Source organism: Paramagnetospirillum marisnigri (assembly GCF_001650715.1).
Lineage (GTDB): Bacteria > Pseudomonadota > Alphaproteobacteria > Rhodospirillales > Magnetospirillaceae > Phaeospirillum > Phaeospirillum marisnigri.
Genome location: NZ_LWQT01000020.1, coordinates 1 through 112,894, shown reverse-complemented (window position 1 = coordinate 112,894; position 112,894 = coordinate 1). Strand labels below are relative to the sequence as shown.

113 protein-coding genes and 1 pseudogene (1 of these 114 cut by a window edge) are annotated in these 112,894 nt (G+C 66.3%); 63 read left to right on the top strand and 51 right to left on the bottom strand.

Annotated features, from left to right (window positions below):
• The 6 genes from A6A04_RS01310 to cobJ all read left to right on the top strand — a co-directional run.
• Positions 1–982, top strand: partial view of a sensor histidine kinase gene (locus A6A04_RS01310; RefSeq protein WP_068489438.1) — the 3' portion only. The gene continues 596 nt to the left of window position 1, outside the view; the window shows 982 of its 1,578 coding nt (coding positions 597–1,578); the start codon falls outside the window, past its left edge; it ends in the stop codon at positions 980–982.
• Between the two features lie 103 nt (positions 983–1,085).
• Complete coding sequence (locus tag A6A04_RS01305) at positions 1,086–2,063, top strand: sirohydrochlorin chelatase (RefSeq protein ID WP_068489437.1); 978 nt, start codon at positions 1,086–1,088, stop codon at positions 2,061–2,063.
• Between the two features lie 8 nt (positions 2,064–2,071).
• Positions 2,072–2,689 (top strand): precorrin-8X methylmutase, encoded by a 618-nt coding sequence (locus A6A04_RS01300; protein WP_068489436.1) that lies wholly within the window; start codon positions 2,072–2,074, stop codon positions 2,687–2,689.
• 184 nt (positions 2,690–2,873) lie between these two features.
• Entirely contained in the window at positions 2,874–4,061 is a 1,188-nt protein-coding gene (locus A6A04_RS01295; RefSeq protein WP_068489435.1) for a bifunctional cobalt-precorrin-7 (C(5))-methyltransferase/cobalt-precorrin-6B (C(15))-methyltransferase, read from the top strand.
• Between the two features lie 85 nt (positions 4,062–4,146).
• Complete coding sequence (gene cobI, locus A6A04_RS01290; protein WP_068489434.1) at positions 4,147–4,845, top strand: precorrin-2 C(20)-methyltransferase; 699 nt, start codon at positions 4,147–4,149, stop codon at positions 4,843–4,845.
• Complete coding sequence (cobJ, locus tag A6A04_RS01285; protein ID WP_068489433.1) at positions 4,842–6,650, top strand: precorrin-3B C(17)-methyltransferase; 1,809 nt, start codon at positions 4,842–4,844, stop codon at positions 6,648–6,650. The genes cobI and cobJ overlap by 4 nt, the downstream gene beginning before the upstream one ends.
• A gap of 57 nt (positions 6,651–6,707) precedes the next feature.
• Here the strand turns inward: cobJ and A6A04_RS01280 are convergent, their stop codons facing one another.
• The 10 genes from A6A04_RS01280 to A6A04_RS01235 all read right to left on the bottom strand — a co-directional run bounded on the left by A6A04_RS01280 (position 6,708) and on the right by A6A04_RS01235 (position 17,280).
• Positions 6,708–7,727, bottom strand: a complete 1,020-nt coding sequence (locus tag A6A04_RS01280) for an aspartate-semialdehyde dehydrogenase (protein WP_068489432.1) — start codon at positions 7,725–7,727, stop codon at positions 6,708–6,710.
• Positions 7,728–8,012: 285 nt separating this feature from the next.
• Positions 8,013–8,630, bottom strand: coding sequence for a class I SAM-dependent methyltransferase (locus tag A6A04_RS01275; RefSeq protein WP_068489431.1), 618 nt, complete (start codon positions 8,628–8,630; stop codon positions 8,013–8,015).
• Between the two features lie 4 nt (positions 8,631–8,634).
• The gene (locus A6A04_RS01270; protein ID WP_068489430.1) at positions 8,635–9,249 is read right to left on the bottom strand and encodes an NMCC_0638 family (lipo)protein; all 615 of its coding nucleotides are present in this window, start codon (positions 9,247–9,249) and stop codon (positions 8,635–8,637) included.
• Positions 9,246–9,836, bottom strand: coding sequence for an NMCC_0638 family (lipo)protein (locus A6A04_RS01265; protein ID WP_068489429.1), 591 nt, complete (start codon positions 9,834–9,836; stop codon positions 9,246–9,248). The genes A6A04_RS01270 and A6A04_RS01265 overlap by 4 nt, the downstream gene beginning before the upstream one ends.
• 100 nt (positions 9,837–9,936) lie before the next feature.
• Positions 9,937–10,338 (bottom strand): ATP synthase F1 subunit epsilon, encoded by a 402-nt coding sequence (atpC, locus tag A6A04_RS01260; RefSeq protein ID WP_068489428.1) that lies wholly within the window; start codon positions 10,336–10,338, stop codon positions 9,937–9,939.
• Positions 10,339–10,397: 59 nt separating this feature from the next.
• Entirely contained in the window at positions 10,398–11,822 is a 1,425-nt protein-coding gene (gene atpD / locus A6A04_RS01255; protein ID WP_068489427.1) for a F0F1 ATP synthase subunit beta, read from the bottom strand.
• 20 nt (positions 11,823–11,842) lie between these two features.
• On the bottom strand, positions 11,843–12,727 hold the full coding sequence (locus A6A04_RS01250; protein WP_068489426.1) for a F0F1 ATP synthase subunit gamma: 885 nt from the start codon (positions 12,725–12,727) through the stop codon (positions 11,843–11,845).
• 22 nt (positions 12,728–12,749) lie between these two features.
• Positions 12,750–14,279: a F0F1 ATP synthase subunit alpha gene (gene atpA / locus A6A04_RS01245; protein WP_068489493.1), complete on the bottom strand. Its 1,530-nt coding sequence runs from the start codon at positions 14,277–14,279 to the stop codon at positions 12,750–12,752.
• On the bottom strand, positions 14,279–14,833 hold the full coding sequence (locus A6A04_RS01240; RefSeq protein ID WP_068489425.1) for a F0F1 ATP synthase subunit delta: 555 nt from the start codon (positions 14,831–14,833) through the stop codon (positions 14,279–14,281). Before A6A04_RS01240 ends, atpA begins: the two co-directional genes overlap by 1 nt.
• A gap of 242 nt (positions 14,834–15,075) precedes the next feature.
• Entirely contained in the window at positions 15,076–17,280 is a 2,205-nt protein-coding gene (locus A6A04_RS01235; protein ID WP_068489424.1) for a primosomal protein N', read from the bottom strand.
• An 81-nt stretch (positions 17,281–17,361) separates the two neighbouring features.
• Between A6A04_RS01235 and A6A04_RS01230 the strand changes: the two genes are divergently transcribed.
• The 8 genes from A6A04_RS01230 to addB all read left to right on the top strand — a co-directional run bounded on the left by A6A04_RS01230 (position 17,362) and on the right by addB (position 24,955).
• A complete protein-coding gene (locus tag A6A04_RS01230) occupies positions 17,362–18,075 on the top strand; it encodes a DUF484 family protein (protein ID WP_068489423.1) in 714 nt (237 codons plus the stop codon).
• Positions 18,076–18,131: 56 nt separating this feature from the next.
• Entirely contained in the window at positions 18,132–18,362 is a 231-nt protein-coding gene (locus A6A04_RS01225; protein WP_068489422.1) for a FitA-like ribbon-helix-helix domain-containing protein, read from the top strand.
• Positions 18,359–18,763, top strand: a complete 405-nt coding sequence (locus tag A6A04_RS01220; RefSeq protein WP_068489421.1) for a type II toxin-antitoxin system VapC family toxin — start codon at positions 18,359–18,361, stop codon at positions 18,761–18,763. The genes A6A04_RS01225 and A6A04_RS01220 overlap by 4 nt, the downstream gene beginning before the upstream one ends.
• Positions 18,763–19,707 carry a tyrosine recombinase XerC gene (locus tag A6A04_RS01215; RefSeq protein WP_068489420.1) on the top strand — a complete coding sequence of 315 codons (945 nt, stop codon included), beginning with the start codon at positions 18,763–18,765 and terminating at the stop codon, positions 19,705–19,707. Before A6A04_RS01220 ends, A6A04_RS01215 begins: the two co-directional genes overlap by 1 nt.
• The gene (gene tsaE, locus A6A04_RS01210) at positions 19,704–20,177 is read left to right on the top strand and encodes a tRNA (adenosine(37)-N6)-threonylcarbamoyltransferase complex ATPase subunit type 1 TsaE (protein ID WP_068489419.1); all 474 of its coding nucleotides are present in this window, start codon (positions 19,704–19,706) and stop codon (positions 20,175–20,177) included. Before A6A04_RS01215 ends, tsaE begins: the two co-directional genes overlap by 4 nt.
• On the top strand, positions 20,174–21,169 hold the full coding sequence (locus A6A04_RS01205; protein ID WP_068489418.1) for an aminoglycoside phosphotransferase family protein: 996 nt from the start codon (positions 20,174–20,176) through the stop codon (positions 21,167–21,169). Before tsaE ends, A6A04_RS01205 begins: the two co-directional genes overlap by 4 nt.
• Positions 21,166–21,885, top strand: a complete 720-nt coding sequence (locus A6A04_RS01200; RefSeq protein WP_068489417.1) for a nucleotidyltransferase family protein — start codon at positions 21,166–21,168, stop codon at positions 21,883–21,885. The genes A6A04_RS01205 and A6A04_RS01200 overlap by 4 nt, the downstream gene beginning before the upstream one ends.
• A 151-nt stretch (positions 21,886–22,036) precedes the next feature.
• Positions 22,037–24,955 (top strand): double-strand break repair protein AddB, encoded by a 2,919-nt coding sequence (addB, locus tag A6A04_RS01195; protein ID WP_068489416.1) that lies wholly within the window; start codon positions 22,037–22,039, stop codon positions 24,953–24,955.
• 64 nt (positions 24,956–25,019) lie between these two features.
• Here the strand turns inward: addB and A6A04_RS01190 are convergent, their stop codons facing one another.
• Both A6A04_RS01190 and A6A04_RS01185 read right to left on the bottom strand, forming a co-directional pair.
• Positions 25,020–25,310, bottom strand: coding sequence for a hypothetical protein (locus A6A04_RS01190; protein ID WP_068489415.1), 291 nt, complete (start codon positions 25,308–25,310; stop codon positions 25,020–25,022).
• Between the two features lie 40 nt (positions 25,311–25,350).
• Positions 25,351–25,968, bottom strand: coding sequence for a hypothetical protein (locus A6A04_RS01185; RefSeq protein WP_068489414.1), 618 nt, complete (start codon positions 25,966–25,968; stop codon positions 25,351–25,353).
• A gap of 244 nt (positions 25,969–26,212) precedes the next feature.
• On the opposite strand from A6A04_RS01185, the gene A6A04_RS01180 reads away from it, so the two are divergent.
• The 4 genes from A6A04_RS01180 to A6A04_RS01165 all read left to right on the top strand — a co-directional run bounded on the left by A6A04_RS01180 (position 26,213) and on the right by A6A04_RS01165 (position 28,903).
• Complete coding sequence (locus tag A6A04_RS01180; protein ID WP_068489413.1) at positions 26,213–27,412, top strand: hypothetical protein; 1,200 nt, start codon at positions 26,213–26,215, stop codon at positions 27,410–27,412.
• A gap of 101 nt (positions 27,413–27,513) precedes the next feature.
• Complete coding sequence (locus A6A04_RS01175; protein ID WP_068489412.1) at positions 27,514–28,332, top strand: flagellin; 819 nt, start codon at positions 27,514–27,516, stop codon at positions 28,330–28,332.
• A gap of 103 nt (positions 28,333–28,435) precedes the next feature.
• Positions 28,436–28,627 carry a hypothetical protein gene (locus A6A04_RS01170; RefSeq protein ID WP_156612409.1) on the top strand — a complete coding sequence of 64 codons (192 nt, stop codon included), beginning with the start codon at positions 28,436–28,438 and terminating at the stop codon, positions 28,625–28,627.
• 87 nt (positions 28,628–28,714) lie between these two features.
• A complete protein-coding gene (locus A6A04_RS01165; RefSeq protein ID WP_068489410.1) occupies positions 28,715–28,903 on the top strand; it encodes a hypothetical protein in 189 nt (62 codons plus the stop codon).
• 3 nt (positions 28,904–28,906) lie between these two features.
• On the opposite strand, the gene A6A04_RS01160 is transcribed toward A6A04_RS01165, so the two are convergent.
• The 4 genes from A6A04_RS01160 to A6A04_RS01145 form a co-directional block, all read right to left on the bottom strand.
• On the bottom strand, positions 28,907–29,743 hold the full coding sequence (locus A6A04_RS01160) for a VOC family protein (RefSeq protein ID WP_068489492.1): 837 nt from the start codon (positions 29,741–29,743) through the stop codon (positions 28,907–28,909).
• 156 nt (positions 29,744–29,899) lie between these two features.
• Positions 29,900–30,787: a prephenate/arogenate dehydrogenase family protein gene (locus A6A04_RS01155; protein WP_068489409.1), complete on the bottom strand. Its 888-nt coding sequence runs from the start codon at positions 30,785–30,787 to the stop codon at positions 29,900–29,902.
• Positions 30,788–30,827: 40 nt separating this feature from the next.
• Complete coding sequence (gene hisC / locus A6A04_RS01150; protein WP_216636070.1) at positions 30,828–31,889, bottom strand: histidinol-phosphate transaminase; 1,062 nt, start codon at positions 31,887–31,889, stop codon at positions 30,828–30,830.
• Between the two features lie 69 nt (positions 31,890–31,958).
• Positions 31,959–32,834, bottom strand: a complete 876-nt coding sequence (locus tag A6A04_RS01145; RefSeq protein ID WP_068489407.1) for a chorismate mutase — start codon at positions 32,832–32,834, stop codon at positions 31,959–31,961.
• A gap of 142 nt (positions 32,835–32,976) precedes the next feature.
• Between A6A04_RS01145 and metX the strand changes: the two genes are divergently transcribed.
• The 3 genes from metX to A6A04_RS01130 all read left to right on the top strand — a co-directional run bounded on the left by metX (position 32,977) and on the right by A6A04_RS01130 (position 36,648).
• Positions 32,977–34,173, top strand: coding sequence for a homoserine O-acetyltransferase MetX (metX, locus tag A6A04_RS01140; protein WP_068489406.1), 1,197 nt, complete (start codon positions 32,977–32,979; stop codon positions 34,171–34,173).
• Positions 34,170–34,793, top strand: coding sequence for a methionine biosynthesis protein MetW (metW, locus tag A6A04_RS01135; RefSeq protein WP_068489405.1), 624 nt, complete (start codon positions 34,170–34,172; stop codon positions 34,791–34,793). The genes metX and metW overlap by 4 nt, the downstream gene beginning before the upstream one ends.
• A gap of 160 nt (positions 34,794–34,953) precedes the next feature.
• A complete protein-coding gene (locus tag A6A04_RS01130) occupies positions 34,954–36,648 on the top strand; it encodes a methyl-accepting chemotaxis protein (RefSeq protein WP_245651045.1) in 1,695 nt (564 codons plus the stop codon).
• Between the two features lie 257 nt (positions 36,649–36,905).
• On the opposite strand, the gene A6A04_RS01125 is transcribed toward A6A04_RS01130, so the two are convergent.
• Positions 36,906–38,108, bottom strand: coding sequence for a pyridoxal phosphate-dependent aminotransferase (locus tag A6A04_RS01125; RefSeq protein WP_068489491.1), 1,203 nt, complete (start codon positions 38,106–38,108; stop codon positions 36,906–36,908).
• Between the two features lie 158 nt (positions 38,109–38,266).
• On the opposite strand from A6A04_RS01125, the gene A6A04_RS01120 reads away from it, so the two are divergent.
• From A6A04_RS01120 to hyfB, 3 genes are all read left to right on the top strand, one after another.
• Positions 38,267–39,907 carry an ArnT family glycosyltransferase gene (locus A6A04_RS01120; RefSeq protein ID WP_068489490.1) on the top strand — a complete coding sequence of 547 codons (1,641 nt, stop codon included), beginning with the start codon at positions 38,267–38,269 and terminating at the stop codon, positions 39,905–39,907.
• Entirely contained in the window at positions 39,904–40,695 is a 792-nt protein-coding gene (locus tag A6A04_RS01115; protein ID WP_068489403.1) for a phosphatase PAP2 family protein, read from the top strand. The genes A6A04_RS01120 and A6A04_RS01115 overlap by 4 nt, the downstream gene beginning before the upstream one ends.
• 102 nt (positions 40,696–40,797) lie before the next feature.
• Entirely contained in the window at positions 40,798–42,807 is a 2,010-nt protein-coding gene (gene hyfB / locus A6A04_RS01110; protein ID WP_068489402.1) for a hydrogenase 4 subunit B, read from the top strand.
• A 23-nt stretch (positions 42,808–42,830) separates the two neighbouring features.
• Here hyfB and A6A04_RS01105 read toward each other — a convergent pair whose 3' ends face one another.
• Both A6A04_RS01105 and A6A04_RS01100 read right to left on the bottom strand, forming a co-directional pair.
• Positions 42,831–43,238, bottom strand: a complete 408-nt coding sequence (locus tag A6A04_RS01105) for a hypothetical protein (protein ID WP_068489401.1) — start codon at positions 43,236–43,238, stop codon at positions 42,831–42,833.
• A gap of 123 nt (positions 43,239–43,361) precedes the next feature.
• Positions 43,362–43,733, bottom strand: a complete 372-nt coding sequence (locus A6A04_RS01100; protein WP_068489400.1) for a BPSL0067 family protein — start codon at positions 43,731–43,733, stop codon at positions 43,362–43,364.
• A gap of 131 nt (positions 43,734–43,864) precedes the next feature.
• Here A6A04_RS01100 and A6A04_RS01095 point away from each other — a divergent pair, with 131 nt between their 5' ends.
• The 10 genes from A6A04_RS01095 (at position 43,865) to A6A04_RS01050 (ending at position 55,477) form a co-directional block, all read left to right on the top strand.
• Positions 43,865–44,812: a respiratory chain complex I subunit 1 family protein gene (locus A6A04_RS01095; RefSeq protein WP_068489399.1), complete on the top strand. Its 948-nt coding sequence runs from the start codon at positions 43,865–43,867 to the stop codon at positions 44,810–44,812.
• Positions 44,812–45,483, top strand: a complete 672-nt coding sequence (locus A6A04_RS01090; protein ID WP_068489398.1) for a hydrogenase-4 component E — start codon at positions 44,812–44,814, stop codon at positions 45,481–45,483. The genes A6A04_RS01095 and A6A04_RS01090 overlap by 1 nt, the downstream gene beginning before the upstream one ends.
• On the top strand, positions 45,480–46,970 hold the full coding sequence (locus A6A04_RS01085; protein WP_068489397.1) for a hydrogenase 4 subunit F: 1,491 nt from the start codon (positions 45,480–45,482) through the stop codon (positions 46,968–46,970). Before A6A04_RS01090 ends, A6A04_RS01085 begins: the two co-directional genes overlap by 4 nt.
• Positions 46,967–48,487, top strand: coding sequence for a hydrogenase large subunit (locus A6A04_RS01080; RefSeq protein ID WP_245651044.1), 1,521 nt, complete (start codon positions 46,967–46,969; stop codon positions 48,485–48,487). Before A6A04_RS01085 ends, A6A04_RS01080 begins: the two co-directional genes overlap by 4 nt.
• Positions 48,484–49,020 (top strand): NADH-quinone oxidoreductase subunit B family protein, encoded by a 537-nt coding sequence (locus tag A6A04_RS01075; protein ID WP_068489396.1) that lies wholly within the window; start codon positions 48,484–48,486, stop codon positions 49,018–49,020. Before A6A04_RS01080 ends, A6A04_RS01075 begins: the two co-directional genes overlap by 4 nt.
• A gap of 61 nt (positions 49,021–49,081) precedes the next feature.
• Positions 49,082–51,508: a PAS domain S-box protein gene (locus A6A04_RS01070; protein WP_082914603.1), complete on the top strand. Its 2,427-nt coding sequence runs from the start codon at positions 49,082–49,084 to the stop codon at positions 51,506–51,508.
• Positions 51,505–52,872 carry a tetratricopeptide repeat protein gene (locus A6A04_RS01065; protein WP_068489394.1) on the top strand — a complete coding sequence of 456 codons (1,368 nt, stop codon included), beginning with the start codon at positions 51,505–51,507 and terminating at the stop codon, positions 52,870–52,872. The genes A6A04_RS01070 and A6A04_RS01065 overlap by 4 nt, the downstream gene beginning before the upstream one ends.
• 84 nt (positions 52,873–52,956) lie before the next feature.
• Complete coding sequence (gene dapD / locus A6A04_RS01060) at positions 52,957–53,793, top strand: 2,3,4,5-tetrahydropyridine-2,6-dicarboxylate N-succinyltransferase (protein WP_068489488.1); 837 nt, start codon at positions 52,957–52,959, stop codon at positions 53,791–53,793.
• 5 nt (positions 53,794–53,798) lie between these two features.
• On the top strand, positions 53,799–54,926 hold the full coding sequence (gene dapE / locus A6A04_RS01055; protein ID WP_082914612.1) for a succinyl-diaminopimelate desuccinylase: 1,128 nt from the start codon (positions 53,799–53,801) through the stop codon (positions 54,924–54,926).
• Positions 54,923–55,477: a hypothetical protein gene (locus tag A6A04_RS01050; RefSeq protein WP_068489393.1), complete on the top strand. Its 555-nt coding sequence runs from the start codon at positions 54,923–54,925 to the stop codon at positions 55,475–55,477. The genes dapE and A6A04_RS01050 overlap by 4 nt, the downstream gene beginning before the upstream one ends.
• An 11-nt stretch (positions 55,478–55,488) precedes the next feature.
• Here the strand turns inward: A6A04_RS01050 and A6A04_RS01045 are convergent, their stop codons facing one another.
• The 6 genes from A6A04_RS01045 to A6A04_RS01025 form a co-directional block, all read right to left on the bottom strand.
• Positions 55,489–56,241, bottom strand: coding sequence for a YkgJ family cysteine cluster protein (locus A6A04_RS01045; RefSeq protein ID WP_068489392.1), 753 nt, complete (start codon positions 56,239–56,241; stop codon positions 55,489–55,491).
• Positions 56,242–56,281: 40 nt separating this feature from the next.
• Entirely contained in the window at positions 56,282–57,328 is a 1,047-nt protein-coding gene (locus A6A04_RS01040; RefSeq protein WP_068489391.1) for a cache domain-containing protein, read from the bottom strand.
• Between the two features lie 129 nt (positions 57,329–57,457).
• Positions 57,458–58,762, bottom strand: a complete 1,305-nt coding sequence (locus A6A04_RS01035) for a 4Fe-4S binding protein (RefSeq protein WP_068489390.1) — start codon at positions 58,760–58,762, stop codon at positions 57,458–57,460.
• A gap of 55 nt (positions 58,763–58,817) precedes the next feature.
• Positions 58,818–59,693 (bottom strand): carbohydrate porin, encoded by an 876-nt coding sequence (locus A6A04_RS21455; protein ID WP_156612408.1) that lies wholly within the window; start codon positions 59,691–59,693, stop codon positions 58,818–58,820.
• A complete protein-coding gene (locus A6A04_RS21450; RefSeq protein WP_082914601.1) occupies positions 59,632–60,270 on the bottom strand; it encodes a hypothetical protein in 639 nt (212 codons plus the stop codon). The genes A6A04_RS21455 and A6A04_RS21450 overlap by 62 nt, the downstream gene beginning before the upstream one ends.
• Entirely contained in the window at positions 60,270–60,833 is a 564-nt protein-coding gene (locus tag A6A04_RS01025; RefSeq protein WP_068489389.1) for an iron transporter, read from the bottom strand. The genes A6A04_RS21450 and A6A04_RS01025 overlap by 1 nt, the downstream gene beginning before the upstream one ends.
• A 177-nt stretch (positions 60,834–61,010) precedes the next feature.
• Between A6A04_RS01025 and A6A04_RS01020 the strand changes: the two genes are divergently transcribed.
• Positions 61,011–61,349 (top strand): cupredoxin domain-containing protein, encoded by a 339-nt coding sequence (locus tag A6A04_RS01020; RefSeq protein ID WP_068489486.1) that lies wholly within the window; start codon positions 61,011–61,013, stop codon positions 61,347–61,349.
• 86 nt (positions 61,350–61,435) lie between these two features.
• Positions 61,436–61,936 (top strand): GNAT family N-acetyltransferase, encoded by a 501-nt coding sequence (locus A6A04_RS01015; RefSeq protein WP_068489388.1) that lies wholly within the window; start codon positions 61,436–61,438, stop codon positions 61,934–61,936.
• Here A6A04_RS01015 and A6A04_RS01010 read toward each other — a convergent pair.
• The 12 genes from A6A04_RS01010 to ccoN all read right to left on the bottom strand — a co-directional run bounded on the left by A6A04_RS01010 (position 61,933) and on the right by ccoN (position 73,525).
• A complete protein-coding gene (locus A6A04_RS01010; RefSeq protein WP_068489387.1) occupies positions 61,933–63,036 on the bottom strand; it encodes a GGDEF domain-containing protein in 1,104 nt (367 codons plus the stop codon). The genes A6A04_RS01015 and A6A04_RS01010 overlap by 4 nt on opposite strands.
• A gap of 71 nt (positions 63,037–63,107) precedes the next feature.
• Complete coding sequence (gene panC, locus A6A04_RS01005; protein ID WP_068489386.1) at positions 63,108–63,968, bottom strand: pantoate--beta-alanine ligase; 861 nt, start codon at positions 63,966–63,968, stop codon at positions 63,108–63,110.
• Positions 63,965–64,786 (bottom strand): 3-methyl-2-oxobutanoate hydroxymethyltransferase, encoded by an 822-nt coding sequence (gene panB, locus A6A04_RS01000; protein ID WP_068489385.1) that lies wholly within the window; start codon positions 64,784–64,786, stop codon positions 63,965–63,967. The genes panC and panB overlap by 4 nt, the downstream gene beginning before the upstream one ends.
• Before the next feature lie 20 nt (positions 64,787–64,806).
• Positions 64,807–65,550, bottom strand: coding sequence for a helix-turn-helix domain-containing protein (locus tag A6A04_RS00995; protein WP_068489384.1), 744 nt, complete (start codon positions 65,548–65,550; stop codon positions 64,807–64,809).
• 21 nt (positions 65,551–65,571) lie between these two features.
• Positions 65,572–65,733: a cbb3-type cytochrome oxidase assembly protein CcoS gene (gene ccoS, locus A6A04_RS00990; RefSeq protein WP_068489383.1), complete on the bottom strand. Its 162-nt coding sequence runs from the start codon at positions 65,731–65,733 to the stop codon at positions 65,572–65,574.
• Positions 65,726–68,095 (bottom strand): heavy metal translocating P-type ATPase metal-binding domain-containing protein, encoded by a 2,370-nt coding sequence (locus tag A6A04_RS00985; protein WP_068489382.1) that lies wholly within the window; start codon positions 68,093–68,095, stop codon positions 65,726–65,728. Before A6A04_RS00985 ends, ccoS begins: the two co-directional genes overlap by 8 nt.
• On the bottom strand, positions 68,092–68,574 hold the full coding sequence (locus A6A04_RS00980; RefSeq protein ID WP_068489381.1) for a FixH family protein: 483 nt from the start codon (positions 68,572–68,574) through the stop codon (positions 68,092–68,094). Before A6A04_RS00980 ends, A6A04_RS00985 begins: the two co-directional genes overlap by 4 nt.
• A 6-nt stretch (positions 68,575–68,580) precedes the next feature.
• Positions 68,581–70,041 carry a cytochrome c oxidase accessory protein CcoG gene (gene ccoG, locus A6A04_RS00975; protein WP_068489380.1) on the bottom strand — a complete coding sequence of 487 codons (1,461 nt, stop codon included), beginning with the start codon at positions 70,039–70,041 and terminating at the stop codon, positions 68,581–68,583.
• A gap of 250 nt (positions 70,042–70,291) precedes the next feature.
• Complete coding sequence (gene ccoP / locus A6A04_RS00970) at positions 70,292–71,158, bottom strand: cytochrome-c oxidase, cbb3-type subunit III (protein WP_068489379.1); 867 nt, start codon at positions 71,156–71,158, stop codon at positions 70,292–70,294.
• Between the two features lie 2 nt (positions 71,159–71,160).
• Complete coding sequence (locus A6A04_RS23355) at positions 71,161–71,322, bottom strand: cbb3-type cytochrome oxidase subunit 3 (protein ID WP_082914600.1); 162 nt, start codon at positions 71,320–71,322, stop codon at positions 71,161–71,163.
• 12 nt (positions 71,323–71,334) lie between these two features.
• Positions 71,335–72,075, bottom strand: coding sequence for a cytochrome-c oxidase, cbb3-type subunit II (ccoO, locus tag A6A04_RS00965; protein ID WP_082914599.1), 741 nt, complete (start codon positions 72,073–72,075; stop codon positions 71,335–71,337).
• A gap of 13 nt (positions 72,076–72,088) precedes the next feature.
• The gene (gene ccoN, locus A6A04_RS00960; RefSeq protein ID WP_068489377.1) at positions 72,089–73,525 is read right to left on the bottom strand and encodes a cytochrome-c oxidase, cbb3-type subunit I; all 1,437 of its coding nucleotides are present in this window, start codon (positions 73,523–73,525) and stop codon (positions 72,089–72,091) included.
• Positions 73,526–73,800: 275 nt separating this feature from the next.
• Here ccoN and A6A04_RS00955 point away from each other — a divergent pair, with 275 nt between their 5' ends.
• On the top strand, positions 73,801–75,006 hold the full coding sequence (locus tag A6A04_RS00955) for a class I SAM-dependent rRNA methyltransferase (RefSeq protein ID WP_068489376.1): 1,206 nt from the start codon (positions 73,801–73,803) through the stop codon (positions 75,004–75,006).
• A gap of 19 nt (positions 75,007–75,025) precedes the next feature.
• On the opposite strand, the gene A6A04_RS00950 is transcribed toward A6A04_RS00955, so the two are convergent.
• Positions 75,026–75,859, bottom strand: coding sequence for a methyltransferase domain-containing protein (locus A6A04_RS00950; RefSeq protein WP_322096753.1), 834 nt, complete (start codon positions 75,857–75,859; stop codon positions 75,026–75,028).
• A 111-nt stretch (positions 75,860–75,970) separates the two neighbouring features.
• Here A6A04_RS00950 and rpmH point away from each other — a divergent pair, with 111 nt between their 5' ends.
• The 15 genes from rpmH to gyrB all read left to right on the top strand — a co-directional run bounded on the left by rpmH (position 75,971) and on the right by gyrB (position 90,162).
• Positions 75,971–76,105, top strand: coding sequence for a 50S ribosomal protein L34 (rpmH, locus tag A6A04_RS00945; protein ID WP_068489374.1), 135 nt, complete (start codon positions 75,971–75,973; stop codon positions 76,103–76,105).
• A 10-nt stretch (positions 76,106–76,115) separates the two neighbouring features.
• Positions 76,116–76,514 carry a ribonuclease P protein component gene (gene rnpA / locus A6A04_RS00940; RefSeq protein ID WP_068489373.1) on the top strand — a complete coding sequence of 133 codons (399 nt, stop codon included), beginning with the start codon at positions 76,116–76,118 and terminating at the stop codon, positions 76,512–76,514.
• A complete protein-coding gene (yidD, locus tag A6A04_RS00935) occupies positions 76,511–76,783 on the top strand; it encodes a membrane protein insertion efficiency factor YidD (protein ID WP_068489372.1) in 273 nt (90 codons plus the stop codon). Before rnpA ends, yidD begins: the two co-directional genes overlap by 4 nt.
• Positions 76,780–78,516 carry a membrane protein insertase YidC gene (gene yidC, locus A6A04_RS00930; RefSeq protein ID WP_068489371.1) on the top strand — a complete coding sequence of 579 codons (1,737 nt, stop codon included), beginning with the start codon at positions 76,780–76,782 and terminating at the stop codon, positions 78,514–78,516. The genes yidD and yidC overlap by 4 nt, the downstream gene beginning before the upstream one ends.
• Entirely contained in the window at positions 78,480–79,172 is a 693-nt protein-coding gene (gene yihA, locus A6A04_RS00925) for a ribosome biogenesis GTP-binding protein YihA/YsxC (RefSeq protein ID WP_068489370.1), read from the top strand. The genes yidC and yihA overlap by 37 nt, the downstream gene beginning before the upstream one ends.
• Before the next feature lie 14 nt (positions 79,173–79,186).
• Complete coding sequence (gene argB / locus A6A04_RS00920; RefSeq protein ID WP_068489369.1) at positions 79,187–80,107, top strand: acetylglutamate kinase; 921 nt, start codon at positions 79,187–79,189, stop codon at positions 80,105–80,107.
• Between the two features lie 419 nt (positions 80,108–80,526).
• A complete protein-coding gene (locus tag A6A04_RS00915) occupies positions 80,527–80,907 on the top strand; it encodes a helix-turn-helix domain-containing protein (protein ID WP_322096752.1) in 381 nt (126 codons plus the stop codon).
• A gap of 88 nt (positions 80,908–80,995) precedes the next feature.
• On the top strand, positions 80,996–81,835 hold the full coding sequence (gene mutM / locus A6A04_RS00910; protein WP_068489485.1) for a bifunctional DNA-formamidopyrimidine glycosylase/DNA-(apurinic or apyrimidinic site) lyase: 840 nt from the start codon (positions 80,996–80,998) through the stop codon (positions 81,833–81,835).
• A gap of 10 nt (positions 81,836–81,845) precedes the next feature.
• On the top strand, positions 81,846–82,202 hold the full coding sequence (locus A6A04_RS00905) for a hypothetical protein (RefSeq protein ID WP_245651042.1): 357 nt from the start codon (positions 81,846–81,848) through the stop codon (positions 82,200–82,202).
• Between the two features lie 23 nt (positions 82,203–82,225).
• Positions 82,226–83,002 (top strand): enoyl-CoA hydratase, encoded by a 777-nt coding sequence (locus A6A04_RS00900; protein WP_068489367.1) that lies wholly within the window; start codon positions 82,226–82,228, stop codon positions 83,000–83,002.
• A gap of 115 nt (positions 83,003–83,117) precedes the next feature.
• Complete coding sequence (gene rpsT, locus A6A04_RS00895) at positions 83,118–83,390, top strand: 30S ribosomal protein S20 (RefSeq protein ID WP_068489366.1); 273 nt, start codon at positions 83,118–83,120, stop codon at positions 83,388–83,390.
• 522 nt (positions 83,391–83,912) lie between these two features.
• Entirely contained in the window at positions 83,913–85,310 is a 1,398-nt protein-coding gene (gene dnaA / locus A6A04_RS00890) for a chromosomal replication initiator protein DnaA (RefSeq protein ID WP_068489365.1), read from the top strand.
• Between the two features lie 105 nt (positions 85,311–85,415).
• Positions 85,416–86,534 carry a DNA polymerase III subunit beta gene (dnaN, locus tag A6A04_RS00885; RefSeq protein ID WP_068489364.1) on the top strand — a complete coding sequence of 373 codons (1,119 nt, stop codon included), beginning with the start codon at positions 85,416–85,418 and terminating at the stop codon, positions 86,532–86,534.
• Positions 86,535–86,557: 23 nt separating this feature from the next.
• Positions 86,558–87,709: a DNA replication/repair protein RecF gene (gene recF / locus A6A04_RS00880; protein WP_068489483.1), complete on the top strand. Its 1,152-nt coding sequence runs from the start codon at positions 86,558–86,560 to the stop codon at positions 87,707–87,709.
• 5 nt (positions 87,710–87,714) lie between these two features.
• Complete coding sequence (gene gyrB, locus A6A04_RS00875; protein ID WP_068489482.1) at positions 87,715–90,162, top strand: DNA topoisomerase (ATP-hydrolyzing) subunit B; 2,448 nt, start codon at positions 87,715–87,717, stop codon at positions 90,160–90,162.
• 251 nt (positions 90,163–90,413) lie between these two features.
• Here gyrB and A6A04_RS00870 read toward each other — a convergent pair whose 3' ends face one another.
• Positions 90,414–91,772, bottom strand: coding sequence for an IS1182 family transposase (locus A6A04_RS00870; protein WP_068489363.1), 1,359 nt, complete (start codon positions 91,770–91,772; stop codon positions 90,414–90,416).
• A 448-nt stretch (positions 91,773–92,220) separates the two neighbouring features.
• Here A6A04_RS00870 and A6A04_RS00865 point away from each other — a divergent pair, with 448 nt between their 5' ends.
• From A6A04_RS00865 to A6A04_RS00840, 6 genes are all read left to right on the top strand, one after another.
• Complete coding sequence (locus tag A6A04_RS00865; protein WP_068489362.1) at positions 92,221–93,870, top strand: methyl-accepting chemotaxis protein; 1,650 nt, start codon at positions 92,221–92,223, stop codon at positions 93,868–93,870.
• Between the two features lie 17 nt (positions 93,871–93,887).
• Positions 93,888–95,006, top strand: a complete 1,119-nt coding sequence (locus A6A04_RS00860) for a hydrogenase small subunit (protein WP_456095281.1) — start codon at positions 93,888–93,890, stop codon at positions 95,004–95,006.
• Positions 95,003–96,784 carry a nickel-dependent hydrogenase large subunit gene (locus tag A6A04_RS00855; RefSeq protein WP_068489361.1) on the top strand — a complete coding sequence of 594 codons (1,782 nt, stop codon included), beginning with the start codon at positions 95,003–95,005 and terminating at the stop codon, positions 96,782–96,784. The genes A6A04_RS00860 and A6A04_RS00855 overlap by 4 nt, the downstream gene beginning before the upstream one ends.
• Positions 96,785–96,786: 2 nt before the next feature.
• Complete coding sequence (gene cybH / locus A6A04_RS00850; protein WP_068489360.1) at positions 96,787–97,476, top strand: Ni/Fe-hydrogenase, b-type cytochrome subunit; 690 nt, start codon at positions 96,787–96,789, stop codon at positions 97,474–97,476.
• A gap of 2 nt (positions 97,477–97,478) precedes the next feature.
• Positions 97,479–97,931: a hydrogenase maturation protease gene (locus A6A04_RS00845; RefSeq protein WP_068489359.1), complete on the top strand. Its 453-nt coding sequence runs from the start codon at positions 97,479–97,481 to the stop codon at positions 97,929–97,931.
• Positions 97,932–98,382: 451 nt separating this feature from the next.
• Positions 98,383–98,865 carry a carboxymuconolactone decarboxylase family protein gene (locus A6A04_RS00840; protein ID WP_068489358.1) on the top strand — a complete coding sequence of 161 codons (483 nt, stop codon included), beginning with the start codon at positions 98,383–98,385 and terminating at the stop codon, positions 98,863–98,865.
• Positions 98,866–99,024: 159 nt separating this feature from the next.
• Here the strand turns inward: A6A04_RS00840 and A6A04_RS00835 are convergent, their stop codons facing one another.
• The 4 genes from A6A04_RS00835 to A6A04_RS00820 form a co-directional block, all read right to left on the bottom strand.
• A complete protein-coding gene (locus A6A04_RS00835) occupies positions 99,025–100,302 on the bottom strand; it encodes an MFS transporter (RefSeq protein WP_156612407.1) in 1,278 nt (425 codons plus the stop codon).
• On the bottom strand, positions 100,299–100,850 hold the full coding sequence (locus tag A6A04_RS00830) for an RNA polymerase sigma factor (RefSeq protein WP_068489357.1): 552 nt from the start codon (positions 100,848–100,850) through the stop codon (positions 100,299–100,301). The genes A6A04_RS00835 and A6A04_RS00830 overlap by 4 nt, the downstream gene beginning before the upstream one ends.
• A gap of 71 nt (positions 100,851–100,921) precedes the next feature.
• Complete coding sequence (locus A6A04_RS00825) at positions 100,922–101,716, bottom strand: arsenite methyltransferase (RefSeq protein ID WP_068489356.1); 795 nt, start codon at positions 101,714–101,716, stop codon at positions 100,922–100,924.
• 12 nt (positions 101,717–101,728) lie between these two features.
• Complete coding sequence (locus A6A04_RS00820; protein ID WP_068489355.1) at positions 101,729–102,028, bottom strand: ArsR/SmtB family transcription factor; 300 nt, start codon at positions 102,026–102,028, stop codon at positions 101,729–101,731.
• Between the two features lie 770 nt (positions 102,029–102,798).
• On the opposite strand from A6A04_RS00820, the gene A6A04_RS22080 reads away from it, so the two are divergent.
• From A6A04_RS22080 to A6A04_RS23650, 4 genes and pseudogenes are all read left to right on the top strand, one after another.
• Entirely contained in the window at positions 102,799–102,957 is a 159-nt protein-coding gene (locus A6A04_RS22080) for a hypothetical protein (RefSeq protein WP_156612406.1), read from the top strand.
• Positions 102,958–103,063: 106 nt separating this feature from the next.
• Positions 103,064–103,447, top strand: coding sequence for a lyase family protein (locus A6A04_RS23660; protein WP_456095280.1), 384 nt, complete (start codon positions 103,064–103,066; stop codon positions 103,445–103,447).
• Positions 103,369–103,629, top strand: a pseudogene (locus A6A04_RS23655) (lyase family protein); the annotation flags it as partial. The gene A6A04_RS23660 and the pseudogene A6A04_RS23655, both read left to right, overlap by 79 nt.
• Positions 103,627–104,058, top strand: a complete 432-nt coding sequence (locus A6A04_RS23650) for a hypothetical protein (protein ID WP_456095282.1) — start codon at positions 103,627–103,629, stop codon at positions 104,056–104,058. The pseudogene A6A04_RS23655 and the gene A6A04_RS23650, both read left to right, overlap by 3 nt.
• Before the next feature lie 2 nt (positions 104,059–104,060).
• Here A6A04_RS23650 and A6A04_RS00810 read toward each other — a convergent pair whose 3' ends face one another.
• The 6 genes from A6A04_RS00810 to A6A04_RS00785 form a co-directional block, all read right to left on the bottom strand.
• Positions 104,061–105,662, bottom strand: coding sequence for a DHA2 family efflux MFS transporter permease subunit (locus A6A04_RS00810; protein ID WP_082914594.1), 1,602 nt, complete (start codon positions 105,660–105,662; stop codon positions 104,061–104,063).
• Positions 105,646–106,152 (bottom strand): isoprenylcysteine carboxyl methyltransferase family protein, encoded by a 507-nt coding sequence (locus A6A04_RS00805; protein ID WP_068489354.1) that lies wholly within the window; start codon positions 106,150–106,152, stop codon positions 105,646–105,648. The genes A6A04_RS00810 and A6A04_RS00805 overlap by 17 nt, the downstream gene beginning before the upstream one ends.
• Positions 106,149–107,201: a type III polyketide synthase gene (locus A6A04_RS00800; RefSeq protein WP_068489353.1), complete on the bottom strand. Its 1,053-nt coding sequence runs from the start codon at positions 107,199–107,201 to the stop codon at positions 106,149–106,151. Before A6A04_RS00800 ends, A6A04_RS00805 begins: the two co-directional genes overlap by 4 nt.
• 41 nt (positions 107,202–107,242) lie before the next feature.
• Positions 107,243–109,318: a catalase gene (locus tag A6A04_RS00795; RefSeq protein ID WP_068489352.1), complete on the bottom strand. Its 2,076-nt coding sequence runs from the start codon at positions 109,316–109,318 to the stop codon at positions 107,243–107,245.
• A gap of 111 nt (positions 109,319–109,429) precedes the next feature.
• Entirely contained in the window at positions 109,430–110,260 is an 831-nt protein-coding gene (locus A6A04_RS00790) for a family 1 encapsulin nanocompartment shell protein (protein ID WP_068489351.1), read from the bottom strand.
• The gene (locus A6A04_RS00785; protein WP_068489350.1) at positions 110,257–110,619 is read right to left on the bottom strand and encodes a ferritin family protein; all 363 of its coding nucleotides are present in this window, start codon (positions 110,617–110,619) and stop codon (positions 110,257–110,259) included. The genes A6A04_RS00790 and A6A04_RS00785 overlap by 4 nt, the downstream gene beginning before the upstream one ends.
• A 247-nt stretch (positions 110,620–110,866) precedes the next feature.
• Between A6A04_RS00785 and A6A04_RS00780 the strand changes: the two genes are divergently transcribed.
• On the top strand, positions 110,867–111,229 hold the full coding sequence (locus A6A04_RS00780) for a phasin family protein (protein ID WP_082914593.1): 363 nt from the start codon (positions 110,867–110,869) through the stop codon (positions 111,227–111,229).
• A 59-nt stretch (positions 111,230–111,288) separates the two neighbouring features.
• Here A6A04_RS00780 and A6A04_RS00775 read toward each other — a convergent pair whose 3' ends face one another.
• Positions 111,289–111,912: a chemotaxis protein CheB gene (locus tag A6A04_RS00775; RefSeq protein ID WP_068489349.1), complete on the bottom strand. Its 624-nt coding sequence runs from the start codon at positions 111,910–111,912 to the stop codon at positions 111,289–111,291.
• A gap of 18 nt (positions 111,913–111,930) precedes the next feature.
• Positions 111,931–112,458 (bottom strand): hypothetical protein, encoded by a 528-nt coding sequence (locus tag A6A04_RS00770; RefSeq protein ID WP_068489348.1) that lies wholly within the window; start codon positions 112,456–112,458, stop codon positions 111,931–111,933.
• Positions 112,459–112,894: the final 436 nt, after the last annotated feature.

Here is a 112,894-nt window from a genome sequence, read left to right as displayed (position 1 = left end):
TTCCTACATGATCGCCCGATCCGATGGCGTCGTCGTCACCCGCTATCCTCTCCCGGCCGGCGGCCTTCCCCGCCTGGACCCATCCCGCCCCCCCTTCTCCGAGACCGCCAAGGCACCAGCGGGCTGGTTCCGTATCACCTCGAGCTTCGACAAGGTGGAGCGGCTGATCTCCTATCGCCGCCTGGCCGATCTGGACGTGGTTGTGAGCGCGAGCATGACGACGTCCATGGTCTTCCGCGATTGGACCATCCGCACCCAACGCAATACCAGCCTGTTCGCCGGGGCCATGCTGCTGCTGCTGGCCCTGGCGGCGGTGACCAATGAAAGCCTGCGCCACGAGGGTCGACTGCTGCGCGACATGGAGCAGAAGGCGCGGGAACTGACCGAAGCGCTGGAGGAAAAGGACGTCCTGTTCCAGGAGGTCCATCACCGGGTCAAGAACAACCTTCAGATCATTTCCAGCCTGCTGACCATGCAATTGCTGCATGTGAACGACGAAAAAGCCCGCGAATCGCTGACCGACGCCCTGGACCGCATCGCGTCCATGGGACTGGTCCACCAGACGCTTTACGAACGCAACGTTGCCGCCAATGTGGATCTCGGCGTCTATTTCGGGCGGCTGGCCGAGACACTGGTGGGCAGCCATGTCGGCACCAAGGGCAGTGTCACCGTCCAGGTGGAGGTCGAGGGATGCCTGGACCTGGAGCGGGCGGTCCCGCTCGGCATGCTGGCCAACGAGGCCATGGCCAATGCCCTGAAGCACGCCTTTCCGGAGGGACGCGGCGGCACTGTCTCCATCACTCTCGGACGCGACGAGCATCAGTGGCACTTCACCGTGCGCGACGACGGCATCGGCATGCCGGACCGGCCCAACCAGGGCATCGGCCTCAGCCTGATCAAGGCCTTGTCGCGGCAATTGGGCGGGCGCTCGGCCATCTCCAATGATGGCGGCACCGTAGTCATCGTCACCTTCCCCGCGTGACGTTTTCGACTGGCATGACGGGCGGCCTCCCGCCTATAGTCCCCGACTTCACCGGCCGGAGGCAGGGACCAGCCGGTTCGCTCAGAGGCAAGGACCAGGCGTGATGGCTGAAAAGATTGGTGTGATGCTGTGCGGCCATGGCAGCCGCGACGTGGATGCCATCCGTGAATTCACGGTCCTGGCCGACCACCTGAAGCGGCGCTTGCCCCAGTTCGAGGTGGAAAGCGGCTTCCTGGAATTCGCCACCCCCATCATCAAGACCGGGCTCGACGCCCTGAAGGACAAGGGGGTCTCCCGCATCCTGGCGGTTCCCGGCATGCTGTTCGCCGCCGGGCATGTCAAGAACGACCTGCCCTGGGAGATCAACTCCTTCGCCGCCGCCAATCCCGACATCGACGTGCGCTATGGCCGCGAACTGGCCATCGACCCCAAGCTGCTGGCCGCGTCGCGCCAGCGCATCGAGGAGGCGGAAGGCCTGGGCCAGGCCGGTGTCGAGCGCAAGGACACCCTGCTGATGGTGGTGGGGCGCGGCACCAACGATCCCGACGCCAATTCCAACATCGCCAAGGTGGCGCGCATGCTGTGGGAAGGCATGGGCTTCGGCTGGGCCGAGATCGCCTTTTCCGGCGTCGCCCATCCCCTGGTGGACCAGGGATTGGAGCGGGCGGTGAAGCTGGGTTTCAAGCGCATCATCGTCTTCCCCTATTTCCTGTTCACCGGCATCCTGGTCAAGCGCATCCATGACTGGACCGACGCCGCCGCCAAAGCCCATCCCGAGGTGGAATTCCTCAAGGCGCCCTATCTCAACGACCATCCCCTGGTGGTGGACAGCTTCATCGAGCGGGTGGGCGAGATTCTTGACGGCGAGGCCCGGATGAACTGCCAGCTGTGCAAATACCGCGAACAGGTGGTGGGCTACGAGGCCAGCGTCGGCGCCGTCCAGGCCGGGCATCACCACCATGTGCGCGGCATCGGCACCGATGCCGACCATGGGCATGACCACGGGCACCACGATCATGATCATGGACACCATGGTCATGGGCATGCCTATCGTCCCCATCGTCATCACAACCACGACTGAGGCGTGCCGTGACCGGCTGGATCAGCGACCCGGCTGACATCTACCGCCAGAGCTTCGCCACCATCCGGGCCGAGGCCGAGCTGGATCGCGTCCCCGCCGATCTGACCGATCTGGCGGTGCGGGTGGTGCATGCCTGCGGCATGACCGATATCGTCGCCGACCTGGCCTGGAGCGAGGGCGCGGGCTCCGCCGGTCGAGCCGCGCTGCGGGCGAGTGCTCCCATCCTGGTGGATGCCGAGATGGTGGCCCACGGCATCATCCGCCGCATGCTGCCCGCCGCCAATCCAGTGATCTGCACCTTGAACGATGTCTCCGCCGACGCGGCCAAGGCAGCCAATACCACCCGCTCCGCCCTGGCGGTGGAACACTGGCTGCCCCGTCTCGACGGCGCCGTGGTCGCCATCGGCAACGCGCCCACCGCCCTGTTCCGCTTGCTGGAGCTGGTGGCGGCGGGGGCGCCGCGCCCGGCCCTGGTGCTGGGCTTCGCCGTGGGTTTCGTCGGTGCGGTGGAAAGCAAGGATGCCCTGATCGCCTCCGGCCTGCCCCATGTGGCGCTGCGGGGCAGACGGGGCGGTTCCGCCATGGCCGCCGCCGCCGTCAACGCCCTGGCCGGGGGGCTGGGATGATCGGGGAAAACCTGTTTGCCTCCCCCCTCTCCCGCTTGCGGGAGAGGGTCGGGGTGAGGGCCTGGTGGCCGCGACTTGATATCGAATGGCGCGCCGACGCGCGCGCCCTCACCCGTCTCGGCTTCGCCTCGCCACCCTCTCCCGCGCGCGGGAGAGGGAATTCCATTCCTCCCGAGGTAATCCCATGCTCCCCTGGCTGACCGTGGTCGGCATCGGCGAGGACGGGCTGGAAGGGCTGAGCCCCGCCGCCCGCGCCGTGATCGACAGTGCCGAGGTGCTGGTGGGCGGCACCCGCCACCTCGCCATGACCCCCGCATCCTCCAGCGTCGAACGTCTGACCTGGTCCAGCCCCTTCGCCGACAGCCGCCGCGAGCTGGAAGCCCGTCGAGGCCGCCGGGTGGTCGTGCTGGCCAGCGGCGATCCCATGTGGTTCGGTGCCGCCGCCACCCTGGCCCGCTGGTTCGATGCCGCCGAGATGGCGGTGATCCCCCATCCCGGCGCTTTTTCCCTGGCCGCCGCCCGGTTGCTGTGGCCGCTGCAGGACTGCCTGTGCCTGACCGCCCATGGCCGTCCGGTGGAGGCGCTGATCCCCCATTTCGCCCCCGGCCGCCGCCTGCTGGTGCTGTCCGAGGACCGCACCACCCCGCCGCGTCTGGCGGACCTGCTGCGCGACCACGGCTATGGCGCCTCGACCCTGACGGTGCTGGAACATCTGGGCGGAGCCGCCGAGCGCATCCATCCCGGCCCCCAGGCCGAAGCCGACCTCAATCTGGTGGCGGTGGACTGCAAGGCGGCCCCCGGCCGCCGCCCATTGTCCGCCTGTCCCGGCCTGCCCGACGACGCTTTCATCCATGACGGCCAGTTGACCAAGCGCGAGGTCCGCGCCGTGACCCTGGCCGCCCTGGCACCGCTGGCGGGCGAATTGCTGTGGGATGTGGGGGCGGGCTGCGGCTCGGTGGCCATCGAGTGGATGCGGACCGGGGGGCGCGCCGTCGCCATCGAGCCCCGCCCCGAACGGGCCGGGCGCATCGGCCTCAACGCCGCCGCCCTCGGGGTTCCCGACCTGAGGGTGGTCACCGCCAAGGCCCCCGCCGGGCTGCCGCTGGGGGAAGAGGCGCCCGACGCCGTCTTCGTCGGCGGCGGCGTGTCGGAGCCGGGACTGCTGGACATCTGCCGCGCCGCCCTGAAGCCCGGCGGCCGTCTGGTGGCCAATGCCGTCACCGTCGAGGGCGAGGCCGCCCTGATCAGCTTCCATGCCGGGCATGGCGGCGAGTTGACCCGGCTGTCGGTGGCCCGTCTGGCTCCGGTGGGGGGCTTCAACACCTGGCACCCCGCCATGCCGGTCACCCAGTATGTGGGCTGGAAGCGATGAGCCGCCGTACATGCCCCCTCCCCAACCCTCCCCCGGCCAAGCCGGGGGAGGGAGAGGTCCGTCTTTGCCCCAATCGGGGGGCACCATGACCGGCACTCTCTACGGGTTGGGCATCGGTCCCGGCGATCCCGAGCTGCTGACCCTGAAGACGGCCCGCATCCTGGCGGAAGTGCCGGTAATCGCCTGGCCCGCGCCGCTGGAGGGCGAGGGCATGGCGCGGGCCATCGCTGGCGCTCATATCCCGCCGGGACGAATCGAGATTGCCATCCGCATGGGCTTCACCGTCGATCGGGCCGGGACCGAGGCGGCCTATGACCGGGCGGCCGCCGAGATCGCCCAACATCTGGAGCAGGGGCGCGACGTGGCGGTGCTGTGCGAGGGTGACCCCTTCTTCTTCGGCTCCTTCATCTATCTGTTCGCCCGGCTGTCGCCTCGCTTCAAGGTGGAGGTGGTGCCGGGAGTCTCCTCCATCATGGCCGCCTCGGCGGCGCTGCAAGCGCCGCTATCGGCCTGGGACGACGGCGTCGCCGTCATTCCGTCCACCCGCTCCGAGGCCGAGATCGAGGCCCTGGTCGCGGCCTGCGACGCCGCCGTGTTCATGAAAGTGGGCCGCCACCTGCCCAAGATCCGCCGGGTGCTGGAGCGGGCGGGACTGTGGGACAAGGCGCGGCTGATCGAACGGGTCGGCCTGCCCGACCAGCGCATTCACAGCGCCGCGACCGTGAGCGAACTGCCCTATTTTTCCATTATCCTGGTGCATCGGCGAGGACAGGCATGGTTATGAACGACATTGCCCTGGTGGTGGTCAGCCCCGCCGGAGTGGAAACCGCCAAGGCGCTGCGGGACGCCCTGCCCGGCGCCCGCATCCACGGACTGGCCGGACGGGTCGAGGGTGATGAGATCTTCACCGACACCATGGCCCATCTGCGCGCCCTCTACGGTGCGGGAACCGCCGTGGTCGGTGTCTGCGCCGCCGGTATCCTGATCCGCGCCGTGGCGCCGCTGCTGGCCGACAAATGGGCCGAGCCGCCGTTGCTGGCCGTCGCGGTGGACGGCTCCAGCGTGGTACCGCTGCTGGGCGGCCATCACGGCGCCAACCAGTTGGCGCGGCGCATGGCCCAGGCCCTGGGGGTGACCCCCGCCCTGACCACCGCCGGTGACCTCGCTTTGGGGGTGGCGCTGGACGAGCCGCCCTTCGGCTGGCGCATCGCCAATCCCGACAAGGTGAAGTCGGTCGCCGCCGCCCTGCTGGCGGAAGAGCCGGTGGCGTTGGAGGTAGAGGCGGGAACCGTCGGTTGGCTGGCCGGCATTGGCTTCTCCGAGGAGGCCGAGCTGTCCATCCGCGTCACCGACCGCGCCGCCGAGCCCGACGACCACGAACTGGTCTACCATCCTCCCGTGCTGGTACTGGGCGTCGGCTGCGAGCGCGGTACGCCGCCCGCCGAGCTGATCAGGCTGGCCCGCGACACCCTGGCGGCCGAGGCGCTGTCACCGCTGGCCCTGGCCTGCGTCGCCAGCATCGACCTCAAATCCGACGAAAGCGCCGTCCATGCCCTGGCCGCCGAGTTGGGGATTCCCGCCCGCTTTTTCCCGGCCGAGGAGTTGGAAGCCGAGGCGCCGCGCCTCGCTACGCCGTCGGATGTGGTCTTCGCCGAGACCGGCTGCCACGGCGTCGCCGAGGGTGCCGCCCTGGCCGCCGCCGGGCCGCAAGCCGAGCTGATCGTGCCCAAGGTCAAGGGCGCCCGGACCACCTGCGCCGTCGCCCGTTCGCCGGTGCCGTTGGATGCAAGGCTGGCCGGGCGGCCCCAGGGCAAGCTGTTCGTGGTGGGCATCGGCCCCGGCACTCCGGAATGGCGCTCGCCCGAGGTTTCCCATGCCGTCGCCGCCGCCAGCGATCTGGTGGGCTATGGCATGTATCTCGACCTGCTGGGACCGGCGGCCCTGGGCAAGACCCGCCACGAAAGCGCCCTGGGCGCCGAGGAGGCCCGCGCCCGCATGGCGCTCGACCTCGCCGCCGAGGGCCGCACGGTGGCGCTGGTCTGTTCCGGCGATCCCGGCATCTATGCCCTGGCCACCCTGGTGTTCGAACTGCTGGACCGCGAGAAGCGAGCCGACTGGAACCGGGTCGACATCACGGTGGCGCCGGGCATTTCCGCCTTGCAGGCCGCCGCCGCGCGGGCCGGAGCGCCGGTCAACCACGACTTCTGCACCATCTCGCTGTCGGATCTGCTGACCCCGTGGGAGGCCATCGAGGCTCGCCTGAAGGCCGCCGCCAGTGCCGATTTCGTGGTCTGCTTCTATAATCCGGTGTCCAACCGCCGCCGCGACCAGTTGCCGCGCGCCCGCGACATCCTGCTGACCGGCCGCCCGCCGGAAACCCCGGTGATCCTGGCCCGCCAACTGGGCCGCCCCGGCGAGACGGTGGAGGTGATCCCGCTGGCCGAGCTGTCGCCCGACAAGGTGGACATGCTGACCATGGTGGTGGTGGGAAGCTCGGAAACCCGAAGCTTCACCGCCGGAACCCGCATCTGGACCTATACGCCCCGGGGTTACGGCAAGAAGATGGTGTCGCCCCCACCCTCCCGCTGACGCGGGTCCCTCCCTCCCCCGGCCAAGCCGGGGGAGGGTTGGGGAGGGGGCAAGCCCCTACTTCTTCAGGTAATCGCGGGCCAGGACCTCGGCGATCTGCACCGCGTTCAGCGCCGCGCCCTTCCTGAGATTGTCGGCGACGCACCAGAAGGACAGGCCGTTCTTGATGGTCGGGTCCTTGCGGATGCGGCTGACATAGACCGGATCATCGCCGGTGGTTTCCACCGGCGTGATGTAGCCGCCGGGCTCGCGGGTGTCGAGCACCACCACGCCGGGGGCGTTGCGCAGCGCCTCGGTGGCTTCCTCGACGCTGACCGGACGGGTGAATTCCACGTTGACCGCCTCGGAATGGCTGACGAACACCGGCACGCGCACACAGGTGGCGTGAACCTCGATCCCCGCGTCCAGGATCTTCTTGGTCTCCACCACCATCTTCCACTCTTCCTTGGTCGAGCCGTCTTCCATGAAGACGTCGATCTGGGGAATCAGGTTGAAGGCGATCTGCTTGGGGAACTTCCTGGGCGTGATGGGATCATTGACGAAGATGGCGCGGCTTTGCTCGAACAGCTCGTCCATGCCTTCCTTACCCGCGCCCGACACCGACTGGTAGGTCGACACCACCACCCGCTTGATCTTGCCCAGGGTATGCAGCGGCTTCAGCGCCACCACCATCTGGATGGTCGAGCAGTTGGGGTTGGCGATAATGCCCTTCTTCTTATACTGGGCGATGGCTTCCGGGTTCACTTCCGGCACCACCAGCGGCACGTCGGGGTCCATGCGGAAATGCGAGGTGTTGTCCACCACCACGCAGCCAGCCGCCGCGGCGCGGGGGCTGTGCTCGGCCGAAACCTTGGCGCCGGGCGACGACAGGGCGATATCCCAGCCCTTGAAGTCGAAGGTGGCGAGGTCCTTGACCTTCAGAATCTTGTTGTCGCCGAACGACACTTCCTTGCCGGCGGAGCGGGCGCTGGCCAGGGCCACCACCTCGTCCACCGGGAACTTGCGATCCACCAGAGTCTGCAGCATTTCCCGACCGACATTGCCGGTGGCGCCGATGACAGCAACCTTATAGCCCATGGTCTTCTTCTCCGTTTCGAACCCTTGGTATCCTGGTGGGCCGATGTTGTTCATACGAAAAGGCCCGCGAGGTCTTGACCGCGGGCCTTTTTCGTTTGGTCGTGACGAACCGGCCCGCTCAAGCGGTCTTGGTAGTGCCGGTTTTAGTGGTGACGGAAAGCGCCATCGCCGGGACAAGGCCCCGGGCGGCAAAGGCGTCGGCGGTGAACAGGCACGCGGACATGGCTTTCTCCATCGGAAGGCATGCTTTACCGGAAGGCTGACGTCGGCGCAAGCCCAAACCCATCAGCCGCGACGGACCAGCAGGCTCCATTCATCGCCGCCGTCATGCTCGACCAGGCTGGCGCGGCCGCCGAGCCGTTCCTCCACATAGGCCTGCCAAGGCTCGGGATTGTCGCCCCACAGCCCCATCTCGGGCGGACGGGGACGCAACAGATTGAAGGCGAAGCCGATCCTGGAACTGTGCGCCATGGCCGCCACCACCTCGGCGACGACGCCCCGCCACAGGTGATCATCCGCGCCTTTGGCAATGTTGAAGGTTCCCGAGGCAAAGGACCAGTCGGCCTCGGCCACCGGCAGCGGGCTCTGGATGAAGCGGGCGCGGGGATCGGGAAAGCGGGCGGCGGCGGCCCCCACCATGGACTCGCAGATATCGGTGCCGCAATAGGCGACCAGGGGAAACCGCCGGTCGAGATAGGCGAACAGGGCGCCGGTCCCGCTGCCCACATCATTGACCGTCACCGGCTGGGATGGGTCCATGGCGCGGGTCAGGATATCGAAGCGGGTCTTCTGGCCGTGGACGTCGCGCCAGCAGACCCCGGCGGCGGTGGCGCCATGGGCGGCCAGGGCGCAGTGATAGACCACGGCCACCTCGGCCAGGGCGGCGATCCCCGTCTCGTCCATGGGCTCAGCGCTGCTTCAGCGGACGGCTGACGGTCAGCACCCCTTCCATGGGACGGCGCCCCGGATTGGAGATGGTGGTGACCAGGGCCAGGGGCTGGGTACCGTCGTCGCCGAAGCGCTTGCCCAATTGGGCGGCAAACCAGCCGGTGGGCATCAGGTAGTAGTCGTTGATGCGCACTCCATCGGCATCGCGGGCGTCCAGAGTCAGCAGATTGGCGCCGCCCTTGAGGCCGCCCCGCTCCACCATGGCGGTGAGGTGGCGCTGGAAGGCGGTGATGTCGGCATATTCCGAGAAGACCGAGCAGATGCCGTCATGGGTGGCCATCAGGGTCACGGCGCCAAAGCCCGGACGACGCAGCACCCGGACATAGCCGCTGCGATCCTGCAGCAGGGTCTTGGCGACTTCCGGCGTGGCTTCCACGAATCCGAACTCGCCGCGAGGCGAGGCGGCGGTGATCACCGCATTGATGTCGCCCAGATTGAGCAGGCAGATACGCCCCAGCACCGCCACCGCCAGACGCGATGTCTCGTCGCGCAGGCGGTAATCGCCACCGCTCTGGGCCATGGCAGGGGACAGGCTGGCCAGCAGAAGGACGACGGCTGTGATCACGATCCTCATGGCGACCTCGTGCCGATGGTGATGATGCCCTGAAGATTGGGATTGGCGGTGTCCGAGGTGGTCAGGATCACCCTCAGCCCCGGCAGGTCCGGGCCATAGGCCTGCGCCAGCTTCTCCCGGTACTCCCCGATGGCATCCAGGTCGAAGAAGCGGGCCAGCAGCGGCCCCTTGATTTCCTTGCCCCCGGACTTGACGGCGAAGGCGCGGGCCACGGCGAGCCGGATATCCTTGTCCAACTGCTTGTAAAGCCGCTCGGGATTGGCCTTCTGGACGAAGACGATGCACTGGCCGTCGCCCAGCAGCACCAGGGTCACGCCCGCGTCGAAGCGGGCATAGGCCTCGCCCGGCTTGCCGTTCAGGAAGGGACGCGCATCCGAGGGCGACAGTTGCGGCAGATAGTAGTCCTTGCCCGGCTGCAGCTTCTCGCGCAGCAGGTCATAGGCGCCGAGATGGCCAACGCAGCCCTTGACGAAGGTGGCCGACGCCACCTCGGCGGCGTCAACCGCAAGCTGGGCCGAAGCCGGACCCGGCAGGACCAGCGACAGCACGGCAGCGGCAAGAACGAGGAAGCGAGCGAAGTTGATCATGGGGCGAGGAGACCACAGCGACAGAGGCGGATCAAGCCGCTTCAAAGCGAAAGGGCCGTCCCAGGAGGACGGCCCTTCACGCAATCTCGGGATCGGCGGATCAGTGCCGCGCCGCTTCCAGGGCCTCGGCGATGAGGATCAGGCGCTGGGCCTGGGCCTTCTCGCGGTCGGTCTTGGCATCGTCCAGGGCATCCTTGGCCGCCTTCTTGCGGGCGGCGGCCAGTTCGGCGGTGATGTCGCCAACCGGAATGGCTTCCTCGGCCAGCACGGTGATGCGCTCTTCGTTGACCTCGGCGAAGCCGCCCGCCACGAAGATGCTGGAAGACACCTTGCCGCCGTCATGCACGACGATGACGCCGGGACGCACGGTGGTGATCATGGGAGCGTGACGGACCAGGGCGCCGAAGTCACCTTCGGTTCCCGGAACCACCACCATGTCCACCGGCGACGACACCAGGAGCTTCGCCGGAGACACCAACTCGAATTGGATCTTGTCGGCCATGCCGCAGTTCCTTTTGGCAAGATACGCCGGGCCGCCAAGGCGACCCGGCGTCTTTCACATTAAGCCGCTTCGGCGGCCATCTTCTTGGCCTTCTCGATCACCTCGTCGATGCCGCCGACCATGTAGAAGGCGGATTCCGGCAGGTGATCGTATTCGCCGGCCACGATGGCCTTGAAGCCCTTCACGGTGTCTTCCAGCGAAACCAGCTTGCCGGGCGAGCCGGTGAAGATTTCGGCCACGTGGAAGGGCTGCGACAGGAAGCGCTGGATCTTACGAGCGCGGGAGACGACCAGCTTGTCCTCTTCCGACAGTTCGTCCATGCCCAGGATGGCGATGATGTCCTGCAGCGACTTGTAGGTCTGCAGGATGCGCTGCACGTCGCGGGCGGTCTGGTAGTGGTCGGTGCCGACAACGCGGGGGTCGAGAACGCGAGAGGTCGAGTCCAGCGGGTCCACCGCCGGATAGATGCCCAGCTCGGCGATCTGACGGTTCAGCACGGTGGTGGCGTCCAAGTGGGCGAACGAGGTGGCCGGCGCGGGGTCGGTCAGATCGTCGGCGGGCACGTAAATGGCCTGCACCGAGGTGATGGAGCCCTTCTTGGTCGAGGTGATGCGTTCCTGCAGCGCGCCCATGTCGGTGGCGAGAGTGGGCTGATAGCCCACCGCCGACGGGATGCGGCCCAGCAGCGCCGACACTTCGGAACCGGCCTGGGTGAAGCGGAAAATGTTGTCCACGAAGAACAGCACGTCCTGGCCTTCGACGTCGCGGAAGTATTCGGCGACGGTCAGGCCCGACAGGGCGACGCGGGCACGGGCGCCCGGGGGCTCGTTCATCTGGCCATAGACCAGGGCCACCTTGGAGCCGGGGCCGTCCAGCTTGATAACGCCGGATTCGATCATTTCGTGGTAGAGGTCGTTGCCCTCGCGGGTACGCTCGCCCACGCCGGCGAACACGGAGTAACCACCGTGCGCCTTGGCGATGTTGTTGATCAGCTCCATGATCAGCACGGTCTTGCCCACGCCGGCGCCGCCGAACAGGCCGATCTTGCCGCCCTTGCAGTACGGGGCCAGCAGGTCGATGACCTTAATGCCGGTGACCAGGATCTCGGTCTCGGTCGACTGGTCGACGAATTCCGGGGCGTCGGCATGGATCGGCAAGGTGGTCTTGTTGCCGATGGGGCCGCGCTCGTCGATGGGCTCGCCGATCACGTTGATGATGCGGCCCAGGGTCTCGGGACCGACCGGCATCTGGATGGCGGCGCCGGTGTCGACCACTTCGGTGCCGCGGGTCAGGCCGTCGGTGGAGTCCATGGCGATGGTCCGCACGGTGGACTCGCCCAGATGCTGAGCGACCTCGAGAACCAGCTTCTTGCCCTGGTGATCCAGGTGCAGCGCGCTGAGGATGGCCGGCAGTTGGCCGTCGAAGCGCACGTCTACGACGGCGCCCAGGACCTGGGTGATCGTGCCGACGTTCTTGTTTGCCATGGTGTGCTCCTAGTCTTCCGTCACAGCGCTTCGGCGCCGGAGATGATTTCGATCAGTTCCTTGGTGATCTGAGCCTGACGCGACCGGTTGTACTTGATCGCCAGGGCATTGATCATTTCGCCAGCGTTGCGGGTGGCGTTATCCATCGCGGTCATGCGCGCGCCCTGCTCCGAAGCCTGGCTTTCCAGCAAGGCGCGGAACACCTGGGTGGCCAGGTTGCGCGGCAGGATGTCGGCCAGGATTTCCTCCTCGCCGGGCTCGAACTCGTAGATCGCCTTGGCGCCGGCATCGGCCTTGGTGGCCTGGGCCGGAACCGGGAAGGGAATCACCTGCTGGCGAGTCACTTCCTGGGCAATCGCCGACTTGAAGCGATTGTAGATCACCGTGCAGACGTCGAAATCCTCGGCGTCGAACAAGGTGGAAATCTTCTCGGCAACCTGGTCGGCCTCGGCGAAGACGACGCCCTTGCGGCCCAGATTCTCGAAGCCCTCGATCATGTACTGGCCATAGTCGCGCCGCAGCTGCTCGCGGGCCTTGCGGCCGACGGGCATGATCTTGACGATCTTGCCCTGCTTCAGCAGATCGGCGGCCATGGCCTTGGTGGCGCGAACGATGGAGGAGTTGAAGCCGCCGCACAGGCCGCGGTCGGCGGTCACCGCCACCAGCAGGTGCACCTTGTCGGCGCCCGTGCCGGTCAACATCTTGGGCGCGCCGCTCTGGCCCGCCAGGCTGGCGGCCAGAGTGCCCAACATGCGTTCCATGCGTTCGGCGAAAGGCCGAGCCGCCTCCGCCGCGGTTTGCGCGCGACGGAGCTTGGAGGCTGCAACCATCTTCATGGCGGAGGTGATCTTGCGCGTCGATTTGACGCTCACGATCTTCATCCGCAGGTCCTTGAGACTCGCCATAACCTACACTCCGAAGAAACGGTTACGCGAAAGTCTTGGAGAACGCGTCGAGGAACCCCTTCAACTTCTCTTCGGTCTGCGCGCTGATCTGCTTCTCGGTGGCGATGGTGGTGAGGATTTCCGGCGCCCTCGACTTGATATCGGCCAGCAGCGACTTCTCGAAGCGACCCACGTCCTTGACGTCGATCTTGTCCAGATAGCCCTTCACACCGGCATAGATGGAGATGACTTCATCTTCGGTCGGCATGGGGGCGAACTGGGGCTGCTTCAGCAGTTCGGTCAGACGGGCACCGCGGGCCAGCAGCTTCTGGGTCGCCGGATCGAGATCCGAGGCGAACTGGGCGAAGGCCGCCATTTCACGATACTGCGCCAGTTCCAGCTTGATGGAGCCCGCGACCTGCTTCATCGCCTTGATCTGGGCGGCGGAGCCGACGCGCGACACCGACAGGCCGACGTTCACGGCGGGGCGGATGCCCTTATAGAACAGTTCGGTTTCCAGGAAGATCTGACCGTCGGTGATGGAGATCACGTTGGTCGGAATATAGGCGGACACGTCGTTGGCCTGGGTCTCGATGACCGGCAGAGCGGTCAGCGAACCGGCACCGGCGGCGTCGCCCATCTTGGCGGCGCGCTCGAGCAGGCGCGAGTGCAGATAGAACACGTCGCCGGGATAGGCTTCGCGGCCCGGCGGACGGCGCAGCAGCAGCGACATCTGGCGATAGGCGACGGCCTGCTTGGACAGATCATCATAAATGATCAGGGCATGCATGCCGTTGTCGCGGAAATACTCGCCCATGGTGCAACCGGCGTAGGGGGCGATGAACTGCAGCGGAGCGGGCTCCGACGCGGTCGCGGCCACCACGATGGTGTAGTCCATGGCGCCGTAGTCGGTCAGGGTCTTGACGATCTGAGCGACGGTGGAGCGCTTCTGGCCCACGGCGACATAGATGCAGAACAGCTTGGCCTTCTCGTCGGAGGCGTCGTGCCAGCGCTTCTGATTGATGATGGTGTCGACCAGGATGGCGGTCTTGCCGGTCTGGCGGTCACCGATGACCAGCTCGCGCTGACCACGCCCGATGGGGATCAGGGCGTCCACGGCCTTGATGCCGGTGGACATGGGCTCGTGCACCGACTTACGCGGAATGATGCCCGGGGCCTTGACGTCGACGCGCTGACGCGAGGCGGCCTCGATGGGGCCCTTGCCGTCGATGGGGTTGCCGAGAGCGTCGACGACGCGGCCCAGCAGGCCCTTGCCGACGGGAACGTCCACGATGGAACCGGTCCGCTTGACGACATCACCTTCCTTGATGGAACGGTCGTCGCCGAAGATCACGACACCGACATTGTCGGTCTCGAGGTTCAGCGCCATACCCTTGATGCCGCCGGGGAATTCGACCATCTCGCCGGCCTGGACCTTGTCGAGACCATGCACACGGGCGATACCGTCACCAACCGACAGGACCTGGCCGACCTCGGCAACTTCCGCCTCGGTGCCGAAGGTGGAGATCTGTTGCTTGAGGATTGCGGAGATTTCCGCGGCGCGGATTTCCATCATCCAACCCCTTTCATAGCGAGCTTGAGGTGTTGCAGCTTCGTCTTGAGCGAGCTGTCAACCATACGGGAACCGACTTGCACCACCAGGCCACCCAGCAGGCTGGGATCGACCTTGACCTCGACGGCGACATTGCCGCCGAACGCAGTCTTCATGGTGGATACAAGGGCGTCTTGCTGGGCCGGCGTAAGAGCCACGGCGGATGCCACTGTCGCGGACATCTCGCCCCGGCGGGCGGCGAGCCGGCCAAGATAGGCGTCGATCACCCCGGGAAGGGTGAACAGCCGGCGGTTCTGGGCCGCCAGCCCGAGGAATTTCGTGGTCAGCTCCGTGAACCCGGCCTTCGCGGCCAGGGCGGCGATGGCGCGCCCCTGCTCGGTTCGGCTGAGAACGGGGCTGCCGATGAGGCGACGAAGATCCACGCTTTCACGGATCATGGCCTTCAACGCGTTGAGGTCGCCCGCCACCTGATCGAGGGAGGACGAGGAATCAGCCAGCTCGAAGAGAGCGGTGGCATAGCGGGTGGCGATCACGCCAATTGTCTCGGAAGGCACCTGGGCAAGTCCTTGGATAGGGTCGAACCGGCGGCCGTAACCTATTGGAACGCAAAATTATTCTCACGCTTGCCAGGAAACCCCCCTGCGAGCGCGTCGGTTAACTAGCACATCAGGTTTTGCGTTGCAAGACGACTCCTGCCCATTCGGGGGAGGAGAACAACATATTAGCTATGCGGCATGTACGGCCGGGCGAGCCGATGTCGGGGTTGGACAAGGCCTTTTCCCACCCTACCCGACCCCTAAAAAAAACTATACGGGTCCACGTCCACCTGAACCCGCACCCCGGACGGGGCCACCGCCTGAGCCAGCCAACGGCGCAACAACTGCTGGAGATTCTCGCTCCGGGGGGCCTTGACCAGGAATCGGCGGCGATGACGGCCGCGCAGCAGCGCCATGGGCGCCGGGGCGGGCCCCAGCACCGAGATGCCCTCGCCATGGGGGGCGAGGCGCGACAGCCGGGCGGCGAAGCCGTCCAACTGGGCGGCGTCCGGCCCCGACAGGATCAGGGCGGCGAGGCGGCCATAGGGCGGCATGGCGCAATCGCGGCGCAGTTCGGCCTCGCGGGCGATGAAGCTGTCGCGGCTGCCGGTGCACAGCGCCCGCATCACCGGATGCTCCGGCTGCCAGGTCTGGAGGAAGACGCGGCCGGGACGCTCGGCGCGGCCCGCCCGCCCCGCCACCTGGGACAGCAATTGGTGGGTGCGCTCGGCGGCCCGCAGATCGCCGCCTTCTAGGCCGAGATCGGCATCCACCACCCCCACCACGGTCAGCAGCGGGAAGTGATAGCCCTTGGCCACGATCTGGGTGCCCACCAGCAGGTCGATGCGGTGCTCCGCCATGGCCTGGACCAGCTCGGCCGCCGCCCCCGGCCCGACGCAGGTGTCCGAGGTCATCACCGCCAGCCGGGCGGTGGGGAACAGGAACTGCGCCTCTTCCGCCACCCGCTCCACCCCGGGGCCGCAGGCGGCGAAGCTGTCCTCGGCCTCGCATTGGGGACATTGGGGAGGCAGGCGGATGTGATAGCCGCAGTGATGGCAGATCAGCCGTCCCGCCGATCTGTGCTCCACCAGCCAGGCGGTGCAGTGGGGGCATTGCAGCCGGTGGCCGCAGCTCCGGCACAGGGTCAGGGGGGCATAGCCGCGCCGATTGAGGTAGAGCATGGCCTGCTCGCCCGCCGCGAAGGCCTCCTCCAGCGCCTGGACCACCACCGGGCTGAGCCAGCGGCCGCGCGGCGGCGGCTGGCGCCGCAGATCGACCGCCCTGATCTCGGGCAGCACCGCCCCGGCATGACGGTCGGGCAGGGCCAGCAGCCGATAGCGGCCGCCCTGGACATTGGCCATGGTCTCCAGCGACGGCGTCGCCGAGGCCAGCACCGCCGGAATCCCGCCCAGCCGGGCGCGCACCACCGCCATGTCGCGGGCGTGGTAGCTGACGCCGTCCTCCTGCTTGAAGGCCTGGTCGTGCTCCTCGTCCACCACCACCAATCCCAGATCGGCAAAGGGCAGGAACAGGGCCGAGCGCGCCCCTACCACCACCTTGGCGTCCCCCTCGGCCACCGCCCGCCAGGTATCGCGGCGGGCGGCGTCACCCAATTCCGAATGCCATTGGGCGGGAGCGACGCCGAAGCGGCGCTTGAAGCGCTCCAGCCATTGGGAGGACAGGGCGATCTCGGGCAGCAGCACCAGCACCTGGGCGCCCTGGGCAAGGGCGGCGGCCACCGCCTCGAAATAGACCTCGGTCTTGCCCGAGCCGGTGACGCCGTCGATCAGCGAGACCGAGAACCCCGCCCCCACCGCCGCCACCAGGGCATCGGCGGCATCGCGCTGCGCCGGGGACAGCTCGGCGCGGGGCCGATCCAGGTCGGGGGGAGAAAACCGCGACGGGCGCGGCAGCTCCACCGTCTCCAGCACCCCCGCCTCCACCAGCCCGCGCACCACCGCCGGGCCGACCCCGGCCTCGCGGGCCAGATCCGTCACCGACAGCGGCGGCAAGGCCGCCAGGGCCTCGACCACCTTGCGCCGCGACGGCGTCATCCTTGGCGCCTCGGGCGGGGCGGCGGAGAGACGGATGGCGGTCTGTCCGGCGGCCGGTTCCAGCGCCGAAGGCACGCTCATGGCCATTTTCAGCACCGCGCCGGGCGCCGCCAAGGTATAGGACGCCACCCAGTCGATGAAGTCGCGGGTGACCTTGGGCAGCGGCGACGCCTCCAGCCGGGGGCCGACGCGCTTCAGCCGCGAGGGCTCCACATCGCCCCGGCCCGGCCCCCAGACCACGCCGGTCACCCAGCGCCCGCCCAGCGGCGCCGAGACGAAGTCGCCGGGCCGCAGCGGCTGGCCCGCGCACAGATAGTCATAGGCCCCGGCCAGCGGCAGCGGCAGCAGGACGGCGATCCGATCCGACCCGTTGAAGAACGGAGGGGTTGATGTGAAGGACTCGGCGGGCATAAGCTAGACTTAACATTTCCACGGCCAATGGCAACAGTCGTCCACGTCACGGCGACGATTTCCCGATCAATGGTGAGCAGCATGGCGCGAAAGCGCGACGACGCGGTCCAGCATCTTCCCCTGCCCGACGAGAAGCAGGTCGAGGCCTATCTACGCCTGCATCCCGATTTCCTGGTCCGTCATCCCGACCTGCTGCTGGCGCTGTCGCCGCCGTCGCGCTGGGACGGCGAGGACGGCGTGCTGGACATGCAGGTCTTCATGATCGAGCGGCTGCGCGACGAGATCGAGCGGGTGCGCGGCGCCGCCGAGCATCTGATCCACACCAGCCGCAGCAACATGTCCATCCAGACCCGCACCCACAAGGCGGTGCTGGCCATCCTGTCGGCCGACAGCATGGCGGAACTGGTGGAGGCGGTCCGCGACGACCTGCCCGCCCTGCTGGACGTGGACGTGGCCACCTTGTGCTTCGAGACCCCCGAGGCGCCGCTACCCAAGCTGGCGGCGCCCGGCGTGCTGACCCTGCCCACCGGCATGGTCGCCGCCATGATGGGCGGCGCCGACCGCGATTGCGCCCTGACCGAGGAAATGCCGGGCGATCCCGTGCTGTTCGGCGATGGCGCCGGTCTGGTGCTGTCCTCGGCGGTGGTGCGCCTGTCGCCCGGCGGCCCCTGCCCCGAGGGCGTCATGGCGCTGGGCTCGCGCCACGGCCGCACCTTCCATGCCGGCCAGGCCACCGAACTGGTCACCTTCCTCGCCCGGGTGGTGGAGATCTGCGTCCTGCGCTTCGTGGGGTGAGGCTTGAACCTCCACCGCCCCAATGCTATCATAGTTGATATCATCGGAGGCATCCCATGGGTTCAGTCCTCATCCGCAATCTCGACGATTCCATCATCGACAGCTTCCGCACCAAGGCCGAGTTGAACGGGCGCTCGCTGGAATCCGAGCTGCGGGATGCCTTGCGCCAAACGGCACCGCTGAGCCCCGAGCAGAAGCGGGAGATCCTGGGCAGGGTGAAAATCACCCTTCCACCCGGCAGCCCCGATCCCACCGACCTGATCCGCCAAGAGCGCGACCGGCGATGACCCTGGTGATCGATGCCAGCGTCGCCATGAAATGGCTGGTGGATGGCGAGGGCGCGGATCGGGCGCAACGGCTGATCGGCATCGACACCCTGGCGGCTCCCGACCTGATTTTCGCCGAGGTCGCCAATGCCTTGTGGCGCTACACCGCCCAGGGCCTGTTGCCCGCCGCCGCAGGTGCCACCGCCATCTCGGCCCTGCGCAAGACCTTGGACCAGAGCTATCCGCTCGGCGATCTCGCGCCCAGGGCCTATGCCATCGCGGCGGAGTTAAACCACCCCGCCTATGACTGCTGCTATCTGGCCCTGGCGGAAATGCTGGACGCCCCACTGATCACCGCTGATCGCCGCCTCGCCGCCAGGGGCGAGACAAGCCCGTTCCAGAACCGGGTGAGGCTGCTCTGATGCCCCCCACCCCCATCCATTTCGCCGCCCAGCCCGACCTCGCCCGCGCGGTGACGGCGTGGCGGCAATGGCTGGAGGCCGAGAAGCGGGCCTCGGCCCATACCCTGGACGCCTATGGCCGCGACCTCGCCGCCTTCCTGTCCTTCCTGGTGGAGCATCAGGGGGGGCAGCCCGACCTCGCCGCCCTGGCCGGGCTGGAGCCCACCGATTTCCGCGCCTTTCTGGCCCGGCGGTCGTCGGACGGGCTGGGGCGGTCGTCGCTGGCGCGGACCATGTCGACGCTGCGCGGCTTCTTCCGCTATCTCGACCGCCACAAGCTGGTGCACAACCCGACGCTGAAGACGGTCAAGTCGCCGCGCCCGCCCAAATCGGTGCCCAAGCCCCTGGCCGCCGACGAGGCGCTGGAGGCCCTGGCCACGGCGGGCGAGTTGCATGACGAGCCCTGGCTGGCGGCCCGCGACGTCGCCCTGTTCACCCTGCTCTACGGCGCCGGGCTGCGCCTGGGCGAGGCGCTGGGCCTGAAGCGGCGCGAGGCCCCCCGGGGCGAGACCATGATGATCACCGGCAAGGGCCGCAAGCAGCGGCTGGTGCCGGTGCTGCCGGTGGTCAGGGACGCCATCACCGACTATCTCGCCCGTGTTCCCTTCCCCGCCGAGCCCGACGACCCGCTGTTCCTCGGCGCCCGGGGCGGGCCGCTCAATCCCGGCGTGGTCCAGCGCCAGATGCGCCGCCTGCGCCTGCTGCTGGGCCTGCCCGACACCGCGACGCCGCACGCGCTGCGTCACAGCTTCGCCACCCATCTGCTGGCGGGCGGCGGCGATCTGCGCACCATCCAGGAACTGCTGGGCCATTCCTCGCTGTCCACCACCCAGCGCTATACCGAGGTCGACGCCGCCCGCCTGACCGCCGTCTATCGCGACGCCCATCCCCGGGCCAAGGCATGAGCGGCCCCCTCACCCTTCCCCTCGCCGACGAGGCCGCCACCAAACGGCTGGGCGAGCGGCTGGCCGCCATGGCCCGGCCCGGCGACGTCATCGCCCTGTCAGGAACCCTCGGCACCGGCAAGAGCACCCTGGCGCGGGCCTTCATCCGCGCCTTGACCAGCCCCGACGAGGAGGTGCCCAGCCCCACCTTCACCCTGGTGCAGCAATACGATATTGGGGCCGAGGCCGGTCTGGTCTGGCATTTCGACCTCTACCGGCTGGAAGCTCCCGACGACGCCCTGGAACTGGACATCGAGGAAGCCTTCGCCGAGGGTATCTGCCTGATCGAATGGCCTGACCGGCTGGGGCCGCATCTGCCCCGCCGCCGCCTCGACCTGGCGCTGGAGGCGGGCGAGACCGAGACCAGCCGCCGCGCCACCCTGACCGGCCACGGAAGCTGGGCCGACCGACTTGGAGACGTGAGCGAATGACACCGACGAGGGATCGGCTGATCCAGACCTTCCTGGCCCGGGCGGGCTGGGGCGAGGCCCGACGGGGGCGGCTGGCGGGGGATGCCAGCTTCCGCCATTACGACCGCCTGGACCGCGACGGCGAGGCCGCCGTGCTGATGGACGCGCCGCCGCCCAAGGAGGATGTGCGCCCCTTCGTGGCCATCGCCCGGCACCTGGAACGCCTGGGCCTGTCGGCGCCCAGGCTGCTGGCGGTGGACGAGGACAACGGCCTGCTGCTGCTCGAAGACCTGGGCGACGCCACCTATACCCGCCTGCTGGAGTCGGGCCATGACGAGGAGGCGCTCTACGCCCTGGCCACCGACGTGCTGGCCGAGATCGCCGCCAATCCCGACGCCATGCCGCCCGGACTGCCGCCTTATGACGACGCCCGGCTGCTGACCGAGGCCCGGCTGCTGACCGACTGGTATATGCCCGCCATCCTCGGCGTCGAGACCGCGCCCGAGGCCCGGGCCGAATACGACGCCATCTGGACCCGGCTGTTCCCGGTGGCGCGGCTGGTGGCCGACACAATGGTGCTGCGCGACTTCCACGTGGATAATCTGATGCTGCTGGAGCGGCCCGGCCTGACCGCCTGTGGCCTGCTGGACTTCCAGGACGCGGTGGCGGGACCGGCCACCTATGACCTGATGAGCCTGCTGGAGGATGCCCGGCGCGATATCGACCCGCTGCTGATCGAGCGCATGAAGCTGCGCTGGCTGGCGCGCTTCCCCGCCCTGGACCGGGCGGTGTTCGAGGCGTCCTGGGCGGTGATGGCGGCCCAGCGCCACGCCAAGGTCATCGGCATCTTCACCCGCCTGTGTCGACGTGACGGCAAGCCCGGCTATCTGGTCCATATCCCCCGCGTCTGGCGGCTGCTGGAAAACGCCCTTGCCCATCCGGTGCTGGCCGAGCTGGGGCGTTGGCTCGACCGCCATATCCCGAAGGACCAGCGGGGAGTGCCGTCGCCATGACCCAGGGAACCACCGTCACCCACGCCATGGTACTGGCCGCCGGTCTGGGCCTGCGCATGCGCCCCATCACGCTCTCCACCCCCAAGCCGCTGGTGGCGGTGGCGGGCAAGACCATGCTGGACCGGGCGCTGGACCATCTCGCCCGCGCCGGGATCGACGATCTGGTGGTCAACACCCACTGGCTGGCCGATACGGTGAAGGAGCATCTGGCCGGGCGCGACGAGGTGGTGCTGTCCCACGAGCCCGACCTGCTGGAAACCGGCGGCGGCGTCGCCAAGGCGCTGCCCCTGCTGGGCCACCACCCCTTCTTCGTGGTCAACAGCGATATCATCTGGACCGATGGCCCCACCCCGGCTTTGGCGCGGCTGGCGCGGGCCTGGGTGGATGCCGAGATGGACGCGCTGCTGCTGCTGCACCCGGTGGCCAGCGCCGTGGGCTACGAGGGCAAGGGCGACTTCTCCATCGACGGCGCCGACCGTCTGCGTCGCCGGGGCGAGGCGCCGACCGCGCCGCTGCTGTTCGCCGGTGTCCAGATTTTGCATCCCCGGCTGTTCGAAGGCTGCCCGGCGGGCAAGTTCTCGCTGAACATCCTCTACGACCGCGCCCTGGAGCGTCGGCGGCTGTTCGGCGTGGTCCATGACGGCGGCTGGTACCATGTGGGCACGCCAGAGGCCCTGCCCGAGGTCGAAGCCCTGCTGCGACGGGAAGAACATTGACGACCATCGAAACACTCCTCCCCCCGCCATGGGTGGGGGGAGGTCGGGAGGGGGGCTTGCCCCAGCCCGCGCACCCGTTGTGGGCAGCCCCCACCCCGGCCCTCCCCCGGCATGACCGGGGGAGGGAGAGTGTGCAGACGGAAGCCACCCCATGACCGTCTTCACCATTCCGCCCGGCCTGCCCTTCGTCGACACCCTGGCCGCCTGGCTGCTGGCCGAGGCCGGGGATGATCCGCTGGCCCTGGCCGGGATGGAGGTGCTGCTGCCCACCCGGCGCGCCTGCCGGGCGCTGTCCGACGCCTTCCTGCGGCTGTCGGGCGGGCGGCCCTTGCTGCTGCCCACCCTGCGGCCGCTGGGCGACCTGGACGAGGACGAAGCCGAACTGTCGGGCCTCGACCCCCTAGAGCTTCCCCCCGCCGTGGCGCCATTGGAGCGCCGCCTGATCCTGGCCCGGCTGATCATGGCCATGGCCCAAGCGCGCGGCGGCCCGGTCCCCGCCCCCGATCAGGCGGCGCGGCTGGCGGCCGAGTTGGGTCGCCTGCTGGATGCGGTGCAGTCGGAGCGCCTGGACTTCGCCCGGCTGGAGAAACTGGTTCCCGACGACTATGCCGAGCACTGGCAGGTCACCCTGACATTCCTCAAGATCCTGACCCAGACCTGGCCCGCCATCCTGGCCGAGCGCGGCCTGCTGGACGCCGAGGACCGGCTCAATCGCGCCGTCGCCGCCCGGCTGGAGAGCTGGCGGACCACGCCGCCCGCCCATGCGGTGATCGCGGCGGGCTCCACCGGCTCGCGCCCCGCCGTGGCCGATCTGCTGGCGGCTGTGGCGGCCCTGCCCAATGGGCGGGTGGTGCTGCCCGGCCTGGATTCCGAGCTGGACGAGGCCGCCTGGACGGCGCTGGACCCCGGCCATCCCCAGTTCGGCCTGAAGGCCCTGCTGGTCCGGCTGGGGCGGGAACGGGCCGCCGTGCCCGCCCTGACCGCCACGCCCGATCCCCGGCATCGGCGGGTGCGGCTGCTGGCCGAGGCGCTGCGCCCGGCCGGGGCCTGCGAGGCCTGGCGCGAGTTGACGCCGCTGCCGCCCGAGACCCTGGACGGCGTCAGCCGCCTGGATGCCCCCGGCCCGCGCGAGGAGGCGGGCGCCATCGCCCTGATGCTGCGTCAGGCGCTGGAGGAGCCAGGCCGCACCGCTGCCCTGGTCACCCCCGACCGGGGACTGGCGCGGCGGGTGACCGGCGAGTTGGAGCGCTGGGGCATCCATATCGACGATTCCGCCGGCCGGTCGCTGTCTTTAAGCGAACCCGGCGCTTTCCTGCGGCTGGTGGCCGAGATGGCGGCCGAGTCCTTCGCCCCCCATGCCACCCTGGCCTGCCTGAAGCATCCCCTGGCGGCGGGGGGAATGGATGCCGCCGCCTTCCGCGCTCTGGTGCGCCGCCTGGAACTGACGGTGTTGCGCGGCCCCCGCCCCACCCCCGGCCCCGGCGGCTTGCTGGCGGCGACCAAGGACAGGCGGCTGGCGGCGCTGCTGGCCGATCTGGAGACCCTGGCCGCCCCCCTGGTGGCCCTATTGGGCCGCGAGTCCGTCCCCCTGGGCGAATTGGTGCGCGCCCATATGGAACTGGCCGAGTCCCTGGCCGCGGACGACCGCCTGCCCGGCCCGGCCCGGCTGTGGAAGGGCGAGGCGGGCGAGGTCGCCGCCCGCTTCGCCGCCGAACTGGCCGCCGCCGCCCCGTCCCTCGGCGAGATTCCCGGCCGCTGTTACGCCGCCCTACTGGACGAGTTGATGGCCGGGGTGGCGGTGCGCTCAAGCTGGGACCATCACCCCCGCCTGCATATCTGGGGACCGCTGGAAGCCCGGTTGCAGCACGCCGATCTGCTGGTCCTGGGTGGCCTCAACGAGGGCAGCTGGCCCGCCCCGCCCGAGGCCGATCCCTGGATGAGCCGCCCCATGCGCGACGCCTTCGGCCTCGCCCCGCCCGAGCGCCGCATCGGCCTCGCCGCCCATGATTTCGCCCAAGCCTTCGCGGCGCCCCGGGTGGTGCTGACCCGCTCGCTGCGGGTGGACGGCACGCCCACGGTGCCGTCACGCTGGCTGATGCGCCTGGAAGCGGTAATGACCGCCTGCGGCCTGAGCTTCGCCGAGGACGCCCATCAATGGCTGGACTGGCACGCCCTGCTGGACCGGCCGGACTCGTGGAGCCGGGCCGAGCCACCCGCGCCCCGGCCGCCGGTGGCGGCGCGGCCCCGGCGGCTGTCGGTGACCGAGATCGAGACCTGGATGCGCGACCCCTATGCCGTCTATGCCAAGCATGTGCTGGGCTTGAGGGCGCTGGACCCCATCGACGCCGATCCCGGCGCCGCCGAATACGGCAGCATGGTGCATCTGGCGCTGGAGCGCTTCGCCCTGGCCTGGCCGCAAGACCTGCCCCCCGACCCCGAGGCGGAATTGTTGCGGATCGGCGCCGAGGTCTTCGCTGAGGGGGTGAAATCCCCCGCCGTCTCGGCCTTCTGGTGGCCGCGCTTCCAGTCCATCGCCCGCTGGGTAGCCGAGCGCGAGCGGGCACGCCGCCCCGGAATCGCCCGCGTCCATGCCGAGGTCAAGGGCGCCATCGAGATCGATGCCCCCTATGCCCCCTTCACCCTGGTGGCCAAGGCCGACCGCATCGACCGGCAGGCCGATGGCGGGCTGGCGCTGATCGACTACAAGACCGGCCAGCCGCCCAGCGTCAAGGAAGTGGCGGCGGGCTACGCCCCGCAACTGCCACTGGAGGCGGCCATGGCCCGCCATGGCGGCTTCGAGGGCGTGGCGGCGGCGGAACCGTCACACCTGCTGTACTGGCGCCTGAAGGGGGGCGAGGGCGGCGGCGAGGAGCGGGCGGCGGGTGACGATGTCTTCACCCTGGCGGCGGAAGCGCTGGACGGCCTCGCCGCCCTGGTAGCCGCCTTCGACGATCCCGCCACGCCTTATGCGGCGCGGCCCCATCCCGAGCACGCGCCGAAATATTCCGACTACCTCCACCTCGCCCGGGTGCGGGAATGGGCCAGCGGTGGCGAGGACGCCGAAGAATGACGGCGGCCGGGACGGCCGCGCTCCGGGGCCTGACCATCGGAGCGCGGGCATCCCGCCCGCACACTCAATGCTCGTGGTCATGGCCCGGCAGTTCATCCTCGGAATGACGGTGTTCGTGCGGCTTCCAGGCATGGTTGGGCTGGGAATGCTCGTGGTCATGGGCGCTTGACCCGGCATGGCCGTGGGGATGGCTGTGCTGGTGGCCATGTTCGTGGCTGTGGGCATGGGCATGGGCATGGCTGTGCACCTGATCGCCATGGGCGTGCTGGTGCGCGTGCACATGACTATGCTCATGGGCGTGCTGGTGCTTATGCTCGTGCCCATCGGCCTCGCCGTGATGATGACCGTCATGCATGCTCGTCCTCCCCCGACACCGTGGCCTGCCCGATATTACCTCATCCCGGGCAGTGCAGATAGTTGCTCCGCAGCGATGTCCAGGTCGCCGCCGCGTCGAAATCCGGCGCCAGGGCGCCGTCATGGGGATTGCCGGTAAAAGCCTTCATCCCGTGCAAGATCATATAGGCGGGATAGTAGCCGGGATGTCCGACCCGATCGACCGAGCGGCACAGCGCCGTCAGGCTATCGGGATTGGCGTTCATCCGCTCCAGCGCCTGGCGGAACCGGTCCTTGCGCTCGGGTCCAACGGTGGAAAACGTGCCCATGATCAGCACCGTCTTGGCCTGGCCCGCCGAGCGGTCGGTGACCCGCATGGCATCGAAATTACCGTAGAGACCGGCCAGGGCGAACAGTTCCACCGCCCGCTCGAAGCGGTCCTGATCCAGGCATTTGCGGACCCCGATATAGAGGTCGGGAGGGGTCATGGCGTTGTCGGCCTCGGCCACGGCGATGCAGCCGATCTCCCGGCTGGGGGCAAGGCTGCCTTCGACCCGGTGATTGGTGATGGCGCCGTTGCGCTCGGTGATGATGCGGGGCGGATCGGAAGGCCCGACCTGGGCCGAGGCCATCGGGACTGGCGATGCCAGCAGGATCAACAACAGCAGGATCAAACGCATTGCGGCCCCCTTCCGTAAGCGGAGTCAGGATCGAGCAGGGCAAGGCGGATGTCAAACCTCAAGACTACAGCTGAATGAAATTGGATAAAATTTTAGACAATTTAATATTTAACTAGCATAAAACGCAATATTCGCGCCATACATTGGTAATGCCGCACATAACATTTAAGGCTCATTGACAATTCATGCACAATTTGACACCATGATAACTAGGAGACACCGTCTCATTTCTTGGTGAAATCAAATGTCGACGCAAGGCGCGGCAGCACATCGCTCCAGGAAAGGCCGCAAGGCGCCCCAGACCTTCGATCCGGGCATCGAGGCCATTCGCGGCGCCCTGGAGGGGCCGGTGATCGATGTCTTCCGCCGGGAAATCCCCGAACTGCGGCACCTGCCCCGCCCCGCCGCCTATGACGCGGTGATGAACGACCCCAAGATGCTGGACCGCTGCTTCCGGCTGTTCCGCGCCAAGCCGGACCTGTTCGCCGAGGTCGTCACCGACCAGGACCACCGTCCGGCGGTGCTGGACGCGGCGGTGCTGTCGTGTGGCCGCACCCTGGCCGAGGGCGTGGCCCTGGTGGTTCGCGCCTCGGCCCGGCGCTATTTCCGCGCCAAGCTGGATTTCCGTTCCCGCTTCGCCAAGCCGGAGCCCAAGCCCGCCCTGGTCAAACGGCTGGCCATGTCGCTGGGGCTGCTGGCACCGCCGCCGCCGCCGCCGCGCCTGGCCAAACCGCCGTCGCGGGCGGAAGCCCTGTACCACGCGTTGCGCGACTATCTGCGCTTCGACTGGCAGGTGTTGCTGATCCCCCATTACGCCCCAATGACCCCGGCGCTGGTGGCCGATCTCGGCCCCCGCCTGCTGGAGGTGCGCGAGGCATCCGAACTGCAGGCCCTGAGCGCGCCCGGCGCCACCCCGAAGGATAGTCTCCCGCCGCTGTTGTTCGATACCGCCCAGCGGCTGATGATGCCCGGGCGCGACGCCATCGATGCCGAAATCCTGTGGCGGGTGGTGCAGCAGATGGATCTGGGGCGCCTGTTCCCCAAGAGCGACCCCACCCAGCTGCGGCGCTCGGTGGCCCAGGTCTCGACCCTGCATGCCGAGGTGATCAAGGTGCTGATGCCGGTGCTGGGCGGCGAAATCCGCCGCTTCACCGCCTTCGTGATGATCGCCTTCACCACCCTGGGCGAGCAGCGCTTCAAGCAGGATTTCTGCCACAGCGGCCAGGTCCATGCCGTGCGCAAGCTGGCCGAGCGCATCGCCGGGATCGAGCCCCCCGCCCCCAGCCTGGACGAGATGACCCGGGTCTACCAGGCCGTGCTAGGCACCGCCTATACCGGCGGCATCGAGGTGGGCGCCAGCGGGTCTTCGATCCTCAAGGCCCGGCCGGAACTGCGCAAGGCGCTGGACTCCATGGGCGGCATCCCGGCATCCATTTCCGGCTGATCCTGTGGCGGCCTTCACAGACCCGTGACCGCGTTTCGCGCGAGAATCGCATTCAGCCCGAAACGGCGCTATGATGAGTCAGTCCGAGAACGGAAACGGCCATGGCCCTGTCCCCCATCACCACCGCAACCAGCCAGCTTTCGTCGATCCAGCGCAATCAGGCGCTGCAGGATCGCGAGAACCAGCGGCTGTCCACCGGACGCAAGGTCAATTCGGCCCTCGACGATTCCCGCGCCTATGCCCTGGCCAGCGGCCTGCTCGAACGCGCCGACACCCTGGCCCAGGCGGGACAATCCATCGGCCAGGGAATCGGCGCCATCCAGGCGGCCGATGCCGGACTGTCCGCCATTTCCAAGGTGGTGGACCAGTTGAAGGCGGTGGCCAAGCAGGCCCAGGCCAGTAGCGACCCCACCGAGCAGGCCAATCTCCAGGCCCAATACAACACCCTGCGCAGCCAGATCGATTCCCTGGCGACCGACGCCTCCTACCAGGGCACCAACCTGATCGCCGCCAAGCCTTCCACCCTGGCGGTGGACGGAGGCTCGGGCCAGACCGCCACCACCATCACCGGCAAGGCCGCCGATGCCACCTCGCTGGGCGTGACCGCCGCCGCCGGTTGGGCGGGCAATACCAATGCCATCGAGGCCGATCTCGCCGCCCTGGATCAGGCCTCGCGCACCGTCCGGGTTCAGGCCGCCGAACTGGGCGGCAATGTGGCCCGGCTGCGAATCCAGGCGGATTACGTCCAGGCCCAGGGCAATATCGCGCGGCAGGGGGCGAGCCAACTGACTGCCGCCGATCTCAACGAGTCCGCCGCCTCGGTCCGTTCCGCCGACACCTATCGCAAGCTGGGCGTGCAAGCGTTGCGCAACCAGGTCCGCACCGACGATTCGGTGCTGGCGCTGTTCTCGCGCCGTTAACCCGGGCGTCATCTTCCGCTACAATCCGTGAATCTCCGTGGGTTGAGCCCTGCCCATCCCCCAGGCAAGCTGAAGACACCAGATATTCCTGGTGGAGGTCATCATGCTGACTTGCCTGAGCGTCCTTGGCAAAGCATCCGCCGCCCTGACCGGCGGCGAGACTGAACGGGGCCAGGAAATCCTGTCCTCCGTGGTGAATTGCCCCAAGAGAAATACCTGCCATTCCCGCAAGATGTGCTCGGTCGCCACCATGGGCATCATCCGCGGCGCGGTGAATTCGTCCTCGGCCGGCTGACAGAATGGCTGGCATGCACGGTTTTTTCTTCACCCCGGGGCGAAATAAGGGTATTCCTCCCTGCCTCCGTCACATGGGGTTCCACTCATGAGTCTGCCTAGCACGGTTCTCGACTGCCCGCACTGCAACCAGACCGGCAAGCACCGGATTCACAGCTATGGCGACGGCACCGCCGTGGTCTGGTGCGGCTCGTGCCATAATCCCCGCGAACTGCTGATCGCCCATCTGCGCCGCCAGGCCAAGGCGCAAGCCCCCACCACCGTGGCTGCCGAATAGGCCTTACCCCGTCACCATCTCGATGAAGATGCCGCAGGCCTCCGATGGAGGAATGCGGATGATCCCGGCTGAATCGCGTCCGAAGTCGATGCCGTTGGCCGTCAGCACCCGCGCCGCCGTATCGATATCGGCCACGGTGATGGTCATGGCCACCAAGGCGGGCGGCGGCGGAGCCTCTTCCTCGTCGGCCTCGGGATGAAGCTGGTCGAGGTCGTCGGGGCGGCACAGGAACACCAGCCCACGCCCGGAATGGATGGTCACCGTCTCGTCGGTGGCGGTGGCGGCGGCCGGTCCCACCAGCCGGTCCCAGGCGGCCATCAGCCCGATGGGGTCGGCCACCAGGGCGGTGACGGCGGCAATACCCCGCGCTCCGTTGCCATGCTCGGTCCAGCCCGACTGGCGCAGAACATCCGGAGTCAGATGCTGGCACAGGAACGAGGGCACGCCCGGCGTGGTGTCAGGCGGCAGCGGCTGGGCCTTGAACCGGGCCAGTTCGGGGCCATGGGCGGTCTCGACGGTGCGGCTGAGACTGCCCGGCACATCGAGGCCCAGGCGCAGGCAATCGGCCTCGGCGTCGTCGCTGCCGAACACCAGCCCCATCAGCCCTTCGCGCCCGGCGGTGAAGGCGCGGACATGGTCGGCAGGGCCGCCCTCGGCCACGGCGGCCAGCAGTTCCAGGTAATCCTCGCCGAACATCACGCAATAATTGGCGGTGCCCCATTCGGCATGGACACCCTTGGACGACAGGGTGAAGCCGAGGCGGCGAAACGTCGCCGCCGCCGCCTCCAGATCGCGCACGGCGATGATGACGTGGTCGAGGCCGGTGATGCGGTTGGCCATGGCGGTCTCCAATGGGCGGGCGAGGCGCCCGCGCTCCCAGCACAATCCCGACCGACGAGCCGAGGGCGAGGAGTTGCGGGCAAGGCACGGCGCGCCTCGTGGCGCGAAAGCCAAGCGCGCCGAAGGAGCGCGCCCGGCGACTGAGGGACATGTAACCTACGCCTGCTTGGCGTCGATGATGGCGCGGCGGATGGCGCGGGTCTCGGTGAAACGCTTCTGCAGCACCTCGCCCTCGCCCCAGCGGATGGAGCGCTGCAAGGCCGTCAGATCCTCGGTGAAGCGCTGCAGCACTTCCAGCACCGCCTCGCGATTGTTGAGGAAGACGTCGCGCCACATGATGGGGTCCGAGGCGGCGATGCGGGTGAAGTCGCGGAAGCCGGAGGCGGAGAATTTGATCACCTCCTGCTGCATATGGCCTTCCAGGTCGTTGGCGGTGCCGACGATGGTATAGGCGATCAGATGCGGCAGATGCGAGGTGATGGCCAGCACCTTGTCGTGGTGGTGGGGGTCCATGATCTCCACCTGGGAGCCGACCCGGCGCCACAGCTCGGCCACCTTGTCCACCGCCTTCTGATCACAGCCGGGCAGCGGCGTCAGAATCTGCCAGCGGCCCTCGAATAATTCGGCGAAACCGCTTTCCGGGCCGGAATGCTCGGTACCGGCGATGGGGTGGCCGGGGACGAATTCCACCCCTTCCGGCAGATAGGGCGTCAGGTCGCGGATCACCGCCAGCTTGACCGACCCCACATCGGTGACGATAGCGCCGGGCTTGAGATGGGGGCCGATGGCCTCGCCCACCGCCTGGGTGGCGCCCACCGGCGCCCCCAGCACGATCAGGTCGGCCTCGGAAATGGCCTCGGCCGCATTGCCGGTGGCGGAATCCACCACCGACAGCGCCAGGGCCGTGGTCCGGGCCTTCTCGCAGACATCCAGGCAGAGCAGCCGCTCGGCGAGGCCATGCTTGCGCATGGCCCGGGCCAGGGACGAGCCGATCAGGCCGATGCCGACGAAACAGACGGTCTTGAACAGCGGAGAAGTGGTCATATCTCGCCCCTCAAGCGCCGGGCGCTCGGCTGTGCCTCGCTCATTTCTTCAGGAACTCCCTCAAGGCGTCCACCACCATCTGGTTTTCCTCGCCGGTGCCGATGGTGATGCGCAAGCTGTCGCCCAGGCCATAGGCGCCCATGGCGCGGACGATGATGCCCCGCGAACGCAGGAAGGCATCGGCGGTGGCGGCATCCTTGCCCGCATCCTTGGGGAAGCGGATCAGGATGAAGTTGCCCACCGAGGGAACCACGGTCAGGCCCAGGGCGCTGACCTGCTCCGACAGCCAGGGCAGCCAGTAGTCGTTGTGGCGCTTGCACAGCTCGGCGTATTCGGTGTCCTGGAACGCGGCCAGACCGGCCGCCAGGGCGGCGGAACCCACATTGAAGGGGTTGCGCACCCGGTTCAGCACGCCCACCACGTTCTCGGGGCCATAGGCCCAGCCCAGACGCAGGCCGCCCAGGGCGAACATCTTGGAGAAGGTGCGGCAGACGACGGTGTTGTCGCCCGCTTCCACCAGTTCATTGCCCGAAGTGTAGTCATTGCGCGAGACGAACTCGGCATAGGCGGCGTCGATCACCAGCAAGATGTCGGGGCGCAGCCCGGCGCGCAGCCGCGCCACCTCGGAGGACGGCAGATAGGTGCCGGTGGGATTGTTGGGATTGGCCAGGAAGAGAATCTTGGTCTTGGGCGTCACCGCCTTCAGCAGATTGTCCACATTGGCGGTCAGGTCCACCTCCGGCGCGGTGACCGGAGTGGCGCCACAGGCCTTGGCGGCGATGGCATACATCAGGAAGCCGTGGGCCGAATACAGCACCTCGTCGCCGGGACCGGCATAGGCACGGCACAGGATGCCCAACAGTTCGTCAGACCCGGCGCCGCAGACGATGCGGTCGGGATTGATGCCGTAGCGGGCGCCGATAGCCTGGCGCAGCGCCTCGGCGCCGCCATCGGGGTAACGATGGATCTCGGGCGCCAACGCCTTCAGCGCTTCCATGGCCTTGGGGCTTGGCCCCAGGGCGCCTTCGTTGGACGACAGCTTGACGATGCGGCTGACGCCTTCGATGGCCGATTCGCCGCCCACATAGGGGCGGATATCCATGATGCCGGGACGGGGCGCGGGAGCGGTCACTGGTCGGGACTCCTGATGATCGGAACGGAAGGGATGAATTCAGGTCAGGGCTTCGGGCGACAGCGGCGTGGCATAGCCACCGATCACCGAGGCGTGGCTGATGGGGTCGCGGGGCGCCACCAGGGCGGTGAGCCTTGCGTCGCCCCCCGCCACATGACCGAGGATTTCCACCATGTGCAGCCATACCGCGCCATGGCGATAGATGGCCAGCAACTGGGCCGGTTCCAGCCCCGCCGCCGACAGCACGGCGCGCAGCCGGTCGCGGCTGACCTCGGGGCCGGTTTCCAGCACCAGCACGGTGCGGTCGTCGCCGGTCTCGTCATGGTCGCGGCAGGCGATCACCAGGGCCTGGGGCGGTTCGGGAGCGCCCTGGGCCGGAGCGACGCCCGCGAAGGGCAACCGCGCCACCACCCGGGGCGGCTCGCCGCTGCCCACGGTCAGGCTGGCCCACCAGGGCTCCGCCTCATCGGCCAGTTCGGTTCCGGGAGTGAGCGGCACCACGCCCACCGAGGCATGGCCATCGGCCACGGCGCGCACCACCTGTCCGGCGCTGCGATAGGCATGCAGCGGCGCCACCATGCCAAAATGGTTGCGGGCCAGCTCGATGGCGCTGGTGGACCGCCCGGCGGCATGGACCGCCACCGAGAACGGGCCTTGCAGCCCCACCAGCGCCCCCATGATCTCGCGCCAGATGCGGACCAGGGCCAGTTTGGGGAATTCGCCGGAATGACGCCCCAGCAGGCGGCGCAGGATGTCCGCCTCGCGCCCGGGGCGCAAGGTGACGCGGCTGTCGGCCTTGGCGGCGGCGATCCTGCCCACCAGGGCCGAGCGCTGCATCAGCAGGTCATGAATCGACTCGTCGATGCGGTCGATGTCGCGGCGGAGCTGTTGAAGGCTGTCGCTGTCCTGACTCATGGGGTTTTAACCGCTGATTTTGAAAATCATGACTCGATGCTGCCTAGGTGTAGTTCGGAGCCGCCCGGAAATCAAAGAAAACATTGACATGCATTCACCGCGACCATAGCTAATCCATTCCCCGCTTCCGGCCAGCGAGACCATGAGCCCATCCGAGTCCCCCGTCGCACCCGCCATCCCCCCGACCGGCCTTAGCGTCGAGCTGGGACGGGATCGGCCGATCCGGCTGGATTGCGGCGCCGAGTTGGGGCCGATCATGGTGGCCTACCAGACCTATGGCCGCCTCAACGCCGACAAATCCAACGCCATCCTGATCTGCCACGCCCTGACCGGTGACCACTATGTCGCCGACCCGCACCCCATCACCGGCAAGCCGGGATGGTGGAGCGAATTGGTGGGGCCGGGCCGGGTATTCGACACCGATCGCTATTTCCTGATCTGTTCCAACGTGCTGGGCGGCTGCATGGGCACCACCGGCCCCATGGAAATCAATCCGGCCACCGGCCAGCCCTGGGGGCTGTCATTTCCGGTGATCACCATCGGCGACATGGTGCAGGTCCAGGCCCGTCTGGTGGACTTCCTGGGCATCGACCAGTTGTTCTGCGTGGTGGGCGGCTCCATGGGCGGCATGCAGGTGCTGGAATGGGTCCACACCTATCCCGAACGGGTGTTCTCGGCCATTCCCATCGCCTCGGCGGCACGGCACTCGGCCCAGAACATCGCCTTTCACGAGGTCGGCCGCCAGGCCATCATGGCCGACCCCGACTGGCGCGACGGCAATTACCTGCTGGAAGGCACCCGCCCCCATCGCGGGCTGGCGGTGGCCCGCATGGCGGCGCATATCACCTATCTGTCCGAACCGGCGCTGCACCAGAAATTCGGCCGCAACCTGCAGAACCGCGACAAGGTGGCCTATGGCTTCGACGCCGATTTCCAGGTGGAAAGCTATCTGCGCCACCAGGGATCGACCTTCGTCGACCGCTTCGACGCCAATTCCTATCTCTACATCACCCGGGCCATGGATTATTTCGACCTGGCCGCCGAGAACGGCGGCACCCTGGCCAATGCCTTTCGCGGCGCCCGCACCCGGTTCTGCATCGTCTCCTTCACCAGCGACTGGCTGTTCCCCACCCCGGAAAGCCGCGCCGTGGTCCATGCGCTGAACGCGGTGGCGGCCAATGTCAGCTTCGTCGAGATCAAGTCCGACAAGGGCCATGACGCCTTCTTGCTGGACGAGCCGGAATTTCACGCCACCCTGACCGGCTTCCTGGAGGGCGCCGCCGCCCATCGCGGCCTGCCTCGGCCCGGAGCGGCAGTCGTGGGGAGGTCCCAGCCATGATGGTGATCAACGGCAATCTGCGCGTCGACCTGCGCCTGATCGCCGACATGGTCGAGCCCGGCTCGCGGGTGCTCGATGTCGGCTGTGGCGAGGGCGCCCTGCTGGCCTGGCTGGGCCGCAACAAGAATGTGGACGGTCGCGGCATCGAACTGTCCATGGCGGGCGTCTCGGCGGCGGTCAGCCACGGCCTGTCGGTGATCCAGGGTGACGCCGACACCGACCTCAAGGATTATCCGTCGGGCGCCTTCGACTACGTCATCCTCAGCCAGACGCTGCAGGCCACCTATGCCCCCAAGACGGTGCTGACCCATATGCTGCGCATCGGGCGGCGCGCCATCGTCTCCTTCCCCAATTTCGGCCATTGGCGGGTGCGCCTGCACCTGCTGCTGCGTGGCGCCATGCCGGTGACCGACACCATGGCCTATGAATGGTACGACACGCCCAACATCCATTTCTGCACCATCCGCGATTTCCTCAGCCTGTGCCGGGGCCTGGGAATCACGGTCGAGCGCAGCATTCCGCTGGATCGCCTGGGCAAGGTCCTGCCGCTGCCCAATTGCGACGGCGCCGCCAATCTGTTCGCCGACCAGGGCCTGTTCGTCCTGTCGCGGCAGGGCTGATCCTTGCCGCCCATTTTCACGGCAGGCATTTTCAGACTGCCTTACCCCTTCGCATAAGCACTCCTGCAGGGGTTTTCATCAACACCAAAAGCCCCTATGATCTTAGGCCTATTTGTATATGCACCCCCCATCTTATGGGTGTGGCTGGTGGAGGCCGGTCATGGGTGGATTGAATCTCAGCATTGGTGGCAAGATTTGGGCGCTGGTTGGGCTATTGGTGATCGGCCTCGGCATCCTGGTGGCCCAGGACCTGTCGACCCTGCGTGAGAGCATGCAGGACGAGCGCAGGCAGACCCTGACGCGCCTGGTGGAATCGGCCATATCCATCGTCGAGGCCCAGCACGCCCGCGTCGCCAAGGGCGAGGTCAGCGAGGCGGAGGCCAAGGCCACCGCCCTGAATATCTTGCGCGGCATCCGCTTTGGCGCCAGCGACTATTTCGTCATCACCACGTTCCAGTACGAGACCATCATGCATCCGATTCGTCCCGATCTGGTGGGCAAGGACATGTCCCAGGCCAAGGATACCAATGGGGTGTTCTTCGTGCGGGAACTGGCGGATCAGGCCAGCAAGCAGGGCGGCGGCTTCGTCGCCTATCACTTCCCCAAGGCCAAGGACCAGCCGCCACAGCCCAAGCTGAGCTATGTCAAGGGCTTCAAGCCTTGGGGCTGGGCCATCCTGACCGCCGTCTACATGGACGACCTGGACGAGGAGATCCGGTCCAAGGCCACCGGCATGACCGTCAAGGCGGTGCTGCTGGTCCTGGCCGCCGCCGCCATGGCGGTGGTGATGGCGCGCTCCATCACCAAGCCGCTGGGCGTGCTGGTGGGACGCATGGGGGCACTGGCGGCGGGCGATATCGCCTCGCCGGTGACCGGGACCGAGCGCAAGGATGAAGTGGGCCAACTGGCCCGCGCCATGGAAATCTTCCGTGGCAATGCCATCGAGAACCGCCGTCTGCTCGATCAGCAGGAAGAGATGAAGCGGACCGCCGCCGTTGACCGCAACCGCACCCTGCGCGATATGGCGGACGGGCTGGAAAGCCGGGTCAAGGCCGCCGTTGTCGCCATGACCCGGGTGGGCGAACGGCTGAACGGCGCCTCGTCCGCCATGGCTCATACCGCCGAGCAGACCTCGGAACAGACCTCGGTGGTGGTGGCCGCCACCGAGCAGACCTCGTCCAATGTCCAGACCGTCGCCTCGGCCGCCGAGGAACTGAGCGCATCGGGGTCCGAGATCAGCCGGCAGGTGGCGCTGACCGCCGACATCGCCCGCAGCGCGGCATCCGAAGCGGAGCAGACCAATGCCATGGTCTCGACCCTGGCCGAAACGGCTGGCCGCATCGGCGAGGTGGTGCGCCTGATCGACGACATCGCGTCCCAGACCAATCTGCTGGCGCTGAACGCCACCATCGAGGCCGCCCGCGCCGGTGAGGCCGGCAAGGGCTTCGCCGTGGTCGCCAACGAGGTCAAGACCCTGGCCAACCAGACCGCCAAGGCGACCCAGGAGATCACCGCCCAGATCGGCGCCGTCCAGGGCGAGACCGAAAAGGCGGTGGTGGCCATTCGCCGCATCGCCGAAACCATCAACCGGGTGGACGAGGCCACCGCCTCCATCGCCGGCGCGGTGGAGGAGCAGAACGCCGCCATCGCCGAAATCTCGCGCTCGGTCCAGGAAGCGGCGCGCGGCACCCACGAGGTCACCCGGCATATCGGCGATGTGTCCAACGGCACCCGCACCAGCCGCCAGGCCGCCGACGACGTGGCGACGTCCGCGCGCGAGATGATCAGCCAGAACGGCGAACTCAACCGCGAGATCGAGACCTTCCTGTCGGAAATCCGTTCGCAGGCGGCGTAGCACGGCGGCCCCCACCCCAACCCTCCCCCGGCAAGCCGGGGGAGGGAGAACAGTGAGGGGACACAAAAAATCCCCCGGCAAGCCGGGGGATTTTTCGTCTTCCTCTCCCCCCGGCCATGCCGGAGGCTTCTCTCTTTCCTCTCCCCCCGGCCATGCCGGGGGCTTCCCTCTTTCCTCTCCCCCCGGCCATGCCGGGGGCTTCCCTCTTTCCTCTCCCCCCGGCCATGCCGGGGGGAGATCGAGAGGGGGCCTTAATCCTATTTCAGGCTTTCGCAGAAGCGCTTGATACGCTCGCCCGCCTTGGTCAGGGCCGCGTCGGAAGTGGCGTAGGAGATGCGGAAATAGGGCTCCAGGCCGAAAGCGGCGCCCTGGACCACCGCCACGCCTTCCGATTCCAGCAGATAAGTCGCGAAGTCGGAATCGCTGTTGATCACCTTGCCCTCGGGGGTCGTCTTGCCGATCACGCCCGCGCAGGACGGATAGACGTAGAAGGCGCCCTCGGGGGTGCGGCAGGTGATGCCCGGGCACTGGTTCAGCAGGCCGACGATCAGGTCGCGGCGGCGCTTGAACACTTCGGCGTTCTTCGGGATGAAGTCCTGGGTGCCGTTCAGCGCTTCCACCGAGGCCGCCTGGCTGATGGAGGAAGTGTGGGTCACCGACTGGGACTGGATCATGTTGATGGCCTTGATGATGGCCAGCGGCCCGGCGGCATAGCCGACGCGCCAGCCGGTCATGGCATAGGCCTTGGACACGCCGTTCATGGTCAGGGTGCGGTCGTAGAGCTTGGGCTCCACCTGGGCCGGGGTGGTGAACTTGAAGCCGTCATAGACCAGATGCTCGTACATGTCGTCGGACATGACCCAGACATGGGGATGCTTCAGCAGCACGTCGCACAGGGCACGCAGTTCGGCCTCGGTATAGGCGGCGCCGGTGGGGTTGGACGGCGAGTTCAGCACCAGCCACTTGGTCTTGGGCGTGATCGCCTTATCCAGGTCGGCGGGCTGCAGCTTGAAGCCCTTGTCCTCGGGACAGGGGACGAACACCGGCACGCCACCGAACATCAAGGCGATATCGGGATAGCTGACCCAATAGGGCGCGGGGACGATGACTTCGTCACCGGGATTGATGGTGGCCATGAAGGCGTTGAAGATCACGCCCTTGCCGCCGACGCCGACGGTGATCTGGTCGGGGGTGTAGTCCAGGCCGTTCTCGCGCTTGAACTTGGCGCTGATGGCCTGGCGCAGGTCCAGGGTGCCGGCCGGCGGGCCGTACTTGGTCAGGCCCTTGTCGATGGCGGCCTTGGCGGCGGCCTTGATGTTGTCCGGGGTATCGAAATCGGGCTCGCCCGCGCCCAGACCGATGACGTCGCGACCGGCGGCCTTGAGCTCGGCGGCTTTCTGGGTCACCGCGATGGTCGGAGACGGCTTGATGACGGAAAGCCTGTCGGCGATGAACGGCATGATTCGAACCTCGAATAATGGAAGCGAAAAGGGCGCCACACTAGCCGCAAAACGCCCTCCTGTCATCAGATGCATGGCAGGCTTGTCCACCGCCCTTGACGCCCTGGCGCGGTTCATGCTGTTGATGCCGTCCTGCCCGCCACCGGAAAGAGTTGGACGTGGAACGACTGACCCTTGGTTTCCGCCCCTATGCGCTGCTCAGCCTGCTGTGCCTGTTCCTCTATATGCCGGGACTGGCCAGCGTGCCGCCGCTGGACCGCGACGAATCCCGCTTCATCCAGGCCACCCGCCAGATGCTGGAAACCGGCGATTTCATTCGCATCCAGTTCCAGGGCGAGATGCGGGCCAAGAAGCCGGTGGGCGCCTATTGGGCGCAGGCGGCCTCGGTCAGCCTGTTTTCCGACAAGGCCACCCGCGAGGTCTGGCCCTATCGCCTGCCCTCCGCCCTGGCCGCCTGGGCCGCCGTGATGATGACCTTCGCCTTCGGCCGCTGGATGTTCGGGCGCGAAACCGCCTTGCTGGGCGCCGCGCTGCTGGCCTCGTCGCTGATCCTGGTATCGGAGGCGCATCAGGGCAAATCCGACGCCCTGCTGCTGGCCACCGCCGTGGGCGCCATGGGGCCGCTGTCGCGCTTCTACATGGCGTCCAAGGGCGCCGCGCCCGCGCCGGGCATGGTCACCGCCCTGGTGTTCTGGATCGCCATCGGCGTCACCATCCTCGTCAAGGGGCCGGTAATCCCGGCGGTGGTGCTGCTGACCATCGCCGCCCTGTCCATCAGTGACCGCAACGCCGGTTGGCTGGTGGGCCTGCGCCCCTTCACCGGCATGATCGTGGCCGCCGCCATCGCGGCGCCCTGGTTCGCCGCCATATCCCAGGCCACCGGCGGCGCCTTCGTCGGCGAGGCGGTCAAGGGCGACCTGCTGCCCAAGCTGCTGGGCGCCCAGGAAAGCCATGGCGGCTGGCCCGGCACCTATCTCGCCCTGGCGGCGGTGACCCTGTGGCCGGGCTCGCTGCTGCTGTGGCCCGCCCTGGCGGCGGCCTGGCGCGAACGCCTGCGGCCACAGGTGCGGTTCTGTCTCGCCTGGGCCGGTCCCGCCTGGATCATGTTCGAGCTGGTGCCGACCAAGCTGCCCCATTACGTGCTGCCCGCCTTCCCCGCCCTGACCCTGCTGATCGCCGCCGCCGTCATCGGCGGCGCCCCCACCCTGTTCAGCCGGGGCGCCAAGCTGTGGTACGGCGTCTGGGCGCTGGTGGCGCTGGTGCTGGCGGGTCTGGTGGTGGCGGCACCCATGCAATTGGGCGCGGGCTTCGCCTGGATCAGCATCCCCTCCGCCGCCGCCATCCTCGTGATGGCGGGCTTCGCCCTGGCCCAGGCGTTGAAAGGCCAGATGCGCGGCGCCGCCCTGGCGGTGGTGGTGCTGGCCGTCACCTCGTTCCAGGTGGTGTTCGAGGGCGTGCTGCCGCAGCTGGACGGCATGTTCGTCAGCCGCTCGGCGGCGCAACTTGTGGCCGAGCGGCCCCATCGCGGCGCCGTGGTGGTGGCGGGCTATGCCGAGCCCAGCCTGGTGTTCCTGCTGGGCACCGACACCAAATTGACCGACGCCGCCAATGCCGCCAATCATCTGCTGAACGGCCCCGCCGCCCTGGTGCTGGTGGCCGATCGCGAGGAGCAGGCCTTCTTCGCCAAATCGGCCGAGATCGGAGTGCGTCCGGTGGTGGTGGGCGTGGTCAAGGGACTGAATTATTCGCGCGGCAAACGGGTGGTGCTGACCGCCTATGCGGTGGAGGGCAAGCTGTGAGCCCGCTCGATCATCTGACCAATGCCTGGGGGCGCCTCGCCACGGCTTCGCTGGATCGCTGGGACGGTCTGGCGGGGACGCGCCGGGTGGTGGCGGCCCAGTGGGCACGGACGCGGCGCTGGCCGCTCGCCTGGATGAGCGTCTATGCCTTTCTGTTGATCCTGGTGGGATATTGGATCGTAGACCGCCCCCTGGCGCTGTGGCTGAAAAGCTGGATGGGCGGCGATGCCGAAGGCTTCTGGAAGACGGTGACCCATCTCGGCCTGGGCGGGGTGTGGATGGTGCCGTCGGGCGTGCTGCTGCTGGTGCTGTTCCTGGCCTGGCGCGCCGCCCCCACATTGGAGATCCGGGCAAGGATCGCCAAGGCCGCCTGGGTGCCGGGCTTCTTCTTCCTGTCCATGGCGATCTCGGGCCTGCTCAACACCCTGGTCAAGATCCTGGTCGGCCGCACCCGGCCCAAGCTGCTGTTCGAGCAGAGTCTGTACGACTTCGCGCCGCTGACCCACGCCTATGCCACCAATTCCTTCCCGTCGGGCCATTCCCAGGCCGCCTTCGCCGCCATGACGGCGCTGACCCTGATCCTGCCCCGCTACGACATCGCCTTCATCAGTATCGCCGTGCTGGTGGCCGCCAGCCGGGTACTGACCACCGTCCACTACTTTTCCGATGCGGTGATGGGGGCCTGGCTGGGCGTGGTGGTGACGGTGCTGCTCCGCCGCCTGCTGGCGCGGCGCGGCATCGATGTGCGACTGCGCTTCGAGCGCGACCGCAGGCTCACGGAAGTGTAATGCAGTGGCCTTGCGATTGCCGTATCGCATGCTATGATTCCCCCCCTCAAGCGGGGAGGCTCGGGTGATCCAATACGATAGAACGGCGGAGTCCAGCGGCACATGCTAGTGGCGTCCGCCTTGTCCGCCTTGTTGGCGCTCGCCGTTCTCGGCGTGCTGGCGGGTGGAGAGGTCTGGCGCCACCGGATCGTCTATCTGGGCTGCGCCGTGGCCAGCCTGATCCTGATCGCCGGAGGACTGAAGCATCTGGGCCAGACGCCGGGAACCGGTCCGGCCATCGTGCTGCCCATCGGCCTGCCCTGGCTGAACGCCCATTTCCGCCTCGACAACCTGTCGGCCCTGTTCATGGTGCTGGTCAATGTCGGCACCACCGCCGCCTCGGTGTTCGGCATCGGCTATACCTCGCATCTGCCCGAACCGCGCCGGGTGACGCCGTTCTTCCCGCTGTTCCTGTTCGGCATGAACGCGGTGCTGATCTCGGACGACGCCTTCATGTTCCTGGTGTCGTGGGAGTTCATGTCGCTGGCGTCGTGGGCGCTGGTGATGTCCGACCACAAGAACGCCGAGAACCGTCAGGCCGCCTTCGTCTATCTGATGATGGCCACCTTCGGCACCTTCTGCCTGCTGACCTGTTTCGGCCTGCTGGCGGGGGCGCAGGGCGCCTATTCGTTCCCGGCCATGCGGGCCACCGCCCTGGATTCCGTCTCCGGTTTCCTGGTGGTGCTGCTGGCGCTGCTGGGCGCCGGGTCCAAGGCCGGCCTGGTGCCGCTGCATGCTTGGTTGCCGCTGGCCCATCCCGCCGCTCCCAGCCATGTCTCCGCCCTGATGAGCGGCGTCATGACCAAGGTGGCGCTGTACGGGCTGATCCGCATCCTGTTCGACCTGCATGGCCATGTGGCCTGGGGCTGGGGCGCCGCCCTGATGGTGATCGGCGGCGTCACCGCCGTCATGGGGGTGCTCTATGCCCTGTTGCAGGACGACCTGAAGAAGCTGCTGGCCTATTCCACGGTGGAGAATATCGGAGTGGTGGTGATCGGGCTGGGCCTCGCCATCGCCTTCAAGGACGGCGGCGAGAAGGCCCTGGCCGCCCTGGCCCTGGTGGCCGCGCTCTACCACATCATCAATCATTCCATCTTCAAGACCCTGCTGTTCCTGTCGGCGGGCGCGGTGATCACCGCCACCGGCCAGCGCAGCCTGAACGCCCTGGGCGGATTGCTCAAGCGCATGCCCTGGACCGGCGCCGCCGCCCTGGTGGGCGCGCTGGCCATCTCGGCACTGCCGCCCCTGAACGGTTTCGTGTCGGAATGGCTGATCTTCCAGGCCCTGTTCAAGGGGCCGTCACTGCCCCACTGGGCCATGAAGTTCGGCGTGCCGGTGGTGGGCGCCATGCTGGCCCTGGCCGCCGCCCTGGCCGCCAGCTGCTTCGTGCGGGCCTATGGCATCGCCTTCCTGGGCCGCCCCCGCTCCAAGGCGGCGGCCGAGGCGCATCAGCTGCCCGGCTCCATGCGATGGAGCATGGCGGTGCTGGCGGCGCTGTGCATCATCCTGGGCGCCCTGCCGGTCACCGTCACCGACGCGGTGTCCCATGTGGTGCAGCCCCTGACCGGCGTGTCCTTCGCGGTTTCGGCTGATCTGGGCTGGCCGTGGCTGAGCCCGGTTTCCTCCACCCGCGGCTCCTATTCGGGGACGGTACTGGTGATGACCGGGCTGTCGCTGTTCGTCATCTCCATCCTGCTGGTGCATGGCTTCGGTACCACCAAGGTGCGCCGGGCCGATGCCTGGGATTGCGGCCATGCCGAGGACATCCCCCAGACCCAGTATACCGGCGAAAGCTTCGCCCAGCCGCTGCGCCGGGTGTTCTGCGGCTCGCTGTTCAGCGCCCGCGAGACGGTGGACATGCCGCCACCCGGCGACAATTCCCCGGCGCGCTTCAAGCTGCGCGTCGTCGATCACATCTGGGTCGGGCTGTATCTAGGAATCCAGCGGCTGGTGGGCTATGTGGCTGACCGGGTCAACCGCATGCAGTTCCTGACGGTGCGGCGTTATCTGCTGATGATGTTCGCCACCTTGGTCTTCATGCTGCTGGTGGTGGCGGTGAGGCAGCAGAAATGAGCGCGACCATCCTCAGGCTGCCGTCACGGCCGCGACGTGCACCAGATGCGCAGGAAGACGGTTTCGTTCGGGCCGCCGGTGTCGGGCGCCACCGGCCTGGGCTTCGGCACGTCGCGCCCCAGCCAGTCGCAGCGGATCAGCAGGCCGGGAACGGGAAGGATGATGTCGTCGTCCCTGCCATGGGGGCTGTTGTATTGGCAGGTGAGTTTGCCGTCACGGGCCTTCCATTTCTCGATGGCCTCCGTGTCATGCCAATGATCACCGCGTTGAATGTGGGAAGTGGCAACTCCGCCGTCACCACCATCATAACTCGGATAGCCACCGGCAAGACGACTCCCTGGATAGCTGCGATGCTCCAATGGGCAGTCGGTTTCCCAGGCCAAAGCCGGGGAAGCGATAAACAGCAGGACCGCAATCATCAGGCGAAGCATGGGGGCGTCTCCACCCTCATGCTGCCACAGCTACTTCCGCTTGATAACGGAATAGTGCTCAGCCCGACCATTGAAGTTTATGAACCTCCTATTCGGCTTCAGGCCATTCGACTGGTCCAGCACTCAGATACCCTGCCGCCCATCCCTCATCCCGTATTCCAGAAAGATGGCGGCATGGTTGCCGGTGACGGCGCTGGGATACTTGCCGCCGGTGAAGGTGGCGATGGCGGTGCCGGGCTCCAGCGGCGGCTTGCCATAGCCCCGGATGGGCGGGCCTTCCTCCCAGGTCGAGGCGAAACCCACCTGGGGTGCCAGATGCTTCACCAGCGAGACGCACTCGCTGTTCTTGCCCACCTGCTTTTCGCCCGCGATGATCGCGGCGGCCCTGCGGTGGATGTCCTTGACCACATGGCCGTGGGCCGAGGCGTTCTCCTCGTCGCTCCAGCGTCCATGGTCGTCGCGGGGCTGGGTAGGGTCGTAATGGTTATCGGGCATGGCGTTACTCCCATGAAAAAAGCCGCCCGGAAGGGGCGGCTGCTTGGCGGACGGAGTCGTGGCGTTGATGGACCCAAGCTAGCCCACTCGGCAAATGTTGTTAATTTGTTCTCGGCGCTCCGGAGGGCCGCATGACCCCCGTCCTCGCCCAGATCGCCCAGATTTTCCTGGTGGTGGCGCTGGCGCCACTGATCACCGGCTGGGTGCGGCTGGTGAAGGCGCGGCTGAACGGCCGCATCGGCGCCTCGCCTTTCCAGCCCTATCGCGACGTCTTCCGCCTGTTGCAGAAGGAAGCGGTGGTGGCCCATTCCGCCTCGTGGATCTTCCGCGCCGCGCCCTATGTCACCTTCGCCGCCGTCTGGCTGGCCGCCTGCATCATCCCCACCTTCACCACCAACATGGTGCTGGCCCCCGCCGCCGACCTGATCGCCCTGGTGGCGCTGCTGGGGGTGGCGCGGTTCTGGACGGCGCTGGCGGGCATGGATGTGGGTACCAGCTTCGGCGGGCTGGGGGCCAGCCGCGAGATGATGATCGCCAGCCTGGCCGAACCGGCCATGCTGATGGTCAGCTTCTCGCTGTCGCTGATCACCGGCACCACCTCGCCCGCCCAGATCGTCGCCTTCGTGCTGTCGGGCGGCGTCGGGGTCGAGGTGTCGCTGGGCCTGGCGCTGGCGGCGCTGATCATGGTCGCCATCGCCGAGAACGGCCGCATTCCCATCGACAACCCGGCCACCCATCTGGAACTGACCATGGTGCACGAGGCCATGGTGCTGGAATATTCCGGCCGCCATCTCGCCCTGATGGAGGGGGCGGGCATGGTGCGCCTGACCCTGTTCATGGCGCTGATCGGCGGCATCTTCGCGCCCTGGGGCATGGCTCAGCCGGAAGCGGGGGCCTTGGGTCTGGCCATCGGCCTGGGGGCCTTCCTGGCCAAGTGCTTCCTGCTGGCCACGGCGCTGGGCATCTTCGAGACCGTCATCGCCAAGATGCGGGTGTTCCGCTACGCCGATTTCCTGGGCGGCGCCCTGCTGCTGGGCCTGCTGGCCACCATCTTCCTCTATGTGTCGGAGGCGGTGTGATGGCGGAGCTCAGCCAGTTCTCCTACGAGGTCGCCCATCTGATCGGCGCCACCGTGCTGATGGCGGGCTTCCAACTGCTGTACCAGCGCCGCCTGTTCGCGGTGCTGAACACCTTCGCCTTCCAGGCCCTGGCCCTGGCGGCGGCGGCGGCGTGGCAGGCCCATGTCCAGAACGCGCCGCATCTCTATATCACCGCCGCCATCGCCCTGGTGTTCAAGGCCATCATCGTGCCGGGCGCCCTGCACTGGCTGGTGGAGAAGCTGGGCATCCACCGTTCGGTGGAAACCGCCATGTCCATCGGCTGGACCATGATGGCGGGAGTTGCGCTGGTGGCGCTGTCCATCTTGCTGGTGCTGCCGGTGACCGCCAATGCCGCCGCCCTGACCCGCGAAAGCCTGGCCCTGGCCATGAGCGTCATCCTGCTGGGCCTGTTGATGATGATCACCCGCAGGAACGCGGTGACCCAGGTGGTGGGATTCATGGCGCTGGAGAACGGGCTGATCCTGGCCGCCGTCTCGGCCAAGGGCATGCCCCTGGTGGTGGAAATCTCCATCGCCTTCTCGGTGCTGGTGGCCATGACCCTGTTCGGCATCTTCTTCTTCCGCATCCGCGAGCGGTTCGAGACCCTGGATCTGAACGATCTGGAAACCTATCGGGGTGACCGCCAATGATGAGCGTCATCGCCACCCTGCCCGGTTTCGAGAATCCGCTGCTGTGGATATTGGGAGTGCCGCTGGGTTCTGCCGGTTTCCTGGTGGTGCTGAAAAGCTGGCGGACGGCGACCTGGGTCAATGTGGGCGCCTCGGCAGTGACCTTCCTGTCGTCCCTGGCCCTGCTGGAACACCGCCCGGCGGCGACCCGGCTGCTGTTCATCGACGATTTCAACGTCTATCTGGTGGTGCTGACCAGCTTTGTCGGCCTGACCACGGCGGTGTTCTCGGCCGCCTATATCGCCCGCGAATCCGAGGCGCAGCGCCTAAGCGACCTGCATCTGCGCTTCTACCACTCCATGTACCAGGCCTTCCTGTTCACCATGCTGCTGGCGCTGACCGCCAACAATACCGGCGTGATGTGGGTGGCGGTGGAGGCGGCGACCCTGACCACCGTGCTGATGGTCAGCCTGTACCGCACCCGCGAGGCCATCGAGGCGGCGTGGAAGTATTTCATCCTGTGCTCGGTGGGTATCGGGCTGGCGCTGTTCGGCACCACCCTGGTCTATCTGGCGGCCCAGCCGGTGATGGGCGACGGCGCCGACGCCATGGCCTGGACCCTGCTGGTCAAGCGGGCGCATGACTTCCAGCCCGACCTGCTGAACCTGGCCTTCGTCTTCGTGCTGGTGGGCTATGGCACCAAGGTCGGCCTGGCGCCGCTGCATTCCTGGCTGCCCGACGCCCATGCCGAGGGCCCGACCCCCATTTCGGCGGTGCTGTCCGGCCTGCTGCTCAACGTGGCGCTGTACGCCCTGTTGCGCTTCAAGATGCTGATGTCGGCCAATCCCCACACCCTGACGCCGGGGCCGCTGATGATCATGATGGGGCTGTCCAGCCTGTTCCTGGCGGCCTTCATGCTGTACCGGCGCGGCGACATCAAGCGGCTGTTCGCCTATTCCTCCATCGAGCATATGGGGGTGATCACCTTCGCCTTCGGCATGGGCGGCGCGCTGGCCAATTTCGCCGGGCTGATGCACATGACCATGCATTCGCTGACCAAGTCGGCCATCTTCTTCGCGGTGGGCATCATCAGCCAGAACGCGGGCACCAAGCGCATCGCCGATATCCGGGGCCTGACCTCGTCCCATCCGGTGCTGGGTTGGGGCTTCGTTCTCGCGGTGCTGGCCATCGCCGGGTTGCCCCCCATGGGGGTGTTCATGAGCGAGTTCCTGGTGCTCAGCTCCACCTTCGCGCGGGCGCCGCTGCTGGCGATTCCGCTGGCGCTGGGATTGCTGCTGGCCTTCGGCGCCCTGGTGTCGCGGCTGCAGATGATGGCCTTCGGCGAGCCGCCGCCCCAGCAGCACGGCCATGGCGAGGCCAGCGCCGTCTCCAACATCCTGGCCCTGACGCCGCTTTGGGTGCACATGCTGCTGGTGCTGGTGGCCGGCCTGTATCTGCCCCGCGAGTTGGTGGCGTGGTTCCAGGCGGTGGCGAGGGTTCTGGGATGATGGGCAATGTCTCCCTGCTGGACTTCCTGTCCTCGGGCCACCCGGTCGAGGGGCACCGCCCCTGGCCGCGCTTCCGCCTCGACATCCGGGCCTGGCGGGCGCTGGTGGGGCAGTTGGCCACCTCGGAATGGTCGGTGATCTCGCTGTGGGGCGAGCCCGAGGAAATCCATGTGGCGCTGCGCGACGACGAGTCCGGCCAGATCGCCATCGCCTCGCATCCCTGCCCCGAACGCTGGTACGTGTCGCTGGGCCGGGCGCGGCCGGGCGTCATCCGGCTGGAGCGCGCCGCCTTCGACCTGTGGGGGCTGGCCCCCATGGGGCTGGAGGACCGCCGTCCCTGGCTGGACCATGGCCGCTGGCCGAGCCGCAAGCCGCTGGCGTCCCAGCCCCAACCCGCCGCCGAGCGGCCGCTGACCTATGACTTCCTCGCCGCCGAGGGCGAGGGCCTGCACCAGATTCCGGTGGGGCCGGTCCATGCCGGGGTGATCGAGCCCGGCCATTTCCGCTTCCATTGCCAGGGCGAGGCGGTGGTGCGGCTGGAACAGCGTCTGGGCTATGTTCACAAAGGCATCGACGGCTTGCTGACCGAACGGAGCGTAGAGGACGCGGCCCGGGTGGCGGCGCGGGTGTCGGGCGACGCCACCGTGGCCTATTCCCTGGCTTTCGCCCGGGCGGTGGAGGCGGCGCTGGGCTGCGAGGTCCCGCCGCGCGCCCATTGGCTGCGCGCCCTGATGGCCGAGATGGAGCGCATCGCCAACCATGTCTTCGACATCGGCGCGGTGTGCAACGACGCCGCCTTCGCCATCATGCTGTCCCATATGGGAGTGCTGCGCGAGAAGATCCTGCGGGCCAACGACGCCCTGTTCGGCCATCGCCTGCTGATGGACCGGGTCGTGCCGGGCGGCTGTGCCCGCGACCTCTCCGAGGAAGGGGCGGAAGCGCTGAAGCACCTTCTGCACGGCTTCACCAAGGATTTCGAGCGCGCCTTCAAGCTGTACGACAACACGCCGTCGCTGTCGGACCGCACCCAGGGCACCGGCATCGCCAACGGCTCGCTGGTGCATCGCTTCGGCGCCGGGGGCTTCGTCGGGCGGGCCTCGGGACGCGGCCACGATTCACGCAAGGCGCCGGGCTATCAACCCTATGACATGCTGGACCTGTCCATCCCGGTCTATGCCGAGGGCGACGTCAACGCCCGGCTGATGGTCCGCTTCGACGAGGTCCGCGAAAGCCTGGGGCTGATCACCCAGATCCTGTCCGACATGCCGCAAGGCGCCTTCCGCGCGCCGCTGCCCAGCTTGGCGGGCGAGGGGCTGGCGGTGGTGGAAAGCTTCCGGGGCGAGGTCATGGTCTGGGTGCGCATGGACGAGAGCGGGCGGGTGGCCCGCGCCCATGCCCATGATCCCAGCTGGTTCCAGTGGCCGCTGCTGGAAGCCGCCATCGAGGGCAACATCGTCGCCGACTTCCCCTTGTGCAACAAGTCGTTCAACTGCTCGTATTCGGGGGCTGATCTATGATTCCCCCCATCAGCAAGATCCTGTTCAAGCACCTGACCCGGGGGCCGCACACCCTGCGCAACGTGCCAGCCCCCGATCCCGATGGCATCGAGGAACTGGCCCGGGCCCTGGGAGAGCGGGTGCGCGAGCGCCTGGGACGGTCCCTGTCCATCCGCGAGGTCGATGCCGGGTCCTGCAATGGCTGCGAGTTGGAAATCCACGCCGTCAACAATCCGGTCTACGACCTGGAACGCTTCGGCATCCGCTTCGTCGCCAGCCCCCGCCATGCCGACGTGCTGCTGGTCACCGGGCCGGTGGCCTGCAACATGGCCGAGGCGCTGAAGCGCACCTATGACGCCACCCCCGCTCCCAAATGGGTGGTGGCCATGGGGGAATGCGCCCTGGACGGCGGCTGCTTCAAGGGCTCCTACGCCGTCCTTGGCGGTGTCCACGAGGTGGTGCCGGTGGACCTGCACATTCCCGGCTGCCCTCCCAGCCCGCGCCAGATTCTGTCGAGCCTGCTGGCCCTGCTCGACACCGCCGCCGCCAAATAAACACCGGTCGTTGCCCGGACCCGCCGTCACGCGTATCCTTGACGGCGGATTGGGGAAGGCAATGGCAACGGCCAAGGGCATGAGGATGGACGTGATCAGGGCTGCCGCGACCCGGTTGTGGGTGGCGGTCGTCATGCTGGCCGCCTTGGTCCCGCCGCCATCCCCGGCCATGGCCCAGCCCGTCGAGGCCAAACCGCCGGCCTCCATCACGGTGGTGATCGACGACAACTATCCGCCCTATATTTTCCGGACGGCGGATGGAAGCCTGCACGGCCTGCTGAAGGATCTATGGGATCTGTGGGGCGCCAAGACCGGCATCAAGGTCGAGTTGCAGGCCATGGACTGGGCACGGGCCCAGGCCCTGATGGCGGCGGGCAAGGCCGATGTCATCGACACCTTGTTCGAGACCCCGGCCCGCCTGCAGGTCTATGACTTCTCCAAGGCCTACGCCACCATCGACGTCCCCATCTATTTCCATTCCACCATTTCCGGTATTTCCGACGCCGACACCCTGAGGGGCTTCACCGTTGGGGTGAAGGATGGCGATGCCTGCATCGACTGGCTGGAAAGCCGTCAGGTCACCAGCCTGCGACGCTATCCCAGCTACGAGTCTATGGTCGACGCCGCCGGACGCCACGAACTGCGCGTCTTCTGCCTTGACCAGCCGCCTGCCGACTATCTGCTCTACAAGAAGGGCATCGATGCCCAGTTCCGCCACACCGCGCCCCTGTATTCCGGACAGTTCCATTGGGCGGTCCACAAGGGGAAGCCGGATTTGTACCGGCGGATCGAGGCGGGATTTGCCCTGATCAGCCCCAGCGAGCGCGAAGCCATCACCACACGCTGGCTCGGCTCCCCCCTGGCGGGGCCAGATTCCCGCTATGTCCGGTTGATCACCCTGGGCCTGCAGGCGGCGGCGGGCGGCGCCGTGGTGCTGGCCATCTGGACCTGGCTGTTGCGTCGGCAGGTCGGCAGCCGCACCCGCCAGGTGGTGGCGGCGCTGGACGCCCTCAAAAGCAGTGAACAGCATTACCGCGAACTGGTCGGCCTGACCCCGGTGGGGGTGTTCGAGACCGACCCGGACGGACGCCACGTCTTTGTCAACGACCGCTGGTCGCGCATCACCGGGCTGTCGGCCGAAGCCGCCCTGGGCCTGGCCTGGACCGATTGCGTCGATGCCGAGGATCGCGGGCGCGTCACCGCGGAGTGGCAGGCGGTGAAGGCGGAACGTGGCCTGTTCCAGTCGGAATTCCGCTTCCCAAGGCCCGATGGCGGCACCAGTTGGGTGCTGGGCCAAGCCCGGGCCAAGCGCGATGTCACCGGCCAAGTGATCGGCCATATCGGCACCATTACCGACATCTCGGCCGCCAAGGCCGCCGAAGCCGCCCTGAGCGCCAGCGAGGCGCGGTTCCGCACCATCTTCGACGCCATCAGCGACGCCATCTTCATCCACGACCTGACCAGCGGCGCCATCCTGGCGGTCAACCAGCGCATGCTGGAAATGTACGGCTACGATACCGCCGCACAGGTTCAGGCCTTGCGGGTCGGCCAGTTGAGCGAGGGCACGGCGCCCTATGACGACGACGCGGCGCGTCAATGGATCGTGCGAGCGGCCAGCGGCGAGACCCAACTGTTCGAATGGCGGGCCAGAAAGCGCGACGGCAGCCTGTTCTGGGTCGAGGTCAACATGCGCAGCGCCCGGATCAGCGGCGTCGACCGGTTGCTGGTGGTGGTGCGCGACGTCTCCGAGCGCAAGGAAGCCGAACGCATCCTGACCGAACGGACCGAGGCGCTGGAGCGCTCCAACGCCGACCTGGAACAGTTTGCCTATGTGGCCAGCCACGACCTGCGCGAGCCGCTGCGCATGGTCAGCAGCTATATGGCCCTGCTGGAACGCCGGTACGGCGACAAGCTGGACAAGGACGGCCACGATTTCATCGCCTTCGCCAAGGAAGGCGCGGTTCGCATGGACCGGCTGGTCCAGGACCTGCTGGAATTCTCGCGCGTCGGCCGCATCAACGACCCACCCACCGCCGTGGCCTTGGACGTTCTGACCGCCAATGTGCTGCGCGTGCTGCGTCCCGTCATCGCCGAGGCCGGGGCGCGGGTGAACATTCCCACCTCGCTGCCCGTGGTGGTCTGCTGCGGCAACGAGGTCTTCCTGCTGTTCCAGAACCTGATCAGCAACGCCATCAAATTCCGCTCGCCCGAGCGCGCCGCGAAGATCACCGTCACCGCCGAGCGCGACGGCGACGCCTGGCGCTTCACCGTGGCCGATAACGGCATCGGCATCGAGCCCGACTATTACGACCGCATCTTCAAGATATTCCACCGCCTGCACACCCGCGAGCAGTACGACGGCACCGGCATCGGCCTGTCCATCTGCAAGAAGATCGTCGAGCGCCATGGCGGCCGTATCTGGGTGGAGTCAACCCCGGGCCAGGGCACCCGCTTCCACTTCACCCTGGGCGACATGGACGCGCTATGACCACACCCGAGAGCCAAGCCGAGGCCCAGCGCTGCTTCGCCCTGGGCGGGCAAGCCTGGCAGGCCGGAAAACTGGATCTGGCGGAGCAATCGTTCTTCCGCGCCTGCCAACTGGTGCCGCGCTGGAGCGCCGCCCATGCCAATCTGGGCGCCATCCTGCGGCGCACCGGCCGCTCCGAGGCCGCCCTGGCTTGTTATGCCCGCTCCCTGCGGCTGGAGCCCGGCAATGCCGCCACCTTGTCCAATCTGGGCAATGCGTTGCGCGACCTGGGCCGCTTCGCCGAGGCAGAGGAGGCCCTGTCCCAGGCGGTGACCCTGGCCCCCGATGTGATCGGCTATCGCTACAACCTGGCGCTGGTGCTGCGCGACGGCCGCAAGCACGCCCGCGCCGAGGCCATGCTGACCGAAGTGCTGGCCAGCAATCCCGCCAATCCGGAATACCGCTGGGATCTTGCCCTGTCCCATCTCTACATGGGTGACTACCGGCGAGGATTCGCCGGTTACGAAGCCCGGCTGGAACTGGCGCGCAATCCCCCGCGCGACATTCCGGGACCGCGATGGTCCGGCGAGGCGGTGGCGGGCAAGCGGGTGCTGGTGACCAGCGAACAAGGCTTCGGCGACGCCCTGCAATTCGCCCGTTACGTCCCGCTGCTGGCCGAACGCGGCGCCGCCGTGGTGCTGGAATGCCTGCCCGAACTGGTGGAACTGTTCCGGCCCCTGCCGGGCGTGGTGGCGACCATCCCCAAGGGCGCCGACCTGCCGCCCTATCACTTGTGGGCCCCCATGGCCAGCCTGCCCCATCTGATGGGCACCAGTTTCGACGCCATCCCCGCCCGGGTGCCCTATCTGACGCCGCCGCCTCGGCCGGGCCTGTCTCTTCCCCGGGCCGAGGGCACCTCCCTGACCGTGGGGCTGGTCTGGGCGGGCAAGACCACACCGCGCGACCGCTCCTGGCCGCTGGAACAGCTGATGCCGCTGATGACCGACCCCCGGGTGGCCTTCGTCAGCCTGCAGTTGGGGCCGCGCGCCGAGGACCTGAAGCGCCTGGGCGGCGACCGCCTGATGCTGGATGCCGCCCCCGAACTGACCAGTTTCGCCGACACGGCGGCGCTGATGCAGCGTCTCGACCTGATCATCACCATCGACACCTCGGCCGCCCATCTGGCGGGCGGCCTGGGCCGTCCGGTCTGGGTGCTGCTGCGCTATGTCTCGGACTGGCGCTGGCAGGACGAGCCGCTGGATTCGCCCTGGTATCCCACCATGCGGCTGTTCCGCCAGCCCAGCCCCGACGACTTCCGGACCCCGGTGGCCGAGATGGCGGCGGCACTGGCCAAGTTGGTGGACGGCACAGGCGGCACCGCCTGACCGCGCCCCTTGTTGACTCCCCCGATGCGGGGGGGCATGTTCGGCATCCTTGATTCCTTAATCCCCAAGCCGCAGGACCCCATCATGAGCTTCGCCGCCATCGAAAAGACCATCGACGCCGCCTGGGAGGCGCGCGACGGCATCAATCTCCAGACCAAGGGCGAGATCCGCGACGCCGTCGAGGCGGCGCTGGACGCCCTGGACGGCGGCAAGCTGCGGGTGGCCGCCAAGGTCGAGGGCAAGTGGGTGGTCAATCAGTGGCTGAAGAAGGCGGTGCTGCTGTCCTTCCGCCTCAACGACAACAAGGTGATGGGCGACGGCCCCGGCACCTGGTTCGACAAGGTGCCCACCAAGTTCGAGGGCTGGGACGATGCCCGCTTCCGCGCCGCCGGGTTCCGCGCCGTGCCGGGCGCGGTGGTGCGCCGCTCGGCCCATATCGCGCCGGGCGTGGTGCTGATGCCCAGCTTCGTCAATCTGGGCGCCTTCGTGGATTCGGGCACCATGGTCGACACCTGGGCCACCGTGGGCTCCTGCGCCCAGATCGGCAAGAACGTGCATATCTCGGGCGGCGCCGGTATCGGCGGCGTGCTGGAGCCGCTGCAGGCCGGTCCGGTGATCATCGAGGACAACTGCTTCATCGGCGCCCGGGCCGAAGTGGCCGAGGGCGTGCTGGTGGAGACCGGCGCGGTGCTGTCCATGGGCGTCTATATCGGCGCGTCCACCAAGATCGTCGACCGCGAGACCGGCGAGGTCTTCATGGGCCGGGTTCCCGCCTATTCGGTGGTGGTCTCGGGCACCATGCCGGGCAAGGCCCTGCCCGATGGCAGCCCTGGCCCCGGCCTCTATTGCGCCGTCATCGTCAAGAAGGTGGACGAGCGCACCCGTTCCAAGGTTTCCATCAACGAATTGTTGCGCGATTGACCGGGCTGCGCGATCCCCTCGCCCTCGCCCGGGCACTGATCCAGCGGCCCAGCGTCACCCCCGAGGACGCAGGCGCCCTGGACGTGCTGGCCGAGGCCCTGGAGCGCCTGGGCTTTGTCTGCCACCACATCCGCTCGGCCACGGGCGGGCCGGAAATCCGTAACCTCTACGCCCGTCTGGGCCAGGGGGGGCCGAATTTCTGCTTCGCCGGGCATACCGATGTGGTGCCGCCGGGCAAGGGCTGGACGGTGGAGCCGTTCGAGGCCCAGATGATTGACGGCCGCCTGTTCGGACGCGGTGCCGCCGACATGAAGGGCGCCATCGCCTGTTTCGTTGCCGCCGTGGCGCGCAGGCTGGAGGACGGAAAGCCCAACGGCTCCATCTCGCTGCTGATCACCGGCGATGAGGAAGGCCCGGCGGTGGACGGCACCGTCAAGGTGCTGGACTGGCTGGCGGCGCGCGGAGAAACCCTCGACGCCTGCATCGTCGGCGAGCCCACCAATCCCCATCGCCTGGGCGAGATGATGAAGATCGGGCGGCGCGGCAGCCTCAACTGCCGCCTGACCGTGTTCGGAACCCAGGGCCATTCCGCCTATCCCCATCTGGCCGACAATCCCATCCCCCGCCTGCTGGACATTCTCAACCGTCTCACCGCCCAACCGCTGGACCAGGGCAACGCCCATTTCCAGCCGTCGACCCTGGCGCTGACCACGGTGGATGTGGGCAATCCCGCCACCAATGTCATTCCGGCCGAGGCCAAGGCGGGGTTCAACATCCGCTTCAACGACATGCATTCCGGCGCCTCGCTGACCCGTTGGATCGAGAAGACGGTGGCCGAGGCGGGCGGCGAGGTCGAGGTCAAGGTGGAGGTCTCGGGCGAGTCCTTCCTGACCCCGCCCGGCCCGCTGTCAGAGCAACTGGCCGAGGCCATCACCCAGGTGACCGGCCTGACCCCCGACCTGTCCACCACCGGCGGCACCTCGGATGCCCGCTTCATCAAGAATCACTGCCCCGTCGTGGAGTTCGGGCTGGTGGGCCAGAGCATGCACAAATCCGACGAGCATGTGATGGTGGCCGATATGGAGGCGCTGACCGAAATCTATCGGCGCGTCCTGATCCGGATAGCGGGATGATCCGCGCCTCGGACATCATCGGCGGTGTCTATGGCGCCTGGCGGCTGGCCCGACGCGACCCCAAGGGCCTGATCTGGTTCGACGATTCGGTCGAGGGGGTCTGGCGCTCGTTCTGGGGGCCGGCCCTGGTGCTGCCCGCCTTCCTGATCCTGCGGGCGCTGGACGGCAATTTCGACGACGAGCTGGTTCGCTCGCTGATGGTGGAATTGATCGCCTTCGTCATGGGCTGCGTCGCCTTTCCCCTGGCGGTGGCCCATATCGCTGGGGGCCTGGATCGCGTCCAGTTCCGCAACCGCTACATCGTCGCCTATAACTGGTCGGCGGTGATCCAGATGGCGGTGCTGCTGCCCATCAGCCTGGCCATCCACGTCTTTCCCGGCGGGGGGCTGGCGCCGCTGAACCTGGCCGCCACCATCGTTCTGCTGGTCTATCAGGCCTATATCGCCCATGTGGCGCTCAAGGTCTCCCCATTCAGCGCCGGAATGCTGGTGGTGCTCGACCTGATGATCGGCGCCTTGATCCAGATGTCGGCCGACCGGGTGCTGGGGTAAAGCGGCGAGCCCTAGCGGAACTGGGCCTTGAGGTCGGCGCCGGGATCGGGCACCAGCGCCGCCGGCTTGGGCGCCGCCTTCTGCTTCAGCCAGGCCTCCATCTTGCGGGGCTGGTCCAGCAATTCCGCCACCGCCGCCGTCAGTTCCAGCCCGTAATCGGCCAGTTTGGCGAAATGCAGGGTCTTCAGCACCCCGTTCAGGGCCTGGTCGTAGACCTGCTGCGGCGCCGTCAGGAAGGCGGGACGCAGGGTCCCCGCCTGCAGGCGACTGCGGGTGGCAGCCTCGTCCTCGTGACTGGCGATGCAGAACTCCACATCGATGGAGATCAAGCCCCGACAGCGCAATGGCCGTACCGCGTAGATGGAGCAACCGCCGTCCACCAGGAAGGCGCAGGGCTGCTTGGTGGCCGCCCGCTTCGAGGTGGTCAGGCCCCGGGTCAGCCGGTCCAGGTCGCGGACCCGCGCCATCACGGCCGCCGCCTGCTCGGCGGGCAGATCGCGGATATGCACGGCGATGCGCACCGCCTCCACCACCGACACCCCCACCTGCTGGTGGCAGCACCAGCCGCAGCCCGCCTTGCAGGTCATGGGGGGAGTGTTGAGACGGAAGGAGACCGCGCCGCTGGTGGCGGCCCAGGACTGGTCGGCCAGGGAGAAGACACGGTCCAGCGCTGCCGACACCGTCGCGGCGGTGGGCTTGGGGAAGGCTTCGGCCATGGCCTGGGCGGCCGAGTCGAGCAGGAAACCGGCGGTGGGCGCGAACATGGGGCGACGTTAAGACGTCGCCCCTTGCCTGTCCAGTCGGCTAATGCACATTCCCGCCGTCACGGGGGCGCTGGACGATGACGCCGTACCAGCCCAGCCCCTCATAGGTCTCGTAGCCGGGAGTCAGGGAATAGCCCACCACGGTGCCGCGCTCGTCCACATAGGACGCCGCATTGCCATGGGTATGCTCCAGCGGGAAGATCTCGCTCAGAACCCCCATCCCGTCCGAGGCGGCGATCACCCGGCAATTGCCGTCCAGCAGCAGACAGCGGGTGGTGGTCTTCTCCTCCTCGCGCAGGCGCACGCCCTTGACCACGGTTTCAGCCTGGGGCTGCCAGTCGAAGAAAATGCCCAGCGCGCCGATGACCTCGCCATCGGCCTCGCCGCCCTTGCGGATGGCGGCGGCATAGGTCGCCACCTGGGCGTTGTCCAGCGAGGCCGTGGTGGAAACATCGGCCACCGCGTATTCACCGCCATTGCGGGTCGCCATGGCGTCGCGGAACCAGCGCTCGTTGGCCACATTGGTGCCGATGGCGCGGGGATAGCGGCTGGGTCGGCCATTGGCCACCACACGGCCCGAGGCGTCGGCGATCCACAGGTCGAGATAGACGGTGTAGGAATCCAGAATCACGCCCAGGCGCTTGCAGGCATGGTTGGCGGCCTCGTGGCCGTCATGGGCCAGACAGTCCACCACGGCGGAATCGGTGGCCCACCACCGTACATCGCACGAGCGTTCGTACAGATTGCGGTCGATGATCTCGATCATGTTCAGCGCCAGATCGGTCAGGCGCGAGCCGCGCAACTGCTGCACCATGGTCTGGCCCAGGCTCATCAGGTCGTCGATGCTCGACGACAGCTCGCCTTCCATGGCCTGGGTGATAGTGTTGATGGAGTTGGAGACGTTCTTGACCTCGTTGGCCACCACGGCGAAGCCGCGCCCGACCTCGCCCGCCCGCGTAGCCTCGATCAAGGCGTTCAGCGACAGGATGCGGGTGGTGCCGGTCACCTGCTTGATCAGCCGGATCTTGTCGGTGGCGACATCATGCACCGCCCGGGTGAGTTCAAGAATACGTTCTGGCTCAGACATCCCCACGCCTCCACTAGCCTAAATTTTTAGCATTTTCCCCTCTGTGACTAATATTGAGGCACGCCGATCATCAGAATGCAATAATTCTGATGTGATGAATCGTGACCCTGGGTTGGGTCGACGAAAGTCCTACCAAACGAAAAAGAACAGACTCCATGTTCCGGCCAGGGCCGCCGCTCCGGCCATGGCGGCCAACCAGGCCAAGGGACGCCGTTCCACCGGCAACAGCCGCCAGACCAGCACCCCGCTCCAAGCCAAGCCGACAGCCAATAGCCCAGCCCGCGCCTCGGGCAACCAGACGAAGGAGATTCCTTCCGCCGCCAGTTGGGTCAGGGTCAGGGAGCTGAGCCCGATGATCAGCCCCACCGCTCCCATGGGGATCAGACCATAGCCCAGCCGCCAGCGCGCCTCGGGCCGTCCCGCCAACCGGGCGCCGAGCCACAGCCCCGCCAGGGTGATGCTCCCCACCGTCACGGCGACGGCGGCGATATAGGCGATCAGGCAGGCACCGTCCAACAAGGTGAAGACCTCGCCGGTGGAGGCATAGTTGGTCAGCATCCACCAGGGCAGGGTCTCGGTCAGGGGGAACATGATGCCGCGCTCCACCAGCCAGGCCGCCAGGGACTGCTTCAAGGCCACATAGAGCGGCGAGCCCGACCACTGGAACGCCCCCGTCGCCACCCCCATGACGCCGAAGGCCAGCAGGTTTGTATCCCAGGACGAAACTTCGCGCTCGGGCAGGCTCGTCACCTCCGATCCCGGCAGGCGGGGGGTCAGGGTGACGGCGTCGCGATGGCCGCTGCAGCGGCCGCACATGTGACAGGAGCCGCCGCCGGTCATGGCCCGCACATCCACCAGGGTGGCGCAGGCCACCGCGGGGACCCGCTCGGCCGCTTCCCAGCTTTCGCGGTCCACCCGGAAATGGACCGGCGACAGTCGCGACAGCAGCGAGAAGACACCGCTGGCCGGACACAGATAGCGGCACCACACCCGGATGCCACGGCCGTAGACCAGTCCGATTCCCAGCGCCATGACGGTCGAGGCCCCCAGGATCAGCAGTGCCGCCTCGGGATATTCATAGACGGTGATCATCTGGCCATAGACGGTGGTGCAGACGAAGGCCACGAAGGGCCAGCCCTTCCAGCGCAGCCAGGGCGGAATGGCCCGCCCCAGGCCCCGGCGGCTGGCCCATTCGGTCATGGCGCCTTCGGGGCAGAACACGCCGCACCAGGCCCGCCCCATGACCAGCATGCTGACCATGACGAAGGGCCACCACACCCCCCAGAAGGCGAATTGGGCGAACAGCACCAGATTGTCCCAGATATGCTTGGAATCATCGGGCGGCGGCAGAAAGGCGGGAACGGTCACCAGGAGCAGGTAGACCGCCACCATGACCCACTGAAAGGCTTGGATGGCGCCGGCATGCCGGGCCATCCATCCCCCCAAGGCTGCGAGACGAGCCTTTGTCACGTCACTGATACCCTTTCCGTCAATAGGTCAACTGCCCACGGATGCCCAAGGCATAGGCGACCGCGTCGGAGGGATCGCCGCCGGGATGGCGGATCATCTGGAAGTCCGGCGTCAGTTCGAAGCGCGGCATCACCCGGTAGCGATAGTAGATTTCCATCAACTGCTCGAACGACCCGGCCTTGAAGCCGAAATCCGGATTGCCGTCATTGTCGTTGTCGACGGTAAGGGAGCGGTCGCGATAGGCGGAGGAGGTATGGGAGATCGCCATGGCGAGGCCCAGGCCATCGGCGCCACGCCCCCAATAGCTTCCCCCCACCTCGCCGCCGAAGGTCAGGCTCTGGTCGAAGCGCGGCGTGCCCTGAATCTGATAGCCGTAGCGGCTGAACAGGGTCACGTAATCGTCCACCTTCTGGTCGATGCTGAAACCGACGCCCAGATGGTTCTTGCGCTTGTTGTCGAAATCGGTGCCCCGACCATTCTGCCAGCCGTACAGGCGGTAATTGCCTTCCAGGCCGCCGAAGAAGCGCTGGGTGGTCTCCACCTGCAAGATCCGGAACGGAAAGTCGGTGGAGTTCTGGAACGAGGCGCCATTGCCGCTTTCATAAAGGCCGCCCGACACCTTGAAGTCGTCGGTGACCAAGGCGACGCGCGCCCCCGGGGTGAAGCCCAGGGCATCGACGCCCATGTCGCCACCGGCATCCAGCAACGGATTGTGGACCAGGGCCTGGTTCATGAAGGCACGGGTTTCATCGCCCGCCACCAGATTCTGGTCGAAGAAGCCCCAGGGATCCATCTTGCCGACGGTGATTTCCAGCTTGGTCTTCGACTTGGGATCATCCCAGCGGCACGTCCAACTGGTACCAGGCCTGGGCCAGGTCGATGGCGGCGTCGGCACCCGGCCGCTGGAAGGCGGTGGCGTTGGGCGAGGAATAGCTGTTGCGCACCGCCTGGAGTCCGCGGCCCTGGCCCATGCGGAAATGGGTGTAGATGGTGCCGGTGGAACTGCCCACGTTACCCGCCGGAATGGTCATGGTGACGTCGCCGCGCCAATTGAGCTGACCTTCCTTGTCCGACTGCTGGCCCAGCATATTCTGGCCGACGGTGGTCAAGCCGGCGCCGATCTTGATGCCGCCCAGCACGTCGACCACCTTGGAGCCCTTCTTGTAGCTGAGCGCCTCGGTCTCCACCGCCTTGAGGCGGGCGGCGACCTCGGGCTCGGTCTCGCTGATGGTCTCCTGGGTCATGGCCTTGTCGAGGGCGGCCTTGTCCGCCTCCAGCTTCTGGACCCGCTGTTCCACGGCGGACTTTGCGGACTGGGAGCGTTCCAGTTCCTCGATGCGGGCCGACAGGCGCCTGACCTCGCGCAGCAGCTCGGTGGTGGCGGGATCGGTGGCGGCGAAGGCCGGGTGAGCCGTGGCGACGGCGAGCAGGCTCGCGGCCGCCAGGACGGGGAGGCTGCGGGGCGCGCTCATCAGTAGCCGCCCTTCTTGCCGATACCCGCGAACACGAAGTCATAGTTCAGCTTGAAGGTGGGGAACCACGGGCGCACGCCGGTCTGGCGGTCGGTGTGACGGCCGAAATGCTTGCCCGCCGTGTTCTCGGGAGCATTGGGGGGGTAGATGGTATAGGTCATCTTGTACTTGCCCGGGCCGGGCAGCTTGACGTTATCGCCGTAATGGGGGCCGTCGCTGGCCACCATGGGCATCATCTCGCCCTTGATCACCTCGCCGCTGCCGTCCTTGACCAGCTCATAGGTGACCTTCAGATGGGGAATCCAGAAGCCCTCGGGAAAGCCGTTGGGATTGCCCTGCAACGCCTTGATGTCGGCTTCCAGATGGATGTCCGACTGGTCGGGAGAGGGCATCATGCCGTCGGGTTCCATGCGCACCGCCTGGAGGTAGACCGCGCCGATCTCCATGCCGTAGCGGTTCTCGGGAGTGCCGATGGGATATTCCACCGCCTGGGCGGCCGAGGTCGCGGCCATCAGGCCGATGGCCATGCCCAGGCCGAGGAAGTGACGTTTTGCGAATGTCATGGCGGGGTCCTTGCCTAGTTGTCCGAATTGCGAATGACTCGCGATTTCATTCTCACTATCCGCATCACTCGCGGCTGTCAACCCGGCCAGGCTTGGAAAATGCCCATTTACATCTTGTGGGCTAGGAGCTATGACATGAATATGTTATTGCGTCGCATTCGCATATCGGAGGGATCGATGCCCCTGAAATCCTTGATTCCGGCTGTCGCCTTGCTGCTGACCTGCCCTGCCGGCATGGCTCGGGCCGCCGATGAGGTCTCGGTCCATCTGACCATCAAGAACCATCGTTTCACGCCCGAACGACTGGAGGTCCCCGCCAGGACCAAGGTGGTGCTGGTGGTCCGCAACGAGGATTCCGAGCCCGAGGAGTTCGAGTGCCTGCCGCTGCGGCGCGAGAAGATCATCCATCCCGGCATCGAGACGCGGGTGATCCTGGGCCGCATCGACCCCGGCGAATATCCGTTCTTCGGCGAGTACCACGAGGCCACCGCCAAGGGCGTCATCGTGGCGAAATAGCCCGGCTATGGCTTTGGCCCGATTGGGCCAGGACGGGCGGCGGCGGCATAGTGGATTGGTCGAACACTTTGGGACGCCGTATCGCCATGATAGAGCCCGTTTCCATCGTCGAGGGCTGGTGCCCCGGCGCCATTGGCGACATTGCCGCGCTGCACGGCCGTCATTACGCCCGCGACTGGGGCTTCGGCGTGTATTTCGAGGCCAAGGTCGCCCGCGAACTGGCCGGGTTCGTCTCCCCCCTGCCGGACCAGGACTGCGGACTTTGGCTGGCCCGGGACGGCAGCGGCCGCATCCTGGGCGCCGTCGCCCTGGATGGCCGCGAACCGGACGGGATGGGACGAGCCCATTTGCGCTGGTTCATCCTCGACGACGCCGCCCGGGGCAAAGGGCTGGGGGCGCGACTGCTGGACCAGGCAGTGGCGTTTGGCCGCCATCGGCGGATAAGCGGAATCTATCTGTGGACCTTCGCCGGTCTGGACGCCGCCCGCGGCTTGTATGAAAGCCGGGGCTTCACCCTGGTCGAGCAGCGCTCCGGCGACACCTGGGGCACCCCGGTGACCGAGCAGCGCTTCGAGCTGACATTCTAACCCTCGGCGGTCATCACCCGGTTGCGCCCCGAATCCTTGGCCCGATAAAGCGCCTTGTCGGCGCGGCGCAGCAGTTCGGGGACGTCCATCACCCCGCCCTCCGGGTTGGGAGAATGGCCGAAGGAATGGGACGCCACGCCGACGCTGACCGTCATGTCGAAAATCTCGCCCCGCGCCGGGCGCACCACCATTTCCTCCACCAGCCGCCGCAAACGTTCGGCAATGACCTTGGCGCCGTCGAGACCGGTATTGGGCAGGGCGACGGCGAATTCCTCGCCGCCGATCCGCCCCAGGATGTCGTATTCGCGCAGGGCCTGGACGCAGGAGCCGACGAAAGCCCGCAAGGCCTCGTCTCCGGCGGCATGCCCCCAGGTATCGTTGATCCGCTTGAAATGATCGATATCCAGCGCCAGCAGCGAGAACGAGCGGCCCATGCGCCGGGCATGCTCCAGTTCCAGCCCCGCCAAATGATGAAAATGACGCGGATTGGCGACACCGGTCAGGGCGTCGCGGGTGGCCAGGACCTCCAGTTCGGCCATCTGGAGCCGGGTGTCGCAAAAGGCCCTGAGCGACAGCGCCAGATCGGCAATACCGCCATCATCGTCCAGCACCACCGGCACCCGGTCGATCACCAGACGCAGCAAGGTCGCACCGTCATCGCCGTTCGCCCCCATCCCTTCCACGGGATAGGCCCCCACCGCCAGACGGTTCTCGCCCACCGGCAATACCAGCCGCTGCCAGGTTTCGGTGACGTCCCCATCGAATTGGGCGGTGTAGGATCGCCATATCGGCCGGTCGGCCCCTCGGGCGAAGGTATATTCGAATTCCAGCATGCCGCGTCGTTCCGGCGGCAAGACATCGGTGGGCAGCACATCGATGACGCAGCCGGTCAGGTCGGCGCCGAAATGGCGGGCGAAGGCGCTGCCGTAATGGGTGTAGCGGTTTCCCGCCGCCTCGGCCTGGATCACCAGCAGATGATCGGCATGATCGGCGAACAGGGTCGCGGCATCCATGACCGCATCCTTGTCGCGCGCCGCCCGCCAAAGCCCGAGCAGGTCGAGCAGGCGCGCATCCATGGCCTTTCGAACGAGATCCCGCATAGGCCCTCTCCCCCCACCGATTTGGTGCCAGAGCCTTATCATACCCTTGGTTAAGGATGCCTTCATCCCCGTCAGGAGACGGGGATGGCCTCGATATTGTCGATCAGCCGGGTCTTGCCCAGCCGGGCGGCGGCCAGGATGCGCACCGGAGCGGCCATCACCTCCACCGGCGCCAGACTGGCGGCGTCACGGACCTCCACATAGTCCACCGACGAGAACCCCGCTTTCAGCAGCCCGCTCACCGCCATGGGACACATATCCGAAGCCTTGGCCCCCGCCATCAGCCCATCGGCGACGCCGGTCAGGCCTTTCAGCAACCAGGGCGCCACCGCTCGCTCCTCAGCGGTCAAATAAGCGTTGCGTGACGACATGGCCAGACCATCGGCCTCGCGCAGGGTCGGCGCCCCGATAATGGCGGCGGGGATGTCCAGGTCACGGGCGAAGCGGCGAATCACCGCCAGTTGCTGGTAATCCTTCTCGCCGAACACCGCCACGTCGGGCAGCGCCTGCAGCAGCAACTTGGTCACCACCGTGGCCACCCCGGCGAAATGGCCGGGCCGCACCGCGCCGCACAATCCCTCCGACACGCCCGACACGCTGACGGTGGTGGCGAAGCCATCGGGGTACATCTCGGCCACGGTGGGAGCGAACAGCAGATGGCAGCCCGCCTGGTCCAGCAGGGCGGCGTCCTGCTCCTCCTGGCGGGGATAGCGGGCGAAATCCTCGTTGGGGCCGAACTGGGTGGGATTGACGAAGACCGAGGCCACCACTCGGTCGGCATGTTCCAGCGCCTTGGCCACCAGCGACAGATGCCCCTGGTGCAGCGCCCCCATGGTGGGCACCAGGGCGATGGTCAGCCCCTGGTCGCGCCAGTATTTCACCCGGGCGCGCAGTTCCGCCACCGAGCGGACGATGTCGAGGCCGCCGCTCATTTCTTCACCCCGAAACAGTGTTCCGGCCCGGGAAAGGCGCGGGACTTGACCTCGGCGGCATAGGTGGCGACAGCCTCGGAGATGAGGGGGCGCAGATCGGCATAGCGCTTGACGAATTTAGGGGTGAAGTCGTCGAACAGACCCAGCACGTCGTCGATCACCAGCACCTGGCCGTCGCAGGCGGCCGAGGCGCCGATGCCGATGGTGGGAATGGAAATCTCGGCGGACAGGGCGCGGGCCACCGGCTCCACCGTGCCCTCCACCACCACCGAGAAGGCCCCGGCCTCGTCGATGGCGCGGGCGTCGGCGCGGATGGCCTCGGCCTCGGCCTCCAGCCTGCCCTGGGCGCGAAAGCCGCCCGCCGCATGCACCGCCTGGGGCTTCAGTCCGATATGGGCCATGACCGGAATGCCCCGGTCCACCAGGAAGCGGATGGTTTCGGCCATCTCGCGGCCGCCTTCCAGCTTGACCCCGGCGCAGCCGGTCTCGGTCATCACCCGGGCGCAGTTGCGGAAGGCCTGTTCCCGGCTTTCCTGGTAGCTGCCGAACGGCATGTCCACCACCACGCAGGCATGGGAAGAGGACCGCACCACCGCCTTGCCGTGGTTGATCATCATGTCCAGGGTGACGCCCAGCGTGGTCTCCATGCCATAGACCACCATGCCCAGCGAGTCACCCACCAGCAGGATGTCGCAATGGGGGGCCAGCAGCCGGGCGATGGGCGCGGTATAGGCGGTCAGCACCACCACCGGCTCGGCGCCCTTGCGGGCACGGATGTCACGGGTGGTCACCCGCTTGATCTTCACTTCGACACTCATGGAGGAATCCCTTTTCCCGCTCAGGCGCCTTCCGCCAGTTCCTTGAGCGCCTGCCAGTCATTCAGCACGCAATGCCCGGAATCGGGCAAGCCGATGATGTTGTCCCGCTTCAACTGGGTGAAGGTGCGGCTGACCGTCTCGATGGTCAGGCCAAGATAGTCGGCGATATCGGCGCGGCTCATGGGCAGGGCCACCGGCGAGCCGGGCTGGCCCGCCCGCTCGGCCCGCATGGACAGCTTGACCAGGAAGGTGGCGACCTTCTCACGGGCGGTCTTGCGCCCCAGCAGCAGCATCTGTTCTTGCGCCGCCACCAGATCCTTCACCGCCATGTTGAACATGCGCCGCTCCAGACGGGGAATCTCGTCCAGCAGGCTGTCGAGCTTGCGATGGGTGAAGCGGCAAACCTGGGTGGCGGTGATGGTTTCGGCGGTATAGCAGTAGCCGTCATTGGTTCCCAGGCCGAAAATATCGCCCGAGAACAGGAATCCGATGATCTGGCGCCGCCCGTCGGGCAACAGCTTGTACAGCTTCACCGCGCCATTGGAGATGGAATAGACATGGTCCACCAGATCGCCTTCACGGAACACGGTGAACGAGGCCGGCAGGGTGGCATGGCAGCGCACCGCCGCCAGGCGCTTGACCTCGTCATGGGACAGGTCGGCGCAAAAGGCGATCTCGCGCACGATGTCGCAATTGCGGCACTGGGGCGACTTGAGGTCGGCCAGATGCTCGATCTTGTGAGAGTCGAAATCGAGGGGAGGCATGTGCAGGCTACCCATCCTCGCTCAGGCCCCGGACCGGGGCGGATCGTCGTCGTCGAACAAGATACGGTGCGCCGCGCCGTCCAGGTCGTCGAACTGACCCGACTTCATGGCCCACAGGAAGGCGATCAATCCCACCAGCCCCAACCCCAGGGCCACGGGAATCAGCATCAGCAGATTATCCACCAACCACTCCGGCTCGGCCCTTGCGGCCCGATAGACGCAAGGCGTTGCCAATTACTACCAGCGACGAGGTCGACATAGCAATCGCCGCGATGAGGGGGGTGACCATTCCCGCCACCGCCAGGGGTACGGTGAAGATGTTGTAGCCCAGCGCCAGCATGAAATTCTGCTTCACCAGGGTGCGCGAGGTCCGCGCCACCTCCAGGCATTCCACCACCGGGGCGAGGCGGCCGCCCTGGAACACCACGTCGGCGGCGGTCTGGCTGACATCCACCGCCGTGCTGGGCGACATGGAGACATGGGCCGCGGCCAGGGCGGGGGCATCATTGAGCCCATCGCCGATCATCAGCACCTTCTTGCCCTGCGCCGCCAGTTCGGCCAGCCGGGCGCATTTATCGGCGGGGGCACATCCCGCCCGCCAGTCGTCGATACCCAGCTCCTCGGCCACTTTCCGGGCGGTGACGGGGCGATCGCCCGACAGCAGTTCCACCGTCAGCCCCATGGCCTTGAGCCGGGCCACCACCTGGGCGGCATCGGGGCGGGGGGCATCGGAAAAGGCGAAGCGCAAGGGCGGCCGACCGGGACGGGCCAGCCATAGCTCCGGCCCCACGTCATGAGAGGTCTGGGCGTCGTCGACGCCGACGAAGGTCCGGCTGCCCAGGCGAATGCCGCTGGCGGCCACTTCCAGCCCACGGCCGGGAATCTCGGCCACGCCGTCTGCCAGCCGGGCGTTGGGCGCCGCCGCCACCAGGGCGCGGGCCAGGGGATGGCGCGACGCCAGCGCCAGACCGGCGGCCTCGGCCAGATCCTCCGCGCCCCAGCCGCCATCCTCCACCAGCTGCGCCTTGCCCAGCGTCAGGGTGCCGGTCTTGTCGAACACCACATGATCGGCATCGGCGAAGCGTTCCAGCGCCGTGGCCGACTTGACCAGGATGCCCTGGCGCAACAGACGGCCCGAGGCGATCACCTGCACCACCGGCACCGCCAGGGCCAGGGCGCAGGGGCAGGTGATGATCAGCACCGCCACGGCATGCAACAGCGCCACCTGCCACGGTGCCCCGCCCAGCAGGGTCCAGCCGGAAAAAGTCAGGATGGCGGCCAGATGCACCACCGGGGCGTACCAGCGCGACACCCGGTCGGCCAGGGCGACATAGCGGGCGCGGCCCTGCTCCGCCACTTCCATCATGCGCACGATCTCGGCCAGCAGGGTGCGCTCGCCCACTGCCGCCACCGTCAGGCGCAAGGGCGCCGACAGGTTGAGGGTTCCGGCGAAGACCTTCTCACCCGCCTTGACCTGGGCCGGCAGGCTTTCGCCGGTCAGCAGGCTGGTGTCCACGTCGGACACGCCGTCGACGATGGTGCCGTCGATGCCGATGCGCTCGCCCGCCGCCACCAGGACCCTGGCCCCTGGGCTGACCTTGTGCGGCGGCATCAGCCGCTGGGTGCCATCGGCTTCCACCACCGTCACGGCGGTGGCGTCCAGCGCCAGCAGATGCTCCACCGTGGTCCGCGCCCGGCCGCGCGCCCGGGAATCCAGGTAACGGCCAATCAGCAGGAAGAACAGCAAGGTGATGGCGGAATCGAAATATGCATATTCGCCGCCATGGATGGTCTCCCAAAGGCTCATCAGGCTGGCGAGCGTCACGCCGATGGTGATGGGCACATCCATGTTGGTCCGCCCGGCACGCAGCGCCGAGATGGCCGAGCGGGCGAAGGGCCGCACGCACCACGCCACGGCGGGCAGCACGATCAGCGCCGAAATCCAGTGCATCAGCCCCCGCGTGGCGGGGCCCATATAGGAGAAATGCCCGGCCCAGACCGAGACCGACAGCAGCATGACATTGCCCGCCGCGAAACCGGCGATGGCCATGGCCCGCAGCAGTTCCTTCTCCTGGCGCTGGGTCTGGTCGCCGAGGCGTTCCGGGTCATAGGGCACCAGACGATAGCCCACCGCCAGCACCGGAGCCAGCAGGGCGCCGGGCTCAGCCTCGGCCGCCCGCCATCGCACCACCAGGCGCCTTGTGGTCATGTTGACCCGCGCCCAGGTGACGCCGGGCTGCTTGTTCAGCAGGGCCTCGATCAGCCAGATGCAGGCGCCGCAATGCAGGCCCTCGATCATCAGATGCAGCGAGGCCTCGCCCTTGCCGTCTTCCATGACATGGGCGCTGAAATCATGGGCCAGACCGGCTTCCTCGTCGGGGCGCAGCGGGCGGGCCGCCGGGTCGACCGCCCGGCGGGAATAGTACTGCTCCAGGCCGAGATCCCGGACCAGGCCATAGGCGCCCTCGCAGCCCCGGCAGCAGAAACCGCCGTCCAGACCGGCTGGAATGGCCCCGCCGCAGTGAAGGCAAAGGGAAGACGTCACGGCACGAGGATGCGGCGCGACAGCCCGTATTCCACGCCGGGTGCGATGGCGGCCACGCTCATGTCCCAGACACCCGACAGCGGCAGTTCCTGATGGGTGGCATAGGTGCCGGGCGAGATCCTGGTCAGGGTGACCTCGCGGTCATGGCCCTTGGCGGTGGGACGCACCATCTGGGCGGTGACGGACAGATCCTCCACCGGATTGCCGTTACGATCCCGGTAAGAGATGGTGACATGGGCGGAATGGTTGGCGCCGGGCTCCACCTGGACATCCACTTTCCAGCCCATCTCGTCCTGCTTGCGCACTGCCTCGATGGTCTGGTTATAGGCCAGACCCTTTTCATAGGGCTGTTCGGTCGACAACCCGGAAAAGGTCGAACTGGCGAAATAGGCCATGGTGAAGTTGACCGCCATGACCAACAGGAAGCAAGCCACGAAGATATAGGGATACCACCAGCCGGGTTTACGTTCGGAAACCATGGAACCTCACTTCTCGGGAGCGGCGAACAGGGATTCGGAACGGGTTACGGTGCCATCCTTGTCTTCGCGGACGGTGAACAGCAGGGAAGTCCGGTTGCTGGTCAGGCGGGAGCTGGGCACGGTCACGAACAGGTTGAAGGTGCCGATGCTGTCGGGCGGAATGGTCAGGCGGGCCTTGGCCCCCTCGGACTTGCCGCCCACCACCGACAGGGTGGCGCCCTCGATGCCGCTGACCTCGACCTCGTAGTCGCGATCCTCCCGGATCATGTTGGACACCTTGATCACATAGCCGTTGCGGATGGCCCCATCGGACAACTGCACATACAGGGGAGAGCGCTCGTGGATCACCTTGAGCTCGGTGGTCTTGCGCGACGCCAGCGAACCGACGATCAGGCTGGCCGCCGCCAGCAGCAGGACGGCATAGATGATGGTGCGCGAACGCACCAGCCGGGTCCGGGCGGGCTCACCCTTGGACCGGGCCTCCACATTGGCCTCCGAATCCCAGATGATCAGATCGCGCGGCAGCTTGTACTTGTCCATCATGGTGTTGCAGGCATCGATGCACAGGGCGCAGCCGATGCAGCCCATCTGGATGCCGTCACGGATGTCGACGCCGGTGGGGCAGGCGGTGACGCACATCTTGCAGTCGATGCAGTGGCCGCGATTGTCGAAGCTTTCCGTCTTGCGGGCGGGCTTGCGCGGTTCGCCACGCCAGTCCTGATAGGTGACGATCAGCGAATGATGGTCGAACATGGCCGACTGGAAGCGGGAATAGGGGCACATATACAGGCAGACCTGTTCACGCGCATACCCAGCCAGCATGAAGCAGCAGCCGCCGACGATGCCGATGGCCCAATAGACGCCAGAATCCTCCTGCAGGGTGAAGATCTTCACCAGCATGGTGGGGGCGTCGCCGAAATACAGGGTGAAGCCGACGCCGCAAGACAGGGCGATCACCAGCCAGACCAGATTGATCACCACTTTCTTGGCGAATTTGTCCGCCGTCCAGGGCGCCCGGTCCAGGGCCATGCGCTTGGCACGGTCGCCCACCACCAGCTTCTCGACCCACATGAACAGGTCGGTATAGACCGTCTGGAAGCACAGGAAGCCGCACCAGACACGCCCCGCCAGCGCGCTCATGAAGAACAGGCCGATGGCGGCGATGAACAGCAGGCCGGTGATGTAGTAGACCTCCTGCGGCCAGATCTCCAGGAAGAAGAAATAGCCCCGTCGCCCGGTCATGTCGGCCAGGATGGCCTGGTTCGGCGCCCCGGGACCACGATCCCAGCGCAGGAAGGGACCGATATGGTAGATGGCCAGCAAGACCACCAGGGCCGCCCATTTGGCGGTCCGGAAGGTCCCCTTGACCGTTCGCGGATGGATCATCACGGTTTCGGCATACAGCGAGCCGCTGTCGCCATCGGCCGAGGACGTCTTCAACGATGGATCGATCTTGGGGGAGGACATGGGCGGTGAATGCTTCTTCCTGATCCGCCGACGACGGGTTGGACAGGGGCCAGCCGATCGGCGCGATGATGTGAAATCACGCGGCGGGGCCGACGCTGTTCGCGACACTGCCCCGCCGTGCGGTGATTGATAAGTGAAAAAGCCGTAAGTTTGAAAGCTTATTTTTTCCAGGGACTTCATCCCCGGAAAAGCCGTCGGGGTGCGCGCCCCCGGCCGGAGGCGCGCACCCCTTCGGTCCCCCCTTCAGACCTTACTTACCGCCGCCCAGGTTATGGACGTAGACGGCAAGCATCTTGATGGTGCTGGCATCCAGGCGTTCAGCCCAAGCCGGCATGGCGCCGTGCTTCGGGTTGTTGACCTGGGCCGCGATGCCATCCTTGCTGCCCTTGACGAACAGCCAGATCTGGTTGTTGAGCGCCGGAGCGCCCAGGGCAGCCTGACCCGAACCATCCTCGCCGTGGCAAACGGCGCAGTTTTCAGCATAGACGGTCTCGCCCGCCGAACCCTTGGCGGGGGCCTTGCTGGCCAGCGACACCACATAGTCGGACACGGCCGCGATCTGCTCGGGCTTCAAGGTGCCATCGACGCCGAACTTCGGCATTTCGCTGGTCCGAGTGTCCTTGTTGGTGTTGCGGACGCCGTACTTGATGGTCTGTTCGATGTCGGCCAGGGTACCACCCCACAGCCATTCATCGTCGGCCAGGGTCGGATAGGCACCGGCAACGCCGACGCCACCCGAACCATGGCAAGGCGCGCAATTTTCATTGAACGCGATCTTGCCACCGGCCATGGCATAGCGCAGCAGGTCCTTGTCCTTTTCGATCGCGCTCGCATCGGAGGCTTCGATCTTGGACAGCCAAGCGGAACGCGCCTTCTTCTGCGCCTCCAGCTCGTTGGACAGCTCGCCGCGGGACGAATAGCCCAGGGAACCCTGGGTATAGCCGTTCAGCAGCGGCCACGCCGGATACATGAACCAGTAACCGACAGCCCAAACAACGGTGGCCCAGAAAACATAGACCCACCACTTCGGCAAAGGAGTGTTCAACTCCTTGATGCCATCCCACTCATGCCCGGTGGTATTCTGGCCGGACACCGAGTCCTTTTCAACGGTCGCCATAGTTAGCGCTCCTCATTGTCGTCCTTCAAAGGGATGCTTCCATACTCTTCCAGCCGATCCTTGTTCTTCGGCCGATAGGCATAGAAGACAATCCCCGTGAAGACCATGATCACCCACAGTACCCAGAAGGGACGGAGTACGTTGTCGACGAATGCGACGAGCAAACTCCATACTCCTTACCGGCGGATCGCCTTTTCATCGACGGTCTTGAAGTCGACCATCGTGCCAAGCACCTGCAGATACGCCACCAGGGCATCCATCTCGGTCACCGCCTTGGGATCGGCGCCGACGAGGTTGATGCTGGCCTTGCCAATGGCGGCCTTGGGATAGCTGACGAGCACGGCCGGGGTCGAAGCCGGATCCGCGAACACCTGCTCTTCAAGGTCCTTCTTGGCATTGGCGATCTGGGCGTCGGTATAGGGCACGCCGACGATACGGTTCACCTTCAGGTGAGACGCGATATCGGCATAGTCCAGCTTCCGAGCCAGATGCTTGTAGCCCGGCATGACGGATCCGGGGACCACGTCACGCGGGTTGATGAGGTGGCGAACCTGCCAATCATCGGTGTACTTGCCACCGACGCGGGCCAGGTCCGGACCGGTACGCTTGGAACCCCACTGGAAGGGGTGATCGTACTTGGACTCAGCCGCGAGGCTGTAGTGACCATAGCGTTCGACCTCGTCCTTGAAGGGACGGATCATCTGGCTGTGGCAGTTGTAGCAGCCTTCGCGGATATAGATGTTGCGGCCCGCCAGCTCCAGGGGAGTGTAGGGACGAACGCCCTGAACCTTCTCGATGGTCGATTCGATCGAGAACAGGGGGATCACTTCCACCAGGCCACCAACCACGATCGTGAGAAGGATGCCGACGGCCAGGAAGAAGATGTTGGTTTCAAGTTTAGCGTGATGCTTGAACATGGCTCGGGTCTCCTCAGCGTGCACCGCTCGCGGCGGAAGCATAGGCCTCGTCGGCCACGTCACCCTTGATGGTCTTGATGATGTTGTAGACCATCACCAAAGAACCGGCCACGAAGAGCAGCCCGCCAATGGCGCGGATGATGTAGTACGGACGCATCGCTTCCACGGTTTCGATGAACGAATACTGGAGGAAGCCCAGGTTATCATACGCGCGCCACATCAGGCCCTGCATGATGCCCGAGATCCACATCGCGGTGATGTAGAGCACGATGCCGATGGTGGCGATCCAGAAATGAACGCCGACCAGCTTCAGCGAGTACAGCTCCTTGCGGCCCCACAGCTTGGGAACCAGGAAGTACAGAGCGCCGAAGGAGACGAAGGCGACCCAGCCCAGGGCACCGGAGTGCACGTGGCCGATACCCCAGTCGGTGTAGTGCGACAGGGAGTTCACCGCCTTGATGGACATCATCGGACCTTCGAAGGTCGACATGCCGTAGAACGCCACCGAGGACACCAGGAAACGCATGACCGGATCGGTCCGCAGCTTGTCCCAGGCACCCGACAGGGTCATCAGACCGTTGATCATGCCACCCCAGGACGGCATCCACAGCATCACCGAGAAGGTCATGCCCAGGGTCTGCGCCCAATCCGGCAGGGCGGTGTAGTGCAGGTGGTGCGGACCGGCCCAGATGTACAGGAAGATCAGCGCCCAGAAGTGCACGATGGACAGACGGTAGGAATAGACCGGACGCTCGGCCCGCTTCGGCACGAAGTAGTACATGATGCCGAGGAAGCCGGCGGTCAGGAAGAAGCCCACCGCGTTATGGCCGTACCACCACTGGGTCATGGCGTTCTGCACGCCACCGAACACGTTGTAGCTCTTCATGAACGACACGGGGACGGCGATGTTGTTGCCCAGATGCAGCATGGCGATGGTCAGGATCATCGCGAAGAAGAACCAGTTGGCCACGTAGATGTGGGGTTCCTTGCGCTTCATGATCGTGCCCGCGAAGGCGATCAGATAGGCAACCCAGATCACGGTCAGCCACAGGTCGATCCACCACTCGGGTTCCGCATATTCCTGGCCCTGGCTGAAGCCCAGCACATAGGTCAGGGCGGCGACCACGATCAGCGCCTGGAAGTTGAAGAAAATGAAGTTGCCCAGGCCGTTGCCGCCGAACAGGCTGGCGCGGCTGGTGCGCTGCACGATGTACAGAGAGGTGGAGAAAAGTACGTTACCGCCGAACGCGAAGATCACGGCGGACGTGTGCACCGGACGCAGGCGTCCGAACGAGGTCCACTCGAGATCGAGGTTCAGAACGGGAAAGGCCAGCTGCCAAGCGATGAAATCGCCCGCCAGGAAGCCCACGACGCCCCAGAAAACCGCGGCGAGCGTGAACTTCTTGATCACGTCTTCGCAATAGGGCGTGGCTTCGGTGTTGATGCTCATGCCGAACTCCTGTTTCGACCGGAAAAGGGTCATCCTGGAGCGTCCAGCCGAAAGTCCATGGCGACACCATGCCCCCGGAGCCGATGGACGGCCGGACGGTTCTATGCTCCAAGCGTGCGCACTATGCCGACTGACGGGGATGCCGCCATTGATATAAATCAAAGACAACGGATTTTAGGCATCCTCCAACCTTCTTCAGATCAAGATTCCTACACCTTTCGGAAGGAGGGTTCAGGGTGCTTGGCACCGGAGACGCCAAACCTTAGAGTGCGCCCATGAACACGCACTCCCCCGACACCGCCGCCACCCGCCCCTCCGTCCATCTCGCCAAGGGCCGCTCGAAGCGGCTCAGGGCCGGACATCCCTGGGTCTTTTCCAACGAGATCGAGATGACGGCCGAGGCCAAGGCGCTGCCGCCCGGCACGCCGGTCACCCTGGTGGATGCCGGCGGCGAGCGTCTCGGCGTCGCCAGCTTCAATCCCCATTCGCTGATCGCGGGGCGGGTGCTGTCGCGCCGACCCGACGACACCATCGACGCCGATTTCCTGGCGGCACGGCTGCGCGCCGCCCTGGCCCTGCGCGATACCCTGTTCGATGCCCCTTATTATCGTCTGGTGCATTCCGAGGCCGACCTGTTGCCCGGGCTGATCGTCGACCGCTATGGCGACGTCCTGGCGGTCCAGACCAATACCGCCGGGATGGAACGGCTGCTGCCGGACCTGTCGCAGGCCCTGGACGCGGTGCTGTCCCCCCGCGCCGTGGTCCTGGTCAACGACAGCCCGGTGCGCAAGCTGGAAGGCCTCGAGCCCGAGAACCGGCTGCTGTCGGGCGAGATCACCGGACCGGTGGAACTGGTGGAAAACGGCTGCCGCTTCGTCGCCGATCTGGTGGACGGCCAGAAGACCGGCTGGTTCTTCGACCAGCGCGACAACCGCGCCTTCGTCGCCCGCCTCGCCAAGGGCCGCCGGGTCCTCGACGTCTATACCTATGCCGGGGGCTTCGCCATCCAGGCCGCCATGGCCGGAGCCTCCGAGGTCCTGGCCGTCGACCGCTCCGACGCCTCGCTGGCCCTGGCGCAAGCCTCGGCGGCGCTGAACGGCGTCACCATCGCCACCGCCCGGGCCGAGGCCTTCGCCGAGATGGAGCGCCTGGCCGCCGCCAAGGAACGCTTCGGGGTGGTGGTGGCCGACCCGCCCGCCTTCGTCAAGTCCCGCAAGGATTTGGGCGCCGGGGCCAAGGGCTATCGCAAGATGGCCCGGCTGGCCGCCGCCCTGGTGGAGCCGGGCGGCTTCTTGTTCTGCGCGTCCTGCTCGCACCACATGCCGGTGGAGATGTTCGCCGAGGAAATCGCCCACGGCCTGCACCAGGCCGGACGGACCGGCCGCATCCTGCGCCTGGCCGGGGCGGCCCCCGACCATCCGGTGCATCCGCAATTGCCGGAAAGCGCCTATCTGAAGGCCATGGCGCTGCAACTGGACTGATGCGGGACGCCCGCTCTGGTTACCGCCGCGCCACCAGGAACAGGCGGCGGAAGGGCAGCAGGGTCTTGCCGTCCGACCGGGGCGGATAGGCCGCCTGGATGCGGGCGGCATAATCGGCCAGAAAGGCGTCGCGCCAGTCCGGGCGTCCCTCCAGCGCCGCCAGCAGCGGCCTGAGCGCGGTGCCCATGGTCCAGGCCACCACCGGATTGTCGCCGCTCAGCACGTGCAGATATTCGGTCTCCCAGATGTCCAGCCATCTGGCTCGGGGGGCCAGCAGATCATAATAGAAGGGGGGCTCGGCCACCGGGAAGCGGGCGGCCAGGGGGGCCAGCACTTCGCGCCACGGTCCCGCCGCCGCCGCTTCGGCCATCAGGGAATGGCTGGCGGCATAGTGGTTGTGGGGCATCTGCACCGCCAGGGTTCCACCCGGCGCCACCATGGCCAGCAGGCGGGGAAACAGGCGGTCGTGATCGCCGGTCCAGTGCAGGGCGGCGTTGGAGAACAGCACGTCCAGCGGCGCCCCGGCTTCCCACGCCGCCATGTCGCCGTCCACATAGGTCACCCCGCCGCCCCCCGCCCGCGCGCTCTCCAGCATCTCGGGCGAGGAATCGACGCCGGTGACCTCGGCCTCGGGCCAGCGCAGCTTCAAAAGACGGGTGACATTTCCCGGGCCGCAGCCCAGATCGGCGACCCGGACCGGGGCGTCCGCCTCGATGCGGGCCATCAGGTCCAGGGCGGGGCGCAGGCGCGGCTGGGCGAATTCGGCGTAAACCTTGGGGTCCCAGGCCATGGCGGCGACTCCTTGACGGCGGCATTGGCGGGCATGGTAGCCGCCGCCGCGCGGCCTCGCCACCTGCCAACTGTCCCAGGGGGGCGCGGCCCATAACCGCGCATTGACTCCGCCGTCCTCTGGCCTTATACACGTCCGCTCATTTTCAAGTCCCGTTCGTATCGGAGAATTCCCGTGAAGCGTACCTATCAGCCGAGCAAGCTCGTCCGCGCCCGCCGCCACGGCTTCCGCGCTCGCATGGCCACCGTTGGCGGCCGCCGCGTGATTGCCAACCGTCGCCGCCAGGGCCGCAAGAAGCTGTCCGCTTAAGCTCCGGGCCATGGCGATGCGGCTTGATCGGCTGAAACAACGGGCCGACTTCCTGCGCATCGCCGCCCTGAGACGAAAATGGGCGGCGCCCGGCCTGATCCTTCAGGCCGCGCCCGGCACGGGAACGGAATTGCAAGCCGACTCGCTTCGAGTCGGCTTCACCGTTTCCAAGAAGGTGGGCAACGCCGTGGCGCGCAACCGGGCCAAGCGACGCCTGCGGGCGGCGGTGGACGAGGTGTTTCCCCTCCAGGCCGCCTGCGGGTTGGATTATGTGGTGATCGGTCGGCGCGAGACGTTGGATCGGCCATATTCTCTTCTCTTGCAGGATTTGCGGGCCGCGCTAAAACGTGTCGGCGGACTGCGGGTTCCTCCCGCCGCCCCAACCCTGGAAGCGTCAGGAGAAGCATGAACCCCGTCGGTCTGGCCCTGCGCGGTCTCATCCGCTCGTACCAGCTGCTGGTGTCGCCGATTCTTCCGGCAAGCTGCCGCTTCGTGCCCTCTTGCTCCGCCTATGCCATGGACGCCATCCAGACTCACGGCCCCCTGGGCGGGTCATGGCTGGCCGCCCGGCGGATTTGCCGGTGCCACCCCTGGCATGACGGCGGTTACGATCCCGTTCCCGAAAAAATGTGCGGCGACAAGGCTCGGCCGTATCCCCTGCCGGATAGGATGTCATGAACGACCAGCGCAACCTTTTCCTCGCCATCGCCATTTCGGTCGCGATCATGATCGGCTGGCAGTACGCCTTCCCCTCCAAGCCGTCGGTCCCCCAGACCACCGAGCAGACGGCGGGCGCCCCGGCCCCCACCGCCGCCACGGCCACCGCGCCCACGCCGCAGGTGCCGGGAACCCCCGCCGTGACCTCGCCGACCGCCGCCGCGGCCGTCGCCAAGGAAAGCCGCGGCGGAGCCCTGGACAAGAGCCGCCGCGTTGCCATCCAGACCCCCTCGGCCCATGGCTCGGTGGCGTTGATGGGGGCGCGCATCGACGACCTGACCCTGGTGAAGTACCGCGAGACCCCCGACCCGGCCAGCCCGGAAATCAACCTGCTGTCGCCCGCCGGTTCCCCCGATCCCTATTGGGCGGAGTTTGGCTGGGTTGCCTCCGACCCCACCGTCAAGGTGCCCGGCCCCGAGACCGTGTGGACGCCCCAGTCCAGCGGTCCGCTGACCCCCGACAACAAGCTGGTTCTGACCTGGGACAATGGCGAAGGCCTGCGCTTCGTGCGCACCATCGCCGTGGATGCCGATTACATGTTCGCGGTGAGCCAGCGGGTCGAGAATTACGGCGCCAAGCCGGTGTCGCTGCATCCCTTCGCCGTGCTGGCCCGCACCGGTACCCCCGCGGTTGCCGGCATGTACATCCTGCATGAAGGTCCGTTGGGCGTGTTCGACGGCACCTTGAAGGAAATCAAGTACGACGACCTGAAGAAGGAAGGCACCAACCGCTACGAGACCTCGGGCGGCTGGGCCGGCATCACCGACAAATACTGGCTGGCCGCCCTGGTCCCGCCCGCCAAGACCAAGGTCACCGGACGCTTCGTCCATCAGCGGGTCGACAACACCGAGCGTTGGCAGGTGGACTATCTCGCCCCCGCCCGCATGGTCGAACCAGGCAAGGCCGAGGAAGCCGGTTTCCACCTGTTCGCGGGTGCCAAGCAGGTCAGCCTGCTGGACAAGTATTCCGACACGCTGGGCATCGACCGCTTCGACCTGGCCATCGACTTCGGCTGGTTCTACTTCCTGACCAAGCCGTTCTTCTATCTGCTGCAGGTGCTGCACGACGCGCTCGGCAATATGGGCCTGGCCATCCTGGCGCTGACCGTGGTGCTGAAGCTGGCCATGTTCCCCCTGGCCAACAAGTCCTATGTGGCCATGAGCAAGATGAAGAAGCTGCAGCCGCAGGTCCAGGCGCTGCAGACCCGCTTCGGCGACGACAAGGTCCGCCTCCAGCAGGAGATGATGGCGCTTTACAAGGCCGAGAAGGTCAATCCCGTCTCGGGCTGCCTGCCGATCCTGATCCAGATCCCGGTGTTCTTCGCCCTCTATAAGGTGCTGTTCGTCACCATCGAGATGCGGCACGCCCCCTTCTATGGCTGGATCAACGACCTGTCGGCCCAGGACCCGACCAATCTGTTCACCCTGTTCGGCCTGATCCCCTGGTCGCCGCCCAGCCTGTTCCATCTGGGCATCTGGCCGATCATCATGGGCGTGACCATGTATTTGCAGCAGAAGCTGAATCCGCAGCCGACCGATCCGGTCCAGGCCAAGATGATGCAGTTCCTGCCGCTGATCTTCACCTTCATGCTGGCCAATTTCGCCTCGGGTCTGGTGATCTACTGGGCCTGGAGCAACGCGCTGTCCATCCTGCAACAATGGGTGATCATGCGCCGGGTGGAGGCCGAGTCCTGAGCGACACAGCCGCCCTCGGGCCTGACGACGAAAAAGAAAAGGCCGACCTCCTGGAGGTCGGCCGTCTGCTGTTCGCCCGCGAATGCACCTTCATGCGCGGCGCCGTGGCCCTGAGCGGCCTGCCCGACGCCACCCAGCCCGAGGTCGCCTTCGCCGGACGCTCCAATGTGGGCAAGTCCAGCCTGATCAACGCCCTGACCGGGCGCAAGGGACTGGCGCGGGCCTCCAACACGCCGGGCCGGACCCAGGAGCTGAACTTCTTCGACCTGGGCGGACGGCTGGTGCTGGTGGACATGCCGGGCTACGGCTTCGCCAGCGCCCCCAAGGGCATGGTGGAAAAGTGGACCCGGCTGGTCAACGGCTTCCTGAAAGGCCGCCCGGTGCTGCGCCGCGCCATCGTGCTGGTGGATGCCCGCCACGGCCTGAAGGACAGCGACCGAGACATGATGACCATGCTGGACAAGGCCGCCGTGGTCTATCAGTTGGTCTTGACCAAGGCCGACAAGATCAAACCCGCGGAATTGGACGAGGTGCGCGACCGCACCCTGGCCGAGATCGCGAAACGGGTCGCGGCCCATCCGACCCTGATCGCCACCTCTTCCGAAACCGGGCTCGGCATCGCCGAGCTTCGCGCCGAACTGGCCTCTCTCGCCTGAAGGAGCGTCTTTTCATGACCACCAGCGATTCCCCCGACATCCTGCACGACCGCAAGGCCTGGCTGGACCGCGCCAAGACCCTGTCCGAGGCGCTGCCCTTCATGCGCCAGTTCTCGGACCAGACCCTGGTGATCAAGTTCGGCGGCCACGCCATGGAATCCGAGGACCTGGCCCGGCTGTTCGCCCGCGACGTGGTGCTGCTGAAGCAGGTCGGCATCAATCCGGTGGTGGTCCATGGCGGCGGCCCCCAGATCGACGCCATGCTGAAGCGGCTCGACATCCAGACCCCCCGGGTCGACGGGCTGCGCTTCACCGACGAAGCCACCGTTGAGGTGGTGGAGATGATCCTGGCGGGCAAGATCAACAAGCAGATCGTCTCGGCCATCAACGAGGCGGGCGGCTTCGCCGTCGGACTGTCGGGCAAGGACGGCCACCTGATCCGCGCCCGCAAGCTGCGCCGCACCAAGAAGGACCCCGACAGCAATATCGAGAAGGTCCTTGACCTGGGCTTCGTCGGCGAACCCGCCGAAATCACGCCCCATATCCTGGAATTCTTCCGCAAGTCCGACATCATCCCGGTGATCGCCCCGGTGGGCATGGGCCCGGCGGGCGAGACCTACAACATCAACGCCGATACCGCCGCCGGAGCCATCGCGGGCGCCACCAATGCCCGGCGCCTGTTGATGCTGACCGATGTGGCGGGCGTGCTGGACAAGGCGGGCAACCTGATCCCCGAGATGACCGCCGCCCAGGTCAAGGCCTATATCGCCGACGGCACCATTTCGGGCGGCATGATCCCCAAGGTGGAGACCTGCCTGGAGGCGGTGGAACTGGGCGTCGACGCCGCCGTCATCCTGGACGGTCGGGTTCCCCACGCGGTGCTGCTGGAACTGTTCACGCCCCACGGGGTCGGTACTCTGATCAAGGCGGGATAAGTCCGCTACTTCCGCAAGTCTTGGACGCCGCGACGCCCCGTCGCGGCGTTTTTTTTTTCCCAGCCCCATGGATTCAGGTGCCGGGCTCAGACCATTCTTTAGTTATAAAATAACCGCATCAGTCGAATTCCTATGCAGACGCAGCATCCGACTTGAGGCATACCAAGACGAACACAGCGAAATTACGTACAAAAGGTTGCTGAAACTGTACACGCCGATTCAACGTGCATGTTCCATCCGACATATTCACGTTTTTTCCATCATTTCGAGCAGCCTTTCCCTCTTGCCTTTACCTGACTACTAGAGCAAGTATTGGGCAATTCATGAGTCCAGAGGGAACCATGCCCCGTAAGAAGGCAAATCGAGGGAGAACGCCAGCAGGCGCGCCCAATCCAATTGACGTGCATGTCGGTTCGCGCATGCGGCTGCGCCGCACCCTTTTGGGGCTCAGCCAGGAAAAGCTGGGCGAGATGATCGGCCTGACCTTCCAGCAGGTGCAGAAATACGAGCGCGGCGCCAACCGCATCAGCTGTTCGCGCCTGTTCGACCTGTCCCGCGCCCTGGAAGTGCCCATCGCCTATTTCTTCGACGACATGGCCGACTCGGTCAGCGCCATGAGCCCGGTGCAGATGGTCCGCGAGCCGCCGGTATCCGAGCCCGCCCCGGCCGAGATCGACCCCCGCCTGCGGCGCGAAACCTTGGAACTGGTGCGGAACTACTACTCCATCACCGACCCCGATGTGCGACGCCGGATTTATGATCTGGCCAAGGCGCTCAGCAACCGCACCGACGACGCCTGATACCGATAGGTTTTCCCGCCGGGCAGGAAAACCTATCGTCGCGAGGATGGGGCCTGACGGCGCCTCCTCCATTGCCTATACTGCCGTCATGCCGGAACTGCCCGAAGTCGAAACCGTCGCCCGTGGCCTCGCCCAAGTCTGGGAGGGGCGCCGCTTCATCTCCGTCACCTGCCGTCGCGCCGGACTGCGCCAGCCCTTCCCCAGGGATTTCGCCCAACGCCTGACCGGACGGCGAGTGGATAAGGTGGGGCGGCGCGCCAAATACCTGGTGGTGCGCCTGGACGACGGGCTGGTGCTGCTGGGCCATCTCGGCATGTCGGGACGCATGGTGATCTCTGGCCTGCGCAACGAGCCCCCCGGACCTCATGATCATGTGGAATTCGTCACCGACCAGTCGGTGGTGGTGACCTTGACCGACCCCCGCCGCTTCGGCTTGATGACCCTGTGCGATCAGTCGGAGCTGGCCAGCCATCCGCTGCTGGCCGGGATCGGCCCCGAGCCGCTGGACGACGCCTTCGCCGCCCCGGTCCTGGCCGAGGCCCTGGCGGGCAAGGCCACCCCCATCAAGTCGGCCCTGCTGGATCAAAGGCTGGTGGCGGGACTGGGCAATATCTATGTCTGCGAAAGCCTGTTCCGCGCCGCCATCGCGCCGACGCGGGACGCGGGGTCGCTGGCGCCCGATGAAATCCGCCTGCTGACCGACTGCATCAAGCAGGTGCTGCGAGAAGCCATCGCGGCGGGCGGCTCGTCGCTGAAGGACCATGTGCGGCCCGATGGCGAGCTGGGCTATTTCCAGCACGCCTTCAAGGTCTACGGCCGCGCCGGCGAGCGCTGCGACGACTGCCCCGGCGCCCCGGCCTGCGGCGGAATCCAGCGGATCGTTCAGGCCGGACGCTCCACTTTCTATTGTGCAGAGCGGCAACGGTGATGGTATAGCCATGATCATGCGCATTATCCGGCAAGCCGTTACCGCTTTAGCGATTCTGCTGGCTCCGCCCGCCTGGGCCGAGGGCTTTCTCGGTACCTATGAGGACCTGCCGCTGGCCCCCGGCCTGGCCGAGGTCCCGGGATCGGGCGTGGTGTTCGACTCGCCTTCGGGCCGCATCGTCGAGGCCCATGCCAGTGGAACCGTCAAGGCCGCCGATGTCCTGAGATTCTACGCCGCGACCCTGCCCCAGCTCGGCTGGACGCGGGAAAGCGACACGCTCTATCGCCGCGAGGCCGAGGTCCTGCGCCTCGATCCCGTGGCCCATGGCCGCTCGCTGGCCGTCCGTTTCGCCATCACCCCCGAATAATCGCCAGGGAAGGAAGATTTCAAATGGCTTTCGAGAACATCACCGTCGAGACCCGTGGCAATGTAGGCCTGATCACCCTGAACCGGCCCCAGGCCATGAACGCCTTGTGCGCCGCCCTGATCAAGGAACTGGGCCAGGCGCTGGACACCTTCGAGGCCGACGATTCCGTCGGCGCCGTGGTGCTGACCGGATCGGAAAAGGCCTTCGCCGCCGGAGCCGACATCAAGGAAATGGCCTCGCGCGGCTATATGGACGTCTATCTGTCCAACTTCATCACCAATGGCTGGGAGCAGATCACCAAGTGCCGCAAGCCCATCGTCGCGGCGGTGGCGGGCTTCGCGCTGGGCGGCGGTTGCGAGGTCGCCATGATGTGCGACTTCATCCTGGCCGGTGACAACGCCAAGTTCGGCCAGCCCGAGATCACCATCGGCACCATCCCCGGCGCCGGCGGCACCCAGCGCCTGACCCGGGCCATCGGCAAGTCCAAGGCCATGGAAATGTGCCTCACCGGGCGCATGATGGACGCCGCCGAGGCCGAACGCGCCGGTCTGGTCAGCCGCGTCATTCCCGCCGCCGAGCTGGTGGACGAGGCGGTGAAGGTCGCGGGCAAGATCGCCGCCCTGTCGCGCCCCATCGTCATGCTGTGCAAGGAGTCGGTCAACGCCGCCTTCGAAACCACCCTGACCCAGGGCATCACCTTCGAGCGCCGCCTGTTCCACTCCACCTTCTCCACCGAGGATCAGAAGGAGGGCATGGCCGCCTTCGTCGAGAAGCGCAAGCCCGCCTTCAAGAACCGCTGAGTGACGCTTCGGGGGCGGGCCGAGTGGTTCGCCCCCGATTCACCACTTGACGAGGCGAGGCGCTGCCCATATAAACGCGCCTTCGAATTTGCATCCAGGTTCAAGGTTCTCATCCATGGCTCATCATCAGTCGGCTAAGAAGCGCATCCGTCAGACCGAACGTCGCACCGAGGTCAACCGCGCCCGTGTGAGCCGCATCCGTACCTTCGTCAAAAAGGTGGAACTCGCCATCGCCTCGGGCGATGCCCAGGCCGCCAAGGTCGCCCTGCACGAAGCCGAGCCGCAGCTCATGCGCGGTGTCCAGGCGGGCGTACTGCACAAGAATACCGCGTCGCGCAAGGTTTCCCGCCTGACCGCCCGCGTCAAGGACATGAAGCCCCTGGCCTAGTCGCCTGGGCTGAAAACTCCTGCGTTTTCAAGGGCCGCACCCTCGGGTGCGGCCCTTTCCATTGGCAAGCCCCGGAGACTCCAGGGCTTCTTGAATGCAAGCGAAAAATTTTCGACGTTCGCGTTCCGATCACGTTGCCAGCCCCCTCCCACATCGGTAGAGTCGCTTTCCTCGGCGGGGGGCAATAAGTAACCCATCGATGAATCTCGACAATTTGAGTATTTTTACTTCTGCTTTGCTTCACAAGCTCTGTGAAGCAGACCACAGATCGCTTGTGATATTTTGTAATATGTTTGCCCGAGATGTTTACAGTCTAGCCCCCTTCGGAGTATGACTCGCGACGGCAGCCTGAGCCGGATTTCGTCTGACAGCGAATCCTTCTTGGGCTTGAGGCGATTGCCTCCCCCATGAGGGGAGACGCCAAGACCGCCGGAGACCACGCCGAAGGGAAGACGGAAGGGGGATCCGCAGTCGCGCCAAGGGAACGGTGGCGACAAGCAGGTGCCGTGAAAGCAGTTGGGGATGGATATGGTCAAGACCGAGTGGGATAGGGTGAAGGTCAGGCTGCGCGACGAAGTCGGCGACGCCGCCTATCGCTCGTGGCTGCGCCCCATCACCCTGCATGGCGTCAACGGCGGCGACGTCAAGCTGGCGCTGCCGACCCGCTTCATGCGCGACTGGGTCGCCACCCACTACGCCGAACGCATTCGCACCCTGTGGGGCGCCGAGAATCCCGAGGTTCGCACCGTGGAGATCGTGGTGGGCGCCACCCGCGCCACCGCCGCCCCGGCGCCGAAGGCCGCCGAGGTGCCGACGCCGTCCCAGGTCGCCGCCCCCGCCCGCCCCGCCCCCGTCCCGTGCGCCCCGATGCCCACCGCCCAGGCCGAGGCCGACGATCTCGGCGCGCCGCTGGACCCGCGCTTCACCTTCAAGAATTTCGTGGTGGGCAAGCCCAACGAATTCGCCTATGCCGCCGCCAACCGGGTGGCCGACGCCGAGGTGGTGTCCTTCAATCCGCTGTTCCTCTATGGCGGCGTGGGACTGGGCAAGACCCATCTGATGCATGCCATCGCCCACCAGATCCGCGAGCGCAGCCCCGGCCGCACCGTGCTGTATCTGTCGGCCGAGAAGTTCATGTACCGCTTCATCCGGGCGCTGCGCCACCAGGACACCATGTCGTTCAAGGAGCAGTTCCGCTCGGTGGACGTGCTGATGATCGACGACGTCCAGTTCATCGCCGGCAAGGACGCCACCCAGGAAGAGTTCTTCCATACCTTCAACGCCCTGGTGGACCAGGGCCGCCAGATCGTCATCTCGGCCGACAAGTCGCCCAGCGACCTGGAAGGCATCGAGGAGCGGCTGCGCTCGCGCATGGCCTGCGGCCTGGTGGCCGACATCCACGCCACCACCTATGAGCTGCGCCTGGGCATCTTGCAGTCCAAGGCCGAGCAGATGGGAGTGATCATCCCCCAGAAGGTGATGGAGTTCCTGGCCCACAAGATCACCTCCAACGTCCGCGAGTTGGAAGGCGCGCTCAACCGCGTCGTCGCCCATTCCCAGCTGGTGGGCCGCGCCATCACCCTGGAAAGCACCCAGGAGGTGCTCCAGGACCTGCTGCGCGCCTCGGACCGCCGGATCACCATCGAGGAGATCCAGAAGAAAGTGGCCGAGCATTTCACCATCAAACTGTCGGAAATGTCCTCGGCCCGGCGCTCGCGTCAGGTGGCCCGGCCGCGCCAGATCGCCATGTATCTGGCCAAGCAGCTCACCTCGCGCTCGCTGCCCGAGATCGGCCGCAAGTTCGGCGGCCGCGACCACACCACCGTCATGCACGCGGTGAAGAAGGTCGAGGAGTTGAAGGAAACCGACCACAACTTCGCCGAGGATGTGGAACTGCTGCGGCGCATGCTGCAGGGCTGATTCCTGTCGGTGAAATCGCTTTTGGAGTCGCGGGCCTGTGATATACTGCCCAGCCCTGCCTCAGGGGGGTAGGATTGAATCACATTGGGTAGTCAGCAGAACGCCATGAAACTGACCATCGAGCGCGCCGCGCTGTTGAAATCGCTGGCCCACGTCCAGAGCGTCGTCGAACGCCGGACCACCATTCCGATCCTGTCCAACGTCAAGCTGGAAGGCCGCGCGGGCCTTCTCTCGCTCAATGCCACCGACATGGATCTCGACATCATCGAGTCGGTTGCCGCCGACGTGGTACGCCCCGGCGCCACCACCGCCCCGGCCCACACCTTCTACGAGATCGTGCGCAAGCTGCCCGACGGCAGTCAGGTGGAAATCGAGTATTCCGCCGATGATGGACAACTGACCCTGCGCTCGGGCCGCTCCAAGTTCTCGCTGGCCTGCCTGCCGGTGGAGGATTTTCCGGTCCTGTCGGGCGGCGAACTGCCGTTCAGCTTCACCCTGGCCTCGGCCGAGTTGAAGACCCTGATCGACCGCACCCGCTTCGCCATCTCCACCGAGGAAACCCGCTACTACCTCAACGGCATCTATCTGCATGCCGCCACGGGCAGCATCGGCGAGGTTCTGCGCGCCGTGGCCACCGATGGCCACCGCCTGGCCCGGGTCGAGATCACCCTGCCCGCCGGTGCTGCCGGCATGCCGGGCATCATCATCCCGCGCAAGACCGTGGCCGAGATCCGCAAGCTGATCGACGAGACCGATGCCGACATCACGGTGTCCCTGTCCGAGACCAAGCTGAAATTCGCCTTCGGCGACGCGGTGCTGACCTCGAAGCTGATCGACGGCACCTTCCCCGACTACGAGCGCGTGATCCCGGCCGACAACGACAAGGTCCTGATCGTCGACTGCAAGAGCTTCTCCCAGGCGGTGGACCGTGTCTCGGCCATCTCCACCGAGAAAAGCCGCGCCATCAAGCTGGCCCTGGAAAAGGGCACCGCCACCCTGTCGGCCTCCAGCCCGGAGAACGGCAGCGCGGTGGAAGAGCTTGAGGCCGACTATGATTCCACGCCGCTGGAAATCGGCTTCAACTCCCGCTACCTGATGGACATCCTGGCCCAGGTGGAGGGCGATGCCGCCCGCTTCGCCATGGCCGACGCCGCTTCGCCCACCGTGGTGCGCGAAGTGGCCGATGGCAGCGCCATCTATGTGCTGATGCCGATGCGGGTTTGACCGGGGCGGAGGGCGACGGCCGCATGGCGGAAGCCCCGGACCGGCTGGCGGTCTGCCGCCTCAGTCTGGTGGATTTCCGCTGCTATGCCCGCCTGCGCCTGGACTGCGACTCTCGGCCGGTGGTGCTGACCGGCCCCAATGGGGCGGGCAAGACCAATCTGCTGGAGGCCCTGTCCTTCCTGGCACCCGGCCGGGGCATGCGACGGGCGGCCCTGGGCGAGGTGGCCCGGCACGGTTCCAACCCCGAGGGGACCTGGGCGGTGGCGGCGGTGCTGGCCGATGGCGCCGAGATCGGCACCGGGCGCGAGGTGGGATCGGAACGCCGGTCGGTGCGCCTGGATGGCCAGACGGCCAAGCCGGGCGATCTGGCGGGACGGGTTTCGGCGCTGTGGCTGACCCCGGCCATGGATCGCCTGTTTACCGAGGGGGCCTCGGGGCGGCGGCGGTTTCTCGACCGGCTGACCTTCGGGGTGTTTCCCGGTCATGCCCGCGAGGCCGGTGCTTTCGAGCACGCCATGCGCGAGCGCAACCGGTTGCTGAAGGCTCGCCGCGACGGACGCGGCGCCCGGGGCGACGGAGCCTGGCTGGCGGCGCTTGAGGACGGCATGGCGCGGCACGGCGTCGCGGTGGCCGAGGCCCGCCTGACGGCGGTGCGCCTGCTGGACGAGGCCTGCGGCCGGGGGATCGGGCCGTTTCCGGCGGCCCGGCTGGCCGTGGAGGGCGAGGTGGAGGATTGGCTGGCGCAAGGACTGGCGCCATCCGAGGCCGAGGCCAAGCTGCGGGAGTCTCTTACGCGCGCGCGCGCGAGGGACGAGGCGGCGGGCGCCACCACCATGGGACCGCATCGCTCGGACCTTCAGGTCCGTCACGCGGCCAGGAATTTGCCGGTGGGGCAGTGTTCCACCGGCGAGCAGAAGGCGGTTCTGGTGGCCATCGTGCTGGCCCAGGTCCGGGTTCAGCGGAGTTCCACCGGCAGGGCGCCGCTGCTGCTGCTGGACGAGATCGCGGCCCATCTGGACGATACGCGCCGGGCCGCCTTGTACGACGAGCTGTGCGCCCTGGGGGTGCAGAGCTGGATGACCGGAACCGACGAGCCGATGTTCGATGGTTTCGGCGAAAGAGCCCAGTTTTTCCGGGTGGCGGATGCCTCCGTCACCCCCAGAGCAAGGTCATAGATGTGATGAGCACCGAACCCCAGCCCCATGAACCGACCGCCGCCCAGAATGGCGCCGAGGAATACGGCGCCGGCCAGATCCAGGTGCTGCGTGGCCTGGAAGCGGTGCGCAAGCGGCCGGGCATGTATATCGGCGACACCGACGATGGGTCGGGCCTGCACCGCATGATCTACGAGGCGGTGGACAACGCCGTCGACGAGATCATGAACGGCTTCGGCGACCGCTGCGATGTGGTGATGAACGCCGATGGCTCGATCCGGGTCACCGACAACGGCCGCGGCATCCCGGTGGACATCCACCCCGAGGAAGGCATCTCGGCGGCCGAGGTGGCGCTGACCAAGCTGCATGCGGGCGGCAAGTTCGACCAGAACTCCAACCGCATCTCGTCGGGCCTGCACGGCGTCGGCATCTCGGTGGTCAACGCCCTGTCGGAATGGCTGGAGCTTCGCATCTGGCGCCATGGCAAGGAGCACTTCATGCGCTTCCGCCACGGCGAGACCGAGGCGCCGCTGACCGTGGTGGGCACCTGCGGCGACCGTACCGGCACCCAGGTGCTGTTCCTGCCGTCCAAGGGCACCTTCTCCCACACCGATTTCGATTTCGACACCATCGAGCACCGGCTGCGCGAGCTGGCCTTCCTCAACAACCGCGCCACCCTGACCCTGGTGGACGAGCGCCACGCTGAAACCCGCACCGCCGAGCTGCATTACGAGGGCGGCGTCCAGGCCTTCGTGCAATGGCTGGACCGCTCCAAGGAAGCGCTGCATGCCCCAATCCTGATCGGGGCCGAGCGCGACGTGGTCCGCATCGAGCTGTCCATGGAATGGACTGACAGCTACCACGAGACCTGCCTGTGCTTCACCAACAACGTGCCGCAGAAGGACGGCGGCACCCATCTGGCGGGCTTTCGCGCCGCCCTGACCCGCACGCTGAACAACTACGCCAATGAGTCCGGCATCGCCAAAAAGGAAAAGGTGGCGCTGAGCGGCGACGACATGCGCGAAGGCCTGACCTGCGTGTTGTCCATCAAGATGCCCGATCCAAAATTCTCGTCCCAGGCCAAGGAAAAGCTGGTCAGTTCCGAGGTCCGCCCCATCGTCGAAAGCCTGGTGGCCGAGAAGCTAGCGGAATGGCTGGAGGAGCATCCCTCCGAGGCCCGCAAGATCGTCACCAAGGCGGTGGAAGCCGCCGCCGCCCGCGAGGCGGCCCGCCGGGCGCGCGAGCTGACGCGGCGCAAGGGCGTGCTGGACATCGCCACCCTGCCGGGCAAGCTGGCCGATTGCCAGGAACGCGACCCGGCGCTGTCGGAACTGTTCATCGTCGAGGGCGACTCCGCCGGTGGCTCGGCCAAGCAGGGCCGCAACCGCGCCAATCAGGCCATCCTGCCGCTGCGCGGCAAGATCTTGAACGTGGAGCGCGCCCGCTTCGACAAGATGCTGTCCTCGGCTGAGATCGGCACCTTGATCGCCGCTCTCGGCACCGGCATCGGGCGCGAGGACTTCAACGCCGACAAGGCGCGCTATCACAAGATCATCATCATGACCGACGCCGATGTGGACGGCAGCCACATCCGCACCCTGCTGCTGACCTTCTTCTATCGCCAGATGCCGGAACTGCTGGAGCGCGGCTATCTCTACATCGCCCAGCCGCCGCTCTATCGCGCCAAGCGCGGCCAAAGCGAGGTTTATCTCAAGGATGACCGCGCCCTGGAGGAATACCTGATCGACGCCGGACTGTCTGACGCGGTGCTGCGCACCGCCCAGGGCGCCCAGCGCACCGGCGCCGATCTGCGGGCGCTGACCGAACAGGCCCGGCTGGTGAAGACCCTGCTGGGGCCGTTGACCCGCCGGGTGCCCATGAAGGTGGTGGAACAGGCCGCCATCGCCGCCGCCCTCGATACCACCTTGCTGACCGACGCCCAGCGCGGCCCCGCCATGGCCGCCACCGTCGCCGCCCGCCTCGACGCCCTGGAAAGCAAGCTGGAGCGCGGCTGGAACGGCCAGTGGCTGGAAGGCGAGGGCTATGCCTTCACCCGCACGCTGCGGGGCGTCACCGAGACCCATCTGCTGGACGCCGCCATCATCCGCTCGGCCGAGGCCCGCAAGCTCAACGAGCTGTCCTCGGTGCTGCGCGAGACCTTCCAGGACGTGGCCGCCCTGATCGCCAAGGACAAGGAGACGCCGCTGGCCGGTCCCGTCGCCCTGGTCACCGCCGTGATGGAGCAGGGCCGCAAGGGCATCAGCATCCAGCGTTACAAAGGCCTGGGCGAGATGAATCCGGAACAGCTGTGGGAAACCACCCTGGACCCGCAGGCGCGCTCGCTGCTGCAGGTCCGGGTCCATCAGGCCGACGATGCCGAACAGGTGTTCTCCACCCTGATGGGCGACGTGGTCGAACCGCGCCGCGACTTCATCCAGACCAATGCGCTGAAGGTCTCGAACCTGGACGTGTAGGGTTTGTGTCGGGTGACGCATAAAGCGCAAACGCGACCCATAACGCGCTAATTTTTGACGCGTAATGTGCAAAGGCCGCTCCCAACGGGGCGGCCTTTGGTGTTCCTTGAATCCACATCGCGGGCGGTGGAACTGGCTTTTCGCCCCAGAATGACCGAATTGGGCCGATTCTGTTGAAAAACCCCATCGATGGCGGCGTGGCGCTCGATGGTGCCGACACGATCTGACGAGACTGTGTTGCCCTGTCCCGCTCAGGTCGCCGGGACCAATTGCTGCATGGGGATGAGCTTCGCGAGTTTCCGGAGGTTCTGGGCGGTGGCGGCGAGAAGGAATTCGTCGCGGGCACCGTTTGGTCCCCGCAATCTGAGCCGATCCAACTTCAGGATGCGTTTGAGGTGGGCGAACAGCATCTCGACTTTCTTCCGTTCGCGCCGTGAGGTGACGTAGGCATCTGTCTTCGCGATCTCGCGCGCCATGTCGCGGGCGCCTTCGTGAATCGATCGCGGGATTTTGCGCGCGGGTTGGCCGGGGCAGCAGCGCGGTTTGAGCGAGCAGGCATCGCAGTCGTGCTTGCTCGCGCGATAGCGCATGAAGCCGTCCTTGTCGACGCCGGGCCGCGGGGTGGCGTAGGTGCGGTGATACTGCTTCAATTCCTTGCCGGCAGGACAGGTGTAGCAATCGTGCTGATGATCATAGGGGAAGTCGGCGCGGGCAAAGCTACCGTCGCTGCGGGCGGATTTGTCGAATACCGGAATATGCGGCTCGATGCCGCGCTCATGGACAAGCCAGGCGAGGTTCTCGGCCGAGCCGTAGCCGGCGGGCCAAATGCCAAAGCGCTCTTGTGTGCGGTCAATCATGATGCGCTGGGCGGTGACCTCGGCTTGGCGCACTGCCGTCGTCGCTTCCACGTCCATGATCACGGCGTGCTTCAGGTCGATCAGGTAGTTGGTGCAATAGGCGAAGAAGGCGTGGCCGCCATTGGCGCCGGTCCATCGGGCTGCCGGATCGGCAAGCGAGATGAACTTCGGCACAACCGGCGTCGCCGCACCGAAGGCGGTATCGTCGAGGGCTGCCAGATATTCGCGCACCGCTTGACCGGTAGCCTCGTCCGGCAGTCCTTCGTCGCCTGGCACCGAGCGCTGCCGGTTGGCATCGGCCTTGATCATGCTGGCATCGACCGCGAAGCCCTCACCGCCGACCATGCCTTCCGCCATACAGCGTTCCACCGTTGCCTCGAACAGCTGCCGCAGCAGGTCGCTGTCACGGAAACGGCCGTGCCGGTTCTTCGAAAAGGTCGAGTGGTCGGGAACCGTACCCTCGAGTCCAAGCCGGCAGAACCAGCGATAAGCCAGATTGAGATGCACTTCGTCGCAGAGCCGCCGCTCCGAGCGGATGCCCATACAGTAGCCGATGATCAGCATCCGGATCATCAACTCGGGATCAATCGATGGCCGACCGGTCTCGCTGTAATAGGGCCGCAGCTGCTCGCGGATGTCGCCGAGATCGACGAACCGGTCGATCGAGCGCAGCAGGTGATCAGAAGGCACGTGGTGCTCGAGACTGAACTCGTAGAACAATGCCGGCTGGTCGATGTGGCGCTCACCCATCATTGGCTCGTCTCCCGCGGCTCAGATCGATTGAATCAGAGCATCAGCACCTCAGCAACCGGGAGTTTTTCAACAGAATCTACCCAACTCGGTCACTCCCGATTGCTTCTCCCGCGCCTTAAATCATGTGCGTGCTAAATCCCGGTGGAAGACGGCGATTTTGGCAACCCGAGTATGACAATAACCCAGAGGTGAATTCCCCCTTGATGGATTGACCAAAGGAGCGACGAGCTATACCTTCGGTACGCCTGCCTATCCAGAAGAGGCATGCCTTCGGCACGTTTGCTTTATCAAGTAGCTCCGAGGGGATTTAACGCCGAGGCCCCGTGTCTTCGTCCTTTGTCCATTCAAGAGCGATCCAAGCATGATCAATCGCAGCCACGCCGCCAGCTCTTCCGAATCTTGCCTCGATTCGCCCGATCTGAATGCATTCGGTCGAACGATAAAGCGCATGTTCAATGCGTTGGACAACGTTCGCCTCTCGACCATCAGCGTGATCATCACCGGCTTGACCGTCGTGGTCTTCGTGGTTGGTGTCGCCGCCACCATCATGACCCTGCATAACGTGTCGACCATCGCATCCACTTGGCGCGGCTTCGATACCGGATTGGGGCGGCGCATCGACCTTCTGGCCCAACTGCGAGGCCATCTCGGCTATGGCGGACTGGCGCAGCATTGGGGTTCATGGGTGGGAGGTGACAGTGGCGCCAAGGCCGCCCTGGCCGACGACATCCTGGCCATTCGCGCCTTGGCCCCGGCCTGGGCCGGTGCCAATCCCGGCCCGGAGGAACGGGATTCCCTGGCGGTCGTGATGCGCACGGTAGATGGCTACGAATCCGCCTTGGCTGCTGGCCGGAAGGACGTGGTGAGCGGCGATGCCGAGGCCCATAAGGCCCTGAGCCGCATCGCCGAAATCCTGCGGCACGAGCGCGCCATCGGCGCTAACGCGGTAGAGGATGCCATGTGGCGCCTGGGCGCTTCGGTGGGCGGTGTGATGTTGGTCTCGGCCGTCTTGCTGGTGCTGCTGACCTTGTTCTTCTTCTGGTTCACCCGCTTTCGGGTTCTGATCCCCATCAACGCCTCGGCCCGTTCCATGCGGAAACTGGCCGATGGCGACAAGGCGGCACGGGTTCCCTTCATCGAAAAGAGTGATGAACTGGGTGACATGGCGCGGACCGTGGCCATCTTCCGCGAGAACATGATCCGCGCCGATCAGTTGGAGACTGAGAAGCGAGCTGCCGATCAGGTGGTGCTCAATCAGGCCAATCGCCGGGCCGAGCTGACCGGGGCTTTCGGCATCTCGGCTGATCGCCTGCTGGCGGTGGTGGAAGGATCAGTTTCCAAGGTGCGCCAATCTTCCCACGAAGTGCTGCGCCTAGCCGAGGAAACCGGGGCCGAGGCCACCGCCGTCGCCACTACGGCGGGGCAGGCGGCCAGCAATGTTCAGCAGGTGGCTGCGGCTGCCGAACAGATGGGTGCCTCCATCCAGGAAATCGGCAGCAGCGTCAGCCGCTCCACCACCATTACCCGTCAGGCGGTCGACGGCATCACTGCCCTGGATTCCACCATGGTGGAGCTCTTGACCGCTACCGAGACCATCGGCGAGATCGTCGCCCTGATCGAGGAGGTGGCCGCCCAGACCAATTTGCTGGCGCTCAACGCCTCAATTGAGGCGCAGCGGGCCGGCGATGCCGGCAAGGGCTTTGCTGTGGTCGCCAACGAGGTCAAAACCCTAGCCGGCCAGACTGCGCGGGCCACCAGCGAGATTTCCGAGCACATCGGTGGCATCCAGGGACGCACCCAGGCTGCCGTTCGGGCTTTGAAGGGGGTGGCTGGCATTGTCACTGAGGCCGATACGGTGGTGTCGTCCATCGCCGCTGCCATCGAGCAGCAAAGCGCCACCACCCGCGAGATCGTCCGCAATGTCCATGAGGCGGCCCAGAGCAACAGCCACGTCACCGAGGCCATGAACCGCCTCGCCGCCGAGGCCAGTCAGGTCAAGAACACGGCCGCCTCCATGGTCGAGACCATCGATGAATTGGGCCGTGAAGCTTCTGAAATGCAAAGCACCGTCCGCACATTCCTTACCGAAGTGCGCTGAGTCTGGGAGAGTCCCCTGTGTCCATTCTGACCCGTTCGAAACGCGTCATCACCACCGCAGAGGTTATGGAATCTCGCGGTATCAATCGGCGCGAATTCCTCGGTTTTTGCTCCATGATGGCGGTAATGCTGGGCCTGGGGCCAGAGGGCTCGGGCAAGATCGCCCAAGCCATGGAGGTCAAACCCCGTGTGCCGGTGCTGTGGCTGCACGGCCTTGAATGCACCTGCTGTTCGGAAAGCTTCATCCGTTCCAGCCATCCCCAGGCGTCGGACGTGATCTTGTCCATGATTTCCCTGGATTACGACGATACCCTGATGGCGGCGGCTGGCGATCAGGCCGAGGCCATCGTCGACGAGATCATCCGGGACTATAAGGGTAACTATATCCTGGCGGTGGAAGGCAATGTGCCGCTGGCCCATGACGGCTGGAACTGCATCGTCGGGGGCCGTCCGTTCAAGTCGCGGCTGCAGGAAACCGCCCGGCATGCCAAGGCCATCATCGCCTGGGGCACCTGCGCCGCTTTCGGCTGTGTCCAGGCGGCTCGGCCCAATCCGACCCAGGCGACACCCATCTCGCAACTGGTCGAGCATGTGCCGGTGATCAACGTTCCCGGCTGCCCGCCCATCGCCGAGGTGATGACCGGCATCCTCACCTATATGCTGACCTTCGATCGCCTGCCCGATCTGGACCGGCAGCGGCGACCCAAGATGTTTTATGGCCAGCGTATCCACGACAAATGCTATCGCCGCGCCCATTTTGACGCCGGCCAATTCGTGGAATCCTGGGACGATGAGGGCGCACGGCAGGGCTATTGCCTGTACAAACTGGGCTGTCGCGGCCCGACCACCTACAACGCCTGTTCCACCATCGGCTGGAATGACGGCGTCTCCTTCCCCATCAAATCCGGCGCCCCCTGTATGGGCTGTTCCGAGGAGGGATTTTGGGATCGCGGGCCGTTCTACGAGCGACTGCAGGGCATGCAACAATTCGGCATCGAATCCAACGCCGACATGGTTGGCAAGGCGGCAGCCGTGGGGATTGGCGCCGCCGTCGGCGCCCATATGGCCGTCTCCGTGGCGAAAAAGGCGCTGCAGGGCCGCAAGGACAATGCCAGCGATGAGGGGAACCCGTCATGACCGTCCTTCCCACCCCGGATGCCTCCGGCCGCCGCGTCATCATCGATCCCATCACCCGCATCGAGGGCCATCTGCGCATCGAGATCAATGTGGATGACCGCAATGTCATCCGCAACGCGGTCTCGGTGGGCACCATGTGGCGGGGGCTGGAGAACATTCTCAAGGACCGCGACCCCCGCGATGCCTGGGCCTTTGCCCAGCGGGTCTGCGGCGTGTGTACCGGCATTCATGCCTTGGCCAGCCTGCGCTCCGTCGAGGACGCTCTGGCCATCAAGATCCCCGAGAACGCCAATCTGATCCGCAACATCATGACCCTGACCCTGTATGCCCAGGATCATCTGGTTCATTTCTACCATCTGCATGCTCTGGATTGGGTCGATGTGGTTTCGGCGCTTCGGGCCGATCCGGCGGCGACGTCTACTCTGGCCCAATCCATTTCGTCCTGGCCCAAATCCTCGCCCGGCTATTTCAAGGATATCCAGGCCCGCATCGCCAAATTCGTGGGTTCTGGCCAGTTGGGGCCTTTCCGCAATGGCTATTGGGGACATCCCGGCTACAAGCTGCCCGCCGAAGCCAATCTGATGGCCGTGGCCCATTACCTGGAAGCTCTGGAATTCCAGCGCGAGATGGTTAAGATCCACACAGTGTTCGGCGGTAAGAATCCCCATCCCCACTGGGTCGTAGGTGGCGTCCCTTCGGCCATCAACGTCCACAATACCGGGGCCGTCGGCGCCATCAACATGGAACGCCTCAATCTGGTGGTGGAGATTGCTCGCCGCACCCAGGAGTTCATCACCCAGGTTTACGTCCCCGATCTTCTGACCATCGCCTCGTTCTACAAGGATTGGGTCCAGTGGGGCGGTGGGCTGTCGTCCATGAACCTGATGTCCTATGGCGAGTTCCCCGGCCGGGCCAACGACACCTCAAACGACAATATGGGCATGCCGCGTGGCGCCATCATCGGTGGTGACCTCTCCCGCATCCACGAGGTGGACCTCAAGGACCCCAGCCACATCCAGGAATTCGTCGACCATTCCTGGTACAAATACCCCGACGAGGGCAAGGGGCTGCATCCCTTCGACGGCATCACCGAATGTGATTTCCGCCTGGGGCCTGCGGGTAAGATCGACAAGGACTTTCTGACCCAGGTCGATGAAACGGCCAAGTACAGCTATGTCAAGGCTCCCCGCTTCAAGGGTGAGGCCATGGAGGTGGGGCCGCTGGCCCGGCTGGTTATCGGCTATGCCGCTGGCCGCGCCGATATCCGCCAGTTGGTTGATGGGGCGCTGAAGAAGCTGGATGTGCCGCTGTCGGCACTGTTCTCCACCCTGGGGCGCACGGCGGCGCGCGGGCTGGAAGCGCAATGGGCCGCCGACCGGCTGGTGACCACCGTCAACGACCTGATCGCCAATATCCGCAACGGCGATATCAACACCTGCGCCACCGAGAAGTGGGAGCCGTCCAGCTGGCCCGCCACCGCCAAGGGCGCGGGGTATTGCGAGGCGCCACGCGGCGCGCTGGGTCATTGGGTAGTCATCAAGGACGGCCGCATCGCCAATTACCAATGCGTGGTTCCCACCACCTGGAACGCCTCGCCCCGCGATGCCAAGGGCAAGATCGGAACCTACGAGGCGGCGCTGATGGGCACTCCCATGGCCGATCCATCGCGGCCACTTGAGGTGCTGCGCACCATCCACAGTTTCGACCCGTGTCTTGCCTGCGCTACCCATCTCTACGGCCCCGACGGCGAGCCTATCGTCGACGTGAAAGTGGTGTAGCCATGGGATACCAGCGCCTGCCCGATGATGGCGATCTGCCTCCGCAGCGGATCTTCGACTGGCCGTGCCGGGCCTGGCACTGGATCAACGCCCTGCTGGTGGTGGTCCTGATCGTCAGCGGCTATCTGATCGGCACGCCCCTGCCGTCCAGTTCGGGCGACACGTCCAGCCTCTATGTGATGGGCTGGCTGCGCTTCGCCCACCTAGCCAGCGGCCAGCTCTTTGCCCTCGGCTTTCTCTTCAGGGTCTATTGGGCGTTTAACGGCAACCAATACTCTTGGCAATTGTTCTTGCCCACCTTCTGGAAGAAGAGCTGGACTGACGGCTTCTGGGCCCAGATCAAATGGAACCTGTTGCTGCTGAAGCTGGCACCGCGCTATGTCGGGCTTAATCCCGTGGCCAACGTCATCATGCTGGTGTTGTTCGTGCTGCCGTCGCTCCTGACCATTCTAACCGGATTCGCCATGCTGGCCGAGGTGACTGGCCATGATTCCTGGCAGTATTTTTGCTTTGGTTGGATGGTGTCCATCTTCGGCAATACCCTGGATCTGCACCTGCTCCACCGGCTGTGCCTGTGGGCCCTGGTCTGCTTCACCATGTCGCACATCTATATCGCCATCCGCGAAGATGCTGTCGGCCGTCAGACCATGGTTTCGACCATGCTGTCGGGCATCAGGCAATACAGGCGGTAAGCGTGACCACCCTGATCTTGGGAGTAGGCAACCTGTTGTGGGCGGACGAGGGAGTCGGCCCCCGATTGATCGAGTTGCTGCGCCAACGCGGCCGCACCGGGGATGCGGAACTGGTGGATGGCGGCACCCAGGGGCTTTACCTGCTGCCGCTGCTGACCAGCGCCGAGCAGGTGGTGCTGCTGGACGCCGTCGATCTGGGCCGCGCGCCGGGCGACATCGTCGTGCTTGAGGGCGAGGGCATTTCGTCCCTAGGCCAAGGGCGGCCCCTGTCGTTGCACCAAAGCAGCCTGCACGATCTCCTGGCAGCAGCCGCCCTGATCGGCCAAACCCCGGCGCGCCTCGGCCTGATCGGCATCCAGATTGCCGATACCAGCACCTGGGGGGCAGGGCTTACGCCGAACGTCGAGGCAGCATTACCTAAAGCGGCGGTCATGGTTGAGCAATGGGTTGGTTAGAGTTTCGAGCACCATCATGCCGTTCCGATGATGGCCGCCAAGTGCGAACGCCCCAACAGTCAAAGGACCGAATTTGGCACATAAGGGCCACATACTCGGCCATCGCCCAACGGCTGCTTTCGAGCGCAGCTCCCGGGTTAAAGGACGACCGCCCTGGGCGCGAACACGCCCCGGCTCTCGCTAAATTTTGACACGTAACATGCAAAGGCCGCTCCGAACGGGACAGTCTTTCGTAATACCTGCCTGAACGACCAAGGCCTGCTGCCCCCCGAAACGCCTGGTTCAGCATGCGCACGACCCGTTCGGCGGGCAGCGAGAAATCCACCTCGATGCCGAGCCCTTCGCGGTTGAAGTCGTCGAGCACGTTGAATTGACCTGATGCCGTCATCCTCGTAACACCCCCACGCCTCCCTCCGTCTAATGGTGACCACACCAACGGCAGGAGAAAGTCATGCCCATGAGCACTCTGGAGAAAGAACTGGTGGCGCTCGCCATCTCGGTGGCGGCGGGATGCCGACCCTGCGTCACCCATCACCTGGTCGAGGCCCGGAAGGCCGGAGCCGACGATACGGCCATCGAAACGGCGGTGGCCGGTGCCGTCTGCGTGCGCAAGGCGGCCACCGAGGGGATGCGGCGCCATGCCCTCGGCCTTGATCCGGTCAAGAAGGGATGCGGCTGCGCTGTCGCCGAACCCTTGGCCGAGATGATCTCCCTGGGGGCCGCCCTGGCGGTCAACTGCACCGCCGAAATCCACAAGCACCTGGGGGCGGCGCGGTCCCTGGGGCTGCAGCAAAACCGTCTCGATGCCATCTTCGCCCTGGCCGCGACCATCCGGGGACGCGCCGTCGCCCATGCCGAGGCCCGGTTCGGCGGCGGCGAGGCGTCCCGCTCGGATTGCTGGGGAGAGGCGCCCAAGGCGGCCCGCTGCTGCTGATCCCGGACGTCATCACGACACCAAGGGCGGCGCCATCTGGCGTCGCCCTTTCTCATTGGCAGAAGATCAAGCCTCCCAGCAGGAGGTCAGCCTGGGGTGTCCGGTAGACCGACCAGGCCGCCGCCAGGGCCGTGAGGCAAAGCAGCAGGCCGACCGCCCTCATGCCCGAGCCGGAGTCGGTTGGGGCACCGCCTCTTCACGAATAGGCAGGTTCAGCAGGGCGGCCAGCAGGCTTAGGCCGATGGCGACGATCCAAGCCCCGTCGTAACTGCCTAGCCGGTCGTACAGCACGCCCCCCAGCCAACCACCGAGGAAAGCACCCAGCTGGTGGGAGAGGAACACCACGCCGCCCAGCATGGACATGTTGCGCACCCCGAACTGGGCCGCCACGGTGCCATTGGTCAACGGCACGGTGGACAGCCAGACCAGTCCCATGGCGGCGCCGAAGGCATAGGCGCCCATCTCGCCCAGTGGCAGGAAGGCGAAGGGGGCGATTACCAGGGCGCGGGCGAGATAGAGCCAGGAGAGCAGCATGGGCTTGCGCCACTTCGTCCCCCACAGGCCAGCGAAATAGGTACCGGGGATGTTCAAGAGGCCGATCAGTGCCAGCACTGTCGAGCCGATTCCAGCCGTCATCCCCTTGTCGGACAGGAAGGCCGGCACATGGGTCGCGATGAATACCACCTGGAAACCGCAGACGAAGAAACCCAGCGCCAGCAACTGGAAGCCCCGGTGGCCCAGCGCCAGCCGGATAGCCTGGCCGGCACTCATCTCCGTGGCCTGGAGCGGGGGCCGGTTGCGCTCGAACAGCGGCACCGCCAGTGGCGCCATCAGCAGGACGAGCAGCGCCATAACCATCAGGGTGCCCGACCAGCCCAGCACCCCGATGCCGGTCAGCGCGCCGGGCAACATGACGAACTGCCCGAAAGCGGCGCCGCCCATGGCGATGCCCAGCGCCAGGCTGCGCCGTTCAGGGGCGGTGGCCCGGGTTACCGCCCCCAGCACCAGGGGATAGGTCGTCCCGGCCAAGCCGAGGCCGACCAGCACCCCGGCTCCCAGAATGAAGGCGGATTCCCCCTGGGGTAGGGCCATGACGACCAGCCCGACCACATAAAGGGCGGTGCCGACGATGATCATGCGTCCCGCCCCCAGGCGGTCGGCCAACAGGCCGGCGAAGGGCTGGGCCAGACCCCAGATCAGGTTCTGCAACGCGATGGCGAAGCCGAACACCTCGCGCCCCCAACCGCCTTCCGTGGAAATGGGCTGGAGGAACAGGCCGAAGGAATGACGGACACCGAGCGAGATGGCCAGGATGGCCGAGGCGCAGACGAGGATGGCAAGCGGGCTGTGCCCGGTGGCGGAGCGGGGCATGGTCTTCTCCGGTCTGGCGGTGGGGCGATGGGGAGGCATGGGGACACGCAAGGGATCGAGGCTCATGACGCCTCCCCGTCCCGGAGCGTGCAGGGAATGGCATCACCGGCAAAATCCAGGCGGCACTGACTGGCCAGCCGTTCCCGCAAGGCGCTGCGCCCCCGGTGCAGCAGGACGCGGGCGTTACCCTCGGAGATATCCAGGGCGGCGGCGATCTCGGCATGGCTGGCCTCGGCCATGTGGTGGAGGATCAGCACATCGCGCAGCCGTTCGGGCAGGGCCATGACGAGGGCGGTGATGCAGGCCCCCATCTCGCCCGTCAGCAGCGCCATCTCGGCGTTTTGCTCTCCGGTCGGCAGGGTGGAGAGCATCGCTTCGTCCAACTCGATTTCGGCCCGGCTGGCCGGGCGGCGGTAATGGTCCCGCAGCACGTTGAGCGCGATGGCCGACAGCCAAGTCATGGGCCGCGATCGCCTGGCGAAGGATGCCGGCGACGCCAGGGCGCGCACCAGCGTGTCCTGGACGATATCCTCGGCAAGGTCGGCATTACCGGTCAACCTCAGGACGAAGCGCCTGAGGTCGCCCCGGTACGCGGGAAGATCAATATCCGTCACGGGCGGCCCTCCTGTTCTTGAAGCGGGCGCGATGGCCCTCCCTCGATTGGACGGGCGTCAAAGCCGAAACGTTACGGCTTGCGGGCCTCAATGGTGGCCGAGCAGACGTAATCCTCGATCCCTGTGCCGGGCGCCCAGGTGGCGATCAGTTCGCGGCTTTCCGGCTTGGGATCGATGCGGATGTCGGCGAAGCCCGCCTGCGCCAGCCAGGCCGACAACTCGGCCACCGTCGCGGCACCGGCGGCGCAGCCAGTCAGCAATTCCTTGAGGCCAGCCAGGTGGGGCGGCAAGGGCCTCAGCATCACCACGTCGGAGACGGCGATCCGGCCACCGGGCTTCAGCACGCGGAAGGCTTCGGCCAAGACCTGGGCCTTGGCGGGCGACAGGTTGATGACGCAGTTGGAGATCACCACGTCGGCGGCATTGTCGGCGACCGGCAGATTCTCGATCTCGCCCAGGCGGAACTCCACGTTGCCCAATTCCAGCTTGGCGGCGTTGGCGCGGGCCTTGGCCAGCATCTCGTGGGTCATGTCGACGCCGATCACCCGGCCGCTGCCGCCCACCCGGCGGGCGGCCAGGAAGGCATCGAAGCCGGCGCCGCTGCCCAGATCCACCACCACCTCGCCCGGGCGCATGGCGGCGAGGGCCAGGGGATTGCCGCACCCCAGGCCGAGATTGGCGCCGTCTCCGGCCTCGGCCAGATCGTTCTCGCCATAGCCCATGCGCTTGGCCTGGGTATCGACGTCGGGTGCCGGACCGCAGCACGAGGAGGTCGTGGCGGCGGGGGCGCAGCACGACGACGATGCGCCGACGGCGATGGCGCCATAGCGAATGCGGACCAAGTCGCGGATTTGGTCGGGGGTCATGGCCGGGCCTCCTTACGAGCAGCAGGGATCGCGCGAGCAGCAATTCTCGGTGAGGTAGCCGAGCACCGCCCGCATGCGTCCGTATTCGGCGGAATAGATCAGGGATCGCCCATCGCGCCGCACCACCACCAATCCGGCGTTTTTCAGGTGCGAGAGATGGAACGACAGGGTGTTGGGGGTGATGGCCAATTCCTCGGCGATCTGTCCGGCCGGTAAGCCCGCAGACCCGGCGGTCACCAGCAGGCGAAACACCCGCAGACGGGAGTCTTGGGCCAGGGCGGAGAGGGCGGCGATGATGTCTTTCTCTTCCATATTTCGAGAATAATAGAATTATACGGACAGAGTCAAGGCCGGAGCAATTCGCTTGATGGGGCGGCGTCATGGGGTTTAGGGCAACAATGCATCAAATTGCCTGTGCCGCCCCAACAGCCGCTTTCGAGCGCTGCGCTCACCTCGTTGCATGACCATCATGGGCACGAAGGGGCCGACGCTTGGGAGACGGCTACATATCCTGCTTGCAGCTTATGCGTCGAGGCCATCGCCAATTTGCAGGATATGGGGCAACGGATTTGCAGAATATCCGTCACCATCGCCATTATTTTCAGTGGGTTGGGGGAAGCGTCGTTGCGCTTTATGGGTCACCCGACAGTGGAGTTGGCTTTTCGCCCCAGAATGACCGAATTGGGCCGGATGCAGAAGGGCGGCTATTGGAAGCCGCACGGGTAAAGCGGCCGATACCGCCGAACGGTGATCCGGCTGCTTATGACCCAACTCGGTCACTCGATGTGTGGGGGGGCTGACGCCATTTCCACCCAGGGCGTCATCGGGATAGATTCGATCCACGGAGATATTCGAAGAGTTCAAGCAACTGGCCAACCCCGAGAGGAACCGCGAGAAGGGCAGCGGCCTCGCCATCGTCAGTCGGACGGCAGACTTGCTGGGCTTGGAGGTTCGGGTGTCGTCCCCGACCGGGGCGGGGGGCATCTTTTGCAATCGAGCTGCCATTGGGTGGTGCGGCCTGCATCAAGCCGGCGTCGCTATCGGTTCGCGATGGCCTTGACCGAAAGTTGCGTGTCGCCTTGGTGAAAGACGACGCAACCCTTCGCCAGACCACCGCCTTCGTGCTGGAAGAGATCGGCCATCAAGTGGTGGCCGCCCCCTCTGCCCAGGTCATCCTCACCGGTGAAACTGGAAACGCTGACTGCCTGCATTCGCAAACGACCACGGCGGCGTCGGGATAGCCGTCATGGGGCGAAGGCATCGACACCATGGATGAGCTCGACTCTTACCGCCATGGCGGTATCCTGATGCGGATCTGCACCATAGGGCGGGGAGACAGGCCGCACCATGAGTACGACACGGACGGAACGCGACTCCTTTGGCGCCATCGAGGTTCCCGCCGACCGGCTGTGGGGCGCCCAGACGCAGCGCTCGCTCGAGCATTTCGCCATTTCCAACGAGCGCATGCCCGAAGACCTCATCGTGGTCCTTGCCAGGGTGAAATTCGCCTGCGCCGGGGTCAACCGCAACCTCGGCCTGCTGTCCGAGGACAAGGCGACGGCCATCATCGCGGCGGCCGACGAGGCACGGACCGCCTCGTTCATCCCAACGATGACGTCAATCTTGGCCAGTCGTCCAACGATGTCTTTCCAACCGCCATGCATCTCGCCGCCGCGCTGGGCATGGTCCGCCGAGTCCTGCCGGCGCTGGCCCGGCTGCGCGAGACCCTAGCGGCGAAATCAGCCGCCTTCGCCGCCATCATCAAGATCGGCCGCCCCCATTTGCAGGACGCCACGCCGCTGGCGGTCGCCCTGACCAAGATCGCCAACGACATCCGCTGGTTGGCCTCGGGGCCGCGTTCCGGGCTGGGGGAAATCTCCATCCCCGAGAACGAGCCCGGCAGCTCGATCATGCCGGGCAAGGTCAACCCCACCCAGTGCGAGGCGCTGACCATGCTCTGCTGTCAGGTCATGGCCAACGACGTCGCCATCACCATGGCCGCCGCCGCCGGCAATTTCGAACTGAACGTCTATAAGCCTCTGATCGCCCACAACCTGCTGCAGAGCCTGCGCTTGCTGGCCGACGGCATGACCAGCTTCGAGACTCATTGCGCAAGCGGCATCGAGCCCAACCGCGAACGTATCGCCCAATTGCTGGAGCGCTCGCTGATGCAGGTGACGGCACTGGCGCCCCATATCGGTTACGACCGCGCCGCCGAGATCGCCAAGCGGGCGCATCACGACGGCAGCACCCTGCGTCAGGCGGCGCTGGCGCTGGGCTATGTGGGTGCCGACGACTTCGACCGTTGGGTCAAGCCGGAGGATCTGACCCAAAGCCGGTGACGCTATTCCGCAGCGGGTCGCCTTCGGAAGGAGCGGCATTTACCCCTGGCGGTGAGGTCGTTCGGAGCGCAGGCCGGCGATCGCTTGGCAAACGGCACGCAGATCAGGGCCGCGACGGTCAGGATGCTGATCATGGCCCAGGCTTCGTTGATGGCCTGGGTCAGGGCGGCCTTTTCAATGAGCGGCCGCATGATGGCCTCGGTGGTGGCATCGACCGATCCATTCCACTTGGCGGCAAAGATATTGAGCGGCAGGCCGACAAATCGGGCCGTCTCCATATCCCCGGCCTTCAGCCGATCGACGATCTCGGTGCCATGCAAGGCCGACCGGCTGTAGATCACGGTATCGATCAGCGCCAAGCCGATGGCGCCACCGAGATTGCGCATCAGGTTGAACAGGCCGCTGGCATCGGGCACCCGGCTCTTGTCCTGATTGCCGAGGGCGAGGCGGGTCGGCGGCAGCAGGCAGAACATGATGGCGAGGCCGCGAATCACCTGCGGCCAGAACATCCCGTCATAATCGGTTCGTGGCGTCTGGAAGGCGCTGAGCCCAAGGCCGATGGCAAACAGCGCGAAGCCGATCGCCGTCAGTAAACGGGCATCGACGCGGTGCTCGACTCCCACGGCGACGGGAGCGATCAGCAATTGCGACAAGCCGGTCACCAGCATGATCGTCCCGATCTCCAGTGCATCCAGCCCCCTGACGAAGGCCAGGAAAACCGGCATGAGGTAGACGGAGCCGAACAGCCCGATCCCCAGCACGAAGCTCAGAATACAGCCGATGGCGAAACTGCGGTCGGAGAAGCTGCTGATATCGACCAGGGCATGCCGGACCAGAAGGGTCCGCCGGATGAAGCCCACGGCGCTGGCCAAGCTGAGAACCAGCAGCCCCAGGACCAGACCGGCGGTCCACCCCCGCTGTGGCGCTTCCTTGAGGGCAAGCTCCAGCGTGACCAGGGTCAGCGCCATCAGCCCCAGCGACTGGATGTCCAGGGTTCGGGCCTCGCTCAGGCGCATGGGCGTCCGGGGCAGCAACAGCGTCGCCAGAATGGCCGAGGCGATGCCGGGACCCACATTGATCAGGAACAGCCAATGCCAGGAATAGGTTTCGGTGATCCAGCCGCCCACCACGGGGCCGACGGTGGGGGCCAGAACGGCCAGGACTCCAGCCATCATGGTGGCGATCCCTTGGCGGGCCAAGGGGAACAGCAGGAATACCGCCGAGAACACCGCCGGTATGAGGGGGCCGCCGGAGAAGCCCTGCACGATCCGCCAGGCAATCAGGGCGCCGAAGCTGCCGCTGGCGGCGCAGCCCACCGATGCCAGGGTGAAAATGGCGATGGCCGATACGAACAGACGGCGCATGCCCAGCAACCGGGTGAGGAAGCCGGTGAGGGGAATGGCGATCACCTCGGCGATGAGATAGGCGGCCTGCACCCAGCTCATCTGGTCCGGCGCGATGGTCAGAGCGCCCTGGATGGTCGGCAGCGAGGTCGCCACCACCTGGACGTCGAGAATGGCCATGAACATGCCGACGCACATGGTCGCGAAGCCGATCCAGGTTCCCCAGACATTGGCGGTGGCGCCGTCAGGGCATGGCGACATGACGCAGCCCACCCAGCGCCGCGTTTTCCGACCGGATGCGGATGGCGAGAATGGCGGCATTGGCGGCCGAGAATGCCAAGGCGTACCAGGTCAGGCCCAGGCAGAGCGGCAGGACGGCGATCTCGCCGATGACGATGAAATAGTTGGGGTGGCTCAGATAGCGATAGGGACCGGCGGTCACCAGCGGCGCGCCGGGAAGAATGATGATGCGCGTGGTCCAGCGCCGCCCCAGCGACATCAGGACCCAGACCCTCAGCCCTTGCAGCACCAGGAAGACCAGCAGCCAGGCGAGGTTGAGCGGACTGGACCAGCCGAGCAGCCACAGGCCGCCGAGCCAGAGGGCATGCAGGGCGACGATGATCCGATAATGCTCGGGCGCGACCTCGAAGGCTCCCTTGGCCAGCAATGCGCGGGTATTGCGGTGGGCCAGCCACAATTCCGCCAACCGCTCGAGGGTGACGAGGGTCAGCAGGATGACCGCCGGAGTCATGCCGCCCTCTTCAGGGAGGCGCAGGTGGTGGTGAAGCCCGGTCCCATGGCGGTCACCAATGTCCGCGACGGCAACCCGGCCTCGATGACCCGTTCCAGCACGAACAAGGCGGTGGGCGCCGACATGTTGCCGTATTCGGCCAGAATCTCGCGTTCATGGTTCAGCGCCCCTTGGCCGAGGGAGAACGCCCGTTCCAGGGCGTTGACCACCTTGGTCCCGCCGGGATGGAAGGTGAAGCGGTCGATGTCGTCCAGCCCCAGTCCGGCCCGTTCCAGAATGCCAACGATGGCCGGGTTCATGTTGGCCTCGGCGAAGGGCGGAATGTCGCGGTCAAAAATCACGCCGAAGCCCTGGGGATCGATGGACCAGCCCATGATGTCGAGCGTGTCGGGCCAGATATACTGGCCGCTCATCTCGACCGTGGCAAGGCCGCCCTCACCGGCCCGCAGGACACAGGCCGCCGCGCCGTCGCCGAACAGGGCGGTGGCGACGATATTGGCCTTGGTCAGCTCGTCGAGCCGGAACGCCAGGGTGCAGAGCTCGATGGCGACCATCAGCACTACGCTGCCGGGGCGGGACTGGGCCAGACGCGACGCGATGGACAAGCCGCTGACGCCCCCGGCGCAGCCGAGGCCGAAAACCGGAACCCGTTCGATATCGGCGCGGAACCCCATCCGTCCGGCGACGCGCGCTTCCAGGCTGGGGGTGGCGATGCCGGTGGATGAGACGGTCACCACCGTGTCGACCTCGGCGGCGGTCAATCCGGCGCGGTCCAACGCCTTGGTCGCCGCGTCCATGAACAGCTGAACGCCGCCATCCAGATAGGCCTTGCTGCGTTCGGGCCAGCCCAGTGGCTCGAAATACCATTCCAGCGGTCGCACCCCGTAGCGTCGGAGAATGCCCGAGCTCAGGAACACCGCCGACAGGCGCGCGAAATCGTCGAAGCGATCGGCGAAGCCACGATGCGCAGCGGCGGCGACATCGCGCTGCTCAAAGCAGAACGGGGGAACGGCGGTGGCGATGGAAACCAGTTGGACGGATGGGAGCATGGGTTCTCTCCGACAGAAATCTCCCCGACGCGAGGTCCGCGTCAGGCAAGGGTTCGGACGTACTTTTCTCGGTCCCACTGGCGGATTTTGGCGGCGGCGATGAAGGCGCCCAAGGCCCCCACATCCACGATTCCCCCGTCGACCCCGACATTTGCCGCGTTCAGGAGAGTCCGACCGCCGCCGCCGGCGGCCATGGCCTTGAGATGAGCGAAGGCATCGCGGACGAAATCAATGGCGGCGACGTCTGCCGACAGCGCCTTGGCGCCGTCTTCGGAAAGAATGATGGCGACGGCGTCGAACAGCACCGATGGGGTGCCTGCGAGCTGTCCATCGGCCTTGCGCATGGAGCCATCATCCAGCCTGGCGCCTCCCAGCTTGGGAGCGACGATCTTGACCGTTGCCCCGGCATCGGTGGCCGCCTTCTTGATGGCCTTGATGGCATCGCGGTCCGAACCGTCGGCGATCAGGATGCCGATGGAGCGGCCGTCAAGCGTATCCTTCATCTTGCCGATGATCTGGAGCGCGGGCGAAGGCGCCATGTCCTGCACCGGAGCGGCGACCGCCGGAGCCTCCGGCATCTGCTCGAGACCAAGGCCGTCGGCGACCCGGCGGGCGAGATCCTCGTCGATGCGCCGCAGATGTCCGACCATGGCTTCCCGTATATGAGGATGCTCGACCTTGGAAAGTTCGAACACCAGGGCCGAGGCCATGTGCGCCTGTTCGTGGAGGGTCTGGCTGAGATAGAACTGCCGCGCCTGAGAGTAGTGATCGGCGAAGCTGTCGGCCCGGATGCGGCCCTTCTGGCCGATTTCGATGATGTTGCTCCGATGAAGATCGTCGGCGGGCGTTTCCCTTGGCGAGTCCTTGGATAGGGAATTGGGCTCATAGGCCACGCGGCCCTGCGGCTGGCTCATCTGCATGTGGCCGTCGCGCTGATGGTTGGCGAACGGACATTGCGGAGCGTTGACGGGTATCTGGTGGAAATTGGCCGAGCCCAGCCGCGAGAGCTGGGTGTCGAGGTACGAGAACAGGCGGCCTTGCAGCAGAGGATCATTGGAGAAGTCGATGCCCGGCACCACATTGGCGGGGCAATAGGCGACCTGTTCGGTCTCGGCGAAGAAATTGCCGGGCCAGCGGTCAAGGACCATGCGGCCGATCACCTGCAAGGGCACCAGCTCCTCGGGGATCAGCTTGGTCGCATCCAGATGGTCGAACGGGAAGGTGTTGGCCTGTTCCTGGGTGAACAACTGGACCGCGAGATCCCACGCGGGAAACTGCCCGACCGCGATAGCCTCGAACATATCGCGGCGGTGAAAATCCTGATCCGCGCCCGCGATCTTGACGGCCTCGTCCCAAAGGGTGGACTGCAAGCCAAGATGGGGGCGCCAGTGGAATTTGACGAAGGTGGATTCGCCCGCGGCGTTGATCAGGCGGAAGCTGTGCACGCCAAAACCCTCGATCATCCGCAGCGACCGGGGCAGCGTGCGGTCCGACATGATCCACATCACCATGTGCATGGATTCCGGGGTCAGCGAAATGAAGTCCCAGAAGGTGTCATGGGCCGTCGCCGATTGTGGAAAGCCGCGATCGGGCTCCATCTTCACGGCGTGGATGAGATCGGGGAACTTGATGGCATCTTGGATGAAGAAGACCGGGACATTGTTGCCGACAAGATCCCAATTACCTTCCTTGGTATAGAACTTGACGGCGAATCCACGAACATCGCGCGGCGTATCGACCGACCCGGCGCCACCGGCAACGGTGGAGATGCGCGTGAACACCGGCGTTGTCTCGCCGATCTCGGTCAGGATGCGGGCGGTGGTGTATTTCTCGAGCGACGAGGTCAGCTCGAAATGCCCGTGCGCGCCGGTTCCCCGGGCATGGACGATGCGTTCGGGAATGCGCTCGTGATCGAAATGAGTGATTTTCTCCCGAAGGATGAAATCCTCAAGCAGGGTCGGGCCACGGATATTGGCCTTCAGCGAATTCTGATTGTCGGTAACAGCGATGCCCTGATTGGTGGTGAGGGCGGGGTGCTTTCCCCCCGCGCTCTGGTGCAGTTCTCCGCCAGAAGCCTGCGTCGAGTGCTTATCGGTCTTTGACTTATCTTTTTTCATTTTTATCTCACTCTTCGGGCAGCGGCTTGACGTCCACCGATTACTGAAAAAGAAAATAGATGAGGATCAGGACTGGGATGGGAACGCCAACCAGCCAGAGAAGGGCGTATTTCATTTCGTACTCCGCTGTTCAGTCTGCGTGCCATGGAGCAGAGGAACCGCCGCCTGCGGCGACAGCACGCGGAAGGTGAAGCTTTCCTCGAAATAAAGTCGGACTCGCTTGGCGTCGTGATCGAGATAGCCGATGGAAATATCCCGTCCGACCACAAGCTCGAAGTCGCCGCCACGCAAGGAGATGACCACCGCGCCGTCAAGGCCGGGAGCCCAGACGATGGGACCCTCGACGATGCGGCCGATGTGTTCCAGGATCGGGTAACCGGCCTTGGTGGTCTCGATCAGGTCGGTGTAGCAGCGCTCGCCGAGCGCCACCGCGTAGGGCCCGCCGATCCCGGCCAGGCGAAGTCGGGTGACAGCGCGGGTGATGATGGCGGGATAGGCTTCACAGTCATCGCCAAGCGACAGGGTTTCACCGGGATCGATTTCGCAAATGCCGCGAATATGAGCCTCGGAGTATCCGTGGAAGACGGCGACGTCTTCGGCGATGGCGATCTTGCGGGCCGCCTCGATGAGGGAGTCCAGGTTCGGGGCCTTGGCGCCGCGATCGATTGCTGCGATCTCGGTACGGGCCATCTCGAATGGAACCCTGATTTCGACCAGGGGCTGGCTTTGCCGGAGATGGGCCTCGACCGTCCCGTTCGGCGCTCCGGAGATGGTCGCCATCCTGCCGGTGCCGATAGCCGAGGTCGCCAGACCGAGCGGACCGATAAAGTCGACGACCCGGCGGGCGCCGAGCATTTCCATGAGCGTCCGTTTCGCTTCTTTCTCGATTTCATGCCATGCGGCCGTGGTGACGGGCGCAAGTTCCCTGAACAGAGTGTTCATGATGCGTCGCCGCGCAGGCTGCCAATGGCAAGGGAACCGTCGGCGACGGGGTCTGACTTGGCGGATCCGGGGGCGTGGATCGGGCCGTCCTTGAACAGATAGGTCTTCAGATGGTTGCTCAGGGCTCCATCATGACGCCGCAGCCATTCCAACAGCATGGCTGCGTGCTCCTTCTCTTCGTCGCGGTTGTAGGTCAGGATCGCCTGAAGTTCCGGATCTTCCGTCGCCAGGGCGCGCTGGTCATACCAGTCGGCCGCCTCCAGCTCCTCCATGATGGAGACGGTCGCCCGGTGCCGATCGATGGCGCCAGGTCCCAGCAATGCCGGGTCTTCATGCAATGTCGCGCTTGATGCCGCCATGTCGCACCCTCCGTCCGTCCGAACTCGTGCCCGAGGAGGCTTCTCCCGCCGGGGCCGCCCAGGAACCGTAGCGGGTGGGACACTCGGCAGGCAGGATCGGAAAGTCCCCGTATCGGTGGAATGCGAAAGGTGAGCCGGGACGGCGGCATGAGCAGCTGCCGCAGCGGCTGAGTAGATTCCGCCTCTCCATCGCCAAGGATGGCGAGAGTAGATTTACCTTCTTACGATTAATCTAGGAGAAGAAGTTATGGCCGCAGCCACGATCGAGCACGCGACGACAGCAGTCAAAAGCAACATCGAGAAAATATCCGGCGATGCCAAGGACAATGCTAAGGCGGCGTCCAAGAGTGGAACCATCGCCTTGGACGGCTTCCAGGACCTCGCCAAGGCTTATCAGGAGCTGACCGCCCGGAACATCGAGAAGTTGGGTGACGCCTTCAAGGAACTCTCCACCGTCAAGACTCCGGTGGAGTTCTTCGAAGTGCAGCAGAGGTTGATCAAGGAGAGCTTCGACGCCGCAGTGTCCGACAGCCGCGCCATCGCTGAACTCACGACTTCCGCTTTTTCCGCCGCCGCGGAGCCGTTGCAGAAGCGATTCTCGGCGCTTTAGCCTCCGGCCCTCTCCCGGGCGTGCGGCATCCCAGGATGTCGCACGCCCGGGAGAGTGGCTTACGGATGGTTGACGCCATGGGCTGCTGCGGGGACGCCATCCGGGCTGTGCTCGAGCGAAATCCGGACGATTTGCCGCGCGATATCCTCGGGCGAGAGGACAAAGTCGATACATCCGCTTGCCATGGCGCTGTTCGGCATATCCGGCTGCTCGGCCGTCTCGGGCTTCTGCGCGATGGTAATGCCCCCCGCATCCTTGATATCGCATAGCGCTTCCGCCCCGTCGCCATCATAGCCTGAGACGATGACGGCGATCAGTTTGCCGCCCCAGTGCTCGGTCATGGAGCGCAGGAAGACCGTGATGACGTTGGGCCACCCCCTGGGCTTTGATATGGGCTCCAGCCGGAATTCTCCGTCAAGAACGTGCAAGTCATGCTGCGCCGGGATGATGAACACCCGGTTGGGCCGCAGGATCAATCCCTCTGTGATCAACTCGACCGGCATCTTGGTGTGCCAGGGCAGAATTTCGTGGAGTTGGGTGGCGACGACTCTCAGGTGATTGACGATGACGATCGCCGCCCCCATGTCGTCCGGCAGATTGTGGAGCAGGCGCGTATAGGCGTCGAGCCCTCCGGCCGAACCGCCCACGCAAACAACGGGAAAGTCTTTTTGGGACACGGTCATGACTTTCTGCGATGGCCGTCACGCCACGCTGATGTCTTTGTCGTCGCCGACGGAAGACCGGATAATACTCCGTGCGATCTGCGTTTCGTCTACCGTCCTGGTCTCGACCATCAGCACGACCTGGCCGCTCGAGATGGCGTCGCTGACCAGATCGGCGAACCGCCCGTCCTTGTGCTCGCTCGCGTCCGAGGACGCGCCTGTCGAGGCGCCGACCAAGCCGCCGAGACTGGCTCCCCAACCCAACAGGACCAGGGGAGCAATCAGCGGACTGGCGACGAACAGGCTCACATTCGCTACCACCAAGGCCACTTCGGCGAGGGCGCCGATGCCGGTACCGACGGCGGCTCCGATCGCGCCGTCCACCAGGACGTCCTTCAGTGCCTCATTGTTGGCCGCCAGCGGCGTGGGAGCGGGTGGAGCCTTGGCGGCGTCGAAAATCTGAATCCGTTCGGGCGCTAATCCCAGTTCGAGGAGCCTGGAGGACGCGCCTTCCGCATCTTCGCGGCGCGCGAAAAAGCCCGAGACGTGATGGCGATAGGCATCCATGTTTCTTCTCCGTGCCCGGCGCCAGACAGGGCGGCTGGAGCGCAGGCCGATGGCGAGGCAATACCCCGTGCCAAACCCTAGTCACCGAAACTCGGAGGACAGGAGTCTCGGAATCTACCAACGGCGATCATCGAAAGGCCAAGCCTGCGGCGTGCATCGTCAGCCGAATGAGTCCGGCCACCAATCCCAAGGCGATCCGCCGCGATGCCCTGCGCATGATCGGGCGGGGCAAGCCCAGCAAGGCCCGCCGCCGCTGATCCCCTGGGATGCCCCACCGTTGCCCTGTCAGGGGTGTGCCTTTCGTCCCTGGCACGGTCCCCGCTGGCGAAAGCTGGGGGGGTGATGTGCCCCCGGAGTTTGGATCGTCCTTGGATAGCCAACTTGGCGGCAGACCTGCTCTAGCGTCTGGACCACATTCTCGGCCCGGTAGCTGAAA

Coding starts and splice junctions, on each gene's coding strand:
- tsaE (WP_068489419.1), top strand. CDS start 19,704: ATGAGCGGCCCCCTCACCCTTCCCCTCGCCGACGAGGCCGCCACCAAA.
- A6A04_RS01190 (WP_068489415.1), bottom strand. CDS start 25,310: ATGCATGACGGTCATCATCACGGCGAGGCCGATGGGCACGAGCATAAG.
- A6A04_RS00800 (WP_068489353.1), bottom strand. CDS start 107,201: ATGCTCCCATCCGTCCAACTGGTTTCCATCGCCACCGCCGTTCCCCCG.
- metX (WP_068489406.1), top strand. CDS start 32,977: ATGAGCCCATCCGAGTCCCCCGTCGCACCCGCCATCCCCCCGACCGGC.
- A6A04_RS01010 (WP_068489387.1), bottom strand. CDS start 63,036: ATGCGGGATCTCGTTCGAAAGGCCATGGATGCGCGCCTGCTCGACCTG.
- A6A04_RS01180 (WP_068489413.1), top strand. CDS start 26,213: ATGTCGACGCAAGGCGCGGCAGCACATCGCTCCAGGAAAGGCCGCAAG.
- A6A04_RS01175 (WP_068489412.1), top strand. CDS start 27,514: ATGGCCCTGTCCCCCATCACCACCGCAACCAGCCAGCTTTCGTCGATC.
- A6A04_RS00770 (WP_068489348.1), bottom strand. CDS start 112,458: ATGGATGCCTATCGCCATCACGTCTCGGGCTTTTTCGCGCGCCGCGAA.
- A6A04_RS00870 (WP_068489363.1), bottom strand. CDS start 91,772: ATGATGGGTGAGCGCCACATCGACCAGCCGGCATTGTTCTACGAGTTC.
- dapD (WP_068489488.1), top strand. CDS start 52,957: ATGAGCTTCGCCGCCATCGAAAAGACCATCGACGCCGCCTGGGAGGCG.
- rpsT (WP_068489366.1), top strand. CDS start 83,118: ATGGCTCATCATCAGTCGGCTAAGAAGCGCATCCGTCAGACCGAACGT.
- A6A04_RS00825 (WP_068489356.1), bottom strand. CDS start 101,716: ATGACCCCCGACCAAATCCGCGACTTGGTCCGCATTCGCTATGGCGCC.
- argB (WP_068489369.1), top strand. CDS start 79,187: ATGACCACCAGCGATTCCCCCGACATCCTGCACGACCGCAAGGCCTGG.
- recF (WP_068489483.1), top strand. CDS start 86,558: ATGGCGGAAGCCCCGGACCGGCTGGCGGTCTGCCGCCTCAGTCTGGTG.
- A6A04_RS01085 (WP_068489397.1), top strand. CDS start 45,480: ATGATGAGCGTCATCGCCACCCTGCCCGGTTTCGAGAATCCGCTGCTG.
- A6A04_RS01185 (WP_068489414.1), bottom strand. CDS start 25,968: ATGCGTTTGATCCTGCTGTTGTTGATCCTGCTGGCATCGCCAGTCCCG.
- A6A04_RS00785 (WP_068489350.1), bottom strand. CDS start 110,619: ATGGCGGCATCAAGCGCGACATTGCATGAAGACCCGGCATTGCTGGGA.
- gyrB (WP_068489482.1), top strand. CDS start 87,715: ATGAGCACCGAACCCCAGCCCCATGAACCGACCGCCGCCCAGAATGGC.
- A6A04_RS01160 (WP_068489492.1), bottom strand. CDS start 29,743: ATGGCCAACCGCATCACCGGCCTCGACCACGTCATCATCGCCGTGCGC.
- A6A04_RS01020 (WP_068489486.1), top strand. CDS start 61,011: ATGCCCCTGAAATCCTTGATTCCGGCTGTCGCCTTGCTGCTGACCTGC.
- A6A04_RS01200 (WP_068489417.1), top strand. CDS start 21,166: ATGACCCAGGGAACCACCGTCACCCACGCCATGGTACTGGCCGCCGGT.
- A6A04_RS01280 (WP_068489432.1), bottom strand. CDS start 7,727: ATGGGCTATAAGGTTGCTGTCATCGGCGCCACCGGCAATGTCGGTCGG.
- A6A04_RS21450 (WP_082914601.1), bottom strand. CDS start 60,270: ATGAGCGCGCCCCGCAGCCTCCCCGTCCTGGCGGCCGCGAGCCTGCTC.
- A6A04_RS00795 (WP_068489352.1), bottom strand. CDS start 109,318: ATGAAAAAAGATAAGTCAAAGACCGATAAGCACTCGACGCAGGCTTCT.
- yidD (WP_068489372.1), top strand. CDS start 76,511: ATGAACCCCGTCGGTCTGGCCCTGCGCGGTCTCATCCGCTCGTACCAG.
- atpD (WP_068489427.1), bottom strand. CDS start 11,822: ATGGCAAACAAGAACGTCGGCACGATCACCCAGGTCCTGGGCGCCGTC.
- addB (WP_068489416.1), top strand. CDS start 22,037: ATGACCGTCTTCACCATTCCGCCCGGCCTGCCCTTCGTCGACACCCTG.
- A6A04_RS01065 (WP_068489394.1), top strand. CDS start 51,505: ATGACCACACCCGAGAGCCAAGCCGAGGCCCAGCGCTGCTTCGCCCTG.
- panB (WP_068489385.1), bottom strand. CDS start 64,786: ATGAGTGTCGAAGTGAAGATCAAGCGGGTGACCACCCGTGACATCCGT.
- A6A04_RS01225 (WP_068489422.1), top strand. CDS start 18,132: ATGGGTTCAGTCCTCATCCGCAATCTCGACGATTCCATCATCGACAGC.
- dnaN (WP_068489364.1), top strand. CDS start 85,416: ATGAAACTGACCATCGAGCGCGCCGCGCTGTTGAAATCGCTGGCCCAC.
- yidC (WP_068489371.1), top strand. CDS start 76,780: ATGAACGACCAGCGCAACCTTTTCCTCGCCATCGCCATTTCGGTCGCG.
- ccoG (WP_068489380.1), bottom strand. CDS start 70,041: ATGTCCTCCCCCAAGATCGATCCATCGTTGAAGACGTCCTCGGCCGAT.
- A6A04_RS01250 (WP_068489426.1), bottom strand. CDS start 12,727: ATGGCGAGTCTCAAGGACCTGCGGATGAAGATCGTGAGCGTCAAATCG.
- A6A04_RS23650 (WP_456095282.1), top strand. CDS start 103,627: ATGCCGGGCAAGGTCAACCCCACCCAGTGCGAGGCGCTGACCATGCTC.
- A6A04_RS01095 (WP_068489399.1), top strand. CDS start 43,865: ATGACCCCCGTCCTCGCCCAGATCGCCCAGATTTTCCTGGTGGTGGCG.
- A6A04_RS00915 (WP_322096752.1), top strand. CDS start 80,527: ATGCGGCTGCGCCGCACCCTTTTGGGGCTCAGCCAGGAAAAGCTGGGC.
- A6A04_RS23660 (WP_456095280.1), top strand. CDS start 103,064: ATGAGTACGACACGGACGGAACGCGACTCCTTTGGCGCCATCGAGGTT.
- A6A04_RS00790 (WP_068489351.1), bottom strand. CDS start 110,260: ATGAACACTCTGTTCAGGGAACTTGCGCCCGTCACCACGGCCGCATGG.
- A6A04_RS01105 (WP_068489401.1), bottom strand. CDS start 43,238: ATGCTTCGCCTGATGATTGCGGTCCTGCTGTTTATCGCTTCCCCGGCT.
- A6A04_RS00820 (WP_068489355.1), bottom strand. CDS start 102,028: ATGGAAGAGAAAGACATCATCGCCGCCCTCTCCGCCCTGGCCCAAGAC.
- A6A04_RS00865 (WP_068489362.1), top strand. CDS start 92,221: ATGTTCAATGCGTTGGACAACGTTCGCCTCTCGACCATCAGCGTGATC.
- A6A04_RS01155 (WP_068489409.1), bottom strand. CDS start 30,787: ATGACCACTTCTCCGCTGTTCAAGACCGTCTGTTTCGTCGGCATCGGC.
- A6A04_RS01075 (WP_068489396.1), top strand. CDS start 48,484: ATGATTCCCCCCATCAGCAAGATCCTGTTCAAGCACCTGACCCGGGGG.
- A6A04_RS00840 (WP_068489358.1), top strand. CDS start 98,383: ATGCCCATGAGCACTCTGGAGAAAGAACTGGTGGCGCTCGCCATCTCG.
- A6A04_RS01265 (WP_068489429.1), bottom strand. CDS start 9,836: ATGATCAACTTCGCTCGCTTCCTCGTTCTTGCCGCTGCCGTGCTGTCG.
- A6A04_RS01170 (WP_156612409.1), top strand. CDS start 28,436: ATGCTGACTTGCCTGAGCGTCCTTGGCAAAGCATCCGCCGCCCTGACC.
- hisC (WP_216636070.1), bottom strand. CDS start 31,889: ATGGATATCCGCCCCTATGTGGGCGGCGAATCGGCCATCGAAGGCGTC.
- A6A04_RS01145 (WP_068489407.1), bottom strand. CDS start 32,834: ATGAGTCAGGACAGCGACAGCCTTCAACAGCTCCGCCGCGACATCGAC.
- atpA (WP_068489493.1), bottom strand. CDS start 14,279: ATGGAAATCCGCGCCGCGGAAATCTCCGCAATCCTCAAGCAACAGATC.
- A6A04_RS01050 (WP_068489393.1), top strand. CDS start 54,923: ATGATCCGCGCCTCGGACATCATCGGCGGTGTCTATGGCGCCTGGCGG.
- A6A04_RS01305 (WP_068489437.1), top strand. CDS start 1,086: ATGGCTGAAAAGATTGGTGTGATGCTGTGCGGCCATGGCAGCCGCGAC.
- A6A04_RS00955 (WP_068489376.1), top strand. CDS start 73,801: ATGAACACGCACTCCCCCGACACCGCCGCCACCCGCCCCTCCGTCCAT.
- cobI (WP_068489434.1), top strand. CDS start 4,147: ATGACCGGCACTCTCTACGGGTTGGGCATCGGTCCCGGCGATCCCGAG.
- A6A04_RS00900 (WP_068489367.1), top strand. CDS start 82,226: ATGGCTTTCGAGAACATCACCGTCGAGACCCGTGGCAATGTAGGCCTG.
- A6A04_RS01230 (WP_068489423.1), top strand. CDS start 17,362: ATGGCGCGAAAGCGCGACGACGCGGTCCAGCATCTTCCCCTGCCCGAC.
- A6A04_RS01090 (WP_068489398.1), top strand. CDS start 44,812: ATGGCGGAGCTCAGCCAGTTCTCCTACGAGGTCGCCCATCTGATCGGC.
- mutM (WP_068489485.1), top strand. CDS start 80,996: ATGCCGGAACTGCCCGAAGTCGAAACCGTCGCCCGTGGCCTCGCCCAA.
- A6A04_RS01235 (WP_068489424.1), bottom strand. CDS start 17,280: ATGCCCGCCGAGTCCTTCACATCAACCCCTCCGTTCTTCAACGGGTCG.
- A6A04_RS00775 (WP_068489349.1), bottom strand. CDS start 111,912: ATGACCGTGTCCCAAAAAGACTTTCCCGTTGTTTGCGTGGGCGGTTCG.
- A6A04_RS01130 (WP_245651045.1), top strand. CDS start 34,954: ATGGGTGGATTGAATCTCAGCATTGGTGGCAAGATTTGGGCGCTGGTT.
- A6A04_RS00810 (WP_082914594.1), bottom strand. CDS start 105,662: ATGTCGCCATGCCCTGACGGCGCCACCGCCAATGTCTGGGGAACCTGG.
- A6A04_RS00780 (WP_082914593.1), top strand. CDS start 110,867: ATGGCCGCAGCCACGATCGAGCACGCGACGACAGCAGTCAAAAGCAAC.
- yihA (WP_068489370.1), top strand. CDS start 78,480: ATGGGTGATCATGCGCCGGGTGGAGGCCGAGTCCTGAGCGACACAGCC.
- A6A04_RS01015 (WP_068489388.1), top strand. CDS start 61,436: ATGATAGAGCCCGTTTCCATCGTCGAGGGCTGGTGCCCCGGCGCCATT.
- A6A04_RS01275 (WP_068489431.1), bottom strand. CDS start 8,630: ATGGACGAGACGGGGATCGCCGCCCTGGCCGAGGTGGCCGTGGTCTAT.
- A6A04_RS01125 (WP_068489491.1), bottom strand. CDS start 38,108: ATGCCGTTCATCGCCGACAGGCTTTCCGTCATCAAGCCGTCTCCGACC.
- A6A04_RS00855 (WP_068489361.1), top strand. CDS start 95,003: ATGACCGTCCTTCCCACCCCGGATGCCTCCGGCCGCCGCGTCATCATC.
- A6A04_RS01040 (WP_068489391.1), bottom strand. CDS start 57,328: ATGTCTGAGCCAGAACGTATTCTTGAACTCACCCGGGCGGTGCATGAT.
- metW (WP_068489405.1), top strand. CDS start 34,170: ATGATGGTGATCAACGGCAATCTGCGCGTCGACCTGCGCCTGATCGCC.
- ccoN (WP_068489377.1), bottom strand. CDS start 73,525: ATGAGCATCAACACCGAAGCCACGCCCTATTGCGAAGACGTGATCAAG.
- cybH (WP_068489360.1), top strand. CDS start 96,787: ATGGGATACCAGCGCCTGCCCGATGATGGCGATCTGCCTCCGCAGCGG.
- A6A04_RS01035 (WP_068489390.1), bottom strand. CDS start 58,762: ATGGCCCGGCATGCCGGCGCCATCCAAGCCTTTCAGTGGGTCATGGTG.
- rnpA (WP_068489373.1), top strand. CDS start 76,116: ATGGCGATGCGGCTTGATCGGCTGAAACAACGGGCCGACTTCCTGCGC.
- dnaA (WP_068489365.1), top strand. CDS start 83,913: ATGGATATGGTCAAGACCGAGTGGGATAGGGTGAAGGTCAGGCTGCGC.
- A6A04_RS01100 (WP_068489400.1), bottom strand. CDS start 43,733: ATGCCCGATAACCATTACGACCCTACCCAGCCCCGCGACGACCATGGA.
- A6A04_RS01165 (WP_068489410.1), top strand. CDS start 28,715: ATGAGTCTGCCTAGCACGGTTCTCGACTGCCCGCACTGCAACCAGACC.
- ccoP (WP_068489379.1), bottom strand. CDS start 71,158: ATGGCGACCGTTGAAAAGGACTCGGTGTCCGGCCAGAATACCACCGGG.
- A6A04_RS01045 (WP_068489392.1), bottom strand. CDS start 56,241: ATGTTCGCGCCCACCGCCGGTTTCCTGCTCGACTCGGCCGCCCAGGCC.
- A6A04_RS01215 (WP_068489420.1), top strand. CDS start 18,763: ATGCCCCCCACCCCCATCCATTTCGCCGCCCAGCCCGACCTCGCCCGC.
- A6A04_RS00995 (WP_068489384.1), bottom strand. CDS start 65,550: ATGCCTCCCCTCGATTTCGACTCTCACAAGATCGAGCATCTGGCCGAC.
- A6A04_RS01025 (WP_068489389.1), bottom strand. CDS start 60,833: ATGACATTCGCAAAACGTCACTTCCTCGGCCTGGGCATGGCCATCGGC.
- A6A04_RS01220 (WP_068489421.1), top strand. CDS start 18,359: ATGACCCTGGTGATCGATGCCAGCGTCGCCATGAAATGGCTGGTGGAT.
- A6A04_RS01205 (WP_068489418.1), top strand. CDS start 20,174: ATGACACCGACGAGGGATCGGCTGATCCAGACCTTCCTGGCCCGGGCG.
- A6A04_RS01080 (WP_245651044.1), top strand. CDS start 46,967: ATGATGGGCAATGTCTCCCTGCTGGACTTCCTGTCCTCGGGCCACCCG.
- panC (WP_068489386.1), bottom strand. CDS start 63,968: ATGAGCGGCGGCCTCGACATCGTCCGCTCGGTGGCGGAACTGCGCGCC.
- A6A04_RS01295 (WP_068489435.1), top strand. CDS start 2,874: ATGCTCCCCTGGCTGACCGTGGTCGGCATCGGCGAGGACGGGCTGGAA.
- A6A04_RS00805 (WP_068489354.1), bottom strand. CDS start 106,152: ATGACTCCGGCGGTCATCCTGCTGACCCTCGTCACCCTCGAGCGGTTG.
- A6A04_RS01070 (WP_082914603.1), top strand. CDS start 49,082: ATGGCAACGGCCAAGGGCATGAGGATGGACGTGATCAGGGCTGCCGCG.
- A6A04_RS01270 (WP_068489430.1), bottom strand. CDS start 9,249: ATGAGGATCGTGATCACAGCCGTCGTCCTTCTGCTGGCCAGCCTGTCC.
- A6A04_RS00835 (WP_156612407.1), bottom strand. CDS start 100,302: ATGAGCCTCGATCCCTTGCGTGTCCCCATGCCTCCCCATCGCCCCACC.
- ccoO (WP_082914599.1), bottom strand. CDS start 72,075: ATGTTCAAGCATCACGCTAAACTTGAAACCAACATCTTCTTCCTGGCC.
- atpC (WP_068489428.1), bottom strand. CDS start 10,338: ATGGCCGACAAGATCCAATTCGAGTTGGTGTCTCCGGCGAAGCTCCTG.
- hyfB (WP_068489402.1), top strand. CDS start 40,798: ATGCTAGTGGCGTCCGCCTTGTCCGCCTTGTTGGCGCTCGCCGTTCTC.
- A6A04_RS00905 (WP_245651042.1), top strand. CDS start 81,846: ATGATCATGCGCATTATCCGGCAAGCCGTTACCGCTTTAGCGATTCTG.
- A6A04_RS00980 (WP_068489381.1), bottom strand. CDS start 68,574: ATGGTTTCCGAACGTAAACCCGGCTGGTGGTATCCCTATATCTTCGTG.
- cobJ (WP_068489433.1), top strand. CDS start 4,842: ATGAACGACATTGCCCTGGTGGTGGTCAGCCCCGCCGGAGTGGAAACC.